We start from the raw sequence: 115343 nt of genomic DNA, 5'->3' as shown, positions 1-115343 counted from the left end.
TGGCCACGTCCTTCTCCTCCCGACCGGCTACTACATCGCCGGCAGCGCGCTGGCGGTGGCTATCAGCTTCCTCGTGCTGGCGCTACTGCCGCCCGTTGCCCTCGACAATTTCTGGCGCCGACGCCTGCCGCTCTTCGCCTTCGACGACGCCTTGCGCACCATCGTCAGCCTGCTTTGCTTTGCCGGCTTCGCGCTGCTGATTGCTGCTGGCTTGTTCGGCAGCCGCGACCCGCTGTCCAACCCGCTGCCGTTGGTGATCTGGACGCTGCTCTGGGCCGGCTTCGCCCTGTTGCAGGGCGCCATCGGCGACCTCTGGGCATGGCTCAACCCGTGGCATGGGCCATGGCGCGTCGTGAGCCGGCTCTTCAGCGGGCGCGGAAGCGAAACCCAACCGCCGAGCTTACCGCAATGGCTCGGCCTCTGGCCGGCCTTCGTCCTCTTCTTCGCCTTTGCATGGTTCGAGCTGATCGACCCGGCGCCCGACGATCCGGCGCGGCTGGCCTATGCCGCCGGCGCCTATTGGCTGCTGAGCTTCGTCGCCATGCTGGCCTTCGGCTACGAGGGCTGGAGCAGGCGCGGCGAATTTCTGACCATCTTCTTTTCAATGGTGGCTCGCTTCGCGCCGTTTCAGCGGGCAGAGGGTCGGCTGAGTCTTTGCTGGCCGGGTTCGAAGCTGCTGGCCGCCGACCCGCTGCCGCCCAGCGGCATCGCCTTTCTCCTGTTGGCGCTGTCTTCGGTGTCCTTCGACGGCCTGTCAAAAACCTTCTTCTGGCTCGGCCTGTTCGGCATCAACCCGCTGGAATTTCCCGGCCGCACCGCACTGATCGGCATCGGCAGCTTCGGCCTCGTGCTCACCTTTGTGCTGCTTGCGGTCGTGTTCGCGCTTGCCGTCCTTCTCGGCCAGCGCCTAGCCGGCGACGAGCATCCGTTCAGCGAGGCAGCCGGCCTCCTGGTGTGGTCGATCGTGCCGATCGCGCTGGCCTATCACATCGCGCACTACCTCACCGCGCTGCTCGTCGGCGGCCAATACGCGCTGGTCGCGATGTCGGATCCCCTAGCGCTCGGCTGGAACCTGTTCGGCACCGCCGATAGGATGGTCGAGGCGGGCGTCGTTGCCGGCGCCGGGTCGGCCTGGTGGCTGTGGAACCTGCAGGCCGGCGTCATCGTCGCCGGCCACGTGCTGGCGGTGCTCGTCGCGCATGGCCTTGCCTGGCGGCTGCATCGGCAAGCCTCTCGCGCGGCGCTCAGCCAGTCGCCGCTGACCCTCTTGATGATCACCTACACGATATTCGGCCTATGGCTGCTTGCCACGCCCACCGCCGGATGAGACAAGGGCCGCCGTTATGACGCGAGGGAAGCTCGCTTGCCACGTCACGGCTTTGGTGATTTAGTTTGTACACATGCAATTTTCGCGTCCTCCGAGCTCGGAGGATCGAGCCGCCTTATCGCTGGTCAAGACTGAAAAAAACAGGGGAACGGACATGGCTGACAAGAACGGATTTTTCGACCTCTCCAAGACGACGCTTTCGCGCCGCACCGCGCTGAAGGGGCTGGCCGCCGGCGCCGGCCTAGCGCTGGCGCCGGGCTTCGTCCGCTACAGCCAGGCGCAGAGCTCGGCGCCGATCAAGATCGGCTTCCAGTTGCACCGCACCGGCATCGGCGCCGCCTATGGCCGCTGGTACGAGAAGACGAGCGCCGCCGCAGTCAAGGCGATCAACGATGCCGGCGGCATCAATGGCCGCAAGGTCGAGCTGGTGATCGAGGACGACGGCACCGATCCCGCCCGCGGCGCCGAGGTGGTCGGCAAGTTCGCCAAGCAGCACAAGACCGACATCGTCTTCGGCACGCTGTTCTCGCATGTCGTGATCGGCTCGGCGCCCGCCGCCGGCGAGAACAAGATCCCCTATTTCGTCGTCAGCGAGGGCCATCACGTCGCCTCGACCAAGCTCAACCGCTACGTCTTCCAGCCGGGCATCACCGACGTGAAGAGCCAAATCCAGTCGATGGCGCCGTGGATCGCCGCCAACGCCGGCAAGAAGGTGACCCAGATCTTCCCCGACTTCGCCTTCGGCTACGACCATCGCGACTACCTGCCGCCGGCGCTGAAGGCGCAAGGCGCCGACGTGATCGCCCAGATCGCCATCCCGCCGACGGAGAGTTCCTTCACCAAATACTTCCCGCAGATCCCGGCCGAGACGGAAGTCATCTACCACGTCATGGTCGGGCCGGCCGTGCTCACCTTCGTCAAGGAGCTCGGCGAGTTCTACGGCTCGCAAAGGCCGCAGCTCTTCGGCTTCATCGACTCGCTCGAGGCCGTCGACGTCAACAGCCCCGGCCTCGAATTCCTCGACGGCAGCCACTTCTGGGAGGGCTCGCCGCGCTACGCGCAGCCCGATGACACCGCAGCCCAGAAGGCCTATCGTGCCGCCGTCGGCATCGACGACAATGGCGCCGCCCTCGGCGACCCCAAGGACGTCTCCACCGCCGCCCATATGTTCGGCTGCTGGGAAACGCTCTACGTCGTCAAGAAGGCGATGGAGGACGCCGGCTACAAGGGTCCGGAGGACCGCGCCAAGCTGGTCGAGGCTACCGAGGCGCTGACAGAATTCGCCGAGGGACCGGAGCATCCGCAGGGGCCAAAAACCTTCAACGGCAAGATCCACCAGTGTTTTGGTATCCAGAACATCTCCAAGGTCGAGGGCGGCAAGCTCAAGGTCGTCCACAAGACCAAGATCGAGGACGGCCTCTACGAGCCGGAAGGCGATTACACGACGCAGGCGCTTTAGACACGGCTTTGCCTGTAAGCGTGGGAGCCAAGTCACCCCCCTCTGCCCTGCCGGGCATCTCCCCCTCAAGGGGGGAGATTGGCAGTTCCTGCGGAGGCGGCCACCTACTGACCTTGGCGATTGGCGAATCCGGTGGACACAGCCAATCTCCCCCCTTGCGGGGGAGATGTCCGGCAGGACAGAGGGGGGTGCACTTGACACCTGCCTGCGTGTAATCCATGCACTTCGGACCCCACCTCCTCCTTGCCGCCCTCGAAGGCCTCGTCACTTCCGCCGTGCTGGCGCTGACCGCGCTCGGTCTGTCGCTGGTGTTCGGCGTCATGCGCGTCGTCAACGTCGCGCATGGCGAGTTCTTCATGCTCGGCGCGGTGCTTGCCTGGGCAATCTCGACGGCGATTGCCGGCCATCCGGCGATAGGCTTTGTCGCCGCACTGGTGATCGGGCCTTTGCTGGTCGGGCTGGTTGCGTTTCTTGCCGAATGGCTGGTGCTGCGGCGGTTGGGCTACAATCCCGAAGGCACCATAGTCGCCACCATCGGCATGCTTTACATCATCCAGCAGCTGGCGCTGAGCTTCTACGGCCCCGAGGCGCGCCCTGTGGAGCCGCCCTTCAGCTACCGCATCCTTTTGCCCTGGTTCGGCTATTCCGGCTACAAGCTGTCGGTGGTCGCCGCCTCCGCGCTCCTGCTCGTGCTGACCTGGCTCGTGCTGACACGCACCAGGATCGGCCTGATCATGCGCGCCACCCAATATGACCGTGAGACGGCGCAGGCCTTCGGCATTCCCGTCGAGCGCGTTTATGCCGGCGTCTTCGCCATCGGCGCCATGCTGGCGGCGATCGCCGCGGTGCTGATCGTGCCGATCAGCCAGGCGCATTACCTGATGGGGCAGGACCCGTTGCTCTTGTCCTTCATCGTCGTCATCATCGGTGGCTTGGGCTCGCTGCGCGGCACCGTCGTCGCCGCCATCCTGATCGGCCTCTCCGACGGTATAATCTCGATGTTCTTCTCGCCGACTTTGGCCAAGATCATCGCAACGCTGGTGGTCGCCATGGTGCTGGTGTTCCGGCCGCAAGGCCTGTTCGGGACCACGCAGCGATGAGGGATGCTTCGCCGGCAAAAATCTATGCGCTGCATATCGGCGTCATCGCGCTTCTGTTCGCGCTGAACTTCGTCCTGCCGGACTACCACCAGGGCCTCTTCGCCCGCATCATGGCGCTTGCCGTCTTCGCCATGGGCTACAATCTGCTCTTCGGCTATGTCGGCATGCTCAGCCTCGGCCATGCCATGTTCTTCTCGGCCGGCCTCTATGGCGCCGGGCTCACCGTCTACCATCTCGGCTGGGGCGTGCCGGAAGCTTTCGTCGCCGGTGTCGCCTGCGGCGCAGTACTCGCCTTGGTCATTGGTCTGCTTGCGCTGCGCACCTCAGGCGTCGCCTTCATGATCGTCACCATGATGTTCGCGCAGGTGTTCTATCTGCTGGTCCTCTACTTCGCCGCCTGGACCGGCGGCGACCAGGGCTTGGTCATCCAGCAGGCATCGAGAGTCATAACGATCGGCGGCGCCTCGCTCGACCTGACCAATCCGACCGTGCGCTACATGAGCGCGCTCACGCTGTTCTCGGTCGTGCTGATCGCCACGCTTGCCATCGCTCGCTCGCGCTTCGGCCGCGTGCTGGTCGCGATCCGCGAGAATGAGGAACGCACCAAGATGCTGGGCTACGACACCGTCGCCAACAAGCTCGCCGCGGTCGTTATCTCCGGCGCTATCTGCGCGGCCTCCGGTGCGGCCTATGCGCTGTTGTTCGGCTATGTAGGATCGAGCTTCGCCTCGGTGCAGTACTCGATCCTGCCGCTGCTCTGGGTGCTGCTCGGCGGCGCGGCCACGACACTCGGACCGCTGATCGGCACGCTGTTCATGTATTATGTCACCGACATCGCCAGCAGCTTCACCTCGGCCTATCTGCTGATCGTCGGCATCGCGCTGATCCTGCTGGTGCTGTTTGCCCCAAAGGGCATTCTGGGCTCCATACGCCAGCGCTGGCTGGGGTGGCTGCCGTGATGCCGCTGCTCACCACCAAGGGCCTGTCGCGCCATTTCGGCGGGTTGCGCGCCGTCGACGGTGTCGACTTCGCGCTGATGCCGGGCGAGATCCGCGCCATCATCGGTCCCAACGGCGCCGGCAAGACCACTTTTGTCAGCCTGCTCAGCGGCCGCATCCGGCCGTCCTCCGGCATGATCGTCTTCGACGGCGCCGACATCACGACGATGCCGGCTTACCAAAGGGTTCGGCTCGGCGTCGCCTACACATTCCAGATCACCAGCGTCTTCGCCAACCTCACGGCGTTCGATAATGTCGCGCTGCCGGTGCAGCGCACGCTGACCGACGGCCGCTCGAAGGGCGCGGTCCGCACAGGGGTCATGGCGGCGCTGGAGCGCACCGGCCTCGCCGACCGCGTCGGCACGCTTGCCGGGCAGCTCTCCTACGGCCACCAGCGCCTGCTGGAAGTGGCGATGGGCCTGGCGCTGAAGCCGCGCCTGCTTATCCTCGACGAGCCGACGCAAGGCCTGGCCGACAGCGAGATCGACAATTTCATCGCCCTCGTCCGCGAGATCGCCAAGGACGCCACCGTGCTGCTCATTGAGCACAACATGCCGGTCGTCATGCAGCTTGCCGACCGCATCACCGTCTTCAATTCGGGAAAGATCCTCGCCGAAGGCACGCCGGAACAGATCCGCGCCAACACCCAGGTTCAGGATGCCTATCTCGGAGCAACCCATGGCTGAGGGGTCGAAGGCGCTCACCATTTCCGGCCTCGACTGCTTCTATGGCGCGGTCCAGGTGCTCTATGGCCTCGACCTCAGGCTCAATAAAGGCGAGGTGCTTTGCCTGTTCGGCCGCAACGGCGCAGGCAAGACGACGACGCTGAAGGCGATCATGGGGCTGGTGCCGGCCGCGGCCGGCTCGATCAGACTGGACGACAAGGAACTGACCGGGCTTGCCGCACATGACGTGCCGAAGGCGGGCGTCGCCTATGTGCCGCAAGGCAGGCGGCTGTTCGCCGACATGACGGTGGCGGAAAACATCGAAATCGGCCTGATGGCGCGAGGCAAGGGCAAGGCGACGCGCGAAAACGTGCTCGACCTTTTCCCGTTGCTGCGCGAGCGGCTGAAGCAACGCTCCGGCACGCTGTCCGGCGGCGAGCAGCAGATGCTGGCCATGGCGCGCGCTCTATGCCTCGAACCGCAGGTGCTGTTGCTCGACGAGCCGACCGAAGGGCTGATGCCGTCGATGATCGCAAAAATCCGCGAGACGGTGGCGAAGCTGCGCGATCGCAGCGTTTCGACAATCCTGGTAGAGCAGCGCGTCGACGCGGTGCTCTCGGTCGCCGACCGCGTCTCCTTCATCGAGAACGGCCGCAACCGCGAGACGGTCGATGTCGAGGCGTTGCGTGCCGATCCGTCGGCGGTTCGGCGGTATGTGGGTGTAGGTTGAGGCAGGCCCTGGACCTTCACTCTGAACTCTAATCGTCCAGGGCGCCGATCGCTTTCGCGCGCACAAATGCCAGGCCGGCAATTGCGAGATCGCCAACCGCCATGCCGCGGAACGCGAATGCTGTTCGCTCATTTGCGCTCAGACGACCCGACACCTCGCCGCCGACCAAACCTGTCAGGTCGCCGGCGACGAGTTCGGGCCTCACCATCGGCTTGCTCATATGCGCCTCTTGCGCCAAGTCGTCTATGACGATGCGATCGAAGACAGCCATGGTCTCAGGCAACCAAGGCAGGGCCAGATCGGTCATGGTCGCGAAGACCCCGGTCTTCAGCCATCGGGCATCCAAAAATGGAACGGGCTCGGGTATCAAAGTGACTGTCGTCACCACGATGTCGGCGGACTCGATCGCCGCTTTGGCGGTATCGCTCGCTACTGCGGTCAGACCACGCGTCTCGGCTATCCGACAGAGTGCGTCACGACTGCCTTTGCCCCGACCAAAGGCGCGAATCTCCTGCAACGGAAAAAGATCGGCCAGAACGTCGAGATGACCGCGCGCCTGAACGCCGCATCCAATGAACGCGACGCACACCGAGTCGGCCCGAGCCAGACGCCTGGCCGCCACGGCGCTTAGGCCGGCCGTGCGCTTCGCAGTCACCCAATTGCCGTCGACCACAGCAAGCGGCAGCCCCGTCTCGCCGTCGAGAAGGGTGACCAGCGAGTTCAGGGTTGCAAGCCCCCGCCCGGGGTTACGCGGGTTGACCACCAGTGATTTGGTCGCCAGCACCCGGGGCTCGGTCGCGACACCGAGAGTTGCCATGATGTAGCGGTCGTCGCCTGGCAGCACCACTGCCTTCGGCGCACACCATACCTCGCCCCGACTCTGGCCGATGATCTGTCTCTCGATCTCTTCGACCACATCGGAGGTCGAAATCGTTAGGCTATCCAGGAATTCAGCGGACAGATAGGGCAGGCTCTCGGTTTGAATGGTCATTGTTGCCCCAAGAACAGCGTGCTTTTCGAAGAGCAGCGCCTCCCTCGTCAATAGCAGAAATAGCTGACCGCGCATACGCAAGCACTATCGATCCCCAGCGGTTCTATGCCGGCGGATACCAGCATCGACCTTACAGCTACTCGACCACCCCGCGTGATCGCCTCCAAGCGCAGAACGAACCGATGATGGTTTCCCAACTCACCCGAAAAACAGAAACCCAGCAATCAAAAAAGTCGGGATCAGCACCAGCCCCGACCACGCCATGTAGCCGAAAAAGCCGGGCATCTTGAAGCCGCGATGCCTGGCGATGGCAAAGACCATGAAGTTGGGCGCGTTGCCGATATAGGTATTGGCGCCCATGAACACGGCGCCCGCCGAAATCGCGGCAAGCGTCGAGGCGGCCTCCGTCATCAGGTGTTTCGCATCGCCGCCGGCAAGCTCGAAGAACACCAGATAGGTCGGCGCGTTGTCGAGGAAGGACGACAGCGCTCCGGTCAGCCAGAAATAGGCGAGGTCGTTCGGCCGGCCGTCGGCGGTGGTGACCAGCGCCACCAGCGGCGCCAGCGCGCCATCATGGCCGGCCCTGAGGATTGCGATGACCGGCACGATGCAGATGAAGATGCCGGCAAACAATTTCGCCACTTCGGCGATCGGCCCCCAGTTGAAGCCGTTCGCTTCCCTGTGGCTCTTGTAAGACACGCGAAGCGATAGCCAGGCCAGCGCCAGGATGATGGCGTCGCGCGCGAGGTTCTGCAGCTCGAGGCCGACGCCGAGGACCGGGATGCTGACGCCCGGCTTCCAACTGGCGGAAAGCAGGATCGCGCCGATGACGCCGGCAAGCAGCGGCAGGTTGGCGAGACCACGGATGCGCACCTTCGTGTCCGGTGTTGGGTCCTTGATCTTCGGCATGCCGGCCTCGCGGCGGTGCAGGACGATGTCGAGGACGAGGAAGATGAGCAACACCAGGCCGCCGACGAAAAGCGTGTCGGGCAGGATGTGCACCGTCGTCCAGAAGAAATCGACGCCGCGCAGGAAGCCGACGAACAGCGGCGGGTCGCCGAGCGGCGTCAGCGAGCCGCCGATGTTGGAGACCAGGAAGATGAAGAAGATCACCACATGGGCGTTGAACGGCCGGTTGTCGTTGGCGCGCAGGATCGGCCGGATCAGGATCATCGAGGCGCCGGTCGTGCCGATGATCGAGGCCAGGATCGCGCCGACGAGGAGCAGGCCGGCATTGACCAGCGGCGTGCCGTGAATGTTGCCGGCAACCAGGATGCCGCCGGAGATGGTGAACAGCGCGAACAAAAGGATGATGAAGGAGAGATATTCGGTGAGCAGCGTGTGCAGCACCGCCTCGCTTGCCGCTGGGACGCCGAAGGCGATCGCCAGTGGAATCACAACCAGTGCTGCCCAGGCAGCGGCGATCTTGCCGTAGTGATGTTCCCAGACATGCGGGAAAAGCAGCGGCCCGGTCGCGATCGACAAAAGCAGACCGGCAAAAGGCAGCGCCCACCACAGCGACATTGCGGCGCCGGGCAGCTCGTGAGCCTCGGCTGCGAAAACCGGCTGTGGAAGAACGATGAGGAGCGCGGCAATCATTGTCGCCGCCAACATCTTCGCCAATGTCGCAAAGCCCCCTCGATGCCTCACGGCGTAGTCATTCCGACGAATGGTCTTCGAGCGTCACGCCGGCGTCTTGCATCCGCTTCAGCATCGTGTCGAGCGACCTGTTGAGATCGATGCCGCGGCAGGCGTCGAGCCGTACGGTCGCCTTGAAGCCCTGCTTCACCGCATCGAGCGCCGAATAGGCAACGCAGAAATCGGTGGCCAACCCAACCAGGGTGATCGTATCGATACCGCGTTCCTTGAGATAGCCGGCAAGGCCGGTAGGCGTCTTATGATCGTTCTCGAAGAAAGCCGAATAGCTATCGATCGCCGTGCGGAAACCCTTGCGGATCACCAGTTCCGCCTTGGTCCAGGCGAGCCCCGAATGGAAATCGGAACCGAGACTGCCCTGGATGCAGTGATCCGGCCAAAGCGTCTGCGGCCCGTAGGGCATCTCGATCGTCTCGAAGGGCTGCTTGCCGGGATGGCTGGAAGCGAAGCTCGAATGGCCCGCGGGGTGCCAGTCCTGCGTCAGCACGACATGCTCGGTCCGCCGGATCAGGTCGTTGACGAGCGGCACGATCTCGTCGCCGCCGGCCACCGCCAGCGCGCCGCCGGGGCAGAAGTCGTTCTGCAGGTCGATGACGATGAGCGCTTCCTCGGCCATGCGGCCTCCCTTCTGTGTCGGCTTGGGCTCCAGTTGACGCGACCGGACACGGAACCTTGACCAGATGGCCGGCGGCGTCAACCTCCACAGGCATAACAAAGCCGTGGCGGCCGGTTTGTGACAGGCCTGACCGACCACTTCGCTTTGACAATCGCGGCGAAGTTGATATCATTTGCATACGAATGAATTTGCCTGACCCTGGACGCCGGCAGATTCCCTCGGAAAGGCTCCTTTCTGGGAAGGCAAAGCGTGATCCGTTACGCGAAACCCACCACGGTCGACGAGGCGCTCGCTCTGCTTGGCGAGGACCGGTGGCGCATTCTTGCCGGCGGCACCGATTTCTATCCGGCGCAGGGCGCGAAACCTTTCCGCGACAACATCCTCGACATCAACGGTCTTGCCGCGCTGTGCGGCATCGCCGAGACGGACGAGCATTGGCGGATCGGCGCCCGCACCACCTGGACCGACATCGTGCGCCAGCCGCTGCCGGCTGCGTTCGACGCGCTGAAGGCGGCTGCGCGCGAGGTCGGCTCCGTCCAGATCCAGAACGTCGCTTCCGTCGCCGGCAATCTCTGCAACGCCTCGCCCGCCGCCGACGGCGTGCCGGCACTGCTGGTGCTCGATGCCGATGTCGAACTGCGGTCAGCAAAAATCATGCGCCACTTGCCGCTTAGCGAGTTCATCCTCGGTAATCGCAGCACGGCCTTGCTGCCCGGCGAGATGGTCACCGCCATTCGCGTCCCGAAGCATTCGGCTGTCGGCACGTCAGCTTTCGTCAAGCTTGGCGCGCGGCGCTATTTGGTCATCTCGATTGCCATGGCTGCGGCTCGCCTCGTCATCGAGAATGGTGCCGTCGCCGATGCCGCTATCGCCGTTGGCGCCTGTTCGGCGGTCGCCCGTCGTCTCGCCGGCGTCGAGGCGGCCCTTCGCGGCCAGCCCGTGACGGTCGCGCTCGCCGACGCGGTGCTTTCGGCGCCGATCGATGAGCTGTCGCCGATCGGCGATGTGCGCGGCAGCGCCGAATATCGAGACCATGCGGCGCGCGAGATCGTCGCCCGCGCCGTGCGCGGCGCCATCGGCCTGGGCGAAAGCAAGGTGGCGGCATGAGCATGGACCAGACCGGCATGGAACGCGCCGACATCGCCTTCGAGGTCAACGGCACCGCGGTCAGCGTCTCGGTGCCGCCGGTGCGGCGGCTGTCGCAGGTTTTGCGCGACGAGTTGCGGCTGACCGGCACCAAGGTCGGCTGCGACGCCGGTGATTGCGGCGCCTGCACGGTGCTGGTCGACGGCAATCCGGTCTGCGCCTGCCTTGTGCCGGCGGCGTCCGTGAGCGGCAGTTCCGTCACAACGGTCGAAGGCCTCGCCAATGGCAGGCTCTCCGCGCTGCAGGCCTCGTTCCTCGAACATGGCGCTGCGCAGTGCGGCATCTGCACGCCGGGCCTGCTGGTGGCTGCCACGGCGCTTTTGGAGCGCAACCCCACGCCGAGCGAGGCCGAGACGCAGGATGCGCTGGGCGGCGTGCTCTGCCGTTGCACCGGTTATCGCAAGATCGTCGCGGCGGTGATGCAAGCCTCGCGCCACATGAATGGTGTCGACCCTCGCCTGCCGAAGGCCGGCCACGCCGTCGGCGCCTCGCCGATCCGCCTCGATGGCGTGCCGAAGGTCACCGGCGACGAGAAGTTCGGCGGCGACAGCTTTCCCGCCGATGCGCTTGGCGTCCTGGTGGTCCGCTCGCCGCACCACCATGCCCGTTTCAGCTTCGGCGACCTGGAGTCTTGGGCAAAGGCGCACCCCGGTATCGTAGGTGTCTTCACGGCCGCCGACATTCCGGGCCACAACTGCTTCGGCGTCATCGGTCCCTTTGCCGATCAGCCGGCGCTGGCCGACGGTTTCGCGCGTTTCCGCGGCGAGGCGGTGGCGCTGGTCGCCGGCGAACGCGAGGCCATCCTCGATCTCGACCTGGCGGATTTTCCGGTCGCCTGGACGGAATTGCCGCATGTGCTGCGGCCCGGTGAGGCGAAAGCCGACGGCGCCTCGCTGATCCACAGCCACCGGCCTGCGAACCTGCTCACGTCAGGGTTTGTCGTGCGTGGCGACCCTGACGCGGCACTTGCCGCAGCCGTCGTCACCGCGTCCGGCGCCATCGAGACCTCTTTCGTCGAGCATGCCTATATCGAGCCGGAAGCCGGCTATGCTTGCATGGACGGCGACACGCTGGTCGTCGTCGCCTGCACGCAGGCGCCCTATATGGACCGCGACGACACGGCAAAGGTGCTTGGCCTGCCGGTCGACAAGGTGTGCATCGTGCCGACCGCGACTGGCGGCGGCTTCGGCTCCAAGCTCGACGTCTCACTGCAGCCTCTCATCGGCCTTGTGGCAATGAAGACGGGCCGACCGGCCGCGCTCGCCTACACGCGCAATGAATCGATGGTGTCGACCACCAAACGCCATCCTGCCGAGATGAAGGCGACCATCGGCGCCGATGCCGAAGGCCGCGTCACTGGCATGGTATTCTCCGGCGACTTCAACACCGGCGCCTACGCAAGTTGGGGGCCGACGGTCGCCAACCGCGTGCCGGTGCATGCCTCCGGCCCGTATGACACGCCGAACTACCGGGCAACAGGTTATGCTATCCACACCAACGGCCCGATCGCCGGCGCCTTCCGCGGCTTCGGCGTTCCGCAGGCGACCATCATGCAGGAGACGCTCTATGACGAGCTCGCCGGCAAGCTCGGCATGGACCGGCTCGAGCTCCGGCTGAAGAATTGTCTTCGGAACGGTTCCGAAACGGTCACCGGCCAGTGCCTGGAGTCGGGCGTCGGCATTGGCGAATGCCTGGAATCGCTCCGTCCGCATTGGGCGCGCGCGCTTGCAGAGGCCGAAGCGTTCAACGCCGTCAACATGGCAAGCAAACGCGGCGTCGGTATCGCCTCCTGCTGGTATGGCTGCGGCAACACCTCGCTGCCCAACCCCTCGACCATCAAGGTCGGCATCTCGGCCTCCGGTGATGTCGTCCTGCATCAGGGCGCGGTCGACATCGGCCAGGGATCGAACACGGTCATCACCCAGATCTGCGCCGACGCGCTCGGCCTGCCGCTGGAAAAATTCCGGCTGAAGGGCGCCGACACCGCCATCACGCCGGACGCCGGCAAGACCTCGGCCTCGCGCCAGACGTTTGTCACCGGCAAGGCCGCCGAGAAGGCAGGACGCGCGCTGCGCGAGAAAATCCTGCGCTTTGCCAATGTTTCGGACCGGGCGACGATCGCGCTAGACGGCGCGAGCATCTCCATCCGCGAAGGGGAGGCAACCCGGCGTATCGATCTCACGGCGCTGAAGGCTGGTGCAGACGGGTTGGTGTTCGTCGCGGAAGAAACCTACGACCCGCCGACGTTGCCGCTGGATGCCAAGGGCCAGGGCAAGCCCTACGCCGTCTACGGCTATGGCGCGCAGATTGCCGAGTTGGAGGTCGACCTCAAACTGGGCACCGTGAAGCTGATCAAGATCACCGCCGCGCATGATGTCGGCAAGGCGATCAACCCGGTGCTGGTCGAAGGCCAGATCGAGGGCGGCATTGCGCAAGGCATCGGCATGGCGCTGATGGAGGAATACATCCCCGGCCGCACCGAGAACCTGCACGATTATCTCATCCCGACGATCGGCGACGTGCCGCCGGTTGAGCATATTCTCATCGAGGTTCCGGATCCGGAAGGACCCTTCGGTGCCAAGGGCCTGGGCGAGCATGTGCTGATCCCGACCGCGCCGGCGATCCTCAACGCCATCCGCCATGCCACCGGCGTCCTGGTCACCAAGGTGCCGGCGACGCCGAGCCGCATCCTGGCGGCGATCCGCGAGAAGGAGGCGCGCCGATGAGCGAGCTTGCCGAACGTTTCGAAACCCACGATCCCGGCGAGAAGCAGGTGGCGGAGAAGATCCGCTGCGATGCCTGCCCGGTCATGTGCTACATCGCTGAAGGGCGCACCGGCGCCTGCGACCGCTACGGCAATGTCGGCGGCCGCATCGTGCGCATGGACCCGCTGACCATCCTCGACCATGCGGCCGAAACCGGCGGCGCGGTCGTGCCTTTCGTCGCCGAGGGCGAGGCGTGGGGCGGGGAGCTGGTCAATACCGGGCGGCGCTTTGTGACAGCCATCGGCGCCGGCACCACCTATCCGGACTATAAGCCGGCGCCCTTCATCGTCAGCCAGGAGGTTGAGGGCGTCGATCTCGTCACTGTCGTCACCGAGGGCATCTTCTCCTACTGCGGCGTCAAGGTGAAGATCGACACCGACCGCCACATCGGCGATGAGACGGCGACGGTGCGCTCCGAAGGCGAGGCGATCGGCCACGTCACGACGGGCGAATACGGCTCGCAGATGCTGTCGCTCGGCGGCGTCCATCATTTGACTGGCGGCTCGAAGGCGGAGGGGCGCGCCACCTGCGACGCGCTGCTCAATCTCTGCAACCGCAAACCGGTCGAGCTCGCCATCGACGGCGGCGCGACGATCATCGTCGAGGCCGGCAAGGCCCCGGTCATCGACGGCAAGGCCGAGCACCGCATGCGTGTCGGCTGCGGCTCGGCTACGATCGGCATGTTCGCCACGCAATGGCGCGGGCTGGTCGACGAGGTGGTGGTGGTCGACGACCACATCACCGGCGTCGTCTCCGAGCATCAGGCCGGCAAGGTGCTGGGCTGGCAGGATACCGGAATAAAGATCATCGGCCGCCGCTCGACGCCGGGTCGCTATTTCAAGGTGTCGGAACCCGGCCTTGGCTGGGGCGGCACCACGATCTCCGATCCGTTGTCGATCCTCGGCGACTGGAACCCCAAGAAGGGCGCGCGTCCTGGCCTGTCGCTGCTCATGGTTTCGACCACCGGCGAGCAGTTCGCTTATTACGAGCTCGACGACCAGCTGAAGCCGGTCGAAAAGCCGTTCCCGGAACGGCTGCAGAAATCCGTCGGCCTGATCGAGGACAATTGCGAGCCGGCGCTTTGCACCGTTCTGTTCATCGGCGGCGCCGGCGGCTCGCTACGCGCCGGCGTCACCGAGAACCCGGTCAATCTCACCCGCTCGGTGCAGGGCTTGAAGACTTACGTTACCGTCGGTGGCGCGCCGGTCTATGTCTGGCCGGGCGGCGGCATCACGCTGATGGTCGATGTCACCCGCGTGCCGGAAGGCGCCTTCGGCTATGTGCCGACGCCGGCACTGGTCGCGCCGATCGAATTCACCATGCGCCGCGACGATTACGTCCGGCTGGGCGGCTATGAGAGCGAGATCCGCAGCGTCGAGGACATTCTTGCTAAGGGCGGCGAGTACCTCAATCCGCGCCGTGGCGCCGGCGCGCCGGCCGGCAATCCCTGGCCGCCGCTGGCGCAATTGCGTCGCGCCAACGGAGCCAAGTGATGAACGGCCCGCAGGCGCATTGGCTCGCCGACGGCAGGCGGCTTCATCTCAATCATGGGCCGATAGACCTCATTGTCGAAGCTTTCGGCGAGCCGGATGAATGCCGCGCCGCCTACGCTCAGGCCGTCGCGCGCTTCCAGACCATCTTGACCGAGCTTGTTGAGGAACTCCCCGAATTGCGCCGCCCGGCGTCCTTGAAGCCGCGCGCTTTCGCCGGTCCGACTGCACGGCGAATGGAGGCTGCCGTCGCACCCTTGGCAAAAAGCTTCATCACGCCGATGGCCGCCGTCGCCGGTTCTGTAGCCGACGAAATTCTCTCTGCGCTGCTCGCGGGACGCCGGCTTGATCGCGCCTATGTGAACAATGGCGGCGACAGCGCCATACATCTCGGCAAGGGCCAGTCGATGACGCTGGCGATCGCTGGCACCGGGCACGGCATGGCGGACCGCATCACCATCCATGCCGAAGACGGCGTGTACGGCGTAGCCACCAGCGGCTGGCGCGGCCGGTCGTTTTCGCTTGGCATCGCCGACGCGGTCACGGTTCTCGCGCGGACTGGCGCCGAGGCGGATGCGGCGGCGACCCTCATCGCCAATGCAGTCGACCTGCCCGGCCATCCCGCTGTTGAGCGCGTTCCCGCGCGTGAGCTTGCGCCCGACAGCGACCTTGGCGAACGGCTTGTGACGCAGGGCGTCGGAAGGCTCTCCGAAGCCGAGATCGCGCTCGCGCTGGACAACGGCCTTGCCGTCGCCGAAGATTTTCGCCGGCGCGGCCTGATCGCCGCCTCGGCGCTATTCCTCGCCGGCGAGACCCGCATCAGTGGTTCCGTGGCGCTTGCCGCGCCCAACAAGCATAAAACGAAGGAAACTGCCCATGTCTGACTTTCCGATCCGCAAGGTCGCGGTACTGACCGAAGAGATTTTTCACGATGGCGGGCCGGCCGCGAAGGAACCGCGCCGCCGCGCGGCAGCTCTCGCCGTGGTCAGGAACCCGTTCGCCGGCCGCTATGTCGAGGACCTGCAAGGCGCGATGGAGGATTTGAAGCCGCTCGGGCTGTTGCTTTCCGATAAGCTGATCGCAGCACTTGGCGGCGACGTGAAGAAGATCGACGGCTATGGCAAGGGCGCCATCGTCGGCACGGCGGGTGAGCTGGAGCACGGCGCGCTGTGGCACGTTCCCGGCGGCTATGCTATGCGCGAGCGGCTTGGCGACGCCAAGGCGATCGTGCCGTCGGCAAAGAAGGTCGGCGCTTTCGGCGCTCGGCTCGACGTGCCGCTCGGCCACATCAACGCCGCCTATGTGCGCAGTCATTTCGACGCGATGGAGGTTGGCGTCAGCGACGGCCCGCGTCCCGACGAAATCCTGTTCTGCCTCGCCATGACGTGCGGCCCGCGCGTCCACAACCGCATGGGCGGTTTCGCCGCGAGCGACATCAAGGCATGGGACGGGTTGAGATGAGCGGCGAGGACAATCTGCTGCGGCTGGTCGAGGCCGAAGAGCCGGACGAAAACAACTATCACCTGCAGGACCAAGTCGGCTTCATCCTGCGCAAGGCGCACCAGCGCCATGTCGCGATCTTCGCTTCCCACATCGCCGATCTGACGCCGCCGCAATTCGCAGCTCTCGCCAAGCTCTACGACATCGGCGAGACCTCGCAGAACCAGCTTGGCACGCTGATTGCCATGGACGCCGCCACCGTGAAGGGTGTGATCGACCGGCTGAAGGCGCGCGGGCTGGTCGAGCTTTCCAAGCACGAGGTCGACAAGCGTCGGCTGCTGGTCAACCTGACGCCCGAAGGCCGCGAGGCGATCGAGCGGCTGATCCCGCTTGCCCGCACCATCACCGAGGAGACGCTCGCGCCGCTGACGGCCAAGGAAGCCGCGACCTTCCTGCGCCTGCTGGCGAAGCTGGCGTGAAACGTTGATTTCGACAGAGTCGCACCTTTGGGCGCTAGAGGGACAGCACCCCCCTCTGTCCTGCCGGCCATCTCCCCCGCAAGGCTACGACATTCACACATCTGAGAGGGGTTGCGGCGCGGCTTTGAAGCTGACTCCGTATGGCGGCGATTCGCGCATAGGAGAGGAACTGAGCTTGGGAGAGTTGGGGACGCACGGCGAGAAAAAGGGGGGCCTTCTTGTATGAACGCCTTGTCGCGCATGGCGGCAGGGGTGTCAGCGTCAGGCTGCTGGGGGCGACCGCGCCGGCGAGATGCGGATCACGCGGTTTTTGCACAATCCCAAGGTGAGGCTCGACGAGATGGTGTCGGCAGCGCGGGAGCGCACCTGCGCTCAGGTCGCCGGCCGGCACGTGCTTGCCATTCAGGACACGTCGGCTCTGCGGGTGGATGAGAAAGGCGTGGGCCTGTCCTTTCATCCGGTCATCGCGGTGGACGCCAATGCGGGGACGGTGCTTGGGCTGGTCGAGACCTTCGTTCTGAAGCGTCGGGGCGGCGAACGCGAGAAGCGCAGGCAAAAGACGTTTGAGGACAAGGACAGCCGGCGCTGGCTGTCCGGCGCACAGAGTGCCGGCGCCCTGGCCGAAGCCGGCGCGGCCTGCGTCACGGTCATCGAAGATCGCGAAGGCGACATCTACGAATGCTTCGCCTTCAAGCCGGCCAATGTGGAGAAGCTGGTGCGCGCCGCTCAAGACCGGCGCCTCGCCGACGCAACGTCTCTGTTCTCCAAGGCCGAGACATGGGGCGAAGCGGGCCGCATGACGGTGGCGTTGCCTGCTACGCCTGGCCGCAAGGCCCGCAGGGCCGAGTTGTCCGTCAGCTTCGGCAAGGTCGAGATCAAGCGGCCCAAACCGCGCACGGCCGCCGACGGCTTGCCTGCAACCGTAAGCGTGACATTGGTCATCGGCCGCGAGACCAATGCTCCCCAAGGCGAGGAGCCGGCGCTGTGGTTCTTGCTCACCACTCATCAGGTCAACGACATCGCCGACGCGCACCGCATCATCGGCTTTTACCGCTTGCGCTGGACCATCGAGCAGTTGTTCCGCACCATGAAGACAAAGGGCTTCGACGTTGAAGCCTTGCGCCAGGAGCAGGACGGCCCGCTCGAAAAGCTCGTCATCGCCATTCTGATCGCCGCACTCAAGGTGATGCAGCTCGTCGCCGAGCGCGACGGTGAAGCCAAACGCCCTCTCGGCGATGTCTTCGATCCCGACGACCAGCCCGCCCTGGAGCGCGTCTGCCAAACCCTCGAGGGCAAGACCGCAAAGCAGAAGAACCCGCATCCCAAAGGCTCGCTCGCCTACGCCGCCTGGATCTTCGCAAGGCTCGGTGGTTGGACCGGCTACTACGGAAAGCCAGGTCCCCATCGTCATGATCAGAGGCCTCACTCAGTTCCACGCCATCAAGCATGGTTGGAGCCTCCGAAATGTGTGAATCGCGTAGCCCGCAAGGGGGGAGATCGGATGGTCGTTCCGCCTTTGCCGATCTCCGGCGTTGAAGGGAGGGCGCCAAGGCTGAAGCCGCCAATCTCCCCCCTTGCGGGGGAGATGCCCGGCAGGGCAGAGGGGGGTGTGAAGGAACTCGACGTGGTGCTTGGATTGGATCGATATCGGGCCGCGCCTTCTTTCCGTCGCCCTTTCAATCAACCGCTGATAAGACAACTCCGAACATCTCCTGCGCCTGTTCGGGCGTGTAGTAGCCGAGCCGGACATCCTCGGCGACCAGCCCCGGGTCGCGCTCGCGCGGGTAGCCATAACCGCCGCCGCCGGGTGTTCCGACGCGCACGCGATCGCCGGCCTTGAGCGCTATGTCCTGTTCCTTGGAAAGATGCGGCGGCACGTGCGCTTCGCCGCCCCGGAACACCGTTACCGTGTTGGGAGCGCCGTCCCTGCCGCCGAGCGCGCCCTGCGGGCCGAAGCGGCCGTGGTCCATGACGAAGGAGGCGCGCGCCTCGCCGCGCAGGATCTCGACCTCGTAAGCGAGCCCGAAACCGCCGCGATGCTTGCCGGCGCCGCCCGAGCCTTCGCGCAGCGCATAGTGCCGGTAGAGCACCGGGAAGGCCTGCTCCATGATTTCGACCGGCGGCGACTTCGAAATGCCGATGGTCGAGCAGCCATTGCTTAGTCCGTCATGGCCGGCATTGCCGCCATAGCCGCCGCCCGAGATCTGGTACATGACATAGTCGCGGCCACGCGCAGGATCGTTGCCGCCGAGCGCGAAATTGCCGCTGGAGCCGGCGGGCGCTGCCGTCACCTTCTCGGGCAGCGCCTGCACCATGGCCGCAAACACCGCTTCGGCGATGCGCTGCGAGACCTCGGCCGCGCAGCCCGAGACCGGGCGCGGATATCTCGCGTCGAGGAAGGTGCCTTCCGGCCGCTTGACGATCAGCGGCTCGAAGGCGCCGGCGCTGATCGGCACCTCCGGAAAAATATGCCGCATGGCGAGATAGACCGAGGACAGCGTCGTCGCCAGCACGCTGTTCATCGGCCCGGCGCAGGGTTTTGATGAGCCGGCGAAATCGAAGGTGAGCGTGTCGCCCTTCTTCTCGACCGCGAGATTGATGGTCAGCGGCTCGTTCACCACCCCGTCGGAATCGACGAAGGCCTGCGAGCGGTAGACGCCGTCCGGTATCGCCGCGATCGAGGCGCGCATCTGGTCGGCGGCGCGGCGCCGCAGCTCGGCGATCGCTTCGACGACGGTTTCGTCTCCGTAACGATCGAGGATTTCATTGAGCCTGTCCTGGCCGATCAGCAAGGCTGCAGCCTGCGCGCGGATATCGCCAATGCGCTGGTCGGCAACGCGGATATTGGAGCAGATGATGGCGTAAATCTCCGGATCGAGCACGCCCTTCTTGAACAGCTTCACCGGCGGCAGCCGCAAGCCTTCCTGCTCGACAGCGGTCGCCGAGGCCGAGAAGCCGCCCGGCACCGAGCCGCCGATGTCCGGCCAGTGCCCGGTGTTGGAAAGCCAGCAGAAGATCTTGCCGTCCCGGTAGACCGGCATGACGAAGCGCACATCCATCAGATGCGTGCCGCCGAGATAGGGGTCGTTGACGATGTAGATGTCGCCGGATTCCGGCGCCAGGCAGCGGCCGTCGGCGATCATCTCGATCACCGTCTTGGTCGAGTATTGCATGACGCCGACGAACACCGGCAGACCCTGGCTGCCTTGCGCGATCAGCGAGCCGTCGACGGCCGAATAGATGCCGTCGGAGCGATCATTGGCTTCAGCGATGACCGGCGAGAAGGCCGCGCGGGAAAAGGTCAGGTCCATCTCGTCGCAAACCTGCTGCAGAGCCGCCTGCAGCACCGAAAGCGTGATCGTGTCGAGCTTTGCCTCTTCGAACGCTGGCATCGTCAGGCCTCGCCGATGTCGATGATGATGTTGCCGTCGGCGTCCGAGCGCGCGCGGTCGCCGGGTTCGAGCACGGTGGTGGCGTCCATCTGTTCCAGGATCGCAGGCCCCTCGATGATCGCCTCGAGCGGCAGCTTTTCACGGGCATAGACCGGCGTGTCGTGCCAAGTGCCATGATACCAGACCGGCCGGATTTCGCGCCGTGCCTCTTCGAGGCTTGCCTCTCGGCCGGCCGGATCGATCAGCCGCGACAGGTCGATCTGCGGCCGCACGCCGGTCACCGACGTGTTGAGGTTGACTAGGTTGGCGCGGATCTCCGGCAGCTCGACCTTGAAGCGCGCGAAATAGGCTTTCTCGAACAATTGCTGCAGCGTCGCCCGCGTCACCGAGGAGGACGGCAGCGGCACGTTGATGATGTGCGTCTGGCCGACGAACTGCATGTCGGCGGAATGAGTGACGCGGATCGCATCCGGCCTCACCGCCTCCTTGGCGATCAGCGCCTCGCCTTCGTTACGGTGCCGTTCCAATAACTCGCGAAGCTTTGCTTCGTCGAGGCCAGCCACCGGCTGGTTGACCGTGTTAACGAAGTCGTGCCTCAGATCCGCGACGACGCAGCCGAGCGCGTTGGTGATGCCGGGCCGCGCCGGCACCAGCACTCTCGGCAAGCCGAGCTCGCGGGCAAGCGCCGTCGCATGCAGCGGCCCGGCGCCGCCAAACGCGAACAGCGCGAAATCGCGCGGATCGTGGCCGCGCGACACCGAGACCATGCGGATGGCGCCCGCCATCTTCATGTTGCCGAGCCTCAAGACCGCCCCGGCCGCCTCGACGCCGGAAAGGCCGGTCCGCTTGCCGATCCTGTCCTCGAAGATGGAAGTCACGCGCTCGGCGGTGACCGGATTGTCGACGGCAAGCAGCTTCTTCGGCGCCAGCCGTCCGAGAACAAGATTGGCGTCGGTGATGGTCGGCTCGGTGCCGCCGCGCCCGTAGCAGATCGGGCCGGGATTGGCGCCGGCGCTCTCCGGGCCGATCTGGATCAGCCCGGCAGCGTCGACGCGCGCGATCGAGCCGCCGCCGGCGCCGACGGTGTGCACCGCCACCATCGGCACATGGATCGGCATCGCATATTCGATCTCGATCTCGTTCGACACGGCCGGTTCCGCATTGCGGATCAGCGACACGTCGGTCGAGGTGCCGCCCATGTCGTAGGTGACGAGGTTGCCGAACCCGGCGCGCTTTCCCGTATAGGCGGCGGCAATCACGCCCGAGGCCGGGCCGGACATCACCGTCTTTGCCGATTCCTGCGTGACGAAGCGGGCCGAGATCATGCCGCCATTGCCGTTCATGATCAGGAAGTCTCGGGCATAGCCCTTGGCGCCGAGCTCCTTGCGCAGCCGTTCGACATAGCGCTCGAGGATCGGCTGCACCGAGGCGTTGACCGCCGCGGTCACGCCGCGCTCGAACTCGCGCGCTTCCGAAAGCAGCGCATGGCCGGTCGTGATGTGGCCGTTCGGCCAGAGTTCCGCCGCGATCTGCGCCGCGCGGCGCTCATGCGCCGGGTTGGCGTAGGAATGCAGGAAATGGATGACGAGCGACTCGCAGCCGGCGTCGAGCAGCCGCTTCACCGCGTCGCGCATCTCGGCCTCGTCGAGCGGGATGCGCACGGCGCCGGATGCCTCGACCCGCTCCGACACTTCGAGCCGAAGATCGCGCGGAATGACCGGCACGAAAGTTCCGGTCATGCCATAGGCCTGCGGCCGCGTGCGCCTGCCGAGCTCGATCACGTCGCGGAAGCCGCGCGTCGTGATCATGCCGGTCCGTGCCAACCGGCGCTCCAGCACCGCATTGGTGGTCGTTGTCGTGCCATGCACGATGAGGTCGATGCCGTCGACCGGAAAGCCGGTCGCTGCGAGTGCTGCGACCACGCCGAATGCCTGGTTCTCGACGGTAGTCGGGGTCTTGGCGATATGCACCTTGCCGCCGGCCTTGCCGTCGACCAAAAGCAGGTCGGTGAAAGTACCCCCGACATCGATGCCGGCCACTACACTTCCCGCCGACGCCGAAAAATTCTCATTCATTGCCGAAACCCGAAATGCCAGGACTACGGATATGCCTCGGTTTGGAAAGGCGTTTTACGTCGCCATCTTGACCTGAAGATCATTTGTATACTAATAAGTTTCCGACACAAGAGCTTACCGCTTGGCAGTGTGTGAGGAGCACGTCGGAACCTGACCGTTCGGACGCGCAGGAGAAAGTTTGGCGCCAGCGCCTCGCGTCCGCGCCGGAAAGTTGGGTTTGATGAACACGACATCCGCGGTCAACATCGCCGGCGCCAAGCCGCTGCAGTTTCCGATCCCGGCCAATGTCTATGCCGAGACGGTGGTGTCGGTGAAGCACTACACCGACCGGCTGTTCTCGTTCCGCATCACCCGCCCGCAGTCGCTGCGCTTCCGCTCCGGCGAGTTCGTCATGATCGGCCTGCCCAATGCCGAGAAGCCGATCTTCCGCGCCTATTCCGTCGCCAGCCCCGCCTGGGACGACGAGCTCGAATTCTTCTCGATCAAGGTTCCGGACGGTCCGCTGACCTCCGAGCTGCAGAAGATCGAGGTCGGCGACACGGTCATCATGCGCCAGAAGTCGACCGGCACGCTGGTGCTCGACGCGCTGACCCCGGCCAAGCGCGTGGTCATGATCTCGACCGGCACCGGCATCGCGCCTTTCGCCAGTCTGCTGCGCGATCCCGACACCTATGAGAAGTTCGACCAGGTCATCCTCACCCACACCTGCCGCGACAATGCCGAGCTCACCTTTGGCCAGGAGCTGGTGGCTGCGCTCGAGACCGATCCGCTGATCGGCGAGCTGACCGGCGGCCGCGTCACGCTCTACAATTCGACGACCCGCGAGGAGTCGGCGCGCATGGGCCGCATCACCGCGCTGATCGGCTCGGGCAAGTTCTACTCCGACCTCGGCATCGACAAGCTCAATCCCGAGACCGACCGCATCATGATTTGCGGCTCGATGCACATGCTGAAGGACGTCAAGGAGCTCGCCGAAAGCCTCGGCTTCCAGGAAGGCTCGCTCAGCCATCCCGCAAGCTTCGTCGTCGAGCGCGCCTTCGTCGGCTGAGATCAGCCGACGTCGCTTCGTTTGCCTTTTGACCATACGGTCAAAAATCTGCTGCTTTCGCGGCCTTTTTCCGCTATGAACCTTTGAAAGACTCGTGAAGCGCTGCTTCACGGGCTATCTTCGTGCGTGTCGCCCAAAAATGTCGAACGGTTTGGGAAAACGACACGCACCAAGACATGAGCGTGAGGTCGCTGAATGAAAGGGCAGGAGATGGGCAGCACGATCCGCGAGGCCGGCGCAGGCGCAGGCGCGTCCAAGGTGATGCCGCTGCCGGCGCGCGCCGCCGCCAACGCGCCGATGCCGTCGGAGCACGGCATTGCCCGCAACCCAGGCATGAAGCTCGATCTTGGCTTCCTGGAATCGGTGCGCAGCGTCAACCGCTCGGCGCTGGAGCGCCGCGTCGCCACGCTCACCAAGCGGCGTTCGATCAAGGCCGACAACCAGGCCGCCTGGCTGCTGCGGGCGATTGCCTGCATGGACCTCACCACGCTGAACTCCAACGACACGGACGAGCGCGTGCGCCGGCTTTGCGCCAAGGCGGTCAATCCGCTACGCAAGGATATCGTCGAGGGTCTGGGCATTGCCGGCGAAACCATCCGTCCGGCGGCGGTCTGCGTCTACCATCCTTTCGTCGCCACCGCGGTCGAGGCGTTGCGCAGCACCGGCATCCATGTCGCCGCCGTCTCCACCGCCTTCCCGCATGGCTTGGCGCCGCTCCCGACCCGCCTGCAGGAGATCGAGGCCTCGGTGCGCGACGGCGCCGACGAGATCGACGTTGTCATCCCGCGCGGCCTGGTTTACGGCGCCAAATGGCGCGAGCTGTTCAACGAGATCGTCGCCATGCGCGCCGCCTGCGGCGATGCCCATCTGAAGGTCATCCTCGGCACCGGCGACCTCGCCACGCTGCGCAACGTCATGCTCGCCTCGATGGTGGCGATGATGGCGGGCGCCGACTTCATCAAGACCTCGACCGGCAAGGAAAGCGTCAACGCCACGCTTCCCGTCGGCCTTGCCATGGTGCGCGCCATCCGCGCCTATTTCGAGGAGACCGGCTATCTCATCGGCTTCAAACCGGCGGGTGGCATCTCGACGGCGAAAGTCTCGCTCGACTGGCTGGTGCTGATGAAGGAAGAGCTGGGACGGCCCTGGCTCGAACCGGACCTGTTCCGCTTCGGGGCGTCCAGCCTGCTCACCGATATCGAACGCCAGCTCGAGCATCACCTGACCGGCCACTATTCGGCCAACCATCGCCACGCGATGGCTTGAAGCGGTTGAAGCCTTGAACGCCGAGTTCGCTTCCTAAAACAAAAATCTCCTCTTGAAGGGAGCCGCGCCATGAACATCCTCGAACGCTATCACGCCATGGATTACGGCCCGGCGCCGGAAGCCCGCAACGAGGCCGATGCCTGGTTGGCCGCGCGCGACTTCTCCAAGGCGCTGTTCATCGACGGCGCCTGGAAGGCGGCCGCAAGCGGCAAGACCTTCGACACCAGTGAGCCGTCCTCGGGCAAGCTGCTCGCCAAGGTCTCGGACGCCGGCGCCGCCGATATCGACGCCGCGGTCACGGCAGCCGCCAAGGCACTGCCGAAATGGAGCGCCAGCTCGGGCTACGCCAGAGCCAAGGTGCTTTACGCCATCGGGCGCGCCATGCAGCGCCACCAGCGCCTGTTCGCGGTGCTGGAATCGATCGACAACGGCAAGCCGATCCGCGAGAGCCGCGACATCGACGTGCCGCTGGCGATCCGCCATTTCATCCATCATGCCGGCTGGGCGCAGACGCTCGAGAAGGACTTTCCCGGTCACAAGCCGGTCGGCGTCGTCGGCCAGGTCATCCCGTGGAATTTTCCGCTGCTGATGCTGGCCTGGAAGATCGCGCCCGCGCTTGCCGCCGGCTGCGCGGTGGTGCTGAAGCCGGCCGAATTCACCCCGCTCACCGCCATCCTGTTCGCCGAGATCTGCGAGCGCGCCGGGGTGCCGGAGGGCGTCGTCAACATCGTCCAGGGCGGGCCGGAAGCGGGCGCTGCCATCGTCAACCATCCCGGCGTCCAGAAGATCGCCTTCACCGGCTCTTCCGAAGTCGGCAAGATCATTCGCAAGGCGACGGCCGGCTCGGGGAAAAAACTGTCGCTGGAGCTTGGCGGCAAGTCGGCCTTCATCGTCCTCGAGGATGCCGATCTCGACAGCGCCGTCGAGGGGCTGGTCGACGGCATCTGGTTCAACCAGGGCCAGGTCTGCTGCGCCGGCTCGCGCCTTCTGGTGCAGGAAGGCATCGCCGACGCCTTCATCGCCAAGGTCAAGGTCAGGATGAGCCGGCTGCGCGTCGGCAGCCCGCTCGACAAGAACACCGATATCGGCCCGCTGGTCGATCGCACCCAACTCGACCGTGTCAAGGGCCTGATCGCCGAAGGCGCCAGGCAGGGCGCCGTCTGCTGGCAGCCGGACGCCGCCTTGCCGACGACAGGCTACTATCATCTGCCGACGCTCGCGACTTCTGTTGCGCCGGCTAATATCCTGGCGCAAGAGGAGGTGTTCGGACCGGTGCTGGCGACGATGAGCTTCCGCAACACCGAGGAAGCGATCGAGCTTGCCAACAACACGCGCTACGGTCTTGCCGCCTCGGTGTGGAGCGAGAACGTCAATCTGGCGCTGCATGTCGCGCCGCAGCTGAAGGCCGGCGTCGTCTGGGTCAACGGCACCAACATGTTCGACGCCGCCTGCGGTTTCGGCGGTTATCGCGAAAGCGGCTTCGGCCGCGAGGGCGGGCGCGAAGGCATGTTCGAATATCTGGCGGCGAAGCCGCCAGTCGGCTCCGCCATCAAGCCGGCCACGGCTACCTCCGCCCAGCCGGTCGAGCAGGCCGATGGCTCAGCCATCGACCGCACGGCAAAGCTGTTCATCGGCGGCAAGCAGGTGCGTCCGGACGGCAATTACTCGCTGGCCGTCGCCACCGCCAAGGGCAAGCTTGCCGGCGAAGTCGGCCTCGGCAACCGCAAGGATATCCGTGATGCAGTTGCTGCTGCCCGCGCGTGCAAGGCCTGGCCGGAAGCGACCGCCTTCAACCGCAGCCAGGTGCTTTACTATTTCGCCGAAAACCTGTCCGGCCGCGCTGACGAGTTCGCGTCCCGCCTCGTCCAGCTCACCGGCGTCGCCGCCAAGGCTGCGCGGGAAGAGGTCGAACAGTCGATCGAGCGGCTCTTCCTCTATGCCGGCCTGACCGACAAGTTCGAAGGCCGCGTGCACCAGCCGCCGGCCCGCGTCGTGACTTTGGCGCTGCATGAGCCGGTGGGCGTCGTCGGCATCGTGGCGCCGGACAATCAGCCGCTGCTCAACTTCATCTCGCTGGTGGCGCCGGCTCTCGCCATGGGCAACACCGTGGTGGCGATTCCGTCGGAGCGCGACCCGCTGCTCGCCACCGATCTCTACCAGGTGATCGAATATTCCGACATTCCGGCCGGCGCCATCAACATCGTCACCGGCCGCAGCGCCGAGCTCTGCGGCGTGCTGGCCAAGCATGACGATGTCGACGGGCTCTGGGTGTTTGCCGACGCCGATACCTGCGCCAAGGCGGAGGCCGACTCCATCGGCAATCTCAAGCGCGTCTGGACCGGCAATGGCCGCAGCCTCGACTGGACCTCGAGCGAGGCCGCCGGCGAGGCGTTCCTGCGCCGCGCCATCGAGGTCAAGAACGTGTGGGTGCCTTACGGCGATTAAGCCGATCGAACCGGGCAACGCGCCTTGGATATTCGGGCGCGTTTGCCAGGCCTCTTTGGCTTGACGCGCCGTCATGTGTTCTTTAACCAGAAAAAACAATTGGCCTGCGGAAATAACAGTCAGGCGGCAGGCTCGCCTGGCACATTGCATCCCGTCCGGCCGCCAGTAAGAAAGCTTGCGACACCAGGAGGAAAGAATGGCGGATCTGGCAGGCAAGGTGGTCGTCGTCACCGCGGCGGCGCAAGGCATCGGCCGGGCGAGCGCGCTCGCTTTCGCCAAGGCGGGTGCCACCGTGCATGCCACCGACATCAACGAGCTGCTTTTGGCCGAGCTCGCCAAGACTTCCGGCATCAAGACCCGCAGGCTCGACGTGCTCAATGACGCGGCCGTCGCATCGGCCTTCGCCGAGATCGGCCCGGTCGATGTGCTGTTCAACTGCGCCGGCTTCGTCCATTCCGGCTCGATCCTGGAAATGACCGATGCCGATCTCGACTTCGCGTTGAACCTCAATGTCCGCTCGATGATCCGCACCATCCGCGCCGTGCTGCCCGGCATGCTGGAACGCGGCGATGGTTCGATCATCAACATGGCGTCGCTGGCGAGCTCGCAGAAGGGTGTGCCGAACCGCTTCGTCTACGGTCTGACCAAGGCGGCCGTCATCGGCCTCACCAAGGCGGTCGCCGCCGATTATGTCGCTAGAGGAATCCGCTGCAACGCCATCTGCCCGGGCACCGTCGAGAGCCCGTCGCTGCAGGATCGCATGCATGCCGAGGGCGATTATGAAGCGGCCCGCGCGGCCTTCATCGCCCGCCAGCCGATGGGTCGGCTGGGCACGCCCGAGGAAATCGCCGATCTCGCCGTCTATCTGGCGGGAGCGACCTACACGTCGGGTCAGGCCTACAATATCGACGGCGGCTGGTCGATCTGACTGCCGGTACGCAATAGATGGTGAGCCAATAGGAAGATCGAATCGGGCCTCCGCGTTATCGGAAGCATCGACAAGTCTGAAAAATCTTGGCCCCCGACCGCTTGCGCGGTGTCTGTGCTTGCCGGGCACAAGGTCGCTGGCTACGGTCCGCCCGATTTCGCGACAGGCGTCGCCTTGAGCGAAGAATTTTGCTAAACGGCCTTGGGCCGCAGGTAGGAGAACAAAGATGAAGTTGCTGCGCTATGGCGAGGTGGGGAGCGAACGTCCCGGCCTGCTCGATCAGGATGGGACGATCCGCGACCTTTCGGCCTATGTCGCCGACATCGCCGGCACCGCGCTGCATCCGGCGTCGCTGGATATGCTGTCGAAGCTCGATCCGAGATCGCTGCCGGCGGTTTCCGGCAAGCCGCGCCTGGGCGCCTGCGTCGCCGGCACCGGCAAATTCATCTGCATCGGCCTCAACTATTCCGACCACGCCGCCGAGACCGGCGCCACCGTGCCGCCGGAGCCGATCATCTTCATGAAGGCAAGCTCGGCGATCGTCGGGCCGGACGACGACGTGCTGATCCCGCGCGGCTCGGTCAAGACCGACTGGGAAGTCGAGCTCGGCGTCGTCATCGGCAAGACGGCGAAGTATGTCAGCGAGGCCGAGGCGCTGGATTATGTTGCCGGCTATTGCGTCGCGCACGACGTGTCCGAGCGCGCCTTCCAGGCCGAGCGCCAAGGCCAGTGGACCAAGGGCAAGTCTTGCGACACCTTTGGCCCGATCGGCCCGTGGCTGGTGACCAAGGACGAAATTGAGGACCCGCAGAACCTCGGTATGTGGCTGAGCGTCAACGGCAAGACCATGCAGAACGGCTCGACCAGGACCATGGTCTTCGGCGTCAAATATCTGGTCTCCTACCTCAGCCAGTTCATGTCGCTGCATCCCGGCGACATCATCTCCACCGGCACCCCGCCCGGCGTCGGGCTGGGCATGAAGCCGCCGCTGTTCCTGAAGCCCGGCGACGTCGTCGAGCTCGGCATCGAAGGCATGGGCCAGCAGAAACAGACGTTCAGGGCGGACGAGTAGGCGCAGCTCTTCCCTTCTCCCCATGTGGGAGAAGGTGGCCGCGAAGCGGCCGGATGAGGGGTGTTGGAAGGATCTCCGCGTTGGAGAACTATGTGCTTCAAATTCTTAAAATCTTTTAGCGCCGCGCTCCGTCGCCCACCCCTCATCCGTCTCGGCGCTGCGCGCCGATCCACCTTCTCCCACAAGGGGAGAAGGAGAGGCCGGCGCTTATTTCAACACTCTCCCATCCGCCCCGAACCGGTACGTCTTCGCCGGATCCGGCGTCGCAAAGAGCGTGGCCCCCGGCTCGGCGTTGTAGACGCCGAAGATGCGCACCGTGAGCAGCCCGGCCTTCTCGCAGTCGAGATAGAGATTGGTGTCGGCGCCGAGATGCTCGGCGTGCACCACCGTGCCTTTCCAGGCGCCGGATTTCGCGTCGACGGTCAGATGTTCCGGCCGCACGCCGATGGTCTTGGCCGTCTCGCCCAGCTTGGCGCTGTCGATGAAGTTCATCTTCGGCGAGCCGATGAAGCCGGCGACGAATTCGTTGGCCGGCGAATTGTAGAGCTCCATCGGGCTGCCGATCTGCTCGATTTTGCCGGCATTGAGCACGACGATCTTGTCGGCCAGCGTCATCGCCTCGACCTGGTCGTGGGTGACGTAGATCATCGTCGCCTTCAGCCGCCGGTGCAGCTGCGCGATCTCCAGCCTGGTGTTGACGCGCAGCGCCGCATCGAGGTTCGACAGCGGCTCGTCGAAGAGGAACAGCTTTGGTTCGCGCACCACGGCGCGGCCGATGGCGACGCGCTGGCGTTGCCCGCCCGAGAGCTCGGCCGGTCGCCGCTCGAGATACGGCTCGAGCGACAGCATGGCCGACGCGATCTTGATGCGGCGCTCGATCTCGGTGGCCGGCGTGCCCGCCTGCTTCAGGCCGAGGCCCATATTGTTCTTCACCGTCAGATGCGGATAGAGCGCATAGGTCTGGAACACCATGGCGATACCGCGTTTCGCGGGTGGTGTGACGGAGACGTCGTCGCCGTCGATCAGCACGCGGCCGGAGGTCGAATCTTCCAGCCCGGCAATCACGCGCAGCAGCGTCGACTTCCCGCAGCCGGACGGCCCGACGAAGACGACGAACTCGCCGTCAACGACCTCGAGGTCGATGCCCTTGAGCACCTCGACCGGCCCGAAGGCCTTCTTCACATTCTCGATGTTCAGCGAGCCCACGGCTTCGTCCTTGTTCTAGAGTTTGATCGGAGCGCAGGTGCGCACGCTCTCGTCGGCGGCAAGGCAGACGGCGAGCGATCTCACGGCGTCGTCCATGTGGCGGGTGAGATCGATGTCTTCGCGGATGGCCTTGAGCAGGAAGGCCTGTTCGAGGTCGCAGAGTTCCTGGTGTCCCGGCTCGCCTTCCATCGACAACAGCTCATCCTGCTTGGCGAACTTGCCGTCCGGATCGGTCGCCGCACTATGCAGGCGGATGGTCGAGGTTTTTGTATGGGTGTCGATGTCGTCGGACTTCACGCCCTCCTTCATGACGATCGACACGCACCCCTTGGGCGAGATGACGTCCTTCACGAAGTAGGCGGTCTCCGAAATCATCGGACCCCAGCCGGCTTCGTACCAGCCGACGGAACCGTCATCGAACAGCACCTGCAGATGGCCGTAATTGTACATCGGCGGCGCGACTTCGTCGGTCAGCCTGACTCCCATGCCGCGCACTTCGACCGGCCTGGCGTCGGTGATCTGCAGCATCACGTCGAGATAGTGCACGCCGCAGTCGACGATCGGCGAGGTCGTCCGCATCAGCTGCTTGTGCGTCTCCCAGCTATGGCCGGAGGACTGCTGGTTGAGATTCATGCGGAAGACGTATGGACCGCCGAGCTTGCGCGCCTCGGCGATCAGCCGCATCCAGGACGGGTGGTGGCGCAGGATGTAGCCGATCACCAGTTTTTTGCCGTTGGCCTTGGCGGCGTCGACGACGCGCCTGGCATCCGCCACCGTCGTTGCCAGCGGCTTCTCGACGAAGACATGGCAGCCCGCCTCGAAGGCCCGCACCGCATAATCGGCGTGGCTGTCGGAGTAAGTCGCGATCGCAGCCACATCCGGCTTCTCGTCACGCAGCGCGTCCTCGAAGGACCGCCTGATGCCGTAACCGGCAAGCCCGCCCGGCAGCGGCACGTCCGAGCGGTTGACGAGCGCCGCGATCTCGAAGCCCGGATTGGTGTGGTAGGCGAGCGCATGGCTGCGGCCCATATTGCCGAGCCCTGTAACGACGACGCGAAGAGGCTTCTCTGAACTCACTTTACGGCTCCGGAGGTGATGCCGCGGATCAGCTGCCGCGAGAAGATGACGTAGAGGATCAGCACCGGCAGGATCGCCAGCGACAGCGCCGCCAGGATCGCGTTCCAGTTGGTGACGAACTGGCCGAGGAAGAGCTGCGCGCCGAGCGTCACCGTCTTGGTCTCTTCGGATGGAGCCAGGATCAGCGGGAACCACAGATCGTTCCAGATCGGGATCATGGTGAAGACGGCAACGGTCGCCATCGACGGGCGCACCAGCGGCAGCACCAGCCTAAAGAAGATCGTGTATTCGGACAGGCCGTCGATGCGGCCGGCGTTCTTCAGGTCGTCCGAGACCTGCTTCATGAATTCCGACAGGATGAAGACGGCGAGCGGCAGCCCCTGCGCGGTGTAGACCAGGATCAGCGCCGTCAGCGTGTTGACCAGACCGCTCGCCACCATCAGCTGCAGGATGGCGACTGTGCCGAGGCGGATCGGGATCATGATGCCGAGCGCCAGATAGAGCCCCATCATCGTGTTGCCGCGGAAGCGATACTCCGACAGCGCGAACGCGGCCATCGCGCCGAACAGAAGCACGAAGAACAGCGAGGCGACGGTGACGACGAGGCTGTTCTGGAAATAATGGATGAAATCGCCCTGGCCGATCACCGTGGTGTAGCCGATCAGGTCGAAGGTCTTCGGCGTCGGCGGCGTCAGCGGAGCGCCGAAGATGCCGGCGCGGGATTTGAACGAGTTCATGATCACCAGGATCACCGGGAACAGCGCGATCGCCGTATAGGTCAAAAGAACCGCGTGGGCGCCGATGGTGCGGGGAAGCGAATGGGTTGCTGTGCTCATCTGTCGCCCCCTCAGAACTGATAGCGACGCAGGCGCGTCTGGACGAGGAACAGGTAGACGCAAACGCCTGCCAGGATGATCAGGAACATCATCGTGGCGATCGCCGCGCCCATGTTGGGGTCGCCGACCTGCAGCTGGAAGCCGAAGAAGGCGCGGTAGAGGAAGGTGCCGAGGATGTCAGTCGAATAGTTCGGACCGGCGAGCGCGCCTTGCGCCGTGTAGATCAGGTCGAAGGCATTGAAATTGCCGACGAAGGTCAGGATCGAGATGATGCCGATCGAAGGCAGGATCAGCGGCAGCTTGATCTTCCAGAACTGCGCCATGCCGGTGATGCCGTCGCATTCTGCCGCTTCGATCACCTCATCGGGGATCGACAGCAGTGCTGCATAGATCAGCATCATCGGAATGCCGACGAACTGCCAGACCGAGACCAGGCTGAGCGCGGTGAGCGCGTACTGTTCCTTGCCGAGCCACGGCGTGAACAGGCTCTTCAGACCGACGAAATCCATGAGATGCGGCGCCACGCCCCAGATCGGCGACAGGATCAGCTTCCAGGCAAAGCCGACGATGACGAAGGACAGGATCGTTGGCACGAAGATCGCCGTGCGGTAGAAGGCGGCGAAGCGCAGCCGGGGGCTGGACAGAAGCGCCGCCAGCAGGACGCCGATCGGGTTCTGCACCAGCATGTGGATGATGAAGAACCAGACATTGTTCCGCAGCGCGTTCCAGAAGTTCACCGACCAGTTGGGGTCGCCGAACAGCGTGCGGAAATTGCTCAGCCCGACGAACACCTGGGACTGCTCGATGTTGCGGAACAGCGAAAGCTGCAACGTGCCGGCGAGCGGCAGGATCATGATTGCCGTGTAGACGAGCACCGCTGGCGCCAGGAAGACGCCGATATGCCAGCGGATCGGTTTCTTGGGTCGTGTTTGTGCGGCCATGAGTTCGGGTCTCCGCCGTCTCTCGGTTCCAGGTCGACGATGCTTAGCTGATGCCTCGATGCACGGCCTGGTTGTCCCCACCATGGAGAGGACAAGCCCGCGACAGTCAGGCTTCGTCTTCCCCGCAAGGTGAGGGTAAGACCGAGAGGCGGCGCCGACAATCGCTATCTAATCTGTCCGAATGCCGGCCGGGCAGCGCCCGGCCGGTTCGATTGGCTGAAGATTACTTCGCCGGCTTGTACCAGCTGTCGAGGCCGTCCTGCAGCTTCTTGGCCGCGGCTTCCGGCGTGTCGGTGCCGTTGATCACGTTGGCCGATTCAACCCAGGTCTCGTTCTCGAGGTTCGGCGTGCCGCGCGACAGGATCTGGTAAGTCGAGCGGATCGTCGACTTGCACTTGCCGCGCCAGGAGACGAATTCCTGCGCCAGCGGGTCTTCCATCTTCACCGGCGTGTTGTTCAAGCTGAAGAAGCCCGGCAGCGCGTTGGCGTAGATGGTGGCGAAGTCGGGCGAGGCGACCCAGGACAGGAACTTCTTGGCCTCTTCCGGATGCTTCGATGCCGCGTTCAGGCCCATGCCGATATCGGTATGGTCGGAGATGTAGCAGGTGTCGCCGGCCTTCTGGACCGGCGGCGGGAAGGCGCCCATCTTGAACTGCGCCTGGGTGTTGAACAGGCCGATCTCCCACGAGCCGGCCGGGTAGATGGCGGCGCGGCCAAGCGTGAACAGGTTCTGGCTGTCGGGATAGGTCTGCGCCTCGAAGCCGTCGCCGAGATAGGGCTTCCACTTGGCCAGTTCCTTGTAGGGTTCGACCCACTGGGGATCGGTCAGCTTCTGCTCGCCCTTGATCAATGCCAGGCGGCCTTCCTCGCCCTTCCAGTAGTTCGGGCCGATATTCTGGTAGCCCATGGTCGCGGCTTCCCAGAGGTCCTTGGTGCCCATCGCCATCGGAATGTAGGTGCCGTCCGCCTTGATCTTGTCGAGCACGGCGTAGAACTCTTCATTCGTCGTCGGCACCTTGAGGCCGAGCTTGTCGAAGGCGTCCTTGTTATAGATGAAGCCGTGGATGACCGAGGCCATCGGCACGCAGAAGCTCGACTTGCCGTCGTCGGTCTGCCAGGCGGCCTTGGCGACGGGCGAGAAGTTGTCCATGCCGGGCAGCGAGGAGAGGTCGGCGAGGTTGCCCTTCTTGAACAGCTCCAGCGACTTGTCGAACGGCCGGCAGGTGATCAGGTCGCCTGCCGAGCCGGCGCTGAGCTTGGCGCCGAGTGCGGCGTCATACTCGGTCGGCGCCGACGGCGCGAACACCACCTTGATGCCGGGGTTCTTGGCCTCGAAGGCCGGGATCAGCTTGTCCTTCCAGATGGTGAGGTCGTCGCCGCGCCAGCTCTCGATATTGAGCGTGACGTCTTCGGCCAGCGCAATCCCGGTGGTTCCGAGGATGCTCGTGCCGATGAGAAGGGCCGTCAGTAGTTTGGTCGTCATGTTCAGTCTCCCTGTTGACCTTTTTCAGGTTCGGTTCTGAGAACAGTGGCTAGCGCCGCTTGCTCCCCTCGATCGCGGAAAGCGCCGGCCTGAGCTTCTGGCCGGTTCCTTCCAGTATCTTCTCGGCCGCGTCGGCGTTGGCAGCACCTGCGGCGAGCAGAATGGCAGTCTTGACGACACCGCCGCTCTCTTCGAGCAGCCGCGCCGCCTCATCCCGGCTCCGCCCGGTGATGGCGGAGACCATGCGCACCGCGCGGTCGCGCAGCTTGATGTTGTCGGCGGTGAGGTTGACCATGTAGCCGTCATGCACATGGCCGAGATGGATGGCGGTGAGCGTCGAAAGCATGTTGAGCGCGATCTTCTGCGCGGTGCCGGCGCCCATGCGCGTCGAGCCGGCGATCAGCTCCGGCGGCGTTTCGAGCAGGATGGCGACGTCGGCCTGCTCAAACAGCGGCGCGCCCTTGTTGTTGGCGATCGCGACGGTTGCCGCGCCCCGCCGCCGCGCATCGCCGATGGCTTGGACGGCGTAGGGCGTCGAGCCGCTGGCGGAGATGGCGATCAGGCAATCGCCCTTGCCGATATTGGCATTTGCGACGGCCGCCGCGGCTTCCTCGGTATCGTCTTCCGGGCCGCCGGCAAGCGTGCGGAACGCCTCGTCGCCGCCGGCGATCAGGATGGCGATCCGGTCGCGCGCGATGCCGAACGTGCCGGGCAACTCCAGCGCGTCGGCCACCGCCATCAGGCCGGAACTGCCGGCGGCCGCGTAAGCAAGCCTGCCGCCACTCTTCAATTGTCTCGCGATGAGCTCGGCGGCTTCGGCGATCGCCGGAATGGCGCCGTGCACGGCCTTGGCGGCCTCGATCTGGGCGTTGGCGAGGAATGAAAGGATGGCGGCCGGGGCCTGGACATCCAGCCCCTCGGCGTTCTGATGAAGCGCTTCCGTGCGCGTCTCGGCCATCCAACGTCCTCCAACTGAGGGAACAATACCAAAAAAATACCACTTGTCCACATCCATTAACGCTTTTCGTGTCTCCGGGTTGTCCTACCGGAAGATTTCCCCGATTTTTCAATAAAATGCGCCTTAATCTTTTTGAACCGAAATTAACGCTTGGCTATTGGTATTTTATTGGTATTATTCGCCACGAGGAGAAATCGCGTGAAATTCGTGCTTGGCATCGATGGCGGCGGGACCAGCTGCAGGGCGGCCCTTGCGACCGTCGACGGCGCTGTCGTCGGCCGCGCCAAAAGCGGCGCGGCCAATATCCGCACCGATCTCACCGGCGCGCGCGCAAACATCGTCGAGGCGGCCAGGCAGGCTTTCGTGGCCGCCGGCCAGGATCCGGAACTGATCCCGGAGACACCTGCCATTCTCGGCCTCGCCGGCGCCAATGTCGGCACCTACAGGCAGCAGTTGGAGGCGATCCTGCCCTTCAGCAAAAGCCGCGTCGAGACCGATGCCGAGATCGCGCTCGAAGGCGCGGTCGGCTCCGGCGACGGCGCCATGGCCATCCTCGGCACCGGCACCGCCTATATGGCGCGCAAAGCGGGCAAGTCGCGCGCCATCGGCGGCTGGGGCTTCCAGGTCGGCGACCAGGGCAGCGGCGCCCGCATCGGCCGCGATCTGCTCGAGCAGACGCTGCTCGCCTATGACGGCATCCGCCCCGGTTCGCCGCTGACGGATGCGATGCTTGCCGTGTTCCGCAACAATCCGGAAGACGTGGTCGAATTCACCACCAACGCCAAGCCCGGCGACTTCGGCGGCTTCGCGCCAAAGGTCTTCGAGCATGCCGCCAAGGGCGATCCCGTCGCCAACTGGATCCTCGACAAGGCGGTTGCCGATGTCGAGGCTTCTCTCGGCGCGCTCGATCTCACTGACGATGCGCCACTCTGCCTGCTCGGCGGGCTGGCGCCGCTCTATGCGCCGCGCCTGTCGGCACGCTACCGGGCGCTGCTGAAAGCCCCGCTCGATGACGCGCTTGGCGGCGCAGTGCAGATGGCCGTCCGCATCTTCGCCGGCAAACCGGGGGTTGCCCGATGAGCGCCGCCGACCAGATATTCGCCATGCTGAAGGAATCCTCGCAAAGCGGCGCGCCGCTCTATTTGCAGCTGAGAAAGAGCATCGAGGAAGCGGTCAATCGCGGCCTGATCGGTCCGGGCGACGCGCTGCCGTCCGAGCGCGACATCGCCAGCAAGGCCGATATCTCGCGCGTCACCGTGCGCAAGGCGGTGCAGGATCTGGTCAAGGGCGGCGTCCTCATCCAGCGCCACGGCTCCGGCACCTTCGTCGCGCCGCGCATGGAGCGCGTCGAGCAGTCTCTGTCGAGACTCACCTCCTTCACCGAAGACATGGCGCGGCGCGGCATGGTCGTGCGCTCGGCCTGGCTCGACCGCGGCCTCTATGCGCCCTCGCCGGACGAGATGATGGTGCTCGGCCTGTCGTCGAGCGAGCTGGTGGCGCGCGTGGCGCGCCTGCGCATCGCCAACGATACGCCACTGGCGATCGAGCGCGCGGCTATTTCGGCGAGCGTGCTTCCCGACCCCGAGGCGATCGGCTCCTCGCTCTACGCGGCGCTGGAACTGACCGGCAACCGCCCTGTGCGGGCGGTGCAGCGCATCTCGGCCGCCAATCTCGGCGACTCCGACGCGCGCCTGCTGGAAGTGGCGCCGGGGGTTGCGGGGCTGCATATCGAGCGCATTTCCTATCTGGCGAGCGGCAAGGTGATCGAGTTCACTCGTTCGATCTACAGGGGCGACGCCTATGACTTCGTCGCGGAACTCCGGCTGACCGGGCCGGGAGAGGAGATCCGGCCATGAGCGCAACCACCACCCATATGCGGCGCGAGATCGAGGAGATCCCGCAGGCCACCGCCCGCCTGCTGGATGGTTCGGCCAAGGTGCTGGCCGAGGCCGGTCGCGGCCTTCGCGAGCGCGATCCGCATTTCGTCGTCACCGTGGCGCGCGGCTCGTCCGACCACGCCGCCACCTTCATGAAATATGCCGTCGAGCTGACCGCCGGCCTTGCGGTCGCTTCCGTGGGACCGTCCATCGCTTCCATCTACGGGGCAAAGCTGAGGCTGCGCGGCTCGGCTTGTCTCGCCATCTCGCAGTCGGGCAAAAGCCCCGACATCGTCACCATGGCCGAAACGGCGCGGGCCGGCGGAGCGCTCACCGTCGCCATCACCAACACGGCCGACTCGCCGCTGGCGCGCGCCTCGGACTACGCCATCGACATTCTTGCCGGTCCGGAGCGCAGCGTCGCGGCCACCAAGACTTTCGTCAATTCGGCGGTCGCTGCCCTGGCGCTGATGGCGCACAGCACCGGCGATGAGGCGCTGCTTGCCGCGCTCGCCCGCCTGCCCGAGCACTTCGACAAGGCCATCGCCTGCGACTGGATGGCGCTCGCCGCGGCGCTCGAAACGCCCCGCTCGCTGTTCATCCTCGGCCGTGGCCCGTCCTTCGCCATCGCCAGCGAGGCGGCGTTGAAGTTCAAGGAGACCTGCGCCATGCATGCCGAGGCCTACAGCGCCGCGGAAGTCATGCACGGGCCGCTGGCGCTGGTCGGGCCGGGCTTCCCGGTCCTGGCGCTCGCCGCCCGCGACGCTTCCGAGCCCTCGGTGGCTGAGGCCGCCGACAGCGTGGCGGCCAAGGGCGCGGCCGCTTTCGCCACCTCCGACAAGTCCAAGAGCGCCAGGCTGCTGCCTCATGTCGCGACCGGCCATCCGCTGACCGATCCGCTGCCGCTGATCGTGTCCTTCTACGGCTTCGTCGAGGCCTTCGCCCGCCATCGCGGCCTCGATCCGGATGCGCCGCGCAATTTGCGCAAGGTGACGGAAACCGTATGAGCGACCGTTTCGCCCTCACCGGTGCCCGCATCTTCGACGGCGCCGACTGGCACGACGATGCGGCTCTCGTCGTCAAGGACGGCCTTGTCGAGGCCACAGCGCCCGCCGGCGCCATTCCATCGGGCGTAGCCCGGGTCGAGACCGGCGGCGGCCTGCTGGTTCCCGGCTTCGTCGACATCCAGGTCAATGGCGGCGGCGGCGTCATGCTCAACGACCACCCCGATGTCGCCTCGATCGAGACCATCTGCCGGGCGCACGCGCCTTTCGGCACCACGGCGCTGCTGCCGACGCTGATCACCGACACGCCGGCGATCACCGCCGCGGCCGTTGCCGCCGGCACGGAGGCTGCAAGAAAAAAAGCGTCGGGTTTTCTCGGACTACATCTCGAAGGCCCGCATCTGTCGGTCGCGCGCAAGGGCGCGCATGATCCGGCGCTGATCCGGCCGATGACCGACGCCGATGAGGCGACGCTGATCGCCGCGCGCCGGAACTTGCCGGTGCTGCTCACCACGATTGCGCCGGAATCCGTCGAGCCTGCTCGCGTCACCGCGCTGGCCAAGGCCGGCATAATCGTCAGCCTAGGCCACTCCGACACCGCCTATGCCACAGCAGCCGCCTTCGCCGAGGCCGGCGCCACCGTCGTCACGCACCTCTTCAACGCCATGAGCCAGATCGGCAATCGCGAGCCGGGACTGGCCGGGGCGGCCATCGACACGGGTGGGTTCTACGCCGGCATCATCGCCGACGGCATCCACGTCCATCCCGGCACGATGCAGCTTGCACTGCGCGCCAAGAAGGGCCCGGGCAAGATCCTGCTCGTCACCGACGCCATGGCGACGATCGGCACCGACATGACGTCCTTCACCCTCAACGGCCGCACCATCTATCGCAAGGACGGGAGTCTGCGGCTTGCCGACGGCACGCTGGCCGGCGCCGACCTCGACATGATTTCCGCGGTCCGCTTTATCCATCGCGTCGTCGGGCTCGATCTCGACGAAGCCCTGCGCATGGCCTCGCTCTACCCGGCGCAAGCGATCCGCCAGGCGCACCGGCTCGGCCGCTTCGCCAACGGCACCGCCGCCGACATCGTCGGCCTGTCGGATGATCTGGATGTGAAGAACGTCTGGATCGGCGGTGAGAAGGTGTTTGGAGCCTGAGCCTTTCCGGGTTTCGTCATCCTTGGGCGTAGCGGAGCGAAGACCCAAGGATCCATGCCGTGACCTCAGCCGAAGAATGCAGCGGAGCAGAATTCTGCACCGTAGCAACACTTCGAAGTCACGGCATGGATCCTATGGTCTGCGCCGCGTCGCTTCGCTCCTTGCTCCGCCATAGGATGACGATGGGAGGGACATTTCGGCTAATCTCCGCAGCCTGCGATGTTTGTCGCATAGATATCCCTGTAGCGCTCGCGCAAAACATTCTTCTGCACCTTGCCCATCGTGTTGCGCGGCAATTCGTCGACGAAGATCACCTGCTTCGGATGCTTGTACTTCGCCAGCCGCCCGGCGATGGCGCCGGCAATATCGGCGGCGTTGATCGACGATCCCGGCTTGCGCACCACGATAGCGGTGACGCCTTCGCCGAAATCCGGATGCGCGACGCCGATCACCGCGCTTTCGCTCACACCGGCGAGCGCGTCGATCTCGCTCTCGATCTCTTTCGGATAGACGTTGAAGCCGCCCGAGATGATCAGATCTTTGCCGCGTCCGACGATGTGGACATAGCCGTCGGCGTCGATCAGGCCGAGATCGGCGGTGATGAAAAAACCGTCGCCGCGGAACTCGGCCTTGGTCTTCTCCGGCATGCGCCAATAGCCGGCAAAGACGTTCGGTCCCTTCACCTCGATCATGCCGATCTCGCCCTGGGCAAGCGGTTTGCCGCTTTCGGGGTCGGCGATGCGCAGCGATACGCCGGGCAGGGGAAAGCCGACCGTGCCGGCTCGCCGCTCGCCGTCATAGGGGTTGGAGGTGTTCATGTTGGTTTCGGTCATGCCGTAGCGTTCGAGGATGGCGTGGCCGGTGCGCTCACGCCACGCATTGTGCGTCTCGGCAAGCAGCGGCGCCGAGCCGGAGATGAACAGTCGCATCGTCTTGGTCGCATCCTTCGTCAGGCCGTCCTGCTGCAAAAGCCGCACATAGAAGGTCGGCACGCCCATCAGCGCCGTCGCGCGAGGTAAGAGCGAAATGACACGACTCGGGTCGAACTTCGTCTCGAACAGCATCTTGGCGCCGGACATCAGGATGACGTTGGTGGCGACGAACAGGCCATGCGTGTGGAAGATCGGCAGCGCGTGGATCAGCACGTCGTCGGCGCCGAAACGCCAGTGCTCGACCAGCACGCGCGCGTTGGAGGCGAGGTTCTCATGGCTGAGCATGGCGCCCTTGGAGCGGCCCGTCGTGCCGGAGGTGTAGAGGATGGCGGCGAGATCGTCGGGCCCGCGCGGGGCATCGTTGAAATCCGTCGGCTGCAACGCCGCGCGATCCGCAAGCGTGCCCTGCCCGTCGCGGCCAAGCGTCAGCGTCGCGGCGCCCGCAGACGCGGCAAGCGGTTGGATGGCGGGTGCCTTTTCCGGATCGCAGACGACGAGCCGCGGTTCCGCGTCACGGAAGAAATAGTCGAGTTCCGGCAGCGTGTAGGCGGTGTTGAGCGGCAGGAAGACGGCGCCGACGCGCAGACAGGCAAGATAGAGGAGCACCGCTTCCGGCGTCTTCTCGACCTGTACGGCGACGCGATCGCCGGGCTGGACGCCCGCTTGCACCAGCGCGTGCGCATATTGCCCGGACCGCGCAAGCATGTCGCCATAGGAGATCGACCGTCCGTCGTCTGTCTCCATCAGCGGCCGGCCGGGCGCCGGCATGCGGGCACGGAAAGCGTCGAACAGGTGGTTGGTCATGTCTTCCTCTGGCGTCCAATGCTCGCCAGAGCGAATATCAGGTTTGCGCGCTAGCCAGCTAGAGTTAGGGCAGCTATTTGCGGCCGCGCGACGCCTTGCCCGCACGAGCCCGCGCATCGGAGTCCTGGTTGAGGCGCGCCATGCACATCTCGGCCGTAAGCCGATAGTGATTGAGCAAGGCTTCGACCGCGCGGTCGGCATCGCCGTCCAGCGTCCGCTCGGCAATCGTCCGATGCTCGGCCAGGTCGTCGCGCTCGGAGCCGGGGAGGCGCTGCGAGATCAGCCGGTAGCGGGAGGCCTGGTCGGACAGTTGGTCGCAGAAGCCGATCAGCCAATGCGACCGGCACGCCGAGATCAGCGCGCGATGGAAGGCGCGGTGCAGCTTCTCCCATTCCGGATTGTTGGTCGCCGGGTCGTCGGGCTGGCGCCGCTCGGCGCGCGCCAGCCGGTGCAGGGCCAGCACCAGCTGTTCCTCCCATTCCGCAGTGCGATGGGCGATGGATTCGCGCAATGCGCGTTCTTCCAGCCAGCAACGCGTGCGGGTCAGCTCTTCCAGCTCCGCCGCGCTTACCGGCATCAGGAAGAAGCCGCGCTGGTCGTGGCGGCCGAGCAGGCCCTCGGCGGCGAGGCGGTTGAGCGCCTCGCGCACCGGCGAGGCACCGGCGCCATAGCGGGAGACGACCCATTCGACGCGCAGCTTGCCCTCGATCCCCAGAGCCCCGCGCAGCAGGTCCTCGCGGAGCTGGTGGTAGACCGAACTGGCCAGCGTGCTCTTGGCACCCTTGCCCTCGCCCGGATCGGCGCTCCCGTCTGTCAATCTAACTCCTTTTGCTTGCCCCCGTTTTGCCAGGGCCTCCCTCGGCGAAGCAAATTCCCGTACATGTATCATACAGCCTCAAGCGGAAGATGACGATATTCGACTTTAACACAGGGGCGGGATATTTATCGATTAAGTAAGTCTACGCAGAAAAGCTGACATTTAGAGGCAACTTGATATATTGAAAGACGGCTCGGCAGCAGGCGTGATTGTGCAACTCCTCCTAGAAAATTAAGCGCACGCCTGTTCAATTGGCGGCCTTGTCAGCTGCCGAGCGGATGGCCTCGATATTTGCCCAATAGGCTTCAACTGTGCCGCCCTTGAAGATGGCCGCGCCCGCCACCAGCACGTCGGCGCCGGCGGCTGTCACCAGCGGCGCGGTTTCCGGCGAGATGCCGCCGTCGATCTCGATGCGGATCGGGCGGTTGCCGATCAGTGCCTTCACCCTTCGCACCTTGTCGACGATTGCCGGGATGAACGCCTGGCCGCCAAAGCCGGGATTGACAGTCATGATCAGTATGAGGTCGAGCCGGTCGAGCACGTATTCGATCGCCGTTTCCGGCGTCGCCGGGTTGAGCGAGACACCGGCCTTCTTGCCGAGGCTCTTGATGGTCTGCAGCGAACGGTCGAGATGCGGGCCGGCCTCGGCATGCACGGTCATGCCGTCGCAGCCGGCCTCGGCGAAGGCCGCCAGATAGGGGTCGGCCGGCGCGATCATCAGATGGCAGTCGAAAAAGGCCTTGGTCCGGTTGCGGATCGCCTTGACCACCGGCGGGCCGAAAGTGATGTTGGGCACGAAATGACCGTCCATCACGTCGAGGTGGATCCAGTCGGCGCCGGCGGCCGCGACCGCCTCGACCTCGTCACCGAGCTTCGAGAAATCCGACGCCAGCACCGATGGCGCGATCAGGGTCTTCTTGCTCACGGCCTTGCCCCTTAGTTCGACACGCAAATGTCAGGACTGACAAAAGCATGTCTCCCGAAAGTGTGCAGCGGTTTCGGGACAAAGACATGCTTAAAATCAAAGACCTAAAGCAGGTCGCGTGAATCCTTTTTCACGCGACCTGCTTTAGAGGAAGATGCCGGAAAGGGGAAGCAGCGGACAAGAAAAACCCGCCGGGTTGTTCCGGCGGCCGCCGGGTTGTTCCGGCGGGTCTTTCTCTTCAGCCGTCTGAAGTTACGGCTTGAAGTTCTGGATGTTTGCGCCTGCCGGGTCCTGCAGCACCCGCCTCGGCTGGCGCTGCGGGACCAACTGCTGCAGGATGTTCGGATTGAGCAACAGGTTCGGATTGATCTCCAGGCCTGGCCGTCTGCGGATCGGGAAGCAATCCGGATACCGTCCGGTCGTCCCGACCGGGCAGCGCCGCTTGATGATCGGCTGGCAAATGCCGTCGATCAACTGCGAGCCCGGGGCGCATTCAGCGTCGACTCTGCGGCATGCGCCCTCGATCACTTCGGTCCCGCGCGGACACACGCAAGCGCCGCGCTTGTTGAGGACCTGGCCGCGGATGGAGCATGCTTGCGTCTTCCTGACCGGCGCGCAGGCCTTGCCCCTTACCTCCGTCCCCTTCGGGCAGACGCAATCGCCATCGGCATTGCGCACTTGGCCGCGGATGCGGCACTGGCTGGGCGGTTGCCTGTCGGGCGCGCAGGCCTTGGCGGCCCGGTCGAGATGCGTGCCCTTGGGGCAGACGCAGCCATCCGCTGTCGGCACCGCGCCACGGATCGTGCATTTCGGCGGGATGACCTGGCAGACGCCGTTCACCAGCTCGCCACGCCGGCACACACAATTGCCGTCCTGGTCGCGGTACTGGCCGGGACGCAGCGTGCATTGCGGTTCGGGCTGCTCGCTCTGCACGCACCTGCCGTTCTCCAGCTCTGTGCCGCGCGGGCAGACGCAACGCCCGTCCTCGGTGCGGATCTGGCCCTTGAGCAGGACGCAGCGCGGCGGCACCGGCAGCGGCTGCAACTTGCCGCCGCCGGAACACTGGCCGTTGCGGAAGCTGGTGCCTTCCGGGCAGGCGCAGCGTCCGGCCGAGTTCAGCACCATGCCGTTCGAGCACTGTTTCTTCACCTCTTGGCTGATGGTGAAGGGGTGGCAGGCATAGGCCTTGCCGCGATCGCCCTGGGCGTTGGTCGGGGCGCGCGACAGCACGTCGCCGCCGCCCTGCACCGGCGTGTTCGGCGAGAGCACGCCGACGCAATTCTGTCCGCTGACCGTGCCCTTGAGATCGGCAAGCCGCCCATCCTCGGGGAGGATCACCGTGACATGATGCGTGTGGCTCTCGCCGGCGCCCAGCGTCAGATTGGCGATGCATGACGCCGGCAGCGTCGCCGGCTCCGGCGAGCAGCCGAAGGGCGGGTCGATCGCGGTGATCCGAACGCCTTCCAGCCTTCCCAGCCCGTCCACGCCGACCGCATCGCCGATGCGGGCCGGACCGGAGAAGGCGTTCGGCCCGTCATTGGTGATGGTGATCTCGAACGAGCAAGGTCGACCCGGCCGGCACTCGGCATCGCCGGTCTTCTCGACACGGATGGTCGAGACGCCGCCGCCCTTGGCGCAAGCCTGGCCGATCGGATAGACGATGTCGTCGCCCGGCGCCGGCCCATAGGAGCCGCGCGCGCAGTTCTCGAACGCGCCATTGCCGCTCACCGTCACGTCGAAGTGCCGGCTGGCTGCGGGCGTCATCGCGACGCCGGGAATCTGGCACGACAGCGTGTTGGCGGGCACCGGCCCGCAGTTCCAGTCGGCGCCGTCGGGGGTCACGCTCTGGATCGCTACCGGGATGCCACCCGATATAAGCGTCGCGGCATCGTTGACCCGCACCGGACCTGTGGGGGCGGCGGTGCCGGCGTTGCTGACGGTGATGCGGCAGGACACGAAAGCCGCGCCCACGAGCGAGCCGTCGCACACCTTGGTGATGCGCAAGGCGGGCTGGCTGTTCGGATGCCGAATGCGCTCGGTCGCGCAGGCCTTGTTGTTGGCGAGGTCGACCTCGTCGGGAATGGCCTTCACCTCGGCGCAGTTCTCGACACTGTCCGGCCGGTAGCTTGCCGGCATCACCGCCTTGACGACGATCGGCGTCGAGGCGCCCGGAGGCAGCGAGATGCCGGCATCGTCGCAGCGGAACTGGCCGGGGCCGTTCGGTCCGCAGGTCCAGGGTGGGCTCGGCCCGAAGGTCGAAGAGGTCGGCGCGCCGCCCGGATAGCTGTCGATTACCGTCAGCGGCCCGTTATAGGTGCTGGTGCCGTTGTTGATGATGTCGATTACGAAATAGCAGATGCCGTCCGGCGTGCAGACCGGGATGCGGGCGCGCTTCTTCAGGATCAGGTCGACCTTCTTCTTCACAGGTGGCTGGCACTGCGGATCGCGATCGCCACGGCGGCAGATCGGGATCGAGGCGCAGCCGCGGTCGTTCTGCTGGCTGCCGAACAGCGGCTTGCCGCTGGCCTGGTAGTCATAGGCGGCGCAGTTGCGCAGCACGCTGCCCTGCCAGCCGCCGGCCGGCTTGAAGCCGATCTTGAGGACGACGGAGGCGCCGGGATTGAGTGTCGTCACCGGATGGGTGCAGGTCATCGGCGTCGTTCCGGGCACGCAGACCCAAGGCGGATTCGGTCCCGAGGACAGCACCGAACCGGCTGGCAGCGCCACCTCGTCGAGCACGATCTTGCCGTTGTAGGGCGCATCGCCGACATTGGTCACCGTGATGGTGAAGTCGCAGCCGCCGGCCATCGTGCAACGCGGCACCTCTGCCCACTTCTCGACTTTGAGGTCAGGCTGCTTTTCGGGCGGGCACCTGAGGTCATGCGGGATGACGATGTCGATCGTCTGGGTACAGCAAAGCCCCCAGCCTTCCTTCGGCCCTGCATAAGTCTCGATGCCGGTTACGACGAGATGGATGGCCTCGCCCGGCGAGGCGCCGATGATCTTCCAGTTCAGCACGCCGCCGCCGGCAGGCACCTGCTGCGTGTCGGGAACGATGGTGATGCCTGGCGTCGTCGTCGACACCTGCACCCACTTGCCGCCCATCTCCGGGCCGACCGGCATGTGGTAGATGAAGGCGCCGCCGCCGGGCACGCAGTCGACCGTGCCGCGCTCGACCTTGAAGCATTCCTTGCCGGGAGGCGGAGGCGGCGGGTTGCATTTGGTCAGGTCGATCTTGATCGAGGTCTTCACGCCGGTGAGGAAATCGCCGTCGTCGGGCTTGCCCGGATCCTGCGACGGGATCGTGGTCGCCGGACCGCCCCTGAAAGATGCGTTTATCTCGCCCTGGTTTTCGACGGTAGTGGGCGCGGGAAACGCCACGTGGTCTATCTTGGCCGTGATCCGGAAAGTGATCACGCGTTCGTTCGCAGCGCCAACGCCGTCAAGGTTGGAAGCGCTGATCCGGAAATTGGAAACGCTCGCCGTATCGTTCGGGCCGGCTGATGTGCTGATCGAAGCAGCCGGCAGCGGTCCGCCGGAGGCGCTGGTGCCGTCGCCGACGACATCGACGCTGACGATCTGCAAGCCGTGCGGCAACTGGTCTTTGAAGTCGAGCCTTGTCGCTTTCAGCAGGGCCGCCACGCTCGGTCGGTCGAAGTCCTGCGGGTCACCGCGGATGCCGAAACTGAGGACATACTCGACGGAATCGCAGCCTCTCTGGCCACCCTTCTTGGTGAAGAAGGGTATGATCCGCCCGAGTTCCGGATTGATGCCGCGCGGTTCAGGCGTGGATTCCGGATTGGCCGCCTGATTGCTGGCGGCCGGAGCCTCGTCTTGGGCAAGCGCCGGCAATGCCGGCATCATGGCGACCGCGATACCGGCCGCCATCAGCCAGCGCGCGCCGCGCCTGGCGTATGACAGGGGTTTCATGATCGTCTCCATGACGGTTTTGCGCGAAGCAAGGCGGGAAAGGGCGAGATTGTTCATCTGTCCCTCCTCGGCGCTTCGCAACTGACGGCCGGCGTCCTGAGCGGCAGCGTCATCTTGCAGCAAGGGTAGTAGCCACCCTTGTCCCGGTCGGACTTCCGGTAGAAGCAGAGCCCGACATTGACGGTGTCGCCCGGATCATGGCCGGTGATGTCGATCGTGTAGGGCTTGCCCGGCGCATGCGACATCGGTGAGGTCACCCCGACGCCGGGCGTTTTGGACTGCGCCTTGATCGAATCGCCGCCGAAGCCGGCGGGGTCATGGAGATAGAGGTCCGCCTGGAGACCGCGGGGCGTGCAGAAATACTGCACGTCCTCGACATCGAAGCAGGGAGGCAGGTTGCCGGGCGGCGGGAAGTCCGGCGGGTAAAAGGGGGGCAGATAGCCGCCGCCCGGGATTTCCTCATAATAGCCGGCGCGGCCTTCACAGGGACGCCAGACCCTGACATCGCCGACATGGCCCTCGACGTCCGCGTCTTCGAAATAGCCGTCGAAGTCGACGAACCACGAGCCGAAGGGCGGCACGTTAGCCGGCTTGACCAGCGCGCTCGGCGTCAGTTGCACGCCATGCACGGCGAACGGCCCGCCGGCGGCGAGCCGCTCCGCAAGCTCCGGATTGTCGCGCAATTTGTCGCCGGTGTTGACGACCGTGTCGGTGCACACCGAGGTGTCGAGGGTGCCCTCGCCATCGTAGCGGTATTGCAGGTCGACGCCGCCGGCCGACTGGCGGTTGCCCTGCGGGAAGCCGATCGCATATTCCTGCGGCACTTCCACCCAGACCGATTCCGTCGCCGGATCGTCCGGATCCTCGCGCTGGTAGCGGATCACCTCGCCTTCGCCGGCGTGGGCGAAGGCGAGGTAGTCGTAGCGGTTTTCCACGGGGCCGCGCTGGGCAAGATACATGAAGCCCTTGTTGTCGAAGGCGATATCGGTGACGGCATAGTCTATCTCGGCCCTGACCGTCAGCTCCCAGCGCGGATCGCCGGCAAAACTCCCGTCGCGCGCGATGCCGATCGACCAGATCTCGGCCTTCTCGCCGACCGAGTAGTAGAGCCGGCCGCCGTGATAGGAGACCGCCCAGACGCGGCGCTCGTCCTGCGTGTAGCCCCAGGTCTTAGGATCTTCGGAATTGAAGGCCGCGCCATGGATGTCCATGACGGCGCTGTCGTCGGCGACCGGGGCAAGCCCATGCGCCGGGCGGCCGGCAACGCCATGGTCGAACGTGTCGATCAGGTGGCCGTCGAGGTCTATGCGGTGGATCAGGCCGGTGTCGAGATCCGATGCGAAGAACTGGCGGTGGCTGGGATCGAAGGCGAGGTTGCCGATGCCGGGCCCGCTATTGGTGTCGATATCGGCGAATTTCGACACGGCGCCCGAAATACCGTCGATCTTCCAGATCGTGCCGGGCCCGCCGCCGTTCTCGGTGCCGAACTGGCCGTCCATGAAGGTGGCGCCCGCGATGCCGCGGCGCTGCCGCTCGGGGCGACCGTCGTCGTCGGCATCCGGCGTAACGATCTCGATGCCGTGCAGCGAGGTCGCCGCCGCATAGAGGTTGGGGATGCCCGACGGCACGCCGTCGCGCACGCCATCGTCATAGGTGAGGCCGAACACCTCGCCGATCTGGCCGGCGGTCACCTCGAAAGGCGGCGGCGTGTAGACGAACTGGCCGGAGGCCGGTCCGCCGAGACGCGAGACGTCGAAAATCCGCAACGAGGCCTGCGAAGTGTCGATGAAGGTTTCGTCGACCGGGTCGGCGCCAGGCGGCAGGCCCCCTCTTTCGGAAGCGGGAGAGTCGAAATCGGGGATGACGGTGCCGGGGAAACCGGTCACCGCCATCGAACCAGGATAGATGATCTGGGTTTCCTGGGCCTTCGCCAAGCCGCCGAGCCAGAGGCCGGCGGTGAGCGCCAGGGCAAGAATTCCGCTCGTTGTCGTTATCGCGCGGCGCAAACCGCCGGCGCGAGAAGCCACGAACGAGCCGCGGTCGCAAAACATTGAACTCCCCCCGAAGTCGCCGGAAGAACCATCCGATTTCGCCGCGCAAATCAGGGCAAGGCGCGGCGTTCCGGCTCGTTCGTCCCTGATCGAATTGTCTGTTTTCCGCTTGGTCACGATACGCCGGCTGCCGGGAACGGTCAACGGAATCAGCCGAAAGCCCAGCGCATCGACTCCATCCCGAAGACGGTGGTCGCGCCGGGCTCCTGTTGCGCCCGGAGACCGCGGAGCCTCTGGGTTTCTGGTCATTGGGGCTTCCTTTCCGGCCCGCACGATTGCGCAGCCTGGCCGTCAGTCGCGGGCTGGCGCGGAAAGGTTCAATGCGTGAGAAGCGTCGGTGCGGAAAAGCCGTCTTTGCCGCCTGGGAAGATCACCAGATCCACTCGCCATTGCCGAGCGTGGAGACCGCCTCGACGATGCGGGTGAAGCTCGAGCGCGCCCGGCCGACCGTGTGCCGTGCCCTGAGATAGCCGTGCATCAGCCCCGGCTCCTCGAACCAGTAGGCGCGGCCGCCGGCCGCGACGACGCGGTCGCGATAGGCCTCGCCGTCGGAGGACAGCGGATCGCATTGCGCGGTGATCAGCACCGTCGGCGGCAGATAGGCGAAATCGGCATCGGAGAGCGGATACAGCGTGATGTCGCCGGTCCGGTCCACGCCGCCGGTGCGGATCTTCAAGTAGAATTCGGTGTCGCGCAGCGTGAGCATCGGCGCCTGGGCATGCGTCACATAGGAGCCGCGCGAGCGGTCGCCGCCGAGGCCGGGATAGATCAGCACCTGGCCGGCCGGTTTCTTCGTGTGCCCACGCGTCGCGTGGGCGACGGCCGCGGAGAGATTGCCGCCGGCGCTGTCGCCGCAAAGCAGGACCGGGCAATCGTAAGTCCCTGCCGCCCACTCGAATGCATCCATGACATCGTCGAAAGCGGCCGGATGCAGATGCTCCGGCGCCAGCCGGTAATCGACCGAGGCCACGTCGTAGCCGGTGCGGGCACAGAGCTCGGCGCAGACGTCATCATGGCTGTCCAGCCCGCCAAGGATGAAGCCGCCGCCATGGGCATAGAGAACCATCGCGGCCTTGTCCGGCGTCGCATTGCGATAGACGCGGATCGGGATGCTGTTCCCCGGCGCGGCAATGGCCGTCGTTTCCGCCGTCACGCCTTGCGGGTAGCCGGCGAAGAATTCACGGCACATCTGGTCGTAGATCGCACGCTGCTGGGGAACCGTGTAGTCGATCGTGTCCGGCGGATAATAGGAGTTGGTCTTCTCGATAAAGGCCCAGGTCTCGGCGTCGATGAGGGTTTTGTAGTCGGTCATGAGAGGAGACCGAACTCAGAAGCATGCGCCCAGGCACCCCCCTCTGGCCTGCCGGCGATCTCCCCCGCAAGGGGGGAGATTGGCAGTTTCGGCCATGCCGCCCTTTCTGCAACGTTTGAGGTTGGCGAAAGCGACGGCGACATCCGATCTCCCCCCTTCCGGGGGAGATGCCCGGCAGGGCAAAGGGGGGGTGCCGGAACGCCATCGTCTGTGGCCTACCTGCCCTTCCACACCGGCTCGCGCTTCTCTGCAAACGCCCGGAACCCTTCCATATTGTCCTCCGAGCCGTAGAGGATATCGACTGTGGGCAGCTGCCTGCGCGTCACCTTGTTCATCGCGTCCTGGAAGGTCAGCGCTTCCGCCACCCGCGCCGTCTCCTTGATCGCCGCGAAGACCAGCGGCGGGCCGCTGGCCAGAAGCCGCGCGATCTCCCAAACGCGGTCCTCCAGCTTCTCCTTGGGCAGCACCTCGTTGACCAGGCCCCAGCGATGCGCTTCCGCCACATCCATCCAGCGGCCAGTGAGCAGCAAGTCCATCGCGACATGATACGGGATGCGCTTCGGCAGCTTGATGGTCGCGGCGTCGGCGAGCGTGCCGGCGCGGATCTCAGGCAGCGCGAAGGACGAGTGATCCGAGGCGTAGATGAGGTCGCAGGACAGCGCCATCTCGAAGCCGCCGCCCACCGCCATGCCGTTGACGCAGGCGATCACCGGCTTGTTGAGGTCGCGCAGTTCCTGCAGCCCGGCGAAACCGCCGACGCCATAGTCGCCGTCGACCGCGTCGCCGGCGGCCGCCGCCTTGAGGTCCCAGCCGGCGCAGAAGAACTTGTCGCCCGCGGTCTTGACGATGGCGACGCGCAGTTCCGGATCGTCGCGGAATGCCTTGAACGTCTCGCCCATCAGCCGCGAGGTCTTGAGGTCGATGGCATTTGCCTTCGGTCGGTCGAGCGTGACTTCGAGGATCGCGCCTTCGCGGTGGGTGGTAATGACGTCAGCCATTCTTCTTTTCTCCAAGCACCAGCAGGGCGTCGGCGATCCAGGCGCCCTTGCCTTCGGCGCAGACGATCAGCGGGTTGATGTCGAGCTCCTCGATCTCGCCGGCGTTCTGCTGCACGAAGCCGGCAATTCCGGCAATCGCGTCGATGGCGGCGGCGACATCGGCCTTGGGCCGACCGCGATAGCCTTTGAGCAGCGGGTAGAGCTTGAGCCCACGCAATGCCGCCTCGATGTCGTCGCGCGTCGCCGGCAGCATCAGGGTCACGCTGTCGCGCAACAGCTCGACCAGCACGCCGCCGGTGCCAAGCGTCATCACCGCGCCGAACATCGGGTCGCGGGTGAAGCCGACGATCAGCTCGGCGACGCCGTCACGCACCATGCGCTCGGCATAGAGCCCGGTGCCTAGCGGCAGCAGGTCATGGGCGGCATTGCCGACGGATTCGGCGTCCTTGAGGTTCAGCCGCACCGCGCCGACTTCCGACTTGTGGGTGACGCCGAGCGCCTTCAGCGCCACCGGGAAGCCGAGCGCCATCGACGAGATCACCGCCTCGACCGCGTTGGAAGCGCGCTCGCCCCTCGGCACCGGCAGGCCGGCCTTGATCAGCCTGTCCTTGGCCTCGGCCTCGTCGGGGGTGATATGGCTGCCGTCGGTCGCCCCGGCGGCCGTGGTGTCGACCGGCTGCGCCTGCGGCTCGCGCCAGGCCCAACCGATGAAGGCGGCGGCTTGAGCGGCGTCCAAGGCTTCCGAAATGCCGAACAGCGGCACCATGCCGCGCGCCATCAGCCCGGCGGTATATTCCTCCGGCAGGTTTTCCGGCAGCGAGGAGACGATCGCGCCTTGCGCCCTGTTGGTCTTCAGCGCCGCTTCGAAGGCGCGCAGCGTCGCCCACCAGTCGGTGTCGGAGCAGCGATCCGGGCGCGGAAAGTCCAGCACCAGCATGTTGAGGTCGAAGCCGCCCGACACCATAGCGGTGAACGTGGCCGTCATCGCCGGCTCGTTGTTCCAGATGAAGGTGTGGTAGTCGAGCGGATTGGCGACTGCGACCAGCGGCCCGAGCGTCGATTTGACATGGGCGCGATGCTCGGCCGTCAGCGTCGGAAAATGCACCCAGCGCCCTTCCGCGCTGTCGGCCATGACCGAGGCCTCGCCGCCCGAGCAGCTCATCGAGGAAAGCTTGTAGCCGGGCAGCGGCCCGGTGACGTGCAGCAGCTTCAGCGCCTCGATGAAGGCCGGAATGGAATCGACGCGCGCGATGCCGAGCCGCTTCAGGAAGGCGCCGGAGGCGGCGTCCGAGCCGGCGAGCGAGGCGGTGTGCGACACCGTCGCTTGCCTGGCCTGTTCCGAGCGGCCGACCTTCATGGCGATGATCGGCTTCTTCAGCTCGCGGGCCCTGGCCGCCAGCCGCTCGAAGCCGGCTACGGAGTCGAAAGCTTCGATGTGCAGGCCGAGCGACGTGACGCGCTCGTCCTCGATCAGCCCGAGCGCCATTTCGGAGAGGCCGGTCTGCGCCTGGTTGCCGGCCGTCATCAGAAAGGCGATCGGCAGGCCGCGCTTCTGCATCGTCATGTTGATGGCGATGTTGGACGACTGGGTGATGATCGCGACACCCTTGCCGCTCTCAGCCAGCCGGATGCCGCCATGCTGGTCGGGCCACAGCAGCGCGCCGTCGGCATAGTTGATCAGGCCGTAGCAGTTCGGGCCGATGATCGGCATCTGACCGGCAGCGGCCACGAGTTCCGCCTGCAGCCGCTCGCCATCCTCGTCATAGGCCTCGGTCTCGAGGAAGCCGGCGGCAAAGCAGACGGCGCCGCCGGCGCCGCGTTCGGCCAGCGCCTTGACCACTTCGATGGTGAGATGCCGGTTGACGCCGACGAAAGCCGCGTCAGGCGCGCCGGGCAGGTCGGCAACAGAGCGATAAGCCTTGCGGCCGGCGACCTCGTCCTTCGTCGGGTGCACCGGCCAGATCTCGCCGGCAAAGCCCATCTTGATCGATTGCGCCACGACGGCGGCGGCCTGCGCCCCGCCGAACACGGCGATCGATTTCGGGCGCAGGAGACGTTCGAGTTTATGCATGGTCATCTTTTCGTTTGAGCGCGATCTTCTCCCAAAACCGGACCCGGTTTTGGCGGATCATGCTCTAAGCCCCGAACGGGCGCAGCAACGCCCGCGAAATAATATGTCGCTGAATCTCCGAAGTGCCTTCCCAGATGCGTTCGACACGCGCGTCGCGCCAGATGCGCTCCAGCGGCAGGTCGTCCATCAGCCCCATGCCGCCATGGATCTGGATGGCTTCGTCGGCGACGAAGGCGAGCATCTCGGTGGCCTTCAGCTTGGCCATCGCCATGTCCTGGTCGGTGACGGTGCCCTGATCGTACTTCCAGCCGGCTTCGAACACCATCAGGTCGGCGGCCTTCAATTCCGTCGCCATGTCGGCGAGCTTGAACGACACGCCCTGGAACTTGCCGATCTGCTGGCCGAACTGCTGGCGCTGCGCGGCATATTCGATGGAATGCGAAAGCGCCCGCTCGGCGCGGCCGAGGCAGGTGGCGCCGACCTGCAGGCGCGTGGCGCCGAGCCAGGAGTTTGCCACCTCGAAGCCTTTGTGCACCTCTCCCAGGATCTGGCTTGCCGGCAGCCGGCAATCGTCGAACTCGAGGATCGAGTTGGTGTAGCCGCGATGCGAGACGTTGCGGTAGCCGTCGCGCACGGTGAAACCCTTGGTGCCCTTGTCGACGAAGAAGGCGGTGATCTTCTTGCGTTTGCCGCGCGGCGAATCCTCTTCGCCGGACGCCATGAAACAAATCGCGAAATCGGCAATGTCGGCATGGCTGATGAAGTGCTTGGTGCCGTTCAGCACCCAGTCCGAACCATCTTGCACGGCGGTCGCCTTCATGCCGCGCAGGTCGGAGCCGGCGCCAGGCTCGGTCATCGCCAGGCAGTCCCACTTCTCGCCGCGGATGCAGGGGAAGAGATATTTTTCACGCTGCTCCGGCGTGCCGGCGAGCAGGATGTTGGACGGACGCGCCACGCAGGTCCAGTGCAGCGCGTAGTTGGCTCGGCCAAGCTCCTTCTCGTAGAGCAGCCAGCTGACCGTATCGAGACCCGCACCGCCGACATCGGCCGGCATGTTGGCGGCGTAGAGCCCGGCGGCGATCGCCTTGGCTTTCAGTTCGTCGATCAACTCGCGGCGCAGCACGCCGGTCCGCTCCACCTCGCGCTCATGCGGGTAAAGCTCGTTCTCGACGAAGGCGCGCGTCGTCTCGACGATGAGTTTTTGCTCTTCCGAAAGACCGAAATGCATCGCCTCAATCCTTCTTCTTGTTCTTCTTCGATTTTTCAGCCTTCGCCGGCTTCGCAGCCTTCTTCGCCGGTTTGGTCGCCTTGGCCTTTGCGGCAGCCTTGGCAGGGGTCGGCTTTTTCGCCGCCAACTTGGCGAGCTGCTTGGTATAGTCCTTGTGCAGCGCGCCGGCGCCCCAGCCCTTGCCCTTGTTCTGCTTCGACAGGGCCTCCATGATCGCGACCAGATTGTCGTCGCGGATCTTTTCCAGCTCGCGGATCGACAGGCCGTGCGCCTGCTCGTCCGACTGCGTGGCGATCAGGTCGACCAGCTCGTCGTTGAACTCCGGCACATCCATCAGCTTGGTCCACGGCCACTTCAGGCAGGGCCCGAACTGCGCCATGAAATGGCGCATGCCGGCCTCGCCGCCGGCGACGCGATAGACCTGGAACATGCCCATCTGCGCCCAGCGCAGGCCGAAGGAATAGCGCATGATGTCGTCGAGTTCCTCGACGGTGCAGATGCCATCCTTGACCAGCCACAGCGCCTCGCGCCAGGCGGCTTCGAGCAGGCGGTCGCCGACGAAGGCCTCGATCTCCTTGCGCACTACCACCGGCTTCATGCCGATCGAGGCGTAGAGTTCCTTGGCGACCTCGATCGCCTCCGGGAAGGTCTGCTGGCCGCCGACGATCTCGACCAGCGGCAGCAGATAGACCGGGTTGAATGGATGGCCGACGACCAGCCGCTCCGGATGCTTCTTCATCGCCACCTGCATGTCGGTCGGCTTGATGCCGGAGGTCGAGGAGCCGACAATGGCGTTGGCCGGCGCGTGCAGGTCGATCTCGGCCAGCACCTTGTGCTTGAGGTCGAGCCGTTCCGGCACGCTTTCCTGGATGAAGTCGGCGTCGGCAACCGCCTCGGCGATCGTCTTGGCGAAGCTGAGCTTGCCTTCCTTGGGCAGGCCGCCCGGCAGCATCTGCTTGTATGCGCGGCGCGCGCCCTTCGTCACCTCGCCGACTTTACGCGATGCCTCCGGATCGGGATCGAAGATCGACACGTCGATGCCGTTCAAGAGCAGCCGCGCCACCCAGCCGGCGCCGATGACGCCGCCGCCGATGGCGGCGGCCTTGTTGATGATGCTCATGGTCAGGCTCCGGTTCTTATGCTGGCCGCTTCGGATTGGTGAGGCTCACGCCGCGAGCGGCGCCCGCTTGGTGAGGTTGAGCTTCTTACGCACTTCCTCCGGCCCAAGCACGCGCGCGCCGAGATTGGAGACGACGCTCACCGCGCGCTCGACGAGCTGCGCGTTGGTGGCCAGCACGCCCTTGTCGAGCCAGAGATTATCCTCCAGCCCGACGCGGACATTGCCGCCTGCCAGCACCGCGGCGGCGACATAGGCCATCTGGTTGCGGCCGATCGAGAAGGCCGACCAGTTCCAGGTCGAGGGCACATTATTGACCATCGCCATGAAGGTGTTGAGGTCGTCCGGCGCGCCCCACGGCACGCCCATGCAGAGCTGCACCAGCGCGTCCGGCTTCAGCACCTGTTCCTCGACCAGCTGCTTGGCGAACCAGAGATGCCCGGTATCGAAGGCCTCGATCTCCGGCTTGACGCCCAGCGCCGTCATCATGCCGCCCATGGCGCGCAGCATGCCGGGCGTGTTGGTCATCACATAGTCGGCCTCTGCGAAATTCATCGTGCCGCAATCCAGCGTGCAGATCTCCGGCAGGCACTGGCGCACATGCTCCATGCGGTTTGTGGCGCCGCCCATGTCGGTGCCCTTCTCGTTGAGCGGCAGCGGCGCTTCCGGCGAGCCGAACACCATGTCGCCGCCCATGCCGGCGGTTAGGTTCAGCACCACGTCGACATCGGCCTCGCGGATGCGCTCGGTCACCTCGCGGTAGAGATGGACATCGCGCCTGGGCTTGCCGGTCTCGGGGTCGCGCACATGGCAGTGGACGACCGCGGCACCCGCCTTGGCGGCCTCGATCGCCGAGTCGGCGATCTGCTTGGGCGAGCGCGGCACATGCGGGCTGCGGTCCTGCGTGCTGCCGGAGCCGGTCACGGCACAGGTAATGAAGACCTCACGGTTCATCGCGAGTGGCATCGTCTTTCCTCCCAAATTCGATCAGCCCAAAATTCGATCAGCCATCCATATCGACCAAAAAGTCGGAAACCGGCTTTGGTATGACGACATGCGCCGAAGCTGACCAACAATGCCCGACTTGCCGGAAACTGTTTTGCGTTTTACGAAGCTCTCATGATCAAAAGCGAAAAACCGACCATCTTTCGCTCCGAACGTGAGCCGCTCAAGGTGACGTTCCTTGTGTTCTCCGGCTCGTCGATCATGTGCGTCGCCTCGGCGGTCGACCCGCTGCGCGCCGCCAACCGCATTTCAGGCGAGACCCTGTTCGACTTCAAGCTGGTCTCGGTCACCGGCGAGGCGCCGGTGACGACCTGCGGCCTGCCGGTGGCCGTCAGCGGCCGATTCGATGCGGCTGAGCCGACCGACATGCTGGTCATCGTAGCCGGCTTCGGCACGCAGAACTACGCGACGTCGGCGCTGCTTGCGGGTTTGCGGAGGGCGGCGCGTGCGGCCCGTGCCTGCGGCGGCGTCGAGGCCGGCACCTGGCTGGTGGCGCGCGCCGGGCTGCTCGAAGGCCGCAGCGCCACCACCCACTGGGAAGACATGGAGGATTTTTCCGCCGCCTTTCCGGGCGTCGACGTGCGACCAGACCGCTATGTCATCGACGGACCTGTGTTCACCTCGGGCGGCGCCTCGCCGACTTTCGACCTGATGCTGCATCTGGTGCGCACCCGGCTCGGCATGGCGGCGGCGCTGGATGTGGCGAGCGTCTTCATCTACGACCAGGCCCGCGCCGCGACCGACGCGCAGCCGCTGGTCTCGCTCGGCCGGCTCGACGGCTACGACCCGCGCCTGGCGCAGGCGATCCGGCTGATGGAAGCGCATGTCGACCGGCCGCTGACCATCGACGCGGTGGCCAAGCGCGCCGGCGTGACGGCGCGCACGCTGGAAAGCATCTTTCGCAAGTCGATCGGCGAGACGCCCGGCGCCTACTATCTGAGGCTGCGCCTCGGCGCCGCCCGGCGGCTGGTCGTCGACACCCGCATCGCCATGGCCGACATCGCCGGGCGTACCGGCTTTTCGTCTGCCTCGGCGTTTTCCAGGGCGTTTTCCAGGGCTTTTGGCGAGGCGCCGGTCAGGCTGCGGCGCGGTTAAGCATCCAGTCGGTCGCGGCTGCGAGATCGTCGACCAGTGCCGTAGGAGCCGGATCGAAGCGTGTTTCATCGTCCGGGCGGTACTTGCCCGTCCGCACGAGCAGCGCCGCGCCAAGACCGGCGCTGAGCGCGCCGGCGACATCGCTTTCCGCATCGTCGCCGACCATGACCGCGTCGGCCGCCGGGCAATTCAAATCGGCAAGCGCCGAAAGGAAGAAATCCGGCGACGGCTTGCCGAGCACGACAGGGCTTCGGCCGCTGGCGAATTCCAGCGCCGCGACGAAAGCGCCGGTGTCGAGGCTGAGCAAGCCGTCGGCATCCTTGAACGTGCGGTTGACGGCGAGCGCCACGAAATCGGCGCCGGCAACCAGCTCGCGGAAAGCGCGGTTGAGACTGGCATGGTTGAAAGCTTCGCCGGCATCGCCGACGACGACTGCGCGCCCGCTCCCGCCTTCCAGCCCGGAGAACTCGACCTCGAGGTCGGGATGGACGAGCAGATGCGGCCGGCGGCCATGCCTGCGCAGCCATTCGACCGCGGCGCGCGCCGGCGTCAGCAATTCCTCGTCCGCTACCTTGATGCCCATCCCGGCTAGCTGCGCGATGATCGCGCTGCGCGGCGAGCGGGTCGTGTTGCTGACGAAGCGGAGCGGCAGGCCTGCGTCCCGCAGACGGTCGATGGCCGCGACAGCGCCTGCTATCGGGGTGTCGCCGTCGTAGACGACACCCAGAAGATCCAGGAGCACCGCGCGTATCATCGATGCAGGATGGAGAAACACTCTCCGCTCGTCAAACCGAGGAGGAATCGGGCCAAGGAGGAATCAGGCCAAGAGAGAATCAAGCACCGAAGAATCAGGCGGCGTCGCGGCCTTCACCGACGATGCGCGAGCGCATGCTCCTGGCAAGCGCCGTTTCGAGTCGCGCGGCGACCGCGCGATCCCACTCATTTGTCTTGCGGGCGCTGTCTTTCGAATGCGGCAGCGCCATCAGCCGATCGATGATCGAACCAGCCTCGCTGGGAGAGAGCAGGGCGTCGATTTCGCGTTCGTGCTGCATACGTTTCGCCTCCTTCTTTCCTTCCCGCCACGTGTCCACAATATAGGAGATCCGTGACGGCTGTTTGAAGGCAAGAGCGGGGCGATTGAAGGGCAGGGCGGGGCAAAACCTTGTCGTCAGTTTCAGCCCCGCGAAAAGCTGTTTTATCTTAATGCATGTCGCGCAAAAGTGTGCAGCGGTTTTGCGAAAACGACATGCATAAAAAGGACCTAAAGCGCGTCGCCTGAATCCGTTTCAGCGCGACGCGCTTTAGAATCCGCTTGAACGACCGGCTGTGTTAAGGCGAGCGCCTTTACACAGTGTAAGGGCAAGCGCCCTTACACGTAGCGGTTGACGATGTTTTCGAGCAGTTCCTGGCGGCCGGAACGCGGCTGCGGCTCGATCTTCTCCTTCACCACGCGCTCGGCGATCTCTTCCAGCGTGCGCTTGCCGGAAAGCATCGCCTTGCCCTCGGCGGTGTTCCAGCCGGCATAGCGCTCGGCGAGCGGAGCGGACAGCGCCTTGTCCTCGACCATCTTCGCCGCCGCCTTGAGGCCGCGCGCGCAGGCGTCCATGCCGCCGATATGGCCGATCAAAAGATCCTTCGGATCGAGCGACTGGCGCCTCAGCTTGGCGTCGAAATTGGTGCCGCCGGTCTTGAAGCCGCCGCCCTGCAGGATCTGGTAATAGGCCAATGCCATTTCCGGCACGTTGTTGGGGAACTGGTCGGTATCCCAGCCGGATTGGTAGTCGTTGCGGTTCATGTCGATCGAGCCGAAGATGCCGAGCGCATTGGCCAAAGCCAGCTCGTGCTCGAAGGAATGGCCGGCGAGGATCGCATGGCCCTGCTCGATGTTGAGCTTGACCTCGTTTTCCAGCCCGAAGCGCTTCAGGAAGCCGTAGACGGTGGCGACATCGTAATCATACTGGTGCTTGGTCGGCTCCTGCGGCTTCGGCTCGATCAGGATCGTGCCCTTGAAGCCTATTTTGTGCCTGTAGTCGACGACGAGGTTGAGGAAGCGGCCGGCCTGCTCCTGCTCGCGCGCGAGGTCGGTGTTGAGCAGCGTCTCATAGCCCTCGCGTCCGCCCCACAGCACGTAGTTCTCGCCCTTTAGCCGCTTGGTGACGTCGATGCAGCTCTTCACCGTTGCTGCCGCATAGGCGAACACGTCCGGATCGGGATTGGTGGCCGCGCCCGCCATGAAGCGGCGGTGCGAGAACAGGTTCGCCGTGCCCCAGAGCAGCTTGACGCCGGTCTGTTTCATCTTGGTCGAAAAATAGTCGGCGATCTCGTCGAGACGCGCCGCGCTCTCGGAAAAATCCTTGCCCTCCGGGCGCACATCGGCGTCGTGGAAGCAGAAATAGGGCACACCCAGCAGCGAGAACATCTCGAAGGCGACATCGGCCTTGAGCTTCGCCAACTCCATCGTGTCGATGCCGCCGGGCTTGGCGAACCAGGGGCGGTCGAAGGTCTGGCCGCCGAACGGGTCGCCGCCCTGCCAGGCGAAGGAATGCCAATAGGCGACGGCGAAACGCAGATGGTCCTCCAGCCGTTTGCCGGCGACGACCTCGTCCGGATTGTAGTACCGGTAGGCCAGCGGATTGGTCGAATCCGGCCCCTCATATTTGATCTTCTTGATGTCGCCGAAAAATCCGCTGCTCATGGCTTCCTTCCTCTCCGAATGCTTCCGCCGATTACCTCAGGCGTAATTGGTTTCGCTCTTCCCACGGGCGAAAAGGGTCATGTCGAAACGATCCAACGAAGGATGAAGACAATGACCGACCTCAACACGATCGCCCAAAACTACATCACCGCCTGGAACGAGAGCGATGCGATGCGCCGCAAGGCTCTGCTCGAGGCTGCCTTCACCAGCGATGTCAGCTATCGCGACCCGGTCATGCAGGGCGACGGCCATGCAGGCATCGCCGCGCTGATCGACGGCGTGCAGCAGCGCTTCGCCGGCTTCCGTTTCTCGCTGAAGGGCCAGCCGGACGGTTTTGCCGACCGCATCCGCTTCTCGTGGAATCTGGGACCCGAGAGTGCTGAATCCGTCATCGAGGGCACCGATATCGGCGTCATCGAAAATGGCCGCCTGAAGAGCATCACCGGCTTCCTGGACAAGGTGCCGGCGCAGTGAGGCCAACTGGGGAGGGAAGGTGCGAGGCACCCCCCTCTGGCCTGCCGGCCATCTCCCCCTCAAGGGGGGAGATTGGCAGCTTCGGCGCAGGCGCTCGTCTTGCGACGCTGGCAATTGGCGAAACCCGCGAATGCGACTGATCTCCCCCCTTGAGGGGGAGATGCCCGGCAGGGCAGAGGGGGGTGCCTCGCGCCCGCTCACGCGGTTACGCCCCTGACCGCCGGATAAAGCGCACGGTAGTGCTGATAGGCGTCCGCGAAGGCGCCGCCGAGACCGGTGTCCGGCTCGATCGTGGCATCGGTTGCCGGCGCGGTGCAGACGGCAAGCGGATCGGCGCCCGTTGCGGCGATCAGGCCGAGCCGGGCCGCGCCGAAGGCGGCGCCGAAATCGCCGTCGGCCGGGATGTCGACCGGCAGCTGCAGCGCGGTGGCGATCGCCTTCAGCCAGTAGCGGGAGCGCGAGCCGCCGCCGATCGCCGTCACCCTTGTCAGCGTCGTGCCGGCGGTCTTCAGCGCGTCGAGGCTGTCGCGGAAGGCGAAGGCGACGCCTTCGAGCACCGCCTGGGTCAACGCGGCCCGGCTCGATTGATGCGCGAGGCCGGTGAAGGCGCCGCGAATGGCGGAATCATTGTGCGGCGTGCGCTCGCCGGACAGATACGGCAGGAAGGTGACGCCCGTCGGCGCCTTGAGCGTCTCGCCGAGCTCACCGGTCAAATCGCCGGCGCGTTTTCCGGTGATTTCCGACAGCCAGTTCAGCGAATCCGTGGCCGACAGGATGACGCCCATCTGGTGCCAGGTGTCGGGCAGCGCATGGCAGAATGTGTGCACCGCGCTTGCCGGATTGGGCAGGTAGGAGGCGTTGGCGGCAAACAGCACCCCCGACGTGCCGAGCGATACGAAGGCGTGGCCGGCGCCCACCGTGCCCATGCCGCAGGCCGAGGCCGCATTGTCGCCGGCGCCGCCGGCGACCGGAATGCCGGCCACAATGCCCCATTTCGAGGCGAGCTCGCCGCGCAAGGCGCCGGCCTTCGCCGTGCCTTCGACCAGCGACGGCATGTGTTTTTCGTCGAGCGATGTCGCGGCCAGCAGCTCGGCCGACCAGCGACGCTTGCCGACATCGAGCCAGGACGTGCCGGCCGAATCCGACATTTCGGAAATATGCATGCCGGTCAGCCAGAGCCGCAAATAGTCCTTGGGCAAGAGCACCTTGGCCACCTTGGCGAAGATTGCCGGCTCGTTGTTCTTCACCCAGGCGAGCTTCGGCGCCGTGAAGCCCGGGAAGACGATGTTGCCGGTGAGCTCGCGGAAACGCGGATCGGCGTCGAGCGCCGCCGCCTCGACATGGCTGCGCGTGTCGTTCCACAGGATGCAGGGGCGCAGCACCTGGTCGGAGGCGTCGAGCAAGGTCGCGCCATGCATTTGGCCGGAGAGGCCGATGCCTTTGACGGCCGCGAGTTCCTTCGGATGGAAAGCCTTGAGCTCGGCAATCGCCGTCTCGCAGGCCTCGATCCAATTCGCCGGGTCCTGCTCGGACCAGCCGGGATGCGGCCGCGAGACGTCCAACGAGCCATGGCCGGAGCCGACGACGTTCTGGCGATCATCGATCAGCAACGCCTTGATGCCCGATGTGCCCAGGTCGAGGCCGAGATACATGATTTCCTCCCATTGCCATTAATTTTTTCGGATCTCGAAAAAATCTGGCTTGGCCTGTTCTTATGACAAGATCCGCCTCGGGTCAATTCTCCGACAAATCGGCCGCGCGTCGCGAGAACAGCGCCGATAGCGGGCTCTCCGGCCGCGCCAGCTGGCGCTCGGCGGTCAACGCCCGCGCCAGTGCGCGAACACCGGCGCGGAGCGCGGCCTCGATCAGCGTCAGGTCGATGACATCGCGCTGCGCATGGCTGCCGCCGAAACGGTGCGCGATCGGGCGGATCGACCGGATCAGGCGCACGGCCTCGGTGTAGTTGCCTTCACCGAACGCTTTGATGGCAAACGTCAGCGGGTGGCCGACGTCGCGCGTGAAGGCGGCGTTGTCGTCATGGCCATGCATCGCCTCGCGTTGCGCGTCGAGCAAGGTCTGCGCCGGCCCCTCCAGCCCGGCGCCGACAAAGGCCATCATCGCATGCGCATCGTTGAAGGCATAATTGCCGGCGGCGGCCTTCGGCAGCCAGTTCGCGGCAAGTGCGGCCCAGCGGTCGCCGACATCGACGCCGCCGAGATGCAGACGCCACAGGATCGCTGAGGCATCGACCATGTTGAGCGCCAGCGTCGAGCGGTCGCCGTAGATCGGCCCGTCATAGAGCTTGAGCACCTCGTCCGTCTCGCCGAGGTCGTAGTGGAACAGCGCCAGGTGCCACCAATTGTGAATCTTAAGGAAGCTGTCCTTGGTCCACGCCTCCGGGTTGGCGCGCATCCAGGCGATGCCGTCCTTTTGCCGGCTCTGCATTTCCATGACATGCGCGACCGCGTGCTGCGCCCAGCCGTCGCGCGGCTCGATCGCGGTCGCCTGCCGGCCGAAACGTTCGGCGCGTGCATAGTCGCCCATTTCCTCCAGCCCGAAGGCCTGCATGCCGAGGATGGCGTGGTAGCCCGGCATGCCCTTTTGCCAGGCCGGCAGCGCCCGGCCGATGCGGTCGCGCAGCATGCGGGCATTGCCGGTGAAGAAATCGATCTGGTGTCCCACCTGCAGCGCCAGCGCGTCGAGAGGATCGTCGATCGCGATATCCTCGAGGATGCGGGCGGCCTCGTGCCAGCGTCCCTCGGCAAGATGGCCAAGCGCCGCGACATGCGCCCGTTCGCGCGTGGTGCCGGCGAGCGGCAGCGCCGCCGCATGGCATGATTGCGCGACCGCCGTCGCTTCGCGCTCGGTGGCCAGGCCGTGCAGATAGCCCTTGAACACATGCGCCATCACGAAGCCGGGCTCGTCGGTGATTGCCCGATCGATAGAGCCGACCGGGTCGCCGATGAAGCACTGCAGCTCACGGAGGGCTCTGGCGTAGGACGAAAACCCGGCTTCGGTCGCGCCCGAGTAAGTCAGGCCGAATGCGTCCCTCAGCGCCATTGAATGTCCTTCGACGATCGCGAAATCGGCTGTTCGGAGCCGATCCTAAAGCATCGACAGCGAGCTCGCCAACCGAAGAAGACGCAGTCTCACCAAGCCACGTTGGCAGACATTGCTAATTCCCCGAACGCATCGCCACGGTGGCGATGCCGGCGCCGACCAGCAACGTCCCGCCGGTGCGGTTGAAGATGCGGATCGCCTTCGGGTTGCGCACGATGGCGCGCGCTCGTGAAGCGATCAGCGCATAGCCGAAGGCGTTGGTGAAGGCGAGCGCCAGGAAGGTCGCTTCGAAGATCAGCATCTGCGTCCAGAAGTCGGCGTGCCGGTCGAGGAACTGGGGCAGGAAGGCGACGAAGAAGGTGATGCTCTTCGGGTTGAGCGCGGTGACCAGCCAGGCATGCGCCATCATCCTTGCCGCCGATACCGCGTCGGTGCGCGGCTCGGCCTTCAGCGTGCCGCCGGCGCGAAACAGCTTTATGCCGAGATAGACCAGATAGCCGGCGCCGATCACCTTGAGCACCGTGAACACCGTGGCCGAGGCCGCGAGCAGCGCGCCGATGCCGAGCATCGACAGCGTCATGGCGGTGAAGTCGCCGAGCGCGACGCCGACCGCCATCGGCAGCGCCGTGCGCCAGCCCTGGCCCAGCGCGTAGGAGACGACCAAGAGGATCGTCGGGCCCGGGATGATGAGAAGGATGGTGGAGGCGGCGGCAAACGCAGCCCAGTTCTCGAAGGACATTTCCTCACTCCTTGAGCGCAAAGAACAGGATAAATCCTGGGGTCGTCGCGATTGTAAAGAGGTCGTGGAGAAAATCTTCGGCGCCGGTTTGCCCGGCACTTCCGGCCCTGGCACTTCCGGCCCTGGCACTTCCGGTCATGGCACTTCCGGTCCTGGCACTTCCGGCCCTAGCGCTTCCGGCAAGGCAACAGGGTTAAGTCGAGCTCCCGAGCTTTCACGTTTTTTCAACCATGATTGATGAAAATGCCCGCCATCCGGCCGGACCGTGCTTCCCGCCGACAGCGTAGGGTTTGGTGTATGCGCGAGTTGCCGCAAAGTCTGACGCCGCCTTCGAACGGCGAAACTGCCGAAACCGAAATTCCGCTCTCCCGCCGCGCCATGCTTTCCGGCATGGGCGCCATGGCGCTGTTCGGCATGGCCGGTTGCAGCACAACCGACACGCTCGATCTGCCGCAATTGCAGCTCGACGACACGGTGACGGGTTCCGTCCACCCGATTCGCCCGGCCATCAGCGTCGACAAGAACATCACCGGCCCGGACGTGATGTATGCGTCCCTCGCCGATGGCGACTTCCAGGTGCCTGCCGTGCCCTGGCAGAAGGTCAAGCCGGAATTCCGCCGCCAGATCGTCGTCGACAAGACCGGCGAGGCGCCCGGCACCATCGTCGTCCATCTGCAGGAACGCATGCTCTATCTGGTTCAGCCGGGCGGCGACGCCATCCGTTACGGCGTCGGCATAGGCAAGGACGGGTTCCGCTGGTCGGGCCGCGCCAACATCCAGTGTGGCCGCGAATGGCCGGTCTGGACGCCGCCGCCGGAAATGGTCCAGCGCAAGCCGGAGCTGGTGAAATGGCAGGGCGGCCAGCCCGGCGGCCTCACCAATCCGCTCGGCGCCCGCGCGCTCTACATCTATCAGAACGGCAAGGACACCGGTTACCGCATCCACGGCTCGCCCGAATGGTGGAGCATCGGCCAGGCGATGTCGTCAGGCTGCGTGCGGCTGATCAACCAGGACATCATCGACCTCTACAGCCGCGTCTCGAAGAAGAACCCGGTCGTCGTCGTCTGATCCTTTTCGGGCGGCCCACGCGGCCGGCCTGTCTTCAAATTTGAGCATGATCTTTCCCGAAAACCGGTTCCCACTTTTCGGGATCATGCTCACGACTCTTCCGTTGCGCGATGCCGCAAGACAGGCGAAGGTGCCCTGAAAACCTTCGCCTTGGGAGAGAAAGAACATGGCCGGAACTTTCGTCATCGCGCAGGGCGGCGGCCCGACCGCCGTCATCAACCAGACGGTCGTCGGCGCCACGCTGGAGATCCGCAAACGCCATCCCGGCGCCAAGGTGCTCGGCTCCATCCATGGCGTGCGCGGCATCCGCGACGGCAACTATGTCGACCTCTCCGCCATCCCGGAAGATCGGCTGCGGCTGATCGCTGGCACGCCGAGCGCCGCCCTCGGCTCGACCCGCGACAAGCCTGACGCCGCCTATTGCGAGGTGATCCTCAACGGCCTGAAGAAGGCCGGCGCCGACGCCTTCATCTATATCGGCGGCAACGACACTTCGGGCACCCAGCAGATCCTGACCGATGCCGCGGGCGGCGCGATGGCTTTCGTGCATGCGCCGAAGACCATCGACAACGACCTCGAGGAGAACGATCACACGCCGGGCTTCATTTCGGCGGCCGAGTTCGTCGCCGGCGCCTTCCTGTCCGTCGATCTGGATTTCCGCGCGCTGCCCGGCATCTATGTCGGCATCGTCATGGGCCGGCATGCCGGCTTCCTCACCGCCGCGGCCGCAGCCTGGCAACTCGATCCGGACAGCGGTCCGCATCTGGTCTACGTGCCGGAGCGCGCCTTTTCCGCCGAGCGTTTCATCGACGATGTGCGCAAGACGCTCGACCGCCACAAGCGCTGCATCGTCGCCGTTTCGGAAGGCGTCAGCACCGCCGACGGCAGGGCGCTGGTCGAAAGCCTGGTGCCGCCGGAAAAGCTCGAACGCGACCAGCATGGCAACGTCAAATTGTCGGGCAGCGACCTGCCGGCAGCGCTCGAACGCGCGCTCGCCGAGGGCCTGCCTGGCAAGCGGGCGCGCGTCGATGCTTTAGGCTACATGCCGCGCGGCTATGTCGGCGCGATCAGCGCCGTCGACGCTCAAGAAGCCTTCGATGCCGGTGCCTTCGCGGCTGCCGTTGCCGATGAGGGCGGCGGCTCGGTGGCGCTGCAGTATGACGGCGCAAAGACCGTGCTGAAGAAGGTGCCGCTGAAGGCGGTCGCAGGCAAGACGCGCCACATGCCCGACAATTTCATGAAGCCGGATGTCAACCAGCTTTCGGAAGCAGGCATGGCCTATCTGAAGCGGCTGGTGCCGGAAAAATACAAGGTCGGAAAGCCTTTCGTCTGATGGGCGACCTCGTTGTCGGCGACTGGTTCGGCAAGGCCGTTGCCGATCCCAGGACGACGATGCTGACCGAGCCTTTCGTGCATGATTTCGTGCGCGCCAACATCTGGCATCTCAAGGGCCGTGATGCCGATCTTCTGGTCGACACCGGCATGGGCATTTGTCCGCTGGCGCCCGAGATCGACACGCCGGCCGGCAAGCCGCTTATCGTCGTCGCCACCCATATCCATCTCGACCATGTCGGCTCGTTGCACGAGTTCCCGCTCAGGATGGGATCCAGGATAAGCGCGGCGCAGTTCGACGGCATGGATGATGCCGTCACCTACGCCTACATGTTCCACAATCTCGATGGCGCTGTGTCCAAGTTGCCGGCGCCGGGCTGGAAGGCGGCCGACTATCGGATCCTGTCGGCGCCGCTGACCCGTGCGCTCGATGAAGGCGATGTCGTCGATCTCGGCGACCGGAAATTCCGTGTGCTGCATCTGCCGGGACATTCGCCGGATTCGATCGCGCTTTTCGACGAGACCGACGGCCTGTTCTTCGCCGGCGACACCATCTATGACGGCATGCTGATCGACGATCTGCCGGATTCGGACCGTGCTGCCTATTGCCGCACCATGCAGCGCCTGCTCGACCTGCCGATACGCATCGGCCATGGCGGCCATGGCCCGAGTTTCGACGCCGTGCGCATGCGCGAGATAGCGTCCGCCTATCTGCGCCGGAGGGAGCGGTACGTAAGCGCTCTCTGAATTAAATCTTCGTAAGGTCGACCCAAAACCCCTAAATCGGCCCATTCCCCGCCCTAAATGCTTCATTGTCGATCCGGCCGGCTGCCATGCATGGCGAGGCAGGCAATCCGGCCGCCGACACGCCGACGGGCGATTCGTTCGAAAAAATGCCCGCGGCGCAGGATCAACTCTCGCCCGGACAGAAACGACCATGTCACCATCAAGCATTCTTCGCAGACATCGCGTCGCGGCCCTGCTGGGCGCTGCGCTGATTTTTACCCCCGTCGTCGTCTCCTTTGCGCAAAATGGAGGCAATGTCGGCTTGACCACTGTGGCTGCGACAACCCAGACTCCCGTCGCCGGCATCACGGCGCCTAACGGCTCATTCGCGCCGATCGTTGCCACCACAAAGCCGGCAGTCGTCACGATCACGACCGTCACGAAGGGCCAGGCCGACACCATGAGCGGAGCCTCACCCTTCGGCGGCAATTCGCCCTTCGATCAGTATTTCCAGCAATTCTTCGGCGACCAGGGCATCCCGATGCCCAAGACGCCGCCGCAGCAGTCGCCGCGGCAGGAGGCGCTCGGCTCCGGCTTCATCGTCGGCGCAGACGGCACCATCGTCACCAACAATCACGTCATTGACGGCGCGACCTCGATCAAAGTGACACTCGACGACGGCACCGAGCTTCCCGCCAAGCTCGTCGCCCATGACGCCAAGCACGATCTGGCGGTGCTCAAGGTCAAGGCGAGCAAGCCGCTGCCGACCGTCAAATGGGGCGATTCCGACAAGTTGATGACCGGCGACCAGGTGCTGGCGATCGGCAATCCGTTCGGCATCGGTACCACGGTCACCGCCGGCATCGTCTCGGCGCGCGGCCGCGACCTGCACAGCGGGCCGTTCGACGACTTCATCCAGATCGACGCGCCGATCAACCACGGCAATTCAGGCGGTCCGCTGGTCGACGTTAACGGCAATGTCATCGGCATCGACACTGCGATCTATTCGCCCAACGGCGGCAGCGTCGGTGTCGGCTTCGCCATCCCGTCGAACCAGGCTGAGAAGGTTGTCGCCAAGCTGATAAAGGGCGGCAATATCGAATACGGCTATCTCGGCGTTCAGATCCAGCCGGTCACACCGGATGTCGCCAGCGCTATAGGCCTCGATCATCCGGGCGGCGCGCTGGTGGCGGCGGTCACCGAAGGGTCGCCCGCGGCCAAGGCCGGCATCGAGACCGGCGATGTGATCACTGGCTTCGCAGGCCAGGAGATAAAGGACCCCAAGGATCTGTCGCGCGCTGTCGCCGACGTCTCACCGGGCGCCAAGGAGACGCTCAAGGTCTGGCGCAAGGGCAAGACGATTGAGATCTCCGCCGATGTCGGCCGCAACAACGAGGACGGGCAGACCGCCTCCAACGGCGAAGGCGGCAAGCCGTCGGCCGGACAGGGCCTGGGCGCGCCGTCGCTCGGTCTCGGGCTGACCGACATCACCCCCGACATCCGCGAGCAGCTCAACCTTGCCAACAACCAGCGCGGGGCCGTGATTGAGCAAGTCAATCCGGACAAAGCGGCCTCCGCCGCCGGCCTCCAGCCGGGCGACGTCATCGTCGCCGTCGACCAGACGCCGGTGAAGAACGCCAGACAGGCTAACCAGGCGATCGCCGAAGCCGCCAAGTCCGGCAAGAAGTCGGTGCTGCTGCTTGTCGACCGTGCCGACACTCAGATCTTTGTCGCCGTGCCTTTCGCCGCCGGCTGACAAACTCATAGCGACCTGCCGGCAATTCCAGGAAAAGTGCCCAGCGCTTTTCCGTCCGTATTGCGTCAAAACCAATATCTGGCCGGCAGGTCGTTCCGAGATTCCTGTTGTCCGTACCGACATCTTCGAGAACACTGCCTGGATATTCTGGTGCAGGAGGTCTCTCTATGGTCACCCGCGGCTTTTCCTCCGGACGGCGTCCTCCTTCGGACACCGACGAGCGCATTCCGCCGGGGCAGTATCTGGAACAGGGTTTTCCGGTCCTCTCAGCCGGGCCGACGCCGCGCGTGCGCACCGAGGACTGGTCCTTCACGCTCAAGCACGGGCCGCGACCGGTCAAGAAATGGAACTGGGCCGAATTGAACGCCCTGCCGCACAGCAAGATGACCCGCGACATCCATTGCGTGACGGCATGGACCAAGTTCAACACGCCCTGGCAGGGCGTGCTGATCGACGACATCCTCGCCGATGCCGGCATCGAACCGCCGACGGCCCACACGCTGGCGCATTCCTTCGACGGCTATTCCACCAACGTGCCGACCAAGGACCTCGTCACCGGTAAGGCGATGGTGGCGCTGCTTTATGAGGGCAAGCCGATCGCTCCCGACCATGGCGGGCCGGCGCGGCTCTTGGTGCCGCATCTCTATTTCTGGAAATCGGCCAAATGGGTGAACGGGCTGCAGTTCACCGAACGCGACGAGCCGGGCTTCTGGGAACTGCGCGGTTATCACATGTATGGCGACCCATGGCGCGAGCAGCGCTATTCGGGCGACCCATGAGCGCCGAACCACTGTCGCAGTCGCCTTGGCAGACGGCCACGATCGCCCGTATCGAAAAGCGAACGCCGCGCGTCACCAGCTTCTGGTTCCAGCCGTCGCGCCCGTTCGCCCATCTGCCGGGGCAGCATGTCGACGTCAGGCTGACGGCGCCGGACGGCTATCAGGCGCGCCGTTCCTATTCCATCGCCTCGGCGCCGGAGGCAGGCGCCGGCATAGAGCTGGCGATCGAGCGGCTCGACGACGGTGAGGTTTCGCCCTTCTTTCACGATGTGGCGGAGGTCGGCGACGAGATCGAATTGCGCGGACCGCTCGGCGGCCATTTCATCTGGCAGGTCAGCGACGGCCCGCCGATCCTCCTGGTTGGGGGCGGCTCCGGCGTCGTGCCGCTGATGGCGATGGTGCGCCACCGCACCTTGCAGAAATCGGCTACGCCGGTCACGCTGGTGTTCTCGGCGCGGGTCTGGGACGAGGTCATCTTCCGCGACGAGTTGATCGACCTCGACGATCGCCGCGACGGCTTCGAATTGGTGCTGACACTGACGCGCGAGCAGGCCCGGCGCCCGGCCGACTATTCCCGGCGCGTCGATGCCCACATGATGGTGCAGGCGATGGAGCGGCTGCCGAAAGCACCGCGGCTCGCCTTTGTCTGCGGCTCGAACGCGTTCGTCTCGGCGGCCGCCGAAGCTCTGATCGGCGCCGGCGTCCCGGCACGGATCATCCGCACGGAACGCTACGGCGTCTGAAAGCGAAGTCCCGCTCAGGCGCCCGGGCTGAACGTTGCCGAGACGACGCGTTGATCATTTCGGGACGACGGAGAGCGTGGCCGCACCCGAGAGCGCCGTGTTCCTCCTCGCAGCTGGCTCGCGCGGGTGCTGGCGACGCCCCGAATCGGGTCCGGATCAGCCTTGAGACGGTTAGCGGTATCGAAAAGTGACTATTAGGAGGTTCTAAAATCGAACCGAACGGTTCGTTTCTGTTGACGGTGCGTGCATGAAGCGGTGAACATTGGCGGTCGGACACACTTGGTGAGCCAAACGGTCGAATGGTGTAAACGACTGATTTAAATAAGAAAAATCAGGCAATAGGAGAGAGTTGTACAATTTCAAGGTGTGGATTCATGGTCCAGCCGGAACAACTTCGTGATTGGAATCCGGCAGCCGGCTCACCCACATCGGGGCTGTCCGAACGACGCGATTATCCTCCCAAGACACGCCGCTAGACGGACGGGAAAAAAATACTGGAGTACCAAAAATGAAAAAGATTGTTCTCACTGCCGCCGCCCTTCTGGCCATTTCCGGCAGCGCCTTTGCCGCGAGCGACAACTACGGCTCCAACGGCGCCAATCAGCCGGCTGCTGCGGTCGACACGTCCTACACGGCTTCGACCCATCAGTCGGATGCGGCCGCTCAGAAGCCCGTCACTCAGGGCGCCGACCGCAACCTTTTCGGCAACAACTAACAGCCGAACCCCGGCCATGATCCAGAAATGAGGGGCCATGGCCGACAGGAGAGGGACGGCGGGTAATTCCCGCCGCCTCCACAGAATTCAGGAGAATTGAAAATGAGGAAGATCGTTCTTGCCACCGCGGCCGTTTTGGCCCTGTCCAGCGCTACCTTTGCGGCCAGCGACAATTACGGCTCCAACGGTGCTGACCAGCCGGCCCCCGCGGTCGACACCACGCGCACCTCGTCGATCAGCACCGCCTCGCCGGTCTACAAGCTGCTGAAATCGTCGAATGACGCGCAGAAGTCCGCCCCGCAGGGCAGCGACCGCAACTTGTTCGGCCGCTAACAGCCGCAGGTAGTTGAAAAAAGAACGGCGGGCCTGGCCCGCCGCTCTTTTTTGTTTGCCGGGTAGCTCCCTGCCGGAGCGAGAAAACCGCGGCCTCAGGCCGCCTTGGCTTCTTCCCGATGCAACGTGAAGGAGTGACCGTCCGCGTCGAAGATGTGCAGGTCTCCGGCATCCGCGGTCAGCCGCAACGTTGCGCCGCGCTTGACCTCGACATTGCCCGGCAGCTTGGTCACCAGCGGCAGGTCAGCGCGGCCGATATCGATGTAGACGAGCTGAACCTCGCCGAGCTGCTCGATATAGTCCACCGTTCCTTCGAAAAGGTAGTCCGCGCCGGTGGCGATCATCAGATCCTCCGGCCGCACGCCGAAGCTCACCGAAGCTCCCTTCGCTGATGCCGGCGTGGCGATCGGCACCGTCGCCTTGCGACCGCCGACATGGCTGACGACGGTCGGATTGCCTGATTTGTCGATCGTCGCCGGCAGGATGTTCATCGCCGGCGAGCCGATGAACTGGGCGACGAACAGGTTGCCGGGCCGCTTGTAGAGCTCCATCGGCGTGCCGACCTGCTCGACAACGCCTTCCTTCAACACCACGATTCGGTCCGCCAGCGTCATCGCCTCGACCTGGTCGTGCGTGACGTAGATCATCGTCGTGTTCGGCATCTGCTCCTTCAACTTGGCGATCTCGATGCGGGTGGCGACGCGCAGCGCGGCGTCGAGATTAGACAGCGGCTCGTCGAACAGGAACACCTTCGGATTGCGCACGATGGCGCGCCCGATGGCGACGCGTTGGCGCTGGCCGCCGGACATCGCCTTGGGCAGGCGGTCGAGATATTTGGTGAGCTGCAGGATTTCGGCCGCCTGCCGCACGCGCTTGTCGATCTCGGCCTTGCTTTCCTTGCCGATCTTCATCGAGAAGGCCATGTTGTCGTAGACGGTCATATGCGGATAGAGCGCGTAGGATTGGAACACCATGGCGATGCCCCGCTTGGACGGAGGCACGTCGTTCACCACCTCGCCATCGATCTTGAGCACGCCGGACGTGATCTCCTCCAGCCCGGCGATCGACCGCAGCAGGGTCGACTTGCCGCAGCCCGACGGCCCGACAAAGACGATGAACTCGCCCGATTTGATGTCGAGGTCGATGCCGTGCAGAATGTTGAGATTGCCGTATGATTTCCTCACCTGGCTCAGCGTGACATCGGCCATAAATTCCTCCTCCGAGTGATTTTCCGTTGCAAACTCAGTCGATCCGCCCGAACCAGGCGCCGTAACCGCCGAGGCGGACGGGCACGGTGCCACCCTGTCCCGAAAAGCCATGTCCCGGCAAGGGCTGCAGCGATCCTTTGCCCAGATCGACCTCGGCAGGCTTGCTGCCGAGGTTGAAGACGCAGGCGATGCGCTCATTGCCTTCGCGGCGCGTGAAGGCGACGGTGTCGCCGTCGCTTTCGATGAAGTCGATGTCGCCCTTGCCGAGCGCCGGATGCTGGCGCCGGAAGGCGAGGAAGCGCCGGTAGTGCTCGAGCAGCGAGCTCGCATCGCCCTGCTGCACGTTCACCGCCTGCGAGAGGTGCTTGCCCGGCACCGGCAGCCAGGGCTTGGCGGTCGAGAAGCCGCCATTCTTGGCCGCCGCTTCCCACACCATCGGCGTGCGGCAGCCGTCGCGGCCCTTGAATTCGGGCCAGAAGCGGATGCCATAAGGGTCCTGCAGATCCTCGAACTTGAGCTCCGCCTCGCCGAGGCCGAGCTCCTCGCCCTGATAGATGCAGACCGAGCCGCGCAGCGACATCAGCAGCGCCGAGATCACCTTGAGATAGGCGATCGGGTCGGCCTCGTCGGCGGCCCAGCGCGAGGCCGGGCGCATCACGTCGTGGTTGGAGAAGGCCCAGCACGACCAGCCGTCGCTGGCGACCCGGCCGAAGGCTTCCAGCACCGCGCGCACCTTGGCGGCGCTGATCTTCTCCGGCGCCAGGAAGTCGAAGGAATAGCACATGTGCACGCGCTTGGCGCCGGCGGTGTAGGCCGCCACCACCTCCAGCCCGCGCTGCGAATCGCCGACCTCGCCGACGGCGGCCTGCGCCGGATATTCGTCGAGCAGCGCTCGGAAGCGCTCCAGGAAGCCGAGATTCTCCGGCCGGCTCTTGTCATAGATATGGTCCTGGTAGTTGTACGGATTGACCGCCGGCGCCGTCTGGTCGTTGCGCTGTTCCGGCGGCAGCGGCGGATTGTCCTCCAGCCCCTGGCTATGGAAGTAGAAATTGATGGTATCGAGCCGAAAACCGTCGACGCCGCGCTCCAGCCAGAAGCGGGTGACGTCGAGCAGCGCGTCCTGGACTTCGCGATTGTGGAAGTTGAGGTCGGGCTGCTCGGCCAGGAAATTGTGCAGGTAATATTGCTGGCGGCTGGTGTCCCACTGCCAGGCCGAGCCGCCGAAGATCGACAGCCAGTTGTTGGGCGGCGTGCCGTCGGGCTTGGCGTCCGCCCACACATACCAGTCGGCTTTCGCATTGGTCCGGCTGGAGCGGCTTTCCTTGAACCAGGGATGGATGTCGGCGGTGTGAGACAGCACCTCGTCGATCATCACCTTGAGGCCCAGCCGGTGCGCTTCCGCGACAAGCGCGTCGAAATCGGCAAGCGTGCCGAACATCGGATCGACGTCGCAATAATCCGACACATCGTAGCCGAAATCCTTCATCGGCGACTTGAAGAAGGGCGAGATCCAGATGGCGTCGACGCCAAGCGAGGCGATGTAGGGCAGGCGCCGCACAATGCCTTTCAGGTCGCCGATGCCGTCGTCATTCGAGTCTTGATAGGAACGCGGATAGATCTGGTAGATCACCGCGCCCCGCCACCAGTCGCGGTCGACGGCGGGGTCCGGTCTCGAAGCAGCCTTCAAAGCCGATTGCATGGTTTCAACCTCCTTTCACCGAGCCGGCAAGCAGCCCGCGGACGAAATAGCGCTGCAGCGAGAAGAACACGATCAGCGGCACGATGATGGTCACGAAGGCCGATGTCGTCAGGATCTCCCAGTCGCCGCCGCGCGAGCCGAGCAGCGCGTTGAGCTTGGCCGTCAGCACGATCTGATCGCCCTCGGTGCCAAGGAAAACCATCGCCACCAGGAGATCGTTCCATACCCACAGGAATTGGAAGATGGCGAAGGAGGCGAGCACCGGGAATGACAGCGGCAGCACGATCTTGACGAAGATCTCGAAATCGCTGGCGCCGTCGATGCGCGCCGATTCCATGATCTCGCGCGGCAGGCCGGCAATGTAGCTCCTGAGCAGGTAGATGGCGAAGGGCAGGCCGAAGCCGGTATGCGCAAGCCAGATGCCGAGATAGGTCTTGGACGGCACCCCGAAGAACGAGCCGACGCCGTTGTAGAGCTTGAGCAGCGGGATCAGCGACATCTGCAGCGGCACGACAAGCAAGCCGATGATGACCGCGATCAAGAGCGCGCGGCCGGGAAAGCGCATCCAGGCCAGCGCATAGGCGGCGAAGGCCGCGATCAGGATCGGGATGACGGTCGATGGAATGGTCACCGTCAGCGAGTTCATGAAGGAGCGGCCGATGCCTTCCGAGAACAGCACCGTCTGGTAGTTGTCGGTGGTGAATTTCGGCGGTGCCGACGAGGCATAGTAGACGCGCTGGCCGCGCTCGCCCTCGAAGGCCTTGGGCGATGAAAGCACGAAGCCGCCGTCGGCATTCAATTGCAGGGTGACGCCTTCGCCGAGATCGGCGGCCGTGCCGGCAGGGTACTGCGTCGGCGCCGCCGACTTGACGCCGAAGGCGCTGATATCGCGCTTGGCGCCCTCGCCGAAGATGTTGCCCTCGATGACGTATTTGCCGTCCTTCTGCGTCTGCGCGGCAGCCGCCGGCAGCCGTCCGGCCTCGGTCTGGCTGGAACTGGCGAAGGAATTCCACCAGCCCGAGGCGATGATCTGGTCCTTGTCGCGCAGCGACGAGACGAGGATGCCGAGCGTAGGCACGGTCCAGATCGCCACGAAGACGAGCACCGCGATGTGGACGCCGAAGCGGCCGGCAAAGGACTTTCCGGTCTTGGCGGTCATCTCAGTGCCCTCCCGTCTCTTTGTTGGCCTGGCGGATGTTCCAGACCATGATCGGAATGACCGCGATCATGATGATGATGGCGATTGTCGCGCCGCGGCCGAAGTCGCCGCCGCCGCGGAACATCCAGTCGAACATCAGATTGGCGAGCACCTGGCTGTTCCATTGGCCGTTGGTCATGGTCAGCACGATGTCGAACACCTTCAGCACCAGGATGGTGATGGTGGTCCAGACGACCGCAATCGTGCCCCAGATCTGCGGCACCATGATCTTCCAGAAGATCTGGAACGGGTTGGCGCCGTCGATGACCGCCGCCTCCAGCGTCTCCTCCGGAATGCCGCGTAAGGCCGAAGACAGGATCACCATGGCAAAGCCGGTCTGGATCCAGATCAGGATCACCATCAGGAAGAAGTTGTTCCAGAACGGCAGCGATATCCACACCTGCGGCTGGCCGCCGAAATACTGGATGATGGCGTTGAGCAGGCCGATCTGCGTCTGGCCCTCGCCGCGATACTCGTAGATGAATTTCCAGATCACGCTGGCGCCGACGAAGGAGATGGCTAAAGGTAGGAAGATCAGGCTCTTGGCGATCGTGCCCCACCAGATCTTGTCGGTGAGCACGGCGATGATCAGCCCCAGGAAGGTGCAGGCTGCCGGCACCACGGCCAGCCAGACGATGTTGTTCAGGATCGAGTTTCGGAATTCGCGGTCGCCGAACGCCCATTCGTAGTTGGCGAGGCCGACAAAGTTGACGCCGCCGCGGTCGAGGAAGGACAGCCTCAGCGTCTCGACGACCGGGTAGATCAGGTAGATGGTGAGGATGATCATGGCCGGGCCGACGAACAGCCATGGCCGCACCAGCCCTTGCCGGCGCAGATTGTCGACGGCGGCGGTGCCGGAGACGCCGCGCGAGGGGAAGATGACGTCGAGCAGTTTGTTGGCGCCCCAGAAATAGGCGACGCAGCCGCCGACGCCGACGATGATGACGAAAATGGCCGAGAAAATCTGAGCCGCCATGGGTCCCTCTCCCTGCGCATGACCGGCCAGGCTGAAAACGGATCCTGGCAGTGGGATGATGCGCCGATTCGATTAATCGGAACGATCGAACGCAAAAGGCGTCCGGCATGGACTGCCGGTTGGGATCCGGGCCTGAGGCCCGGATCCGGTATAAGGATCAGAAAGGTCTAGCGTCGGGCTGCCACCGGCGGCCTACTTGATCGCGTCCCAGCTCTTCTGGATGTCGGTGGCGACGTCCTGGGCGGACTTGCCGCCGACCAGGTCGATCATCCCGGTCCAGAAGGAGCCCGCGCCGATCTTGCCCGGCATCAGGTCCGAGCCGTCGAAGCGGAAGGTCGAGGCGTTGGCCAGGATCTCGCCCTGCTTCTTCAGCGCGTCGCTGGCATAGGCCTCCTTGTTCACCGACTTGAACGGCGTCACGAAGCCGCCTTGGGCCATCCAGATCTCGTGCGCCAGCGGCATCTTCAGGAATTCGATGAACGCGCGGGCACTTTTGCTATCTTTCGTGATCATGGCGAGCGTGCCGGCACCGAGCACCGGCGTGCCGAGGTCAGGCTTGGAGGCGTAGGGCGGGAAGTAGAAGAAGTCCGCGTCCTGGCCGAGCTTGGTGCCTTCCGGGAAAAAGGTCGGGATGAACGATGCCTGGTGGTGCAGATAGCATTTCGGCGGCACCGAGAAGAGACCCTTCGGGCTGTCGCGGAAGTCGGTCGCCGCGACCGCCTTGGCGCCGCCGTCGACCATCTTGTCGTCGGTGGCGATCTTGCCGAAGATGTCGATGGCGTTGACCACGGCCGGGTCGTTGAACGGGATCTCGTTCTTCACCCACTTGTCGTAGACGTCGGGGGTCTGGGTGCGCAGCATGATGTCTTCGACCCAGTCGGTCGCCGGCCAGCCGGTGGCGCCGCCGGACCCGAGCCCGATGCACCAGGGCTTGCCGCCGTCGGCGATGATCTTCTTTTCGAGATCGGCGAGCTCTTCCTGCGTCTTCGGCGCCTTGTAGCCGGCTTCCTCGAAATTGTCCGGCGAGTACCAGACCAGCGATTTCACGTCGGCCTTGTATGGGAAGGCGAAGAAGCCGGGCTTGCCGTCCTTGTCCTTGAAGGTGCCGAGGTCGACCCAGGACTGGCCGGCGCCGTAATTGTCCTTGATCCATTTGGCGGTGTCGTCGCCGAGCGGCGTCAGCAGGCCCTTGGAGGCCAGATCCTGGATCAGGCCGGGCTGCGGCAGCACGGCGATGTTGGGCGGGCTACCGGCCTGGGTGTCGATGACGATCTGCTGTTCGTAATTCTCCGACGAGGAGTATTTGATGTCGGCGCCGGTCGCTTCCTGGAAATATTCGAGCACGGTGCGCACCAGGCCCTCGTCCTCGCCGCGCCACGGGCCGAAGATGGTCAGCGTCTCACCCTTGAGGTCGACTTTCTTGAGCTCGTCGTAGTTCGCCCAGTGGAAGCGCGGGTCCTCGCCCGGCTTGAACTTCAGCTCGGCTTGCGCCGGCAGGCTAAAGGCGAGCGCGGCGAAAGCGGCGCTCAAGAAAAGCATTTTCCTCATCGCAATTCCTCCCAGTGGTCAAAACTGTTCGGACGAAACCTCCATCTCGTCCGCCGACGCCCGCGGAACTGTGACTCAGCGAGAAGGCAACCGCAACCGTCCGCAGAGTATTCCAAAGCGCTTTGGCTTTTCGATCTCGCCATCGAACTGACCGGAAGTCAAGAGGGTTGCGATGCTAATCGATTTAGCCTTTGATCCGATGAATGATAAATTGCGCTGCAGCATGCTTTTTTGGCGCTGCAGCAGTATTTCTGCTTCAAACTGCCTTGAGCCGCCACTAAGGTCACTTGTCTGTCGATATCGTCAGCCGTCATCGGATCGATTAAAATTTAAAGCGCTTTGAGGCTGGAGGCCTCCGGTGAACCTCAAGCAACTCTCGCACATGCTGTCGCTGTCGCAAACCACGGTGAGCCGGGCGCTGAACGGCTACCCGGAGGTCAGCGAGGAGACGCGGCGCCGCGTGATGGATGCCGCCAAGCGCCATGGCTACCGGCCGAACCCCAGCGCGCGGCGGCTGGCCACCGGCAAATCCGGCATGATCGGCTATGTGCTGCCCACAGGCACGGCCGTCGACATCGATCCGCATTTCGTCGAATTCCTGTCGGGTCTCGGCGATTATGCCCGCTCGCACGATCTCGACCTCGTGCTGTCGCCGGCCGACGCCGACGACCAGGAGACGACCTATCGGCGTATCGTCGCCAACCGGCAGGTCGACGCCGTCTATATTTCCTCGCCGAGGCCCGCCGACCGGCGGCTGGCGCTGGTCAACACGCTGGGCATCCCCTTCATCGTCCATGGCCGCAGCGAGGGCTTCGATTTCGACTATCCCTATCTCGACATCGACAATGAGGGCGCCTTCCACGAAGCGGCCAGGCTGCTCGTCCAGCTAGGCCACAAGCGGCTGGCGCTGATCAACGGCGACGACCGCGAGACCTTCGCCATCCACCGCGAGCGCGGCATGCGCCGGGCGCTTGCCGCGAGCGGCCTGACGCTTGGCGAACGTCACGTCTGCTCGCTGACCATGACTGAGGAGAACGGCTACCGCGCCGCCCGCCGCCTGCTCCAGGAAAGCGAGCCGCCGACGGCGATCGTCTGCTCCAGCCTGATAATGGCGCTCGGCGTGGTGCGCGCCGTGCGCGATCTCGGCCTGACCATCCCTGGCGACCTGTCGCTGGTCGCCCATGACGACGTCTTCCCCTGGCTGCGGCCGGAGAATTTCCCCGTGCCGCTGTCGACCACACGCTCCTCGATCCGCCTCGCCGGCGCGCGCATCGCCGAGCGGCTCGCGGCGCGGATTTCGGGGCTGGAGGAGGGGGCGCGAGGCGAGGTCTGGCCGGTCGACCTGGTGGTGCGGGGCTCGGTCGCCGGGGCGCCGGGTTAGGGGGCATGTTCCGACGGGCGAGACGCTCGAGGGTATAGCGTTCGCGCCGCGTTCCTTCACACCCCCTCTGCCTGCCGGGCATCTCCCCCGCAAGGTCCCGCAAGGGGGAGATTGGACGTCGCCGCCGCTTTCGCCAACTGCCAACGTTGAAAGTGAGAGCCAGCAGTTGAGCTGCCAATCTCCCTCCTTGCGGGGGAGATGTCCGGCAGAACAGAGGGGTGCTGTCCCGCCGACGCTACAGGTATGAGGGACCCTACTCCTTCGCCGCTCCGGCTGCCTTGGTGTCCAGCAACCCATAGCCGAAATCGTTGTCCCGCCCCTTCGGGCCGAGATCTTTGGCCGTCGCGGCCAGCGCCTTCTCTATGTCGTCGGCCGAGCGTTCGGGCGCAGCATGGATCAGGTTGGCGATGGCGCCGCTGACGATCGCGGCGGCAAACGAGGTGCCGGTGACCACGTCCGAGCCGGCGCCGCTCGGCGCCACCATTTCGACGCCCGGCGCCGAGATGAAGACGTAGGGACCGCGATTGGCCTGCGCCATCAGCCCGTCCTTGGCGTCGGTGGCGGTGACCGCGATGACGCCGTCGAAGGCGGCCGGATAACCATAGGGCGCCTTGGGCCCGTTGTTGCCGGCTGCCGCCACCAGCACCATGCCGAGCGCGCGCGCGTTGCGGCAGGCGGTGCCGAGCAGGTCGTTCTTCGGGCCGACGAAGCTCATATTGATGATGCGCACATCCTGTTCCGCCGCCCAGTCGAGCGCCGACAGGATGACGTCCATGGTCGACTTGCCGCCCTCGAAGGCGCGCGCGTGATAGATCATGGCGCCGGGCGCCATGCCTTCCAGCGGGCCGACGCCGGCGATCAGGCCGTCGACGGAGGTGCCGTGGTCGCGCTTTTCGATCGGCACGTTCGGCATGGCATCGAACTGGTCGGCGATCACGCCCTTCAGCGCCGGATTGGTGTCGTCGATGCCGGTATCGATGACGGCGACGCGCACATTCTCGCCGCTAGCTTGGCTGGCATCTAGCGCGATGCGCTCGAACGCATAGTTCACGATGCCGGCCGCCTGCTGCAGTGAATAGATGTGGTTGGGCTCGCGCCGCTGCGTGCGCCCGTCGGCGGCAAGCTGCGCCAGCACCACGCCGACCGGTCTCCCGTCGGGAATGCCGAAGCGCACCAGCGTGCCGCCGAGCAGCCGCGACTGGCGCTGCGAGCGCACCTGCAGACCGAAGGCCGTGGCGATCTGCTGCACCGCGCCGGCATCGCCGGCGACCGTCACCAGCACCTCGTCGGGCACGAACTCGCCAGCGACCGCGCGCGGCGGCGCTGCGAGATTGAGGCCTGTGGGTGGCGCGACTGGCCCGGTCGGCGGGGGAGAGGGCGGGGGCGTGTTCAGCGCGCCGCCGGGCTGCGACGCTCCGTTCGACGGGCTTGGCAGCGCGCCACTCGCCGGCGGGTTCGGGAACAGGTCGACGATCACCGTCGGCAGGAACACGGCGCCGCCGGCCGCGGCGCCCGTGCCGGGCTTGTTGCCGCCATTCTCCGTTCCGCCGCCTTTCTTATCGCAATCGGTGCCCGCCACTGTCGTGCGGCCGAGGCAGTCGATCTGCTTCTGCGTCAGGGTTGGGTCGTTGGTCTGCGCGAAGGCAGGCGCGGCGACAAACGCCGCCGCGAGAATTGCCGCATGAAGAATGACCACCTTAGCCGCCATCGACCGGTTTCCTTCCCTGCACCACAGCTTCCGCGAAGGGCTGGGCGGCAATAAGGCCGACGAGCTTGTCGTAGTCGGCCGCCGTGCTGGCCGGGATGGTCAGATGGAAGACGCCATCGGCGGTCGGTCCGCCGGCGATCTTCAGGCCGTTCTGGCCAAGGAAGGCGGCGATGTCCGACATCTTGGCATCCGGCTTGAACTTGACCAGGGCGAAGGGCAGCTTCGCCAGGTCGTCCTCGGCGCCGGCGATCTCGAAGTCGTTCCCCTTGCCGCCCAGCTGCTCGAAGGACTGCACGACGACCAAAGCAAGCAGCGCCGCGGCCGCCGCCCAGGCGACGCCGGCCGGCATTGCCGTCACCCGGCCGAAGACCTTGGCGAGCCATGACTGGCCGGCGCTCGCGCGCACCGGGCCGGCCTCGGCATCGAGCGCCTTGGCGAAGCGGGAGAGCGCATCGGCGGGCGGGCGGATCGCCTCGTTGGCGGCGGCGGTGCCGGAGAATTCGGCCTCCGCCTCGCCAAGAGCGGCCATCGCCGCCGGATCGGAGGCCAGCCATTCCTCGACGGCCTCCAGCTCGGCGCCTTCCAGCGAGCCGTTCAGGTAGAACGGCAGCAGCGTCTCCATCTCGTCGCGGCGCGACATCTTTTCAGCGGCGCTCATGGCCACCCCCTGTCGTAACCGGCGGCCTTCAGGGCTTCGCCGAGTTTCTTGCGGGCGTAGAACATCCTCGTCTTGACGGTCGCGACCGGGATGTTGAGCACCTCGCCGATCTCGGTCACCGACTGGCCGTGGTAATAGGCAAGGTCGATCACCGTGCGGTGTTCTTCCGGCAGGGCGTTGACGAAGCGGCGCAATGCGGCGGCCTTGTCTTCCTTCATGGTGACGACTTCCGGCGTGTCGGCGGCGTCGGGAACCTGCGCCGCGTCATTGTCGTCGATCCAGTCTTCCTTTTTCTTGCGCAGCAAGGACAGCGCCTTGAAGCGGGCGATGCCGAGCAGCCAGGTCGAGACTTCCGAGCGGCCCTCGAAGCCCGGCGCCTGCCGCCACAGCTCGAGAAAGACCTCGTTCGCGATATCGTCGGCCATCATTTCCGATCCCGTCTGGCGCGCCACGAAGCGGTAGATCCGCGCGTGGTGACGCATGAACAGGAGCCGCACGGCAGCCCGGTCGCCCTTCGCGACCCGGTCTACAAGCGCGCGATCGGTTTCGGTCGCCGCGTTCATGGCCGGTCGAGCCGCCTGGCTCCTCGTGGCTCTGTCGCTGGTCGGGCCAAAAAGGTTCACCCTCCGCCAAGGAATTTTCGGAAGCTAACCGAAGAAAGGGTGCGTTGCCAGAGGTGCGCCTTTTTCCTTCTCCCGCTAGGGAAGAAGGGGAGGACGGCGCTCACTCCAAAAACGGCGTCGCCTTCATCGTCGGCGGTATTTCCACGCCGAGCCGGCTCAGAACCGTCGGCGCGAGCTGCAACTGATCAAGCAGCGTGCCGGCCTCGGGACCCTTGGCGGAGCCGAAATAATACAGCGCGAAATCCTGCATCTCGCCGTCGTGTCCGCCGTGATGGCCGCGGTTCGTCTGGCCGTGGTCGGCGGTGACGATCACCTCATAGCCGGCTTGACGCCAGCCGGGCAGGAAGGCGGCGAGCATGCCGTCCATGGCGTAGCAGGCATGGTCCATCTCCTGGCAGTCATGGCCGAAGCGGTGGCCCATCGAGTCCAGCGTGCAGGTATGCAGGATGCCGTAGTCGATGCCGTGGCGCCGGGTAAGCATCGTTAGCGTCGCGAACAGGTCGACGTCGCTCGGCGTCATCTGGTTCCTGGCATTGTAGCCGGTCATGGTGTGGAAGCGGCCATGTGTGATCGGCCCGCCGGGCTCGTCGAACTCCATATCCTCGACCAGGTCGAACGGATAGGAGCGGAAGAATTCCGACCAGTAGGAATGGGTCACGGCGCCGGTTTTGCCGCCGGCCTTGCTCACCTCCGAGAAGATGTCCGGCTGCTCGATCCGGAACCGGTGCTCGTTGGAAAGGATACCATGCACCTGAGGCGTTACCCCGGTGTGGATCGAGGCGTAGCAGCAGGCCGAGGTCGACGGCAGCACCGAGCGCATCTTCCACACCTGCGCCTCGCCGGACTGAACCCAGCCTTCGAGATTGCCCATCAGCCGGCGCCAGTTCGGGTAAGGCACGCCGTCGAGGATGATGAGCAGCAGCTTGGATTTGAGCGCCACGGGCAGCTCCATGCGATCTTGCCAAAGAGGTCAGCGCCAGACGCATCGAAGGTGAGGCGGTGCGTTAATTGCCGGCGCTCTCCATCCGCCGGCCCTTGATCGCCTTCTCCAGCCAGCCGATCTCCATTTCGGGCACGGAGGACAACAGAAGGTCGGTATAGGCGTCGAAGGGCGGGGCGAGCACCTTGCTCTTGGAGCCGTAGCGCACCACCTCGCCGCGATACATGACCGCGATCGAGTCGGCGATCGATTTCACCGTCGCGAGGTCGTGGGTGATGAACAAATAAGCCACCTTCTCGACCTGCTGCAGATCGAGCAGCAGCTTGAGGATGCCATGGGCTACCAGCGGATCGAGAGCCGACGTCACCTCGTCGCAGATGATGAGCTTGGGCTTGGCGGCGAGCGAGCGGGCGATGCAGACGCGCTGCTTCTGGCCGCCGGAAAGCTCGGCCGGATAGCGGTCGAGGAAGCCCTTGCCCATCTCGATCTCGTCGAGCAGCTCGGCGACGCGCTTGTCGCGCTCGCGGCCCTTCATGCCGAAATAGAATTCCAGCGGCCTGCCGATGATGGTGCCCACGGTCTGGCGCGGGTTCATCGCCACGTCCGCCATCTGGTAGATCATCTGCAGCTGGCGGAGGTCTTCCTTCGGCCGGTCGGAGAGCCTGTTGCCGAGCGCGCGCCCGTCGAAGACGACGCTGCCTTGCTCCGGCGGCAGCAGGCCGGTGATGGCGCGCGCCAGCGTCGACTTGCCGGAGCCGCTCTCTCCGACGACGGCCAGCGTCTGGCCCGGATAGATGTCGACCGATACGTTCTTCAGCACCTTGACGTGGCCGCCGCCATAGGCGGCCGTCACGTTCTTCACCGACAGCATCGGCGCCGTATCCGGCTGCTGCTCCTGATGCTCGATCTCATGCACCGAAACCAGCGCGTTGGTGTATTCCTGGCGCGGCTCCTTGATGATCTGGCGGGTGCCGCCCCATTCGACCAGCCGGCCGTGGCGCAGCACCATGATCTCGTCCGACACCTGGGCGACGACGGCGAGGTCGTGCGTGATGTATAAAGCCGCCACATGCGTGTCGCGGATGGCGTCCTTGATCGCTGCAAGCACGTCGATCTGCGTCGTCACGTCGAGCGCCGTGGTCGGCTCGTCGAAGACGATGAGGTCCGGCTCCGAGCAGAGCGCCATCGCCGTCATCACGCGCTGCAGCTGGCCGCCGGACACCTGGTGCGGGAAGCGTTCGCCGATGGTTTCGGGATTGGGCAGGCTGAGCTTCTTAAACAGCGCGACGGCGCGCTTTTCCGCCTCGGCCCGCGTCGCCGTACCATGCAGCAAAGTCGCCTCCACCACCTGGTCCATCAGCCGGTGCGCCGGGTTGAAAGCCGCCGCCGCCGACTGCGCGACGTAGCAGACCTCACGGCCGCGCAGCTTGCGGAAACCCTCCTTGCCGCCCTTCAGTATATCGCGGCCGTTGAGGATGACCTCGCCGCCGGTGATGCGCACGCCGCCGCGGCCATAACCCATCGACGACAGGCCGATGGTCGACTTGCCGGCGCCGGATTCGCCGATAAGGCCAAGCACCTTGCCCTTTTCCAGCGTCAGCGACACGTCATGGACGAGGGTGATCGTCTTCGGCGCCTCACCCGGCGGATAGACCGTAGCTTCGATGCGAAGGTTGCGGATGTCGAGCAGCACGCCAGGCTTCGCTTTGGTATCGGCCATCACCCGCGCCCTCCCTTCAGGCTTGTCGTGCGGTTGAGCACCCAGTCGGCGACGAGGTTGACGGAGATCGCAAGTGCAGCGATCGCCGCCGCCGGCATGAGCGCTGCCCCTATGCCGAAGACGATACCGTCCTTGTTTTCCTTGACCATGCCGCCCCAGTCGGCATCGGGCGGCTGCACGCCAAGGCCGAGGAAGGAAAGCGTCGACAAAAACAGCACCGCATAGATGAAGCGCAGGCCGAGTTCCGACACCAGCGGCGACAGCGCATTAGGCAGGATCTCGCGGAAGATGATCCAGCCGCTGCCTTCGCCGCGCAGCTTGGCCGCCTCGACATAGTCCATGACATTGATGTCGACGGCCACCGCGCGCGACAGGCGGTAGACGCGGGTCGAGTCGAGGATGCCCATCACCAGGATCAGCGTCACCAGATTGGACGGCAGCACCGACAGCACGACCAGGCCCATGATCAGCGTCGGGATCGACATCAGGAGGTCGACGAGGCGCGACAGGATCGTGTCGAACCAGCCGCCAAAGACCGCTGCCGAGAAGCCCAGAATGGCGCCAAGCGAGAAGGAGAGCGCGGTGGCGAGCACGGCGATGAACAGTGTGATGCGGGCGCCATAGATCATACGGGACAAGAGATCGCGGCCGAGATTGTCGGTGCCCAGCCAGTGCAATGATGACATCGGTTCCCAAGGGACGTCGCTGACGATCTCGGCATTGCCGTGCGGGGCGATCCATGGCGCGAAGACCGCCGCCAGCACGAAGAGCGTCGTCAGCACGATGCCGACCAGCGCCGCGATAGGAATGCGTCTGACATCGAGCATATCGGCCGTCCCCTACTTCGGATGCCTGAGCCGCGGATTGGCGACGATCGCCGCGATGTCCGCGATGATGTTGAGGGTGATGTAGACGGCCGCGAAGATCAGGCCGACCGCCTGCACGACGGGCACGTCGCGCTTGGTGACATGGTCGACGAGATATTGCCCCATGCCCGGATAGACGAAGATCACCTCGACCACGACGACGCCGACCACCAGATAGGCGAGGTTGAGCATGACGACGTTGATGATCGGCGCGATGGCGTTCGGGAGGGCATGCTTGCGGATGACGGCGGAGGCCGACAGCCCCTTGAGCTCCGCCGTCTCGACATAGGCCGACTGCATCACGTTGAGGATCGCCGCGCGCGTCATGCGCATCATATGGGCGAGCACCACCAGCGTCAGTGCCGCCGCCGGCAGCGCGATCGCCTGCAGGCGTTCGCCGAACGACATTCCGTCATAGACGGTCGAAATGGCGGGGAACCATTGATGCTGGACCGCGAAGTAGAAGACCAGCAGATAGCCGATGAAGAATTCCGGGAACGAGGTGGAGGCAAGCGCTACCCCGGAGATCAGTTTATCGACCCAACCATTGCGGTAGCGCACCGCGATCAGGCCAAGCGTGATCGCCAGCGGAATGGCAACGATTGCCGCCCAGAAGGCCAGGAAAAGCGTGTTCCACAGCCGTTCCTTGATCGATGTGGCTATGTCCTGCCCGCTCGACATGGCGGTGCCGAGGTCGCCGGTGAGCACGCCGCCCAGCCAGCGGAAATAGCGGATATAGGCCGGATCGTTGAGGCCGAGCTGCTCGCGCAGATTGGCGAGCGACTCCGGCGTTGCCGATTGTCCGAGGATGGCTTGCGCGACGTCGCCGGGCAGGATCTGGGTACCGGCGAAGATCAGGACCGAAACGGCCAGCAAAAGCAGGATGCCCAGCGCAATGCGCTGGGCCACCAATTTCACGATGGGTGCGGACATGAGCGCAAGGCCGGGCTCAGGCTTCGAGCCAGCACTTCGCCAAAGCGTAGCCGTTGCACAGCTCCTGGTGCGGATCCTCCACCCAGCCGCCGACCTTCGGCCCCGTCGCGTCGATGAACTGATTGAACATCGGCAGGATCAGGCCACCCTCGTCGCGCACCATGACGGCCATGTCGTGGTACATCTGCTTGCGCTTGGCCTCGTCGAGCTCGGCGCGCGCCGCCAGCACCATCTTGTCGAAATCCGGGCGCTTGAAACGCGTGTCGTTCCAGTCGGCGCTCGACAGATAGGCGGTCGAATACATCTGGTCCTGGGTCGAGCGGCCGCCCCAATAGGAGGCGCAGAAGGGCTGCTTGTTCCAGACCTCGTTCCAGTAGCCGTCGCCCGGCTCGCGCTTGACTTCCAGCTTGATGCCTGCCTTGGCCGCGCTCTGCTGATAGAGCTGCGCGGCATCGACGGCACCGGGGAAGGCGACGTCCGAGGTCCTGAGCAGGATGGAGCCGTCATGGCCCGACTTCTTGTAATGGAACTTGGCCTTGTCGGGATCGTATTTGCGCTGCTCGATCTCGGTGAACAGCGGGTAGGAGGCGTTGATCGGGAAGTCATTGCCGAGCGAGCCATAGCCGCGCAGCACCTTGTTCAGCATCTCCTCACGGTTGATCGCCAGCTTCAGCGCCATCCTGAGGTCGTTGTTGTCGAACGGCGCCGTGTTGCAATGCATGATGAACACGTAATGGCCGGGACCGGAGTGGTTGCGGATGGTGACGCCCGGCACGCGCTTGATCAGGTCGACGATCTTCGGCTCGACGCGGTTGATCATGTTGACCTGGCCGCCCTGCAGGGCCGCCGTGCGCGCCGTCGCATCGTTGATGACGACGACTTCGATCTGGTCGGCATGGCCCATCTTGTCGCCCTGCCAGTAGTTGGCGAAACGCTCGCCGACATGGCGCACGCCCGGCTCGTTGACCTTGACCTTGTAAGGGCCGGCGCTGATGCCGGCGTCGGGCTTGTCCTTGCCGCCATTCGGCTGGACGATCAGGTGATAGTCGCTGAGCAGGTATGGCAGGTCGGCATTCGGCTCCTTCAGCGTCAGCACCACTTCCTTGCCGCTGGCCTTGATGGTCTCGATGCCCTTCATGTAGCCCAGCGCGCCGGACTTCGACTTTTCGTCGGAATGGCGCTCGAGCGTGGCGGCCACGTCCTCAGCGGTCACCGTCTTGCCGTTGTGGAACTCGATGCCGTCGCGGATCTTCAGCGTCCAGACCTTGGCGTCGTCCGACGAGCCGATCTCCTCGGCGATGCGGTTCTCGAGCTTGCCCTCGGGCGACAGCTCGACAATCATCTCGCCCCAACACTTGCCGAAGGCGAAGGGCACCTGCGTCATCATCAGTGCCGGGTCGAGGCTGTTGGTGGATTCACCGCCGACCAGGCCGGCCTTCAGCGTGCCGCCCTTGACCGGGCCGGCGGCGCGGGCCGCGCTCGAAAGCAGCGAATTGGCGAAAGTGGCGGAGACGCCCAGCGCCGCCGCGCGACCGAGAAAGTCACGGCGGCTGAGCTTGCCGGATGCGACGCGCCGGCTGAGATAGTCCAGTTCGTTCGACATTGTAGGTTCCTCACTCTGATGGTTCGACCTGCGGTCGTTTCTTGTTTCTTGTGAGGGATAATGAACGTAACGGAAAGCTGTAAGCAAGACCGAATGCGACATGCCGTGGCGTAAATGGCGCGTCGCGTTGGACCAATCTTGCCAGCGCTCAGACGAGGGCGCGGGGAATCGTCTGCTTGAAGTCGCGCTCGAACACCAGCTTGTCGCCCTCATAGGCCTCGATCCTGGCGCTGAGGATGAAGTCTTGCGCGTCCGAGCGCATGTCGGCGACTGTTTCGGTCCGCACCGCCCATTCACTCCGCGAGAAGGTCTGCGTCCAGTGCGTGCTGCCGGTAGCCGACAGCGGATCGTCGGGGTGGATGGCCCATGTCTCCCGGGCGATGCTGCCGTGAACGAGGCCGTGCGCGACGTCGCGCAACTCGCCGAAATCGTCGTTGATGGAAAGCGTGACGACGCCGGTCTTCTCATTGCGGTCGATATGCCGTTCGGAATTGGCGGGCCTGATCGTCTCGGTCGCCCAGGGGGTGGCTCCCTCCGGTTCGGCGAACGAGACCTCGTCGCCGTTAGCCAGCGGGCGCAGCGGAAGCTTGAGCGTCGCCGCCGACAATTCGAGCGTCACCGGTTCCGGCGAAGGCCAGATCATCGGCCAGTAAGCGGTCGAGACCGCAACGCGTAGCCGATGGCCGGCCGGCACCCGATAGGCGCACTGGTCGAGCACGACGCGCGCGGACACCGTCTCGCCCGGCGTCAGCGCTTCGGGGAACTCATGCGAGTTGCGATGGGTGAGGTTGAGCACGCCGTAGGAGATCAGTTCCGAGGCGCCGTCGGGGTGCACGTCGCAGAGCCGCACCGCGATATTGGCCTGGCGGCGATCGGAGGAAAGCCGAACTTCGACCTCCGGCGCGCCGACGATGTCGATCGCCTCCTTGAGTTCGGCCTGGTCGAAACAGACCGAAAGCGCATCGTCGGGGCGCTGGTCGCCCGGCAGTTCCGGCCCGAAGGTGAAGGGAAAATACTCGCCGCCGGCCAGCCCGCAGCTTTGCGGTGAGGCGACGATCGCCGGCTTGGCGCCTTCGGGGATGAGCTCGATGGCCTCGACGTTGATATTGGACGAAGGCCATTCCTGTTCCGCCACCCAGCGGCCAGGCCGCTCCGGATGCCAGCGGGCCGGGCGCACGCTGTCCATCACATAGGCGCGGTAGTCCGGGTCGGCCTCCACGCCGGTCTCGTCGCCCTTCAGCCAGCGGTCCCACCAGCGCAACGCCTCCTGCAGGAAGCCGATGGCCGGTTTGGGTCCCGCGTAATGCGGGTATTTGTGGATCCAGGGGCCGACAATGCCCTTCACCGGCGACTGAATGTTGGTGACGAGATTGGAGATCGTGTTGCGGTAGCCGTCATGCCAGCCGCCGACCGACAGCACCGCCGCATGAACAGCCGAAAAATCCTCGCAGATCGAGCCGCGCATCCAATAGGTGTCGCGGTGCTGGTGGCTGAGCCAGAGCGGCAGAAGGAAGGGCTGGTTCTCCAGCCGATCAAGCCACAGGTCGCGCCAGCGGTTGCCGCCGGCGATCAGCGGGTCCGGCGGCCGCGACGAGTAGGAGAGCATCGTCGAGGCCCAGCCGAAATTTTCGAGCAGCAGGCAGCCGCCCTTGTAGTGGATGTCGTCGGCATAGCGGTCGACGGTCGAGCACAGGCTGATCACCGCCTTCAGCGCCGGTGGCTGTTTGGCCGCGACCTGCAGGCAGTTGAAGCCGCCCCAGGAAATGCCCATCATGCCGACATTGCCGTTGCACCAGGGCTGTGCGGCCGCCCAGGCGATGACGTCGCAGGCGTCCTGCAATTCCTGCTCGGAATATTCGTCGTCCATCAACCCTTCGGAATCGCCATTGCCGCGCATGTCGACGCGGATCGAGGCGTAGCCGTGGCCGGCGAAATAGGGATGGGTCAGCTGATCGCGGAAGATTGTGCCGTCGCGCTTGCGGTAGGGCAGGTGCTCGAGGATCGCCGGCACCGGATTGTCGTCAGCGTCCTCCGGCATCCAGATGCGCGCCGACAGCCGGCACCCATCCGGCATGACGATGCCCATATCGGGAAATTCGACGACCTTGCGGGGAAATTCGGTGACGGTTTTCATGGCACGCATAACGCCCTGCCGGGAGACGACTTTCAATCGCTATTCGCAACTTGGCGCAGCGGAATATGCGACCTGTCCAGTTGCTGATGACCGGCGGACCGTTCGACTTTCAACTTGCGCTGCCATATTAATTTATGTATTACATTTATTCACTTTGGCCCGACGCAGACTCACCGGATGATCTTGCCTGAAAATCGTTTGGGATGAGCCGAAGCGCATGACGAACCTCGAAAACCGGGGTCTCGACTTCGCCGATCTCGATATCGAGTTTTTTGCGGCTTCAATCGTCCTTCCGGCCAAAGCTGGCCGGTTGATGGCGATTGGCGAATTCAAACGATCCATCCTACCGTGATTTTCAGGCCGCTGGGTTCCGAAGCGATCTCGGTGATCTCGATGCGTCGTGCCAGCCGAAAGGAAAGGTCAGTATATGAACAATCCTAAATCGCGCGCTCGACCGCTCACCGATGAGGAGGAAGAGGAAATTCAGAGGCAAATCGCCGCTGATCCCGAGGATGCGGAGGCAACCGATGAACAACTGGCGCAAGCCAAGCCCTTCACAGAAGCGGTTCCGGAGCTTTTCGAAAGCATAAGGCGTGCTCGCGGCCGGCCAGCCGTGGAGAAGCCCAAGCAAGTTGTTTCCATCCGCCTTGACCAGGAGGTCATCAACAAGTTCAAGGCGACGGGCAAGGGCTGGCAGGCGAAAATAAATGAGGTGCTGAAGAATGCGAAAGTAGGCTAGGCCAAGCCGTTCAGTTCAGCGGAATGTCGTTGTCGGCCTTGCTCGCCTGATAGGCGCCGGAAAGTTCATCATAGCGCGCCGAGATCTTACCGATGCGTGCCTCCAGCCGCTTGCGCTCGACTTCAGGCAACGCGCGCACCAGCCGGCGGATCGAAAAACTCTTCCAATAAGCGTTCTCGGCGTTGTAGCCGCCGGGATCAAGGGTGAAGACCTCCTTCAGGATTTTCAGGTCGTGCGGGATGGCAAAACTGTCGCGCGAATCCTCGTGGCTGAAGAGGTAGTAGAAATTGTCGAAGCCGGTCCAGGTGATCGCTGACAGGCACAGCGAGCAGGGCTCGTGTGTTGCCAGGAACACCGCATCCCTGGTGTCGACGCGCTCGGCCTTCGGCATCTCGTAGAAGCGCTTCAGGCAATGCACCTCGCCGTGCCAGAGCGGGTTTTCTGTCTCGTTGTTGGTTTCGGCGAGCACCAGCGAGCGGTCGTCCTTCCTCAGGATCGCGGCGCCGAACAGCTTGTTGCCGTGGGCAACGCCTGCAGCCGTCTTCGGCACGATGTCGTGCTCGATCACGTCGAGCAGGCGGTCGATCAGCGAGATGTCGGTCATGGGAAATCCGAAACCGTTCAAGGAAGGTGGATCTCGTAGGGGTGCGAAAAATGGCACTCCTCGAGATTGGAGCCGTCGCCGCCGCGGTCGACGATGAGGAAGTCCTGCTCCTCGCCGATCGGCGTCAGCAAGCCGTGCCAGAGGTTGCGCCGGTAGTTGATGCCTTGGCCGGGCGCGGTGACGAAAGCATGCGGCTCGCCCGGACCGTCCTTGCTGTCATGGCAGACGACGACCAGGAACGGTCTGGGCGACAATGGAATAAAAGCCTGGCTGCCGAGCGGATGGCGCTCGACCATGGTGAGCTTCAGCGGCATCTCATAGGGCGTCCCGCGCACCATCGAGATCAGCACGCGCGCATTCGGGCCGATGGCCTCGGCGGTGGCGAGGTCGTGGTAGCGCATCGCCTTGCCACCATTGATCGGGTAGCGGTTGTCGCCGCCCATGTCGATGACGTCGCCGAAGGGCGCGAAGCTTTCGCGCGTCAGCGGCTGGGCGACGATGCGGGTCACCGGGGGCGCCCCCCGATGCCGGCGCCGCCGAGCTTGGCGTGCCGGTTGACGTCCTTGTAGAGCAGGTAACGGAACTTGCCCGGACCGCCGGCATAGCAGGCCTGGGGACAGAAGGCGCGCAGCCACATGAAGTCGCCGGCCTCGACCTCGACCCAGTCCTGGTTGAGGCGGTAGACGGCCTTGCCCTCGAGCACATAGAGCCCGTGCTCCATGACATGGGTCTCGGCAAAGGGAATGACGGCGCCCGGCTCCAGCGTCACGATGGTGACATGCATGTCGTGGCGCAGGTCGGCCGGGTCGACGAAACGCGTCGTGGCCCAGCGACCCTCGGTGCCGGGCATTGGGCTCGGCGCCACCTCCTGGTCGCTCGCGAAGAAGGGTTCCGGCACGTCGAGGCCGTCCACGGCCTCATAAGCCTTGCGGATCCAGTGGAAGCGGACCGCATCGCCGCTGTCGTTGCGCACCGTCCAGCCGCTGGATGGCGGCAGGAAGGCGAAGCCGCCGGGGGCAAGCATATGCTTCTTGCCGGCAAGCGAGACGGTGAGCTCACCTTCGACCACGAACAGCACGCCCTCGGCGCCGGCATCGAGCTCAGGCCGGTCGCTGCCGCCGCCGGGCAGAACCTCGACGATGTACTGCGAAAACGTCTCGGCGAAGCCCGAGAGCGGCCTTGCGATGATCCATGCCCTGGTCTTGTCCCAGAACGGCAGCGGGCTGGTGACGATGTCCTGCATCACGCCCTTGGGGATGACGGCATAGGCCTCGGTGAAGACGGCGCGGCCGGTCAAGAGCTCTGTCTGGCCGGGATGGCCGCCATGCGGCGCATAGTAGGTTCGCTCGGCCATTTTCATCATATCCATGTGTTGAAGCCTATTGTGGAAGCATGTCTTTCAGCCGACGCAGCGCGATGCGCTCGACCTGTCTGCAGGCGGTTTCGAATTCGACACCGCGGCTGTTGCCGATGCGCGCCTCGAACTCCGCCAGGATCTGGTCCTTTGTCTTGCCCTTGACCGCGATGATGAAGGGAAAGCCGAAGGTGGTGACGTAGGCGGCGTTGAGTTTCGAGAACAGCTCGCGCTCCTTGTCGGTCAGCGCGTCGAGCCCGGCGGAAGCCTGTTCCCTGGCCGATTCCGGCGTCAGCCGCTTGGCCGCCGCCAGCTTGCCGGCAAGGTCGGGATGGGCGTTGAGCACGGAAAGCCGCTCTGCCTCCGTCGCCGCGCGGAAGACGCGGCAGAGCGCGTTGTGCAGGCCGCCGGCGCTGTCATGCGCGGGCCCAAGCTCCAGCTCGTAGGCACGCTCCGCGATCCAGGGCGAATGCTCGAACACGCCGCCGAAGGCATGCACGAAAGCTTCGAACTCCATCCTGGACGGGCGCAGTGCCGGCGCGCGGTGAGGATGCGTCTCGCGCCAATGCCTGGCGATGTCGATGCGCCGCGTCAGCCACACCTTGTCATGCGACCTCACATAGTCGACGAAGCGCTTCAGCGCCGCCACGCGGCCCGGACGGCCGACCAGCCGGCAGTGCAGGCCGATATTCATCATGCGCGGCCGCCCAGCCCTGCCCTCGGCATAGAGCGTGTCGAAGCTGTCCTTCAGATAGGCGAAGAACTGGTCGCCCGAGTTGAACCCTTGCGGCGTCGCGAAACGCATGTCGTTGGCGTCGAGCGTGTAGGGGATGATGAGCTGGGGCTTCTCCAACCCATCCGGGTCGAACCAGTAGGGCAATTCGTCGTCATAGGTATCGGAGACGTAATCGAAGCCGCCTTCCTCGGCGACGAGCCGCACCGTATTGACGGAAGTGCGGCCGGTATACCAGCCGGTCGGCCGCGCGCCGGTCACTTCGTAATGCAAACGGATCGTCTCTTCGAGGTCGCGCCGCTCATCCTCCGCGCTATGGTCGCGGTAGTCGATCCATTTCAGCCCGTGCGAGGCGATCTCCCAGCCGGCCTCCTGCATGGCCGCGACCTGGTCTGGCGAGCGGGCAAGCGCGGTGGCGACGCCGTAGCAGGTCACCGGCACCTGCGCTTCGGTGAACAGCCGGTAGAGCCGCCAGAAGCCGGCCCGGGCGCCGTATTCGTAGATCGATTCCATGTTCCAGTGGCGCTGGCCGACCCAGGGGGCGGCGCCGACGATCTCGGACAGGAAGGCTTCCGAGGCCTTGTCGCCGTGCAGCACGCAATTCTCGCCGCCTTCCTCGTAGTTGACGACGAATTGCACCGCGACATGCGCGCCGCCGGGCCATTTCGGATCCGGTGGATTGGCCCCGTAACCGCGCATGTCCCGTTCGTAACGCATTGGGTCGCTCCTGCCCGATTGTTGAGATGAAGATATCGAAAGGAGTGCCTGTGCATTCCCCCGAAAATTTTTGAAAGTGCTTTTTGCCGCACTCCGCTCGACCGGGACTTATGCATCGCCTTTAATTGGCGCACAATTGACCTGAAACGTGTACCGGGATGGGAGGCGGGCAGTGGCAGAAACGTCGAAAGCCGATGGCGGGCGCCTGACGACCCATGTGCTCGACACCGCGACGGGCAGGCCGGCAAAGGGCCTCTCGATCGCGCTTTTCCGCGTCTCAGGCGAGGCTCGCACGCATTTGAAGACCGTCACCACCAACGACGACGGCCGCTGCGACGCGCCTTTGCTTGCCGGCGCCGACTTCCGCACCGGCGAATATGAGCTGGTCTTCGCCGCCGGCGACTATCTGCGCGGGCAAGGCATCAGCCTGCCGCAGCCTGCCTTCCTGGACGTCGTGCCGATCCGTTTCGGCATGGCGGAAGAACGGCATTACCATGTGCCGCTCTTGATTTCGCCCTACGGTTACTCGACCTATCGGGGGAGCTGAAAGATGGCCGAAACCAAGACCCGCAACGAAATACGCTTCATCCTCAACGGTGCCGACGTCGCGCTCACCGACATCGCGCCCGATGCGACCTTGCTCGACTGGCTGCGGCTCGATCGCTCGCTGCGCGGCACCAAGGAAGGCTGCGCCGAGGGCGACTGCGGCGCCTGCACGGTGCTGGTCGGCAAGCTCTCCGCCGAAGGTCTGGTCTACGAAAGCGTCAATGCCTGCATCCGCTTCATGGGCTCGCTCGATGGCACCCATGTCGTTACCGTCGAGCACCTGCGCGGTGACGGCGAGAAGCTGCACCCCGTGCAGCAAGCGGTCGTCGATTTCCACGGCTCGCAATGCGGCTTCTGCACGCCGGGCTTCGTTATGTCGCTCTATGCGCTGTGGATGAAGACGCCCAACCCCTCCGATGCGGCGATCGAAAAGGCGCTGCAGGGCAATCTCTGCCGTTGCACGGGCTACGAGGCGATCATGCGCGCGGCGCGTGCCATTTCTAGCTACGGCAAGGCGGCGAAGGACCCGCTGGCGGTGGAGCGCAATGACATCGCCGCGCGCCTGGAGGCGCTGCGCGACGGCGCCAGGGTCGAGGTCGGCTCGGCCAAGCAGCGGCTGATCGTGCCGGCCGATGTCGACGATTTCGCGGCCGCGCTCGAGAAGGAGCCGGGCGCCACCATCGTCGCCGGCTCGACCGATGTCGGCCTGTGGGTCACCAAGCATATGCGCGACATCTCGCCGGCGATCTTCATCGGCGGGCTCGATGGCCTGCGCACGATGTCCGAGGCCGACGGTGTGATCACGATCGGCGCCGGCGTCACCTACAGCGAGGCCTTCGAGACCCTGTCGAAGCGCATCCCGGCGCTGGGGCCGCTGGTCGACCGCATCGGCGGCGAGCAGGTGCGCAACATGGGCACCATCGGCGGCAACGTTGCCAACGGCTCGCCGATCGGCGACACACCGCCGCCGCTGATCGCGCTTGGCGCGCAGCTCACGCTGCGCAAGGGCAAAGCGCGCCGAACGATCCCTCTCGAAACCTTCTTCATCGCCTATGGCAAGCAGGATCGCCAGCCCGGCGAATTCGTGGAAGCCGTGCATGTGCCTGTGCCGGCAAAGGGCACGAGCTTTGCCGTCTACAAGGTCACCAAGCGCCGCGACGAGGACATCACCGCGACGCTCGGCGCCTTCCATCTGACGCTCGCCAAGGACGGCACCGTGGCCGATATTCGCATCGCCTATGGCGGCATGGCACCGACGCCGAAGCGTGCCACGGCGGTCGAGAAGGCGCTCATCGGCAAAACCTGGAGCGAGGCGACGGTGGAGGCAGCGATGGCTGAATATGCCAGCGACTTCACGCCGCTGACCGACATGCGGGCGACCGCCGAATACCGGGCCATGGCGGCGAGGAACCTGCTGCTGCGCTTCTATGTCGAGACGACAGGAACGAAGGCGCCGTTCCAGGTGTCGCGCAACGAGGCGGCCTGATGAACAAGCACGCCACTCCCAATCTCAAAGCCGAGAAGATCGTCGGCGGCGTCGCCACCGAGCAGCGGCACGATTCCGCGCACAAGCATGTCAGCGGCACCGCCGTCTATATCGACGACATGCCGGAGCCCGCCGGCACGCTGCATGTCGGCCTCGGCCTTTCCAAGGTCGCGCACGGCACCTTGAAAAGCGTCGACCTGTCGGCGGTGCGCTCAGCGCCCGGCGTCGTCGACGTGCTGACCCATGCCGACGTGCCCGGCGCGAACGACATCTCGCCGAGCAACATGCATGACGATCCGGTGCTCGCCGAAGGCAAGGTTGAGTTCTACGGCCAGCCGATCTTCGCCGTGGTCGCCAACACGCGCGAGGAGGCGCGCCGCGCGGCGCGCCTGGCAAAGATCGAATATGACGAGCTCCCGGCCGTGATCGACATCTGGGATCTCGACCCGGTCAAGGACAAGCAGGTCACGACGCCGCTGATCCTCAAGCGCGGCGATGCGGCGGCAGCGATCGCGGCAGCGCCCCGCCGCGTCAAGAACCGCATGTGGCTCGGCGGCCAGGACCATTTCTATCTCGAGGGTCAGGTTTCTCTCGCCGTGCCGGGCGAGGACGACGAGGTCATCGTCTATTGCTCGACGCAGGGGCCGAGCGAGACGCAGCACCTGGTCGCGCACGCGCTCGGCGTGCCGAGCCATGCGGTAACGGTCGAAGTGCGCCGCATGGGCGGCGGCTTCGGCGGCAAGGAGACGCAGGCTAACCAGTGCGCGGCCATCGCCGCCATCGCCGCCAAGAAGCTGAAGCGCGCGGTCAAGATCAGGCTCGATCGCGACGAGGATATGACCGCGACCGGCAAGCGGCATGATTTCGCCATCGACTACGAGGTCGGCTTCGACGACGAGGGCAACATCCTCGGCGTCGACTTCACCTACGCCTTGCGCTGCGGGTATTCCGCCGACCTGTCGGGCCCGGTCGGCGACCGCGCGCTGTTCCACTGCGACAACGCCTATTTCTATCCTGCGGTCCACGCCAAGTCGGTGCCGCTCTACACCAACACCGTCTCCAACACCGCCTTCCGCGGCTTCGGCGGCCCGCAGGGCATGGTCGGCGCCGAGCGCGTCATCGACGAGGTGGCCTTCGCGGTCGGCAAGGACCCGCTCGAAATCCGCAAGCTGAATTTCTACGACCCGATGGACGCCATCGGCGAACGCTGCTTCACGCCCTACCACCAGAGGGTCGAGGACAACATCATCCACCGCATCGTCGCGGAGCTGGAGGAGAGCTGCAACTATGCGCGGCGCCGGCGCGAGATCAGCGCGTTCAACAACAACAGCCGCTTCATCAAGCGCGGCCTGGCGATGACGCCGGTCAAGTTCGGCATCTCCTTTACCAAGACCGAAGCCAACCAGGCCGGCGCGCTGGTGCATGTCTATGCTGACGGCTCGGTGCACATGAACCATGGCGGCACCGAGATGGGGCAGGGCCTGCATCTCAAGGTGGCGCAGGTCGTCGCCGAGGAGTTCCAGATCGACCTCGACAGGGTCAAGATCACCGCCACCACCACCGCCAAGGTGCCGAACACCTCGCCGACGGCCGCGTCCTCCGGCGCTGACCTCAACGGCATGGCTGCGCAGAATGCCGCCCGCCAGATCCGCAAGCGGCTGACCGATTTCGCGGCCGAGAAATATCAAGTGCCGCTCGACCAGGTGGTGTTCCTGCCCAACCGGGTTCGCGTCGGCAACCAGGAAGTTGCCTTCAACGACCTTGTCAAGCAGGCCTATATCAGCCGCATCCAGCTTTCGGCGGCGGGCTTCTACAAGACGCCCAAGATCCACTGGGACCGCAGCAAGGGCCGGGGCCATGCCTTCTACTACTACGCCTATGGCGCGGCCTGCTCGGAAGTCTCTGTCGACACGCTGACCGGTGAATATGTCGTCGAGCGCACCGACATCCTGCATGACGCTGGCCGGTCGCTGAACCAGGCGATCGACCTCGGCCAGGTCGAGGGCGGCTTCATCCAGGGCATGGGCTGGCTGACGACGGAGGAACTCTGGTGGGACGACAGCGGTCGGCTGCGCACCCATGCGCCGTCGACTTACAAGATCCCGCTCGCTTCCGACCGGCCGAAGATATTCAACGTCAAGCTAACCGACTGGTCGTCGGCCTATGAGCCGACCATCCATCGCTCCAAGGCGGTCGGCGAGCCGCCGCTGCCGCACGGCATGTCGGTGCTGCATGCGCTGTCCGACGCGGTGGCGAGCGTCGCCGATCACAAGATCTGCCCGCGGCTCGACGCCCCGGCGACGCCGGAACGGGTGCTGATGGCGATCGAAAGGCTGAGGCGGGAAGCCGCAAAGCCGGCCTGAACGGGCCAAAACGTGCAATTCGGGCCGAAAAACCCTATATTTCGGCAGCGTATGACCCCGAAAACGGCATCGATTTTCGGAAAGGATCATGCGCCAAACAGGCAAAATGCAGACGATGAACGCGAACGTGCAAAGCTTGAAGGCGTTTCTCGGCCAGGCCGGCCGGGTCGCGCTGGTAGAGGTTGCGGCCACGAAAGGCTCCACGCCGCGCGAGGCCGGAGCCTTCATGCTCGTCTCGGCATCGGCGATTTTCGGCACCATCGGCGGCGGCCAGCTCGAATATATGGCCATCGACAAGGCGCGGCAGCTTATCTCCCCCTCCGAGGGGGAGATGGCCGCGAAGCGGCCAGAGGGGGTCGGCGGAGGCAGCGCGCGACCTAAAATTATGTCGAGCGCTGCCGCGGCGACCCCACCTGGCGGCTCCGCCGCCACCCTCCCCGCAAGGGGGAGGGATACAAGCGCCACGCTCGATGTTCCGCTCGGTCCCGAGATCGGCCAGTGCTGCGGCGGCAGGGTCGAGGTGCTGATCCGTCCAGTCGATGCAACGCTTGAACAGGAACTGATCGCCAAGGCCGAGGCCGAGGAGGCGCATCTGCCGCATGTCTATGTCTTCGGCGGCGGCCATGTCGGCCAGGCGCTGGCCGCTGCGCTGGCGCTGCTGCCCATCCATGTCGTCGTCGTCGAGACACGGGCGGACGCGCTGGAAGGCATGCCGGAGACGGTCGAGACGAGATTGACGGCGATGCCCGAAAGCGTCGTTCGCGACGCGCCTGCCGGATCGGCCTTCGCCATCCTCACCCACGACCACGCGCTCGATTTCCTGATCGTCGCCGAGGCGCTGAAACGCGATGACGCCGCCTATGTCGGCATGATCGGTTCGAAGACCAAGAAGGCGACGTTCAAGAACTGGTTCCTGAAGTTGGCCGAGGGCAGCGAAGCGCAGTTCGGCCAGCTCGTCACGCCGATCGGCGGCAACGCCGTGAAGGACAAGCGCCCGCCGGTGATTGCCGCGCTTGCCGCTGCCGAGATCATGACCGCTCTGGCATCGCACTCAGCCCGGGCGTCGGCTTCGAACACGCCCGAAAAGGCGATGGCCGGCTGATTGCGCCGGCGATCCGCAAGGCGAAGAACAAGTCCTCTATGCCGGGAGATATGACCGCCACTCACAGCTGCTCCTCGCTTTCTTCGTTTCCCAAAGCGGCCCGGAACGTGTTTTCTGCGCGCCTGACGAACACGGGGCGAGCGAAATGGACGTTTTGCGCATAGCGGCATTTTCGGACGGGAACGCCGGCGGCAACCCGGCCGGCGTGGTGATCGCTGAAGCCTTGCCCGACGTCGCCGACATGCAACGCGTGGCCGCCGAGGTAGGCTTCTCCGAAACCGTCTTCGCTGCGCCCGAGAGCGATGGCTGGCGCGTCCGCTATTTTTCGCCGGAATCGGAAGTGCCGTTCTGCGGCCACGCCACCATCGCACTGGGCGCGGCGCTCGTCAGACAGTTCGGCGACGGCTTTTTCAAACTGGCTCTCAACCAGGCCAACATCACTGTCGAAGGATTCCGCGACGGCGCCAACTTCGCCGCCGCCCTGCAATCGCCGCCGACACGCAGCCGGCTGGCTTCGGCCGAACTGGCCGGCGAGACACTGGCCATGTTCGGTTATCAGCCGGGCGATCTCGATCCGGCCATCCCGCCGGCGCTGATCCATGGCGGCGCTGATCACCTCGTGCTGGCGCTGAAGTCGCGCGAGGCGCTTGCCGCGATGGTTTATGATTTCAAGCAGGGCCAGGCCTTGATGCGGCGCGAAGGGCTGGTCACGATCCTGCTTGCCTGTGCCGAGACGCCGCGTCTATTCCACACCCGCAATCCGTTCGCTTCCGGCGGCGTCTACGAGGATCCGGCGACGGGCGCCGCGACCGCGGCCTTTGCCGGCTATCTGCGCGACATCGCCTGGCCGCATGGCGGCTCGATCGACATCGCCCAAGGCGAGGACATGGGCATGCGCTCGCAGCTCCACGCCGACATTCCGCCAGCGCCCGGCAGCTCGATCAGGGTATCCGGAACGGCCCGCCTGATGGACGCAGGCTGAAGTCTTTCAAAAAGGCCGCTTCAGGCCGAGATGGTCACGCAGCGTGCGGCCTTCATAGTCCTTGCGGAACAGGCCGCGCCGCTGCAGCTCCGGAATGACCAGGGTCGCGAAGGCGACCAATTCGCCAGGAAACCAAGACGGCATCACGTTGAAGCCGTCCGCCGCGCCGCCCTCGAACCGCGCCTGCAATTCGTCGGCGATCTGCTTGGCGGTGCCGACGACGCGCCAATGGCCGCGCGCGCCGGCAAAGTACCGCGCGAGCTCGCGGATCGAGAGACCGTCGCGGCGCGCCTGCTCGACGACCAGCGCCTGCCGGCTTTTCATCCCTTCGCTTTCCGGCAGCTCGGGCAGCGGTCCGTCGATCGGATAGCGCCGGAGGTCGGAGATGCTGAGATAGCTGGAGAGCAACGCGACGCCGACATCGTCGGGGATCAGCTCCTGCAGCGCCTCGTATTTTGCCTGAGCCTCGGCTTTCGTTGCCGCAACGATGGGTGACACGCCGGGCATGATCTTCACATCGTCCGGCTGGCGTCCATAGGCCTCCAAGCGTCCTTTGAGATCGTCATAAAAAGCCTTGGCCTCCTCGAAAGCCTGCGCCGCCGAGAACACGACATCAGCCGTTCGCGCGGCCAGATCCTTGCCGTCGTCGGAGGCGCCGGCCTGCACCATCACCGGCGCGCCTTGCGGCGAAGGCGGTATGTCGAGCGGGTCACGCAGCGAAAAGCTCCGGCCGTCATGGCCGGACGCCTTGCGGTGCCACAGGCCGGTGATGACGGTCGCGAATTCGCGGGCGCGTTCGTAGCGGTCGGCATGCGGCCTGAGACCCGTCGAGCCGAAATTCGCGGCTTCGATAGGGCTGGCAGACGTGACGAGGTTCCAGCCGGCGCGGCCGCCGCTCAGATTGTCGAGCGAGGCGAAGGCGCGGGCCAGGCCGTAGGGCTCGTTGTAGCTCGTCGAGGCGGTCGAGACGAGGCCGATGCGCTCGGTCTGAGCGGCGAGGGCTGAAAGCAGGCTGATCGGCTCGAAGCCGATCGAGCGCGAGGTCTGGCTGGCGATTTGGACATCGGCCTCGCGCAGGCCGGCGGCGTCCTCGCAGAAGACCATGTCGAACTTCGCCACTTCCGCCGTCCGCGCCAGCTCGATGTAGTGGCCGATGTCGATGCCGGCTCTCACATGCGCGTCCGCATGGCGCCAGGCGGCGATGTGGTGGCCGGTCGCCCACAGGAACAGGCCGAGCTTCATCTGGCGCGTGCTCATTTTGCGCCTCCCGCGCCGAGACCGAGATGGTCGCGCAGCGTCGCCCCGCCATAGGCGGATCGGGCCAGGCCGCTACGGCGAAGTTCCGGCAGGACGCGATCGGCGAAGTCATCGATCGCGGAAAGGTCAGCCGGCAAAGCAAAGGTGAGGCCGTCACACCCTTGCGGGGCCAGCCAGTCGTCCAGCCTCTCGAAGGTGAGCTCAGGTCCTGCAGGGATGGCCGCCAGCACCTTCACCGCATTCGGTCGGCGTCCTGCGGCCCGTGCCCGGCGCCTCAGATCGTCGCAAGCAACATTTGCAACTTCCGGCGATTGCTCATCGAGCAGGATCGCATCGGCAACGCGGGCGGCGAAATCGAGGTCGGCCTCTGCTAGGCCGGACAAGACCAGCACCGGCGTATCCTGCCGCGATCGGGCGACGTTGAGCGGTCCGCGCACCGAGAAGAACTCGCCCTTGTGGTCGAGCAGGTGCATCTTTTCGGGATCGTGGTACCGGCCCCCGTCCTTGTCGAACAGCAAAGCGTCGGCGTCCCAGCCACGCCACAGGCTCTGCACGATGCCGATGAACTCTTCCGCGCGGCGGCGAAAATCGTCCTCGGCAATGCCACCCGGTCGGCTGAAATTCACCGCGTCGCGCGGATTCTGCCTCATTGTCGCGTTCCAGCCAATGCGGCCGCGGCTGATGATGTCGAGCGAGGCGAAACGGCGCGCCAGGTTGTAGGGCTGGTGCGCGAGCGTCGATGCGCTGGCGACGAGTCCGATGCTTTCGGTCACCGTCGCCAGCGCCGCCAGAAGCGTGGTCGCCTCGAAGGGGCTGCTCGATCGCTCGTCCGTTGCATCGGAGATGACGACCATATCGATCCCGGCCTCCTCCGCCTTCCGCACGAAGCCGGCGATCTCAACAAATGTCAGGCCGGCCTGCCCGGTGGCGGAAGCAATGTTGAGCGAAACGGCGCGATGCATGACGCTGCTGTCCATTCGGCTGCCCTGAAAATCGGGCAGCCGTTCTGGCCACCAACCTAGGCCCGCTTTCGCGCAAGACAACGGGATCAAGTGGGCCACAAGGCCGTCACGTGCCGGCCAGTCATCGCCTACCTTGAGGCAGAAGTCTTGACGGGCCGGAGTAGCGTTGACGGGCCGCATACCTTGGCAATTGGCTGAAACGCCCATCACGTCGTCATCCTGGGGCGAAGCAAGGAGCGTAGCGACGCGGCGCAGACCCCAGGATCCATGCCGTTACATCGAAGCTCCGCCAGCGGTGCAGAATTCTGCTCTGCTGCATTCCTCGGCTGAGGTCACGGCATGGCCTTGGGTCTTCGCTCCACTTCGCGTCGCTACGCCCAAGGATGACGACATTGGGGAGGCTTCGACCAATCCCCAATCTGTGCAACACCATTGGCCCCTACTTGCCGGCAAGAATGTCCTTGATCAGCCGCTGGCAGCGATCGGCCATGAAGTCGAGCAGCAGGCGCACCTTCGGGTCCTGCAGCTTCTTGTGCGGATAGACTGCGGCGAACTGCACCGGCGTCGGCGGCGTCTTGGCCAGGATGACTTTCAGCCGCCGGTCGCGGATGAACGGCTCGACCTCGAAGCGCGGCTTGTTGATGATGCCGCGCCCCGACAGCGCCCAGCCGGTCAGCACATCGCCGTCGTCGGTATCGTAAGGGCCGTGCACCTCGAGCTTCTGCACGCCGGTCGGCGTCTGCAGCGTCCAGACGAATTCGCGCGCGCCGGCATAGCGCAGCATCAGGCAGTCGTGCTTCTTGCCGATCAGCTCCTGCGGCTCGGCCGGCTCGCCGCGCGCTTCCAGATATTTCGGCGCCGCCACCAGCACGCGCTCGCATTCCATGATGCCGCGCATTCTCAGGCTGGAATCCTCGATGATGCCGAGCCGGAAAGCGACATCGATGCCTTCCTTCATGATGTCGACATTGTGGTCGGAGAGCCTGAGCCGCACCTCGATATCTGGATATTTGTCGTGGAAGTCCGGAATGCCCGAGGCGATCAGCCGCCGGCCGAGGCCGAGCGGCGCCGTCACCCTGATCGTCCCGCGCGGCTGGCCGGAGAGCGCGGCGACAGCGGCTTCCGCTTCTGTGATCGCGTCCAGCACCTGCTTGGCGCCGGTGTAGAACACCGTGCCGTGCTCGGTCGGCATCAACTGCCTCGTGGTGCGGTTGAACAGCCGCACGCCAAGATGCTTCTCCAATTCCTTGATGCGGTTCGAGGCCACCGCCGGCGAAATGCGCATGTCGCGGCCGGCCGCCGACAGATTGCCGAGCTCGACGACGCGAACGAAGACGGCGATGTTGTCGAGATAGGCCATGCGGCGTTCGTGGCTCTCGGGCAGCTCAATATACCAAGCCTAGTATTTTCCATTTTTTTTTGAAAGTCATCGCGCACCTCGCCTCTTTTCGTTTGCGCTCCAGACCGTAAAGTCGCCTGATCGGCAGGGACGATTTCCCAGGGGCGACTCGATGACGGATTTTGCGATTTTCTGGGACTGGCTGAGCTTCGCCGTTCGCTGGCTGCATGTCATCACCGGCATCGCCTGGATCGGCTCGTCTTTCTATTTCGTCGCCCTCGATCTCGGGCTGCGGCAGCGTCCCGGCCTGCCCGCCGGCGCCTTCGGTGAGGAATGGCAGGTGCATGGCGGCGGCTTCTACCACATCCAGAAATATCTGGTGGCGCCGGCCGAAATGCCGGAACACCTGACATGGTTCAAATGGGAGTCTTACGCCACCTGGCTGTCGGGCTTCGCCATGCTCTGCGTGGTATACTACGCCGGTGCCGATCTGTTTCTGATCGATCCCAACGTGCTCAACATCTCGGTGCCGGTCGGCATCCTGCTGTCGCTGGCCACCATCGGCGTCGGCTGGATCGTCTACGACCTGCTCTGCCGCTCGCCGCTGGGAAAAAGCGACACCGGGCTGATGCTTGTGCTCTACTGCGTGCTGGTGTTCATCGCCTGGGGGCTCACCCACCTCTTCACCGGGCGCGCCGCCTTCCTGCATCTCGGCGCCATCACCGCCACGATCATGTCGGCCAATGTCTTCATGGTCATCATCCCCAACCAGAAGATCGTCGTCGCCGACCTGATCGCCGGCCGCAAGCCGGACCCGAAATACGGCAAGATCGCCAAGCAGCGCTCGCTGCACAACAACTACCTGACCTTGCCGGTCCTGTTTCTGATGCTGTCGAACCATTACCCGCTGGCCTTCGGCACCGAGTTCAACTGGGTCATCGCCTCGCTGGTCTTCATCATCGGCGTGCTGATCCGGCACTATTTCAACACGGTGCATGCCCGCAAGGGCAACCCGACCTGGACCTGGCTCGGCGCCGCCGTGCTGTTCATGATCATCATCTGGCTATCGACCGTGCCGAAGGTTTTGACTGGTGAGCCGAAGACCTCAGCCGCTTCCGCCGCGGCCCAGGTCTATATGGCCTCGGCGCATTTCCCGGCCGTGCGCGACACCGTGCTCGGCCGCTGCTCGATGTGCCATGCCGAGGAGCCCGTCTATGAAGGCATCTACCATGCGCCCAAGGACGTGCTGCTCGACACCGACCAGCGCATCGCCGAGCATGCCCGCGAAATCTACCTGCAGGCCGGCCGCGCCCATGCCATGCCGCCCGCCAACGTCACCCAGATAACCGACCAGGAACGGGCCCTTTTGGCGGCCTGGTTCGAAGGCGCCGGAAAGTAAGCATGACAACAAAACTCCTGCGCGGTCGCACGCTGTCCTTCCTGCACTGGCCCGAAGCGATCGACGACCATTCCGCCTGGCGTTACGTGGAGGATGGCGGGCTGCTGCTCGATGACGGCAAGATCGTTGCTGCCGGTCCCTATGCCGAGGTCGCAAAGCGCGCGGGCGCCGGTGTCGAGACGATCGATCATCGCCCACACCTCATCCTGCCCGGCTTCATCGACGCGCATGTGCACTTCCCGCAGATGCAGATCATCGCCTCCTACGGCGCCGAGTTGCTCGACTGGCTTAACAAATACACTTTTCCCGAGGAAACGAAGTTCCAGAACGCCCAGCACGGCCGCCGCATCGCCCGCCTCTTCCTCGACGAGATGGTGCGTCACGGCACGACGACCGTTGCTGCATATTGCTCGGTGCACAAGGCATCGGCGGAAGCCTTCTTCGCCGAGTCGCATGACCGCAACATGCTCAACATCGCCGGCAAGGTGATGATGGACCGCAACGCGCCCGAAGGCGTGCTCGACACGCCGCAGACCGGCTATGACGACAGCAAGGCGCTGATTGCCGAATGGCACGGCAAGGGCCGCCAGCTCTATGCCATCACGCCGCGCTTCGCCATCACCTCCTCGCCCGAGCAGCTGGAGATGGCCGGCGCGCTCTGCCGGGAACATTCCGATCTCCACATGCAGACGCATCTGTCGGAAAACCACGCCGAGATCGCCTTCACGCAGGAGCTCTATCCCTGGTCGCGCGACTACACCGACATCTATGAGCATTACGGTTTGCTTGGCAGCAAGAGCCTGTTCGGCCACTGCATTCACCTTTCCGAACGCGAGGCGGATGCACTTGCCGAGTCGGGCTCGGTGGCGGTGTTCTGCCCGACCTCCAATCTGTTCCTCGGCTCCGGCCTGTTCGACTACCAGCGCTACCGCCAGCGCGAAAAGCCGCTCAGGATCGCGGCAGCCACCGATGTCGGCGGCGGCACCAACTATTCGATGCTGCGCACCATGGACGAAGGCTACAAGGTCATTGCGCTGAATGGCGAGAAGTTGAACCCCTTCCAGTCTTTTTGGCAATTGACGCGCGGCAACGCCGAGGCGCTTTCGGTCGCCGACAAGGTCGGCACGCTGGACGAAGGCACTGATGCCGACATCGTCGTGCTCGACGCCCACGCCACGCCGGCGATGCGGCTGAGGATGGAGACGGCGGAAACGCTGGCGGAGGAGCTCTTCCTGCTGCAGACGCTGGGCGACGATCGCGCCGTGCGCGAGGTCTATGTGTCGGGCCGGCCGGCCAAGAGCGTCATCACGGCATAACATCATTTATGTGCTACCCGCTTGACCCCGCGTCAGCCATCCGCCAAAGCGTGCGTCGACGCTGACAGGGGAACGCCATGGCTATCGCCGACGACATCGCTCTGATCAAGAAACAGGAGGCCACGCTCGTCTTCCCGGCCTTCGACGAGGCCGTCGCCTTCGAGATCGGTTCGGCGATCAGGAACCGGGCGCTGAAGGAAAATCTTCCGATCATCGTCGACATCAGGACCTTCGACCGGCCGCTGTTCTATGCCGCGATGCCGGGCTCGAATGCCTCCAATCCTGACTGGGCGCGGCGCAAGATCAACGTGGTGAAGCGGTTCCTCAAGAGCACCTACCGCATGGTGCTGGAGCAGCAGCGGCCCGACCGCACCTTCAAGGTCGGCGAAGGTCTGGACATTGCCGACTATGTGCTCGCCGGCGGCGGCTTTCCCGTCACCGTGACGGGCGCCGGCGTGATCGGCGTCATCGCCGTCTCCGGCCTGCCGGAGCGCGAGGACCATGGTGTCGTGGTCGATGCGCTGTGCGCGCATCTGGGCGCCGACCGGAGACAACTGGCGCTGCCGCCGGAAGCAAAATGACCGATCCGAAAACCTTCCTCGCAGCGATCTTCAACGCCGCCGTCGCTGCCGCCGATCCGGAAAAGACGATCCGCAATCATTTGCCGGCAAGGCCGAAGGGGCGCACCATCGTCATCGGCGCCGGCAAAGGCTCGGCGCAGATGGCCGCGGCCTTCGAGAAGGTCTGGGACGGTCCAATCGAAGGACTGGTCGTCACCCGCTACGGCTATGGCGCCAAATGCGAGCGCATCGAGATCATCGAAGCGGCGCATCCGGTGCCGGATGCGGCTGGCCTCGAGGCCTCGCGCCGGCTGCTGGAGAAGGTGCGTGGCCTTACCGCCGACGATCTGGTCGTGGCGCTGATCTCCGGCGGCGGCTCGGCGCTACTGCCGTCGCCCGCTCCCGGCCTGACTTTAGCCGACGAGATCGCCGTCAACGAGGCGCTGCTTGCCTCCGGCGCGCCGATCGCGGCGATGAACACCATCCGCAAGCACCTCTCTACCATCAAGGGCGGGCGCCTGGCCGCCGCCGCCCATCCGGCCAGGGTCGTGTCGCTGGTCGTCTCCGACATCCCCGGCGACAATCCGGCGCTGGTTGCTTCCGGTCCAACCGTTCCCGACAACGGCAGCCGCGCGGATGCACTGGCGTCGATCGCCGCCTACGGCATGAAGCTGCCGGATGCGGTCATGGCGCATATCAATTCGTCCGCCGCGAACGCGCCGCGCACCGACGATCCGCGTTTTGCCGGCAACGAAGTGCATCTCATCGCCTCGGCCGGCGTCTCGCTGGAAGCGGCGGCCGCCGAAGCCAGGCGGCAAGGCGTCGAGGCCGCGATCCTCTCCGATTCCATCGAAGGCGAGGCGCGTGAGGTCGGCGGCGTCCACGCCGCGATCGCCCGCCAGGTGGCGACGCGCAACCGTCCCTTCAAGAAGCCGGTGCTGATCCTGTCCGGCGGCGAGACGACGGTGACGCTGCGGGCAAAAGGCAAGGGCGGCCGCAACTCGGAGTTCCTGCTCGCTTTCGCCATAGGCATCGATGGTGTCGAGGGTATTCATGCGTTAGCCGCCGACACCGACGGCATCGATGGCTCCGAGAACAATGCCGGCGCCTTCGCTGACGGCACGACGGTGGCGCGCATGCGGGCCGCAGGTGTCGATGCCAAGGCCATGCTTGCCAGCAACAATGCTTGGACTGCGTTCAATTCCGTGGATGACCTCTTCGTTCCTGGCCCGACCGGGACTAACGTGAACGACCTCAGGGCGATTTTGATCAGAAGCGCAGCCTAAGCAGCCATCAGCTGCTTGACCTTCCTCATATCCTTGAGAAAACGCCCGCGCTCGGCGTCCTTGTCAGCCGGCTCGCGGATGCGCAGGATAAGCGAGGGGTGTATCGTGATGAAGACGCGGAGCCCGTCGTCGCGCTCGATCACCTCGCCACGCATCTTCAGCACCGGCACCGCCTTGCCGAGGAGCGCCTGCGCCGCCGTCGCGCCGAGCGCCACGGCAACGTGGGGCTTGATCAGGTCGAGCTCCTTGTCCAGCCACCAGCGGCAGGCCTGGATCTCGCCGGCATTCGGCTTGGAATGGATGCGTCGCTTGCCGCGCGGCTCGAACTTGAAATGCTTGACGGCGTTGGTGACGTAGGTTTTCCGACGCTCGATGTCAGCATCGTCCAGCGTGGCGTCGAGGATCCTTCCCGCTGGACCGACAAATGGCTTGCCGGCCAGATCCTCCTGGTCGCCGGGCTGCTCGCCGACGAAGACGACCTCGGCGCTCTCAGGCCCTTCGCCGAACACGGTTTGCGTGGCATTGCGCCAGAGCTGGCAGCGGCGGCAGCCTTTTGCCGCCTCGCGCGCCTCGCCGATGGAGCTGGCATCTCTCCCTGCAGTCAGATCTGACTCAGGCGCAGGGACGCGCCCGGTTGGACGCCTCGCTTCACGCTGCAAGGCCGTTGTTGACGGTGTTGTTGCCATCGTTCTGTCTCAGCCCGCTTTCAGATTTGAAATGGGCGAGCCCGGCGATGGTTCCCGATCCTCACACCTCGTGCAAATAGAGGTGGTAGTCCAGCTCGCTGACGGTGCGCGCGACGCGCAGATATTCCGCCTGCTTGATCGCCACGAAGGTCCGGTGCAGGTCGGGACCGAGCGCCGACTTCAGGAAACCGGAAGCCCTGGCCGCTTCGATCGCGGCGCGCCAGTCGACCGGCATGGTGGATGCTTCCGCTGCCTGCTCGTAACCATTGCCGGTCGTTTCCGGTCCGGGGTCCAGCCCCTCGTCCAGCCCTTTGACGATGCCGGCCAGCACCGTCGCCGCCACCAGATAGGGATTGGCGTCGACACCGGACGGCCGGTGCTCGATGCGGCGGTTCTTGGCGTCGCCCGCCGGCACGCGCAGCGCCACCGACCGGTTGTTGACGCCCCAGGTCGGCGCCACCGGCGCATAGGACTGAGAGACGAAGCGCCGCCACGAATTGGCATGCGGCGCAAACACCAGCATCGATTCCGCCATGGTGCCGACCAGGCCGCCAAGCGCGTTGAGCAGCTTTGGCGACCATTTCTCGCCGGCGGCTTCGGTAAACACGTTTCGGCCGGCATCGTCCTGCAGCGAGACGTGGAAATGCATGCCTGACCCCGCATAGGTCTCGATCGGCTTGGCCATGAAGCAGGCGGTGACGCCGTGCCGGCGCGCCTGTGCCCTGACCAGCCGTTTCAGCATGACCAGGTCGTCCGCCGCCCGCATCACATCCTTACGGTAGTTGAGCGTCAGCTCGTATTGACCGGGCGCATATTCCGAAATGACCGTCTCGGCTGGAATGCCTTGCGCCCTGGCGGCGGCGTAGATGTCGGAAAACAGCGGCTCCATGCCGTGCAGGTGGTCGACCGAATAGACCTCCGTCTTGGCCGAGCGGCGGCCGTCGAGCACGGCGCGTGCCGGCTGCACCTTGCCGTCCGCATCGCGCTCGTTGGCAATGAGAAAAAATTCCAGCTCGAAGGCCCCTGCCGGATGCAGGCCGCGCTCCGCCAGCAGTTCCACCTGCCTGGCCAGCACCAGCCGCGGATCGGACGACATCGGCTGCCCGTCGAGGTGATACATCGACATCAGCACCTGGCCGCGCGGCGGCTTGGTGCCGTGGAGCGGCACCAAGGTGCCGGGGATCGGCCACGCCCTGAGGTCGCCGTCGCCGGTGTCCCAGATCAGCCCGGTCTCGTGAACGTCCTCGCCGGTGATGTCGAGGCCGAGGATCGAGATCGGCATATGACGGCCGTTCTCGAAAATGCCCATCAGCTCGTGCCGGCGCACGATCTTGCCGCGGCCGATGCCGTTGGCATCGGTGAGCACGACGTCAAAGGCCTCGATATCGGGGTGGGCATCGAGAAACGCCTTCGCCTCGACGGGTTTCGAGCCTGAAGGGGAGGTCGCAACTGTGCTCGGATTGTCCATGGTCGCCAATCTTCCAACTGCTTGTCTCATGCCGTAAGTCTGGCTGCAACCGCGCCGAAAGCGGTGATCAGCCGGCTCACTTGCGCCGCTGTCGTCACCGGCGAGATCAGCATCATATTGTGAAACGGCGCGATCAGCACGCCGCGATTGACCAGCGCGACATGGATGGCGGCTTCCAGTTCCGGCGCATGCGCCGTCTCCGCCTCGCCGCCATTCTTGAGTGGACCGGGCGCGCAGATGAACTCGACACGGGCGCCGACCCGCGCGACATGCCAGGGCAGCTTGTACCGGTCGATGACGGCGCTCAGCCCGGCGTCGAGGCGGCGCGCCAGCCGGTCCATATGGGTATAGGCCTCCTCGGTCATCACCTCTTCCAGCGCCGCGCGCATCGCCGCGAACTGCAGAGGATTGGCCGACAGCGTCGTGCCCATGCCGGAATGGCCGGGCTCCTTCGTCCGATTATAGGCGCCATAGCGGGTGGCGACCTCTTCGCTCATCCCCCAGATGCTGGCCGGCACGCCGCCCGCCACCGGCTTGCCGAGCACGAACAGGTCCGGCTCCAGCCCGTATTGGCGTGTGTAGCCGCCGGGGCCCGTGGAGATGGTATGCGTCTCGTCGATCAAAAGCAGCGTACCGGCCGCACGCGTCAGGCGGCGCAGCGCGTCGTGGAAGTCGGGCTCTGGCAGCACCATGCAGGAATTGGTCAGCACTGGTTCGGTGATGACGCAGGCGACATCGCGCTCGCCAAGCGCCGCTTCCAGAGCCGCGACATCGTTGAACTCGACGATCTTCGTTGCCCGCGTCAGATCCCGGAATTCGCCGGCCAGCCCCGGCCGGTTGACCGATCTGCCGTCGATCAGCCGCACCATCGTCTCGTCGACCGAGCCGTGATAGCAGCCGTTGAAGACCAGGATCTTCTCGCGGCCGGTCACCGCGCGGGCGACGCGCAGCGCGAAGCGGTTGGCGTCGGTGGCGGTGGTGGCGATCTGCCAGTAGGGCAGGCCGAAGCGCTGCTGCAAGAGCGGGCCGATGGCCAGCGCATCCTCGCTGGGCAGCATGTAGGTCAGGCCGCGCCCGGCGTGCCGGCGGATCGCGCGGGCGACCGCCGGCGGCGAATGGCCGAGCATCGAGCCGGTGTCGCCGAGGCAGAAATCGTCGAGCTTGTTGCCGTCGATGTCGGTGATGGTGGCGCCCTTCGCGCCGTCGACGAGGATCGGAAACGGCGTCGGCCAGTCGGTCATCCAGTGCATCGGCACGCCGCCGAGGAAGCCGGCGATGCCGTTGCCGACCTTCGCCTCGGATTTCGGCCGTGCCCTGCGGAAGGCAGCAGCTTCCGCCTCGCGCAATTCGGCGATGCGAGCGGCAGCGATGCCGCCGATGGAAATCTGGTCGATTAAATGCATGAAGGCCCCTCGTTCTCGCGCGGCAATGTGCCAACCGGTTGGCAAAACCGCAATTGGCCGGGCAGTAGGGCAGTAGGGCAGTAGGGCAGTAGGGCAGTAGGGCAGTAGGGCAGTAGGGCAGTAGGGCAGTAGGGCAGTAGGGCAGTAGGGCAGTAGGGCAGTAGGGCAGTAGGGCAGTCGTTCAACTGCTGCTTCCTACTCCCTTACTCCCTACTCCCTTATTCCCCTAGACGTCATGTTCCGAGGCGGAGAACGGTGGCCCGCCCTTTCGTGCGATTAAAAGACGAGGGTTGCTCGGATGGGCCGAGCCGATCCTCACGCACGGAGGGCGAGCCATGGGAGAGTATAGCGAAGCATTTGTCGCGTTTGATGTAGCCAAGAAGAAGCACGCGGTTGCGATCGCGGAGGGCGGCCGCACCGGCGAGGTCCGGTTCGTCGGCGAGGTCGAGAATAGTCCGGCGGCGATAGAGCGGACGATCAAGAAGCTGGGAAAGAAGTATGATCGACTGCACGTCTGCTTCGAGGCTGGGCCGACGGGTTATGGGTTGTGCCGGCAGGTCCGCGATCTTGGTCACGACTGCATGGTGGTTGCGCCGGCCCTGATCCCGAAGTGGCCGGGCGAGCGCGTCAAGACCAACCGGCGGGACGCGGTCACGCTGGCGCGACTGCATCGGGCGGGCGAACTGATCGGGGTGTGGGTGCCGGACGAAGTCCACGAGGCTGTCCGCGATTTGGTCCGGGCCCGCGAAGCCGCAGCCGACGACCTGCGCCGCAAACGCCAGCAGCTACTTTCCTTCCTCCTGCGCCATGGGCGGATCTACGAGAACGGCGGTCATTGGACATTGGCGCACCGGCGCTGGCTTGCCCGCCAGAGCTTCGAGCATACCGCGCAGCAGATCGTGTTCCAGGAGAAGATCGACGCGATCGAGGACGCGGCTCAGCGACTACACCGCCTGGATGAGCGGTTGCGCGCCGTCGTGCCAACCTGGTCCATGGCGCGGGTCGTCGAGGTCTATCAGGCCATGCGCGGCGCCTCGTTCCTGGTCGCGGTGATATTTGCGGCCGAGATTGGGGATGTGCGTCGCTTCGATACGCCGCCGCAGTTGATGGCCTTTCTCGGCCTTGTCCCGGGGGAGCGCTCGACCGGTGACACGGTTCGCCGGTCGAGCCTTACGCTCGCCGGCAATCGACGCGCCCGCCGCGCCCTGGTGGAAGCGGCATGGACTTACCGCTATCCTGCCAGGGTCAGTGAGATGACCCTGAGGGTGCGGCTCGAGGGGCTGCCCAAGGCTGTCCGCGATATTGCCTGGAAGGGGCAGGTCCGGCTCTGCGCCCGCTATCGTCGCCTCAGCGCCGCCGGCAAGAAGCCGCCGGTGGTCGTGGCTGCGATCGCACGCGAGATGGCCGCCTTCTTGTGGGCCATCGGCCGGGAGGTCGCGCCGTCATAGCCGGTCTCGGCCCAACCCGCTGCACAGTGTTGGGGGGTGGGGCCACGGTGGGGAACTCCCGTC

Annotated in this window: 95 protein-coding genes and 2 pseudogenes (1 of these 97 running past the window's edge); 45 read left to right on the top strand and 52 right to left on the bottom strand. The window is 65.1% G+C overall.

Going from position 1 to position 115343, the window contains the following annotated elements; all coding sequences use genetic code 11:
• From EH240_RS08240 to EH240_RS08210, 6 genes are all read left to right on the top strand, one after another.
• On the top strand, positions 1-1327 hold the 3' portion of the coding sequence (locus EH240_RS08240; protein ID WP_124997030.1) for a hypothetical protein. It extends 113 nt beyond the left edge of the window; only the last 1327 of its 1440 coding nucleotides appear in the window; the start codon falls outside the window, past its left edge; it ends in the stop codon at positions 1325-1327.
• A gap of 154 nt (positions 1328-1481) precedes the next feature.
• Positions 1482-2786 carry an ABC transporter substrate-binding protein gene (locus EH240_RS08235; RefSeq protein WP_124997028.1) on the top strand — a complete coding sequence of 435 codons (1305 nt, stop codon included), beginning with the start codon at positions 1482-1484 and terminating at the stop codon, positions 2784-2786.
• Between the two features lie 218 nt (positions 2787-3004).
• Positions 3005-3886: a branched-chain amino acid ABC transporter permease gene (locus tag EH240_RS08225; protein ID WP_124997026.1), complete on the top strand. Its 882-nt coding sequence runs from the start codon at positions 3005-3007 to the stop codon at positions 3884-3886.
• Positions 3883-4845 (top strand): branched-chain amino acid ABC transporter permease, encoded by a 963-nt coding sequence (locus EH240_RS08220; RefSeq protein ID WP_124997024.1) that lies wholly within the window; start codon positions 3883-3885, stop codon positions 4843-4845. Before EH240_RS08225 ends, EH240_RS08220 begins: the two co-directional genes overlap by 4 nt.
• Entirely contained in the window at positions 4842-5570 is a 729-nt protein-coding gene (locus tag EH240_RS08215) for an ABC transporter ATP-binding protein (protein ID WP_124997022.1), read from the top strand. The genes EH240_RS08220 and EH240_RS08215 overlap by 4 nt, the downstream gene beginning before the upstream one ends.
• Complete coding sequence (locus EH240_RS08210) at positions 5563-6279, top strand: ABC transporter ATP-binding protein (protein ID WP_167483962.1); 717 nt, start codon at positions 5563-5565, stop codon at positions 6277-6279. The genes EH240_RS08215 and EH240_RS08210 overlap by 8 nt, the downstream gene beginning before the upstream one ends.
• 28 nt (positions 6280-6307) lie before the next feature.
• Here the strand turns inward: EH240_RS08210 and EH240_RS08205 are convergent, their stop codons facing one another.
• From EH240_RS08205 to pncA, 3 genes are all read right to left on the bottom strand, one after another.
• Positions 6308-7270, bottom strand: coding sequence for an ornithine cyclodeaminase family protein (locus EH240_RS08205; RefSeq protein ID WP_124997020.1), 963 nt, complete (start codon positions 7268-7270; stop codon positions 6308-6310).
• A 198-nt stretch (positions 7271-7468) separates the two neighbouring features.
• Positions 7469-8869, bottom strand: a complete 1401-nt coding sequence (locus EH240_RS08200; protein WP_245435861.1) for a sodium:proton antiporter — start codon at positions 8867-8869, stop codon at positions 7469-7471.
• A gap of 58 nt (positions 8870-8927) precedes the next feature.
• On the bottom strand, positions 8928-9542 hold the full coding sequence (pncA, locus tag EH240_RS08195; RefSeq protein WP_124997018.1) for a bifunctional nicotinamidase/pyrazinamidase: 615 nt from the start codon (positions 9540-9542) through the stop codon (positions 8928-8930).
• Between the two features lie 249 nt (positions 9543-9791).
• Here pncA and EH240_RS08190 point away from each other — a divergent pair, with 249 nt between their 5' ends.
• The 7 genes and pseudogenes from EH240_RS08190 to EH240_RS08160 all read left to right on the top strand — a co-directional run.
• Positions 9792-10649 (top strand): FAD binding domain-containing protein, encoded by an 858-nt coding sequence (locus tag EH240_RS08190; RefSeq protein WP_124997016.1) that lies wholly within the window; start codon positions 9792-9794, stop codon positions 10647-10649.
• Complete coding sequence (locus EH240_RS08185) at positions 10646-13414, top strand: molybdopterin-dependent oxidoreductase (protein WP_124997014.1); 2769 nt, start codon at positions 10646-10648, stop codon at positions 13412-13414. Before EH240_RS08190 ends, EH240_RS08185 begins: the two co-directional genes overlap by 4 nt.
• The gene (locus tag EH240_RS08180; RefSeq protein WP_124997013.1) at positions 13411-14946 is read left to right on the top strand and encodes a 6-hydroxynicotinate reductase; all 1536 of its coding nucleotides are present in this window, start codon (positions 13411-13413) and stop codon (positions 14944-14946) included. The genes EH240_RS08185 and EH240_RS08180 overlap by 4 nt, the downstream gene beginning before the upstream one ends.
• Entirely contained in the window at positions 14946-15827 is an 882-nt protein-coding gene (locus EH240_RS08175; protein WP_124997012.1) for a UPF0280 family protein, read from the top strand. Before EH240_RS08180 ends, EH240_RS08175 begins: the two co-directional genes overlap by 1 nt.
• Positions 15820-16404 (top strand): amino acid synthesis family protein, encoded by a 585-nt coding sequence (locus EH240_RS08170; protein ID WP_124997011.1) that lies wholly within the window; start codon positions 15820-15822, stop codon positions 16402-16404. The genes EH240_RS08175 and EH240_RS08170 overlap by 8 nt, the downstream gene beginning before the upstream one ends.
• Entirely contained in the window at positions 16401-16862 is a 462-nt protein-coding gene (locus EH240_RS08165; protein WP_124997009.1) for a MarR family winged helix-turn-helix transcriptional regulator, read from the top strand. The genes EH240_RS08170 and EH240_RS08165 overlap by 4 nt, the downstream gene beginning before the upstream one ends.
• Before the next feature lie 292 nt (positions 16863-17154).
• Positions 17155-18192 (top strand): annotated as a pseudogene (locus tag EH240_RS08160) (IS4 family transposase); the annotation flags it as partial.
• A 346-nt stretch (positions 18193-18538) separates the two neighbouring features.
• On the opposite strand, the gene EH240_RS08155 reads toward EH240_RS08160, so the two are convergent.
• Both EH240_RS08155 and EH240_RS08150 read right to left on the bottom strand, forming a co-directional pair.
• Complete coding sequence (locus EH240_RS08155) at positions 18539-20254, bottom strand: hydantoinase B/oxoprolinase family protein (RefSeq protein ID WP_124997007.1); 1716 nt, start codon at positions 20252-20254, stop codon at positions 18539-18541.
• Between the two features lie 2 nt (positions 20255-20256).
• Positions 20257-22329, bottom strand: a complete 2073-nt coding sequence (locus EH240_RS08150) for a hydantoinase/oxoprolinase family protein (protein WP_124997005.1) — start codon at positions 22327-22329, stop codon at positions 20257-20259.
• 220 nt (positions 22330-22549) lie between these two features.
• Here EH240_RS08150 and EH240_RS08145 point away from each other — a divergent pair, with 220 nt between their 5' ends.
• The 5 genes from EH240_RS08145 to EH240_RS08125 all read left to right on the top strand — a co-directional run bounded on the left by EH240_RS08145 (position 22550) and on the right by EH240_RS08125 (position 29088).
• Positions 22550-23377, top strand: coding sequence for a ferredoxin--NADP reductase (locus EH240_RS08145; protein ID WP_124997003.1), 828 nt, complete (start codon positions 22550-22552; stop codon positions 23375-23377).
• 210 nt (positions 23378-23587) lie between these two features.
• Positions 23588-24643: a deoxyribose-phosphate aldolase gene (gene deoC, locus EH240_RS08140; protein ID WP_124997176.1), complete on the top strand. Its 1056-nt coding sequence runs from the start codon at positions 23588-23590 to the stop codon at positions 24641-24643.
• Positions 24644-24712: 69 nt separating this feature from the next.
• Positions 24713-27088 carry an aldehyde dehydrogenase family protein gene (locus EH240_RS08135; RefSeq protein WP_124997001.1) on the top strand — a complete coding sequence of 792 codons (2376 nt, stop codon included), beginning with the start codon at positions 24713-24715 and terminating at the stop codon, positions 27086-27088.
• A 196-nt stretch (positions 27089-27284) separates the two neighbouring features.
• Positions 27285-28016 (top strand): SDR family oxidoreductase, encoded by a 732-nt coding sequence (locus EH240_RS08130; RefSeq protein WP_124996999.1) that lies wholly within the window; start codon positions 27285-27287, stop codon positions 28014-28016.
• A 226-nt stretch (positions 28017-28242) separates the two neighbouring features.
• Positions 28243-29088, top strand: coding sequence for a fumarylacetoacetate hydrolase family protein (locus tag EH240_RS08125; RefSeq protein ID WP_124996997.1), 846 nt, complete (start codon positions 28243-28245; stop codon positions 29086-29088).
• Between the two features lie 207 nt (positions 29089-29295).
• On the opposite strand, the gene EH240_RS08120 is transcribed toward EH240_RS08125, so the two are convergent.
• The 6 genes from EH240_RS08120 to EH240_RS08095 all read right to left on the bottom strand — a co-directional run bounded on the left by EH240_RS08120 (position 29296) and on the right by EH240_RS08095 (position 35589).
• Positions 29296-30294 carry an ABC transporter ATP-binding protein gene (locus tag EH240_RS08120; protein ID WP_124996995.1) on the bottom strand — a complete coding sequence of 333 codons (999 nt, stop codon included), beginning with the start codon at positions 30292-30294 and terminating at the stop codon, positions 29296-29298.
• Between the two features lie 15 nt (positions 30295-30309).
• Positions 30310-31371, bottom strand: coding sequence for a Gfo/Idh/MocA family oxidoreductase (locus EH240_RS08115; RefSeq protein WP_124996993.1), 1062 nt, complete (start codon positions 31369-31371; stop codon positions 30310-30312).
• The gene (locus EH240_RS08110; protein ID WP_124996991.1) at positions 31368-32207 is read right to left on the bottom strand and encodes a carbohydrate ABC transporter permease; all 840 of its coding nucleotides are present in this window, start codon (positions 32205-32207) and stop codon (positions 31368-31370) included. Before EH240_RS08110 ends, EH240_RS08115 begins: the two co-directional genes overlap by 4 nt.
• 11 nt (positions 32208-32218) lie before the next feature.
• The gene (locus EH240_RS08105; protein WP_124996989.1) at positions 32219-33148 is read right to left on the bottom strand and encodes a carbohydrate ABC transporter permease; all 930 of its coding nucleotides are present in this window, start codon (positions 33146-33148) and stop codon (positions 32219-32221) included.
• 223 nt (positions 33149-33371) lie between these two features.
• Positions 33372-34631 (bottom strand): ABC transporter substrate-binding protein, encoded by a 1260-nt coding sequence (locus EH240_RS08100; protein ID WP_124996987.1) that lies wholly within the window; start codon positions 34629-34631, stop codon positions 33372-33374.
• A gap of 49 nt (positions 34632-34680) precedes the next feature.
• Complete coding sequence (locus EH240_RS08095; RefSeq protein ID WP_124996985.1) at positions 34681-35589, bottom strand: N-acetylmuramic acid 6-phosphate etherase; 909 nt, start codon at positions 35587-35589, stop codon at positions 34681-34683.
• 198 nt (positions 35590-35787) lie between these two features.
• Between EH240_RS08095 and EH240_RS08090 the strand changes: the two genes are divergently transcribed.
• Genes EH240_RS08090 through nagA form a run of 4 tightly spaced genes read left to right on the top strand, consistent with a single transcriptional unit; the run spans position 35788 to position 39630 of the window.
• Positions 35788-36669 carry a glucosamine kinase nucleotide-binding domain-containing protein gene (locus EH240_RS08090; protein WP_124996983.1) on the top strand — a complete coding sequence of 294 codons (882 nt, stop codon included), beginning with the start codon at positions 35788-35790 and terminating at the stop codon, positions 36667-36669.
• Positions 36666-37445: a GntR family transcriptional regulator gene (locus EH240_RS08085; protein WP_124996981.1), complete on the top strand. Its 780-nt coding sequence runs from the start codon at positions 36666-36668 to the stop codon at positions 37443-37445. The genes EH240_RS08090 and EH240_RS08085 overlap by 4 nt, the downstream gene beginning before the upstream one ends.
• Entirely contained in the window at positions 37442-38473 is a 1032-nt protein-coding gene (locus EH240_RS08080; RefSeq protein ID WP_124996979.1) for an SIS domain-containing protein, read from the top strand. Before EH240_RS08085 ends, EH240_RS08080 begins: the two co-directional genes overlap by 4 nt.
• Positions 38470-39630, top strand: coding sequence for an N-acetylglucosamine-6-phosphate deacetylase (nagA, locus tag EH240_RS08075; protein WP_124996977.1), 1161 nt, complete (start codon positions 38470-38472; stop codon positions 39628-39630). Before EH240_RS08080 ends, nagA begins: the two co-directional genes overlap by 4 nt.
• Before the next feature lie 200 nt (positions 39631-39830).
• Here the strand turns inward: nagA and EH240_RS08070 are convergent, their stop codons facing one another.
• The 11 genes from EH240_RS08070 to bcoG form a co-directional block, all read right to left on the bottom strand.
• Positions 39831-41366 carry a malonate--CoA ligase gene (locus tag EH240_RS08070; RefSeq protein WP_124996975.1) on the bottom strand — a complete coding sequence of 512 codons (1536 nt, stop codon included), beginning with the start codon at positions 41364-41366 and terminating at the stop codon, positions 39831-39833.
• A 73-nt stretch (positions 41367-41439) separates the two neighbouring features.
• Positions 41440-42183: a GntR family transcriptional regulator gene (locus tag EH240_RS08065; protein WP_124996973.1), complete on the bottom strand. Its 744-nt coding sequence runs from the start codon at positions 42181-42183 to the stop codon at positions 41440-41442.
• 247 nt (positions 42184-42430) lie between these two features.
• Positions 42431-43108 carry a ribulose-phosphate 3-epimerase gene (gene rpe, locus EH240_RS08060; RefSeq protein ID WP_124996971.1) on the bottom strand — a complete coding sequence of 226 codons (678 nt, stop codon included), beginning with the start codon at positions 43106-43108 and terminating at the stop codon, positions 42431-42433.
• Between the two features lie 252 nt (positions 43109-43360).
• Positions 43361-47095 carry a DUF7929 domain-containing protein gene (locus EH240_RS08055; protein WP_124996969.1) on the bottom strand — a complete coding sequence of 1245 codons (3735 nt, stop codon included), beginning with the start codon at positions 47093-47095 and terminating at the stop codon, positions 43361-43363.
• Entirely contained in the window at positions 47092-49089 is a 1998-nt protein-coding gene (locus tag EH240_RS08050) for an NHL repeat-containing protein (protein ID WP_124996967.1), read from the bottom strand. Before EH240_RS08050 ends, EH240_RS08055 begins: the two co-directional genes overlap by 4 nt.
• A gap of 370 nt (positions 49090-49459) precedes the next feature.
• Positions 49460-50401: an alpha/beta hydrolase gene (locus EH240_RS08045; protein ID WP_124996965.1), complete on the bottom strand. Its 942-nt coding sequence runs from the start codon at positions 50399-50401 to the stop codon at positions 49460-49462.
• 215 nt (positions 50402-50616) lie between these two features.
• On the bottom strand, positions 50617-51399 hold the full coding sequence (locus tag EH240_RS08040) for a carnitinyl-CoA dehydratase (RefSeq protein WP_124996963.1): 783 nt from the start codon (positions 51397-51399) through the stop codon (positions 50617-50619).
• Positions 51392-53470, bottom strand: coding sequence for an acetate--CoA ligase family protein (locus EH240_RS08035; RefSeq protein ID WP_124997174.1), 2079 nt, complete (start codon positions 53468-53470; stop codon positions 51392-51394). Before EH240_RS08035 ends, EH240_RS08040 begins: the two co-directional genes overlap by 8 nt.
• Positions 53471-53534: 64 nt before the next feature.
• On the bottom strand, positions 53535-54698 hold the full coding sequence (locus EH240_RS08030; RefSeq protein WP_124996961.1) for an acyl-CoA dehydrogenase family protein: 1164 nt from the start codon (positions 54696-54698) through the stop codon (positions 53535-53537).
• A 4-nt stretch (positions 54699-54702) separates the two neighbouring features.
• Complete coding sequence (locus EH240_RS08025) at positions 54703-55818, bottom strand: 3-hydroxyacyl-CoA dehydrogenase NAD-binding domain-containing protein (RefSeq protein WP_124996960.1); 1116 nt, start codon at positions 55816-55818, stop codon at positions 54703-54705.
• 45 nt (positions 55819-55863) lie between these two features.
• Positions 55864-56781, bottom strand: a complete 918-nt coding sequence (gene bcoG, locus EH240_RS08020) for a 3-dehydrocarnitine:acetyl-CoA trimethylamine transferase BcoG (protein ID WP_124996958.1) — start codon at positions 56779-56781, stop codon at positions 55864-55866.
• Between the two features lie 153 nt (positions 56782-56934).
• On the opposite strand from bcoG, the gene EH240_RS08015 reads away from it, so the two are divergent.
• Complete coding sequence (locus tag EH240_RS08015) at positions 56935-57915, top strand: GlxA family transcriptional regulator (RefSeq protein WP_124996956.1); 981 nt, start codon at positions 56935-56937, stop codon at positions 57913-57915.
• Here EH240_RS08015 and EH240_RS08010 read toward each other — a convergent pair.
• The 3 genes from EH240_RS08010 to xylA form a co-directional block, all read right to left on the bottom strand.
• Positions 57896-58690, bottom strand: a complete 795-nt coding sequence (locus EH240_RS08010; protein WP_342634074.1) for a TIGR01458 family HAD-type hydrolase — start codon at positions 58688-58690, stop codon at positions 57896-57898. The genes EH240_RS08015 and EH240_RS08010 overlap by 20 nt on opposite strands.
• Before the next feature lie 73 nt (positions 58691-58763).
• Positions 58764-58967 carry a hypothetical protein gene (locus tag EH240_RS08005; RefSeq protein ID WP_124996954.1) on the bottom strand — a complete coding sequence of 68 codons (204 nt, stop codon included), beginning with the start codon at positions 58965-58967 and terminating at the stop codon, positions 58764-58766.
• Positions 58968-59284: 317 nt separating this feature from the next.
• Positions 59285-60610 (bottom strand): xylose isomerase, encoded by a 1326-nt coding sequence (gene xylA, locus EH240_RS08000; protein ID WP_124996952.1) that lies wholly within the window; start codon positions 60608-60610, stop codon positions 59285-59287.
• A 111-nt stretch (positions 60611-60721) separates the two neighbouring features.
• Here xylA and EH240_RS07995 point away from each other — a divergent pair, with 111 nt between their 5' ends.
• Positions 60722-61084, top strand: a complete 363-nt coding sequence (locus EH240_RS07995; RefSeq protein WP_124996950.1) for a nuclear transport factor 2 family protein — start codon at positions 60722-60724, stop codon at positions 61082-61084.
• Positions 61085-61281: 197 nt separating this feature from the next.
• Here the strand turns inward: EH240_RS07995 and xylB are convergent, their stop codons facing one another.
• The 3 genes from xylB to EH240_RS07975 all read right to left on the bottom strand — a co-directional run bounded on the left by xylB (position 61282) and on the right by EH240_RS07975 (position 64883).
• A complete protein-coding gene (gene xylB, locus EH240_RS07985) occupies positions 61282-62736 on the bottom strand; it encodes a xylulokinase (protein ID WP_124996946.1) in 1455 nt (484 codons plus the stop codon).
• An 82-nt stretch (positions 62737-62818) separates the two neighbouring features.
• Positions 62819-64144: a tetratricopeptide repeat protein gene (locus EH240_RS07980; protein ID WP_124996944.1), complete on the bottom strand. Its 1326-nt coding sequence runs from the start codon at positions 64142-64144 to the stop codon at positions 62819-62821.
• 115 nt (positions 64145-64259) lie between these two features.
• A complete protein-coding gene (locus EH240_RS07975; protein ID WP_124996942.1) occupies positions 64260-64883 on the bottom strand; it encodes a LysE family translocator in 624 nt (207 codons plus the stop codon).
• A 378-nt stretch (positions 64884-65261) separates the two neighbouring features.
• Between EH240_RS07975 and EH240_RS07970 the strand changes: the two genes are divergently transcribed.
• The 8 genes from EH240_RS07970 to EH240_RS07935 all read left to right on the top strand — a co-directional run bounded on the left by EH240_RS07970 (position 65262) and on the right by EH240_RS07935 (position 72335).
• A complete protein-coding gene (locus EH240_RS07970) occupies positions 65262-65951 on the top strand; it encodes a L,D-transpeptidase (RefSeq protein WP_245435864.1) in 690 nt (229 codons plus the stop codon).
• A gap of 166 nt (positions 65952-66117) precedes the next feature.
• Positions 66118-67284, top strand: a complete 1167-nt coding sequence (locus tag EH240_RS07965; protein ID WP_124996938.1) for a diphosphate--fructose-6-phosphate 1-phosphotransferase — start codon at positions 66118-66120, stop codon at positions 67282-67284.
• Complete coding sequence (locus EH240_RS07960) at positions 67284-68030, top strand: MBL fold metallo-hydrolase (RefSeq protein WP_124996936.1); 747 nt, start codon at positions 67284-67286, stop codon at positions 68028-68030. Before EH240_RS07965 ends, EH240_RS07960 begins: the two co-directional genes overlap by 1 nt.
• A gap of 190 nt (positions 68031-68220) precedes the next feature.
• A complete protein-coding gene (locus EH240_RS07955) occupies positions 68221-69765 on the top strand; it encodes a DegQ family serine endoprotease (RefSeq protein ID WP_124996934.1) in 1545 nt (514 codons plus the stop codon).
• A gap of 167 nt (positions 69766-69932) precedes the next feature.
• Positions 69933-70544 (top strand): molybdopterin-dependent oxidoreductase, encoded by a 612-nt coding sequence (locus EH240_RS07950; RefSeq protein WP_124996932.1) that lies wholly within the window; start codon positions 69933-69935, stop codon positions 70542-70544.
• Positions 70541-71287: a ferredoxin reductase gene (locus EH240_RS07945; RefSeq protein WP_124996930.1), complete on the top strand. Its 747-nt coding sequence runs from the start codon at positions 70541-70543 to the stop codon at positions 71285-71287. Before EH240_RS07950 ends, EH240_RS07945 begins: the two co-directional genes overlap by 4 nt.
• 508 nt (positions 71288-71795) lie before the next feature.
• Positions 71796-72002 carry a DUF680 domain-containing protein gene (locus EH240_RS07940; RefSeq protein WP_124996928.1) on the top strand — a complete coding sequence of 69 codons (207 nt, stop codon included), beginning with the start codon at positions 71796-71798 and terminating at the stop codon, positions 72000-72002.
• A 102-nt stretch (positions 72003-72104) separates the two neighbouring features.
• Positions 72105-72335: a DUF680 domain-containing protein gene (locus tag EH240_RS07935; protein WP_124996926.1), complete on the top strand. Its 231-nt coding sequence runs from the start codon at positions 72105-72107 to the stop codon at positions 72333-72335.
• Between the two features lie 95 nt (positions 72336-72430).
• On the opposite strand, the gene EH240_RS07930 is transcribed toward EH240_RS07935, so the two are convergent.
• The 5 genes from EH240_RS07930 to EH240_RS07910 all read right to left on the bottom strand — a co-directional run bounded on the left by EH240_RS07930 (position 72431) and on the right by EH240_RS07910 (position 78964).
• Positions 72431-73543: an ABC transporter ATP-binding protein gene (locus EH240_RS07930; RefSeq protein ID WP_124996924.1), complete on the bottom strand. Its 1113-nt coding sequence runs from the start codon at positions 73541-73543 to the stop codon at positions 72431-72433.
• A gap of 34 nt (positions 73544-73577) precedes the next feature.
• The gene (gene bglA / locus EH240_RS07925) at positions 73578-75242 is read right to left on the bottom strand and encodes a beta-galactosidase BglA (protein ID WP_124996922.1); all 1665 of its coding nucleotides are present in this window, start codon (positions 75240-75242) and stop codon (positions 73578-73580) included.
• Between the two features lie 4 nt (positions 75243-75246).
• On the bottom strand, positions 75247-76401 hold the full coding sequence (locus tag EH240_RS07920) for a carbohydrate ABC transporter permease (RefSeq protein WP_124996920.1): 1155 nt from the start codon (positions 76399-76401) through the stop codon (positions 75247-75249).
• Between the two features lies 1 nt (position 76402).
• Positions 76403-77416 (bottom strand): carbohydrate ABC transporter permease, encoded by a 1014-nt coding sequence (locus EH240_RS07915; protein WP_124996918.1) that lies wholly within the window; start codon positions 77414-77416, stop codon positions 76403-76405.
• 192 nt (positions 77417-77608) lie between these two features.
• Positions 77609-78964, bottom strand: coding sequence for an ABC transporter substrate-binding protein (locus tag EH240_RS07910; protein WP_124996916.1), 1356 nt, complete (start codon positions 78962-78964; stop codon positions 77609-77611).
• Between the two features lie 358 nt (positions 78965-79322).
• Here EH240_RS07910 and EH240_RS07905 point away from each other — a divergent pair, with 358 nt between their 5' ends.
• Positions 79323-80345: a LacI family DNA-binding transcriptional regulator gene (locus EH240_RS07905; protein WP_124996914.1), complete on the top strand. Its 1023-nt coding sequence runs from the start codon at positions 79323-79325 to the stop codon at positions 80343-80345.
• A gap of 253 nt (positions 80346-80598) precedes the next feature.
• Here the strand turns inward: EH240_RS07905 and EH240_RS07900 are convergent, their stop codons facing one another.
• The 9 genes from EH240_RS07900 to EH240_RS07860 form a co-directional block, all read right to left on the bottom strand.
• Entirely contained in the window at positions 80599-82053 is a 1455-nt protein-coding gene (locus EH240_RS07900) for a S8 family serine peptidase (RefSeq protein ID WP_124996912.1), read from the bottom strand.
• Positions 82043-82711: an anti-sigma factor gene (locus EH240_RS07895; protein ID WP_124996910.1), complete on the bottom strand. Its 669-nt coding sequence runs from the start codon at positions 82709-82711 to the stop codon at positions 82043-82045. The genes EH240_RS07900 and EH240_RS07895 overlap by 11 nt, the downstream gene beginning before the upstream one ends.
• The gene (locus tag EH240_RS07890; protein ID WP_124996908.1) at positions 82708-83274 is read right to left on the bottom strand and encodes a sigma-70 family RNA polymerase sigma factor; all 567 of its coding nucleotides are present in this window, start codon (positions 83272-83274) and stop codon (positions 82708-82710) included. Before EH240_RS07890 ends, EH240_RS07895 begins: the two co-directional genes overlap by 4 nt.
• Positions 83275-83434: 160 nt before the next feature.
• Complete coding sequence (locus tag EH240_RS07885) at positions 83435-84274, bottom strand: alkaline phosphatase family protein (protein WP_124996906.1); 840 nt, start codon at positions 84272-84274, stop codon at positions 83435-83437.
• Between the two features lie 64 nt (positions 84275-84338).
• A complete protein-coding gene (locus tag EH240_RS07880; RefSeq protein ID WP_124996904.1) occupies positions 84339-85994 on the bottom strand; it encodes an ABC transporter ATP-binding protein in 1656 nt (551 codons plus the stop codon).
• On the bottom strand, positions 85994-86821 hold the full coding sequence (locus EH240_RS07875; protein ID WP_124996902.1) for an ABC transporter permease: 828 nt from the start codon (positions 86819-86821) through the stop codon (positions 85994-85996). Before EH240_RS07875 ends, EH240_RS07880 begins: the two co-directional genes overlap by 1 nt.
• Positions 86822-86833: 12 nt before the next feature.
• A complete protein-coding gene (locus EH240_RS07870; protein WP_124996900.1) occupies positions 86834-87793 on the bottom strand; it encodes an ABC transporter permease in 960 nt (319 codons plus the stop codon).
• Positions 87794-87809: 16 nt separating this feature from the next.
• The gene (locus tag EH240_RS07865) at positions 87810-89396 is read right to left on the bottom strand and encodes an ABC transporter substrate-binding protein (RefSeq protein ID WP_124996898.1); all 1587 of its coding nucleotides are present in this window, start codon (positions 89394-89396) and stop codon (positions 87810-87812) included.
• A gap of 148 nt (positions 89397-89544) precedes the next feature.
• The gene (locus tag EH240_RS07860; RefSeq protein WP_124997170.1) at positions 89545-91530 is read right to left on the bottom strand and encodes a CocE/NonD family hydrolase; all 1986 of its coding nucleotides are present in this window, start codon (positions 91528-91530) and stop codon (positions 89545-89547) included.
• A 187-nt stretch (positions 91531-91717) separates the two neighbouring features.
• Here EH240_RS07860 and EH240_RS07855 point away from each other — a divergent pair.
• Positions 91718-91971: pseudogene (locus tag EH240_RS07855) on the top strand (BrnT family toxin).
• On the top strand, positions 91958-92269 hold the full coding sequence (locus EH240_RS07850) for a BrnA antitoxin family protein (protein ID WP_124996896.1): 312 nt from the start codon (positions 91958-91960) through the stop codon (positions 92267-92269). Before EH240_RS07855 ends, EH240_RS07850 begins: the two are co-directional and overlap by 14 nt.
• Before the next feature lie 10 nt (positions 92270-92279).
• Here the strand turns inward: EH240_RS07850 and EH240_RS07845 are convergent, their stop codons facing one another.
• Genes EH240_RS07845 through puuE form a run of 4 tightly spaced genes read right to left on the bottom strand, consistent with a single transcriptional unit; the run spans position 92280 to position 95677 of the window.
• Positions 92280-92873, bottom strand: a complete 594-nt coding sequence (locus tag EH240_RS07845; protein WP_124996894.1) for a nucleoside deaminase — start codon at positions 92871-92873, stop codon at positions 92280-92282.
• Between the two features lie 17 nt (positions 92874-92890).
• Entirely contained in the window at positions 92891-93382 is a 492-nt protein-coding gene (locus EH240_RS07840; RefSeq protein ID WP_124996892.1) for an ureidoglycolate lyase, read from the bottom strand.
• Complete coding sequence (locus tag EH240_RS07835) at positions 93379-94242, bottom strand: bifunctional allantoicase/(S)-ureidoglycine aminohydrolase (RefSeq protein WP_124996890.1); 864 nt, start codon at positions 94240-94242, stop codon at positions 93379-93381. Before EH240_RS07835 ends, EH240_RS07840 begins: the two co-directional genes overlap by 4 nt.
• Positions 94243-94252: 10 nt before the next feature.
• A complete protein-coding gene (gene puuE, locus EH240_RS07830; RefSeq protein WP_124996888.1) occupies positions 94253-95677 on the bottom strand; it encodes an allantoinase PuuE in 1425 nt (474 codons plus the stop codon).
• Between the two features lie 172 nt (positions 95678-95849).
• Here puuE and uraH point away from each other — a divergent pair, with 172 nt between their 5' ends.
• From uraH to EH240_RS07805, 5 genes are all read left to right on the top strand, one after another.
• Positions 95850-96224, top strand: a complete 375-nt coding sequence (gene uraH / locus EH240_RS07825) for a hydroxyisourate hydrolase (RefSeq protein ID WP_124996886.1) — start codon at positions 95850-95852, stop codon at positions 96222-96224.
• Positions 96225-96227: 3 nt separating this feature from the next.
• On the top strand, positions 96228-97709 hold the full coding sequence (xdhA, locus tag EH240_RS07820; RefSeq protein ID WP_124996884.1) for a xanthine dehydrogenase small subunit: 1482 nt from the start codon (positions 96228-96230) through the stop codon (positions 97707-97709).
• Positions 97709-100072 carry a xanthine dehydrogenase molybdopterin binding subunit gene (gene xdhB / locus EH240_RS07815; protein WP_124996882.1) on the top strand — a complete coding sequence of 788 codons (2364 nt, stop codon included), beginning with the start codon at positions 97709-97711 and terminating at the stop codon, positions 100070-100072. Before xdhA ends, xdhB begins: the two co-directional genes overlap by 1 nt.
• A 115-nt stretch (positions 100073-100187) precedes the next feature.
• On the top strand, positions 100188-101174 hold the full coding sequence (gene xdhC / locus EH240_RS07810; RefSeq protein WP_124997168.1) for a xanthine dehydrogenase accessory protein XdhC: 987 nt from the start codon (positions 100188-100190) through the stop codon (positions 101172-101174).
• A 145-nt stretch (positions 101175-101319) separates the two neighbouring features.
• Positions 101320-102156, top strand: a complete 837-nt coding sequence (locus EH240_RS07805) for a PhzF family phenazine biosynthesis protein (RefSeq protein ID WP_124996880.1) — start codon at positions 101320-101322, stop codon at positions 102154-102156.
• Between the two features lie 6 nt (positions 102157-102162).
• Here EH240_RS07805 and EH240_RS07800 read toward each other — a convergent pair whose 3' ends face one another.
• The 3 genes from EH240_RS07800 to EH240_RS07790 form a co-directional block, all read right to left on the bottom strand.
• Positions 102163-103413 carry an LLM class flavin-dependent oxidoreductase gene (locus EH240_RS07800; protein WP_124996878.1) on the bottom strand — a complete coding sequence of 417 codons (1251 nt, stop codon included), beginning with the start codon at positions 103411-103413 and terminating at the stop codon, positions 102163-102165.
• Complete coding sequence (locus tag EH240_RS07795; RefSeq protein WP_245435860.1) at positions 103410-104390, bottom strand: LLM class flavin-dependent oxidoreductase; 981 nt, start codon at positions 104388-104390, stop codon at positions 103410-103412. The genes EH240_RS07800 and EH240_RS07795 overlap by 4 nt, the downstream gene beginning before the upstream one ends.
• Positions 104391-104814: 424 nt before the next feature.
• Complete coding sequence (locus EH240_RS07790; RefSeq protein ID WP_124996876.1) at positions 104815-105735, bottom strand: LysR family transcriptional regulator; 921 nt, start codon at positions 105733-105735, stop codon at positions 104815-104817.
• Positions 105736-105886: 151 nt separating this feature from the next.
• Here EH240_RS07790 and EH240_RS07785 point away from each other — a divergent pair, with 151 nt between their 5' ends.
• From EH240_RS07785 to EH240_RS07770, 4 genes are all read left to right on the top strand, one after another.
• Complete coding sequence (locus EH240_RS07785; protein WP_124996874.1) at positions 105887-107113, top strand: urate hydroxylase PuuD; 1227 nt, start codon at positions 105887-105889, stop codon at positions 107111-107113.
• A 2-nt stretch (positions 107114-107115) separates the two neighbouring features.
• Positions 107116-108429, top strand: a complete 1314-nt coding sequence (gene guaD, locus EH240_RS07780) for a guanine deaminase (RefSeq protein WP_124996872.1) — start codon at positions 107116-107118, stop codon at positions 108427-108429.
• A 77-nt stretch (positions 108430-108506) separates the two neighbouring features.
• Positions 108507-109010 (top strand): heme-degrading domain-containing protein, encoded by a 504-nt coding sequence (locus EH240_RS07775; RefSeq protein ID WP_124996870.1) that lies wholly within the window; start codon positions 108507-108509, stop codon positions 109008-109010.
• Complete coding sequence (locus EH240_RS07770; RefSeq protein ID WP_124996868.1) at positions 109007-110275, top strand: glycerate kinase type-2 family protein; 1269 nt, start codon at positions 109007-109009, stop codon at positions 110273-110275. The genes EH240_RS07775 and EH240_RS07770 overlap by 4 nt, the downstream gene beginning before the upstream one ends.
• Here EH240_RS07770 and EH240_RS07765 read toward each other — a convergent pair.
• The 3 genes from EH240_RS07765 to EH240_RS07755 all read right to left on the bottom strand — a co-directional run bounded on the left by EH240_RS07765 (position 110272) and on the right by EH240_RS07755 (position 113832).
• Positions 110272-110961, bottom strand: coding sequence for a UdgX family uracil-DNA binding protein (locus EH240_RS07765; RefSeq protein WP_124996866.1), 690 nt, complete (start codon positions 110959-110961; stop codon positions 110272-110274). The genes EH240_RS07770 and EH240_RS07765 overlap by 4 nt on opposite strands.
• Positions 110962-111022: 61 nt before the next feature.
• Complete coding sequence (locus tag EH240_RS07760) at positions 111023-112429, bottom strand: glutamine synthetase family protein (protein ID WP_124996864.1); 1407 nt, start codon at positions 112427-112429, stop codon at positions 111023-111025.
• Positions 112430-112455: 26 nt separating this feature from the next.
• The gene (locus EH240_RS07755) at positions 112456-113832 is read right to left on the bottom strand and encodes an aspartate aminotransferase family protein (RefSeq protein ID WP_124996862.1); all 1377 of its coding nucleotides are present in this window, start codon (positions 113830-113832) and stop codon (positions 112456-112458) included.
• Between the two features lie 335 nt (positions 113833-114167).
• Here EH240_RS07755 and EH240_RS07750 point away from each other — a divergent pair, with 335 nt between their 5' ends.
• Complete coding sequence (locus EH240_RS07750; RefSeq protein WP_124996860.1) at positions 114168-115280, top strand: IS110 family RNA-guided transposase; 1113 nt, start codon at positions 114168-114170, stop codon at positions 115278-115280.
• The last annotated feature ends 63 nt before the right edge of the window (positions 115281-115343 follow it).

The sequence above is a fragment of the Mesorhizobium tamadayense genome, assembly GCF_003863365.1.
GTDB lineage: Bacteria > Pseudomonadota > Alphaproteobacteria > Rhizobiales > Rhizobiaceae > Mesorhizobium > Mesorhizobium tamadayense.
This window is presented reverse-complemented; position numbering and strand designations above follow the sequence as displayed.

What these genes read in the sequence shown, in the direction of transcription:
- EH240_RS07910 (WP_124996916.1), bottom strand. Translation starts at nt 78,964, where the DNA reads ATGAGGAAAATGCTTTTCTTGAGCGCCGCTTTCGCCGCGCTCGCCTTT.
- EH240_RS08235 (WP_124997028.1), top strand. Translation starts at nt 1,482, where the DNA reads ATGGCTGACAAGAACGGATTTTTCGACCTCTCCAAGACGACGCTTTCG.
- EH240_RS08180 (WP_124997013.1), top strand. Translation starts at nt 13,411, where the DNA reads ATGAGCGAGCTTGCCGAACGTTTCGAAACCCACGATCCCGGCGAGAAG.
- EH240_RS08100 (WP_124996987.1), bottom strand. Translation starts at nt 34,631, where the DNA reads ATGACGACCAAACTACTGACGGCCCTTCTCATCGGCACGAGCATCCTC.
- EH240_RS07795 (WP_245435860.1), bottom strand. Translation starts at nt 104,390, where the DNA reads ATGGACAGCAGCGTCATGCATCGCGCCGTTTCGCTCAACATTGCTTCC.
- EH240_RS07755 (WP_124996862.1), bottom strand. Translation starts at nt 113,832, where the DNA reads ATGCATTTAATCGACCAGATTTCCATCGGCGGCATCGCTGCCGCTCGC.
- xylB (WP_124996946.1), bottom strand. Translation starts at nt 62,736, where the DNA reads ATGTATCTCGGCCTCGACCTGGGCACATCGGGCATCAAGGCGTTGCTG.
- EH240_RS08225 (WP_124997026.1), top strand. Translation starts at nt 3,005, where the DNA reads ATGCACTTCGGACCCCACCTCCTCCTTGCCGCCCTCGAAGGCCTCGTC.
- EH240_RS07800 (WP_124996878.1), bottom strand. Translation starts at nt 103,413, where the DNA reads ATGAGCACGCGCCAGATGAAGCTCGGCCTGTTCCTGTGGGCGACCGGC.
- EH240_RS08005 (WP_124996954.1), bottom strand. Translation starts at nt 58,967, where the DNA reads ATGCAGCACGAACGCGAAATCGACGCCCTGCTCTCTCCCAGCGAGGCT.
- EH240_RS07900 (WP_124996912.1), bottom strand. Translation starts at nt 82,053, where the DNA reads ATGGCGGCTAAGGTGGTCATTCTTCATGCGGCAATTCTCGCGGCGGCG.
- EH240_RS08125 (WP_124996997.1), top strand. Translation starts at nt 28,243, where the DNA reads ATGAAGTTGCTGCGCTATGGCGAGGTGGGGAGCGAACGTCCCGGCCTG.
- EH240_RS08130 (WP_124996999.1), top strand. Translation starts at nt 27,285, where the DNA reads ATGGCGGATCTGGCAGGCAAGGTGGTCGTCGTCACCGCGGCGGCGCAA.
- EH240_RS07915 (WP_124996918.1), bottom strand. Translation starts at nt 77,416, where the DNA reads ATGGCGGCTCAGATTTTCTCGGCCATTTTCGTCATCATCGTCGGCGTC.
- EH240_RS07955 (WP_124996934.1), top strand. Translation starts at nt 68,221, where the DNA reads ATGTCACCATCAAGCATTCTTCGCAGACATCGCGTCGCGGCCCTGCTG.
- EH240_RS07940 (WP_124996928.1), top strand. Translation starts at nt 71,796, where the DNA reads ATGAAAAAGATTGTTCTCACTGCCGCCGCCCTTCTGGCCATTTCCGGC.
- EH240_RS07760 (WP_124996864.1), bottom strand. Translation starts at nt 112,429, where the DNA reads ATGGACAATCCGAGCACAGTTGCGACCTCCCCTTCAGGCTCGAAACCC.
- EH240_RS07975 (WP_124996942.1), bottom strand. Translation starts at nt 64,883, where the DNA reads ATGTCCTTCGAGAACTGGGCTGCGTTTGCCGCCGCCTCCACCATCCTT.
- EH240_RS07875 (WP_124996902.1), bottom strand. Translation starts at nt 86,821, where the DNA reads ATGCTCGATGTCAGACGCATTCCTATCGCGGCGCTGGTCGGCATCGTG.
- EH240_RS07930 (WP_124996924.1), bottom strand. Translation starts at nt 73,543, where the DNA reads ATGGCCGATGTCACGCTGAGCCAGGTGAGGAAATCATACGGCAATCTC.
- EH240_RS07850 (WP_124996896.1), top strand. Translation starts at nt 91,958, where the DNA reads ATGAACAATCCTAAATCGCGCGCTCGACCGCTCACCGATGAGGAGGAA.
- EH240_RS08135 (WP_124997001.1), top strand. Translation starts at nt 24,713, where the DNA reads ATGAACATCCTCGAACGCTATCACGCCATGGATTACGGCCCGGCGCCG.
- EH240_RS07945 (WP_124996930.1), top strand. Translation starts at nt 70,541, where the DNA reads ATGAGCGCCGAACCACTGTCGCAGTCGCCTTGGCAGACGGCCACGATC.
- EH240_RS08055 (WP_124996969.1), bottom strand. Translation starts at nt 47,095, where the DNA reads ATGAACAATCTCGCCCTTTCCCGCCTTGCTTCGCGCAAAACCGTCATG.
- EH240_RS08105 (WP_124996989.1), bottom strand. Translation starts at nt 33,148, where the DNA reads ATGGCCGCACAAACACGACCCAAGAAACCGATCCGCTGGCATATCGGC.
- EH240_RS08080 (WP_124996979.1), top strand. Translation starts at nt 37,442, where the DNA reads ATGAGCGCAACCACCACCCATATGCGGCGCGAGATCGAGGAGATCCCG.
- EH240_RS07775 (WP_124996870.1), top strand. Translation starts at nt 108,507, where the DNA reads ATGGCTATCGCCGACGACATCGCTCTGATCAAGAAACAGGAGGCCACG.
- EH240_RS08070 (WP_124996975.1), bottom strand. Translation starts at nt 41,366, where the DNA reads ATGACCAACCACCTGTTCGACGCTTTCCGTGCCCGCATGCCGGCGCCC.
- xdhB (WP_124996882.1), top strand. Translation starts at nt 97,709, where the DNA reads ATGAACAAGCACGCCACTCCCAATCTCAAAGCCGAGAAGATCGTCGGC.
- EH240_RS08150 (WP_124997005.1), bottom strand. Translation starts at nt 22,329, where the DNA reads ATGAATGAGAATTTTTCGGCGTCGGCGGGAAGTGTAGTGGCCGGCATC.
- EH240_RS07880 (WP_124996904.1), bottom strand. Translation starts at nt 85,994, where the DNA reads ATGGCCGATACCAAAGCGAAGCCTGGCGTGCTGCTCGACATCCGCAAC.
- EH240_RS07845 (WP_124996894.1), bottom strand. Translation starts at nt 92,873, where the DNA reads ATGACCGACATCTCGCTGATCGACCGCCTGCTCGACGTGATCGAGCAC.
- EH240_RS08175 (WP_124997012.1), top strand. Translation starts at nt 14,946, where the DNA reads ATGAACGGCCCGCAGGCGCATTGGCTCGCCGACGGCAGGCGGCTTCAT.
- EH240_RS08145 (WP_124997003.1), top strand. Translation starts at nt 22,550, where the DNA reads ATGAACACGACATCCGCGGTCAACATCGCCGGCGCCAAGCCGCTGCAG.
- EH240_RS07785 (WP_124996874.1), top strand. Translation starts at nt 105,887, where the DNA reads ATGACGGATTTTGCGATTTTCTGGGACTGGCTGAGCTTCGCCGTTCGC.
- EH240_RS08025 (WP_124996960.1), bottom strand. Translation starts at nt 55,818, where the DNA reads ATGAGCATCATCAACAAGGCCGCCGCCATCGGCGGCGGCGTCATCGGC.
- EH240_RS08110 (WP_124996991.1), bottom strand. Translation starts at nt 32,207, where the DNA reads ATGAGCACAGCAACCCATTCGCTTCCCCGCACCATCGGCGCCCACGCG.
- EH240_RS08035 (WP_124997174.1), bottom strand. Translation starts at nt 53,470, where the DNA reads ATGCATAAACTCGAACGTCTCCTGCGCCCGAAATCGATCGCCGTGTTC.
- EH240_RS08085 (WP_124996981.1), top strand. Translation starts at nt 36,666, where the DNA reads ATGAGCGCCGCCGACCAGATATTCGCCATGCTGAAGGAATCCTCGCAA.
- EH240_RS08040 (WP_124996963.1), bottom strand. Translation starts at nt 51,399, where the DNA reads ATGGCTGACGTCATTACCACCCACCGCGAAGGCGCGATCCTCGAAGTC.
- EH240_RS07865 (WP_124996898.1), bottom strand. Translation starts at nt 89,396, where the DNA reads ATGTCGAACGAACTGGACTATCTCAGCCGGCGCGTCGCATCCGGCAAG.
- puuE (WP_124996888.1), bottom strand. Translation starts at nt 95,677, where the DNA reads ATGCGTTACGAACGGGACATGCGCGGTTACGGGGCCAATCCACCGGAT.
- EH240_RS08220 (WP_124997024.1), top strand. Translation starts at nt 3,883, where the DNA reads ATGAGGGATGCTTCGCCGGCAAAAATCTATGCGCTGCATATCGGCGTC.
- EH240_RS07965 (WP_124996938.1), top strand. Translation starts at nt 66,118, where the DNA reads ATGGCCGGAACTTTCGTCATCGCGCAGGGCGGCGGCCCGACCGCCGTC.
- EH240_RS08155 (WP_124997007.1), bottom strand. Translation starts at nt 20,254, where the DNA reads ATGCCAGCGTTCGAAGAGGCAAAGCTCGACACGATCACGCTTTCGGTG.
- EH240_RS07860 (WP_124997170.1), bottom strand. Translation starts at nt 91,530, where the DNA reads ATGAAAACCGTCACCGAATTTCCCCGCAAGGTCGTCGAATTTCCCGAT.
- bglA (WP_124996922.1), bottom strand. Translation starts at nt 75,242, where the DNA reads ATGCAATCGGCTTTGAAGGCTGCTTCGAGACCGGACCCCGCCGTCGAC.
- EH240_RS07980 (WP_124996944.1), bottom strand. Translation starts at nt 64,144, where the DNA reads ATGGCGCTGAGGGACGCATTCGGCCTGACTTACTCGGGCGCGACCGAA.
- EH240_RS07895 (WP_124996910.1), bottom strand. Translation starts at nt 82,711, where the DNA reads ATGAGCGCCGCTGAAAAGATGTCGCGCCGCGACGAGATGGAGACGCTG.
- EH240_RS08030 (WP_124996961.1), bottom strand. Translation starts at nt 54,698, where the DNA reads ATGCATTTCGGTCTTTCGGAAGAGCAAAAACTCATCGTCGAGACGACG.
- EH240_RS08015 (WP_124996956.1), top strand. Translation starts at nt 56,935, where the DNA reads ATGATCAAAAGCGAAAAACCGACCATCTTTCGCTCCGAACGTGAGCCG.
- EH240_RS07870 (WP_124996900.1), bottom strand. Translation starts at nt 87,793, where the DNA reads ATGTCCGCACCCATCGTGAAATTGGTGGCCCAGCGCATTGCGCTGGGC.
- EH240_RS07995 (WP_124996950.1), top strand. Translation starts at nt 60,722, where the DNA reads ATGACCGACCTCAACACGATCGCCCAAAACTACATCACCGCCTGGAAC.
- EH240_RS07805 (WP_124996880.1), top strand. Translation starts at nt 101,320, where the DNA reads ATGGACGTTTTGCGCATAGCGGCATTTTCGGACGGGAACGCCGGCGGC.
- EH240_RS08205 (WP_124997020.1), bottom strand. Translation starts at nt 7,270, where the DNA reads ATGACCATTCAAACCGAGAGCCTGCCCTATCTGTCCGCTGAATTCCTG.
- EH240_RS08050 (WP_124996967.1), bottom strand. Translation starts at nt 49,089, where the DNA reads ATGTTTTGCGACCGCGGCTCGTTCGTGGCTTCTCGCGCCGGCGGTTTG.
- EH240_RS08200 (WP_245435861.1), bottom strand. Translation starts at nt 8,869, where the DNA reads ATGATTGCCGCGCTCCTCATCGTTCTTCCACAGCCGGTTTTCGCAGCC.
- EH240_RS08095 (WP_124996985.1), bottom strand. Translation starts at nt 35,589, where the DNA reads ATGGCCGAGACGCGCACGGAAGCGCTTCATCAGAACGCCGAGGGGCTG.
- guaD (WP_124996872.1), top strand. Translation starts at nt 107,116, where the DNA reads ATGACAACAAAACTCCTGCGCGGTCGCACGCTGTCCTTCCTGCACTGG.
- EH240_RS08165 (WP_124997009.1), top strand. Translation starts at nt 16,401, where the DNA reads ATGAGCGGCGAGGACAATCTGCTGCGGCTGGTCGAGGCCGAAGAGCCG.
- EH240_RS08185 (WP_124997014.1), top strand. Translation starts at nt 10,646, where the DNA reads ATGAGCATGGACCAGACCGGCATGGAACGCGCCGACATCGCCTTCGAG.
- EH240_RS07790 (WP_124996876.1), bottom strand. Translation starts at nt 105,735, where the DNA reads ATGGCCTATCTCGACAACATCGCCGTCTTCGTTCGCGTCGTCGAGCTC.
- EH240_RS07920 (WP_124996920.1), bottom strand. Translation starts at nt 76,401, where the DNA reads ATGACCGCCAAGACCGGAAAGTCCTTTGCCGGCCGCTTCGGCGTCCAC.
- EH240_RS07890 (WP_124996908.1), bottom strand. Translation starts at nt 83,274, where the DNA reads ATGAACGCGGCGACCGAAACCGATCGCGCGCTTGTAGACCGGGTCGCG.
- EH240_RS08045 (WP_124996965.1), bottom strand. Translation starts at nt 50,401, where the DNA reads ATGACCGACTACAAAACCCTCATCGACGCCGAGACCTGGGCCTTTATC.
- EH240_RS08210 (WP_167483962.1), top strand. Translation starts at nt 5,563, where the DNA reads ATGGCTGAGGGGTCGAAGGCGCTCACCATTTCCGGCCTCGACTGCTTC.
- EH240_RS07960 (WP_124996936.1), top strand. Translation starts at nt 67,284, where the DNA reads ATGGGCGACCTCGTTGTCGGCGACTGGTTCGGCAAGGCCGTTGCCGAT.
- bcoG (WP_124996958.1), bottom strand. Translation starts at nt 56,781, where the DNA reads ATGCCACTCGCGATGAACCGTGAGGTCTTCATTACCTGTGCCGTGACC.
- xylA (WP_124996952.1), bottom strand. Translation starts at nt 60,610, where the DNA reads ATGAGCAGCGGATTTTTCGGCGACATCAAGAAGATCAAATATGAGGGG.
- pncA (WP_124997018.1), bottom strand. Translation starts at nt 9,542, where the DNA reads ATGGCCGAGGAAGCGCTCATCGTCATCGACCTGCAGAACGACTTCTGC.
- EH240_RS08170 (WP_124997011.1), top strand. Translation starts at nt 15,820, where the DNA reads ATGTCTGACTTTCCGATCCGCAAGGTCGCGGTACTGACCGAAGAGATT.
- EH240_RS07835 (WP_124996890.1), bottom strand. Translation starts at nt 94,242, where the DNA reads ATGGATATGATGAAAATGGCCGAGCGAACCTACTATGCGCCGCATGGC.
- nagA (WP_124996977.1), top strand. Translation starts at nt 38,470, where the DNA reads ATGAGCGACCGTTTCGCCCTCACCGGTGCCCGCATCTTCGACGGCGCC.
- EH240_RS07765 (WP_124996866.1), bottom strand. Translation starts at nt 110,961, where the DNA reads ATGGCAACAACACCGTCAACAACGGCCTTGCAGCGTGAAGCGAGGCGT.
- EH240_RS07950 (WP_124996932.1), top strand. Translation starts at nt 69,933, where the DNA reads ATGGTCACCCGCGGCTTTTCCTCCGGACGGCGTCCTCCTTCGGACACC.
- xdhC (WP_124997168.1), top strand. Translation starts at nt 100,188, where the DNA reads ATGAACGCGAACGTGCAAAGCTTGAAGGCGTTTCTCGGCCAGGCCGGC.
- EH240_RS07935 (WP_124996926.1), top strand. Translation starts at nt 72,105, where the DNA reads ATGAGGAAGATCGTTCTTGCCACCGCGGCCGTTTTGGCCCTGTCCAGC.
- xdhA (WP_124996884.1), top strand. Translation starts at nt 96,228, where the DNA reads ATGGCCGAAACCAAGACCCGCAACGAAATACGCTTCATCCTCAACGGT.
- EH240_RS07970 (WP_245435864.1), top strand. Translation starts at nt 65,262, where the DNA reads ATGCTTTCCGGCATGGGCGCCATGGCGCTGTTCGGCATGGCCGGTTGC.
- EH240_RS07770 (WP_124996868.1), top strand. Translation starts at nt 109,007, where the DNA reads ATGACCGATCCGAAAACCTTCCTCGCAGCGATCTTCAACGCCGCCGTC.
- EH240_RS07750 (WP_124996860.1), top strand. Translation starts at nt 114,168, where the DNA reads ATGGGAGAGTATAGCGAAGCATTTGTCGCGTTTGATGTAGCCAAGAAG.
- deoC (WP_124997176.1), top strand. Translation starts at nt 23,588, where the DNA reads ATGGGCAGCACGATCCGCGAGGCCGGCGCAGGCGCAGGCGCGTCCAAG.